The 111,565-nt window shown below is 70.9% G+C and carries 103 protein-coding genes, 1 tRNA gene, 3 pseudogenes and 1 riboswitch (1 of these 108 cut by a window edge); of the genes and pseudogenes, 62 read left to right on the top strand and 45 right to left on the bottom strand.

Annotated features, from left to right (window positions below; all coding sequences use genetic code 11):
* Positions 1–49: 49 nt before the first annotated feature.
* The gene (locus tag ACLLJJ_RS16025; protein ID WP_434600434.1) at positions 50–949 is read left to right on the top strand and encodes a FadR/GntR family transcriptional regulator; all 900 of its coding nucleotides are present in this window, start codon (positions 50–52) and stop codon (positions 947–949) included.
* Between the two features lie 41 nt (positions 950–990).
* On the opposite strand, the gene ACLLJJ_RS16020 is transcribed toward ACLLJJ_RS16025, so the two are convergent.
* Positions 991–1,179, bottom strand: coding sequence for a hypothetical protein (locus ACLLJJ_RS16020; RefSeq protein WP_434591541.1), 189 nt, complete (start codon positions 1,177–1,179; stop codon positions 991–993).
* A 158-nt stretch (positions 1,180–1,337) separates the two neighbouring features.
* Here ACLLJJ_RS16020 and ACLLJJ_RS16015 point away from each other — a divergent pair, with 158 nt between their 5' ends.
* Together ACLLJJ_RS16015 and ACLLJJ_RS16010 are read left to right on the top strand one after the other, a co-directional pair.
* Positions 1,338–2,219: a winged helix-turn-helix domain-containing protein gene (locus ACLLJJ_RS16015; RefSeq protein ID WP_434591539.1), complete on the top strand. Its 882-nt coding sequence runs from the start codon at positions 1,338–1,340 to the stop codon at positions 2,217–2,219.
* A 305-nt stretch (positions 2,220–2,524) separates the two neighbouring features.
* Entirely contained in the window at positions 2,525–3,211 is a 687-nt protein-coding gene (locus ACLLJJ_RS16010) for an HAD family hydrolase (protein ID WP_434591536.1), read from the top strand.
* A 56-nt stretch (positions 3,212–3,267) separates the two neighbouring features.
* On the opposite strand, the gene ACLLJJ_RS16005 is transcribed toward ACLLJJ_RS16010, so the two are convergent.
* Positions 3,268–3,444 carry a hypothetical protein gene (locus ACLLJJ_RS16005; protein ID WP_434591533.1) on the bottom strand — a complete coding sequence of 59 codons (177 nt, stop codon included), beginning with the start codon at positions 3,442–3,444 and terminating at the stop codon, positions 3,268–3,270.
* Positions 3,445–3,734: 290 nt separating this feature from the next.
* On the opposite strand from ACLLJJ_RS16005, the gene ACLLJJ_RS16000 reads away from it, so the two are divergent.
* Positions 3,735–5,981: an aminoglycoside phosphotransferase family protein gene (locus ACLLJJ_RS16000; RefSeq protein ID WP_434591530.1), complete on the top strand. Its 2,247-nt coding sequence runs from the start codon at positions 3,735–3,737 to the stop codon at positions 5,979–5,981.
* 227 nt (positions 5,982–6,208) lie between these two features.
* On the opposite strand, the gene ACLLJJ_RS15995 is transcribed toward ACLLJJ_RS16000, so the two are convergent.
* Positions 6,209–7,228, bottom strand: a complete 1,020-nt coding sequence (locus ACLLJJ_RS15995; RefSeq protein ID WP_434591527.1) for a zinc-binding dehydrogenase — start codon at positions 7,226–7,228, stop codon at positions 6,209–6,211.
* 43 nt (positions 7,229–7,271) lie between these two features.
* Here ACLLJJ_RS15995 and ACLLJJ_RS15990 point away from each other — a divergent pair, with 43 nt between their 5' ends.
* Positions 7,272–7,916 carry a TetR family transcriptional regulator gene (locus ACLLJJ_RS15990; RefSeq protein WP_434591524.1) on the top strand — a complete coding sequence of 215 codons (645 nt, stop codon included), beginning with the start codon at positions 7,272–7,274 and terminating at the stop codon, positions 7,914–7,916.
* A 98-nt stretch (positions 7,917–8,014) separates the two neighbouring features.
* On the top strand, positions 8,015–10,084 hold the full coding sequence (locus tag ACLLJJ_RS15985; protein ID WP_434591522.1) for a HelD family protein: 2,070 nt from the start codon (positions 8,015–8,017) through the stop codon (positions 10,082–10,084).
* A 289-nt stretch (positions 10,085–10,373) separates the two neighbouring features.
* Here ACLLJJ_RS15985 and ACLLJJ_RS15980 read toward each other — a convergent pair whose 3' ends face one another.
* The 4 genes from ACLLJJ_RS15980 to ACLLJJ_RS15965 all read right to left on the bottom strand — a co-directional run bounded on the left by ACLLJJ_RS15980 (position 10,374) and on the right by ACLLJJ_RS15965 (position 15,885).
* Positions 10,374–11,843: an MFS transporter gene (locus ACLLJJ_RS15980; protein WP_434591520.1), complete on the bottom strand. Its 1,470-nt coding sequence runs from the start codon at positions 11,841–11,843 to the stop codon at positions 10,374–10,376.
* A 149-nt stretch (positions 11,844–11,992) separates the two neighbouring features.
* A complete protein-coding gene (locus ACLLJJ_RS15975; protein ID WP_434591517.1) occupies positions 11,993–12,472 on the bottom strand; it encodes a MarR family winged helix-turn-helix transcriptional regulator in 480 nt (159 codons plus the stop codon).
* An 81-nt stretch (positions 12,473–12,553) separates the two neighbouring features.
* Positions 12,554–14,443, bottom strand: coding sequence for an ABC transporter ATP-binding protein (locus ACLLJJ_RS15970; protein WP_434591515.1), 1,890 nt, complete (start codon positions 14,441–14,443; stop codon positions 12,554–12,556).
* A 215-nt stretch (positions 14,444–14,658) separates the two neighbouring features.
* Positions 14,659–15,885, bottom strand: a complete 1,227-nt coding sequence (locus tag ACLLJJ_RS15965; RefSeq protein ID WP_434591512.1) for an MFS transporter — start codon at positions 15,883–15,885, stop codon at positions 14,659–14,661.
* A gap of 77 nt (positions 15,886–15,962) precedes the next feature.
* Here ACLLJJ_RS15965 and ACLLJJ_RS15960 point away from each other — a divergent pair, with 77 nt between their 5' ends.
* From ACLLJJ_RS15960 to ACLLJJ_RS15935, 6 genes are all read left to right on the top strand, one after another.
* Complete coding sequence (locus tag ACLLJJ_RS15960; protein ID WP_434591510.1) at positions 15,963–16,361, top strand: MerR family transcriptional regulator; 399 nt, start codon at positions 15,963–15,965, stop codon at positions 16,359–16,361.
* A gap of 340 nt (positions 16,362–16,701) precedes the next feature.
* Positions 16,702–18,132: a rifampin monooxygenase gene (gene rox, locus ACLLJJ_RS15955; RefSeq protein WP_434591508.1), complete on the top strand. Its 1,431-nt coding sequence runs from the start codon at positions 16,702–16,704 to the stop codon at positions 18,130–18,132.
* A 361-nt stretch (positions 18,133–18,493) separates the two neighbouring features.
* Entirely contained in the window at positions 18,494–19,048 is a 555-nt protein-coding gene (locus ACLLJJ_RS15950) for a DinB family protein (protein ID WP_434591505.1), read from the top strand.
* A 670-nt stretch (positions 19,049–19,718) separates the two neighbouring features.
* On the top strand, positions 19,719–20,120 hold the full coding sequence (locus ACLLJJ_RS15945) for a helix-turn-helix domain-containing protein (RefSeq protein ID WP_434591502.1): 402 nt from the start codon (positions 19,719–19,721) through the stop codon (positions 20,118–20,120).
* A 23-nt stretch (positions 20,121–20,143) separates the two neighbouring features.
* Complete coding sequence (locus ACLLJJ_RS15940) at positions 20,144–20,725, top strand: hypothetical protein (RefSeq protein WP_434591499.1); 582 nt, start codon at positions 20,144–20,146, stop codon at positions 20,723–20,725.
* Positions 20,726–20,886: 161 nt separating this feature from the next.
* Positions 20,887–21,234, top strand: coding sequence for a DUF2516 family protein (locus tag ACLLJJ_RS15935; RefSeq protein WP_283522124.1), 348 nt, complete (start codon positions 20,887–20,889; stop codon positions 21,232–21,234).
* 122 nt (positions 21,235–21,356) lie between these two features.
* Here ACLLJJ_RS15935 and ACLLJJ_RS15930 read toward each other — a convergent pair whose 3' ends face one another.
* From ACLLJJ_RS15930 to ACLLJJ_RS15920, 3 genes are all read right to left on the bottom strand, one after another.
* The gene (locus ACLLJJ_RS15930; RefSeq protein ID WP_434591497.1) at positions 21,357–22,676 is read right to left on the bottom strand and encodes a PP2C family protein-serine/threonine phosphatase; all 1,320 of its coding nucleotides are present in this window, start codon (positions 22,674–22,676) and stop codon (positions 21,357–21,359) included.
* A 695-nt stretch (positions 22,677–23,371) separates the two neighbouring features.
* Positions 23,372–24,421, bottom strand: a complete 1,050-nt coding sequence (locus ACLLJJ_RS15925; RefSeq protein ID WP_434591495.1) for an NlpC/P60 family protein — start codon at positions 24,419–24,421, stop codon at positions 23,372–23,374.
* Positions 24,422–24,640: 219 nt separating this feature from the next.
* Positions 24,641–25,447 carry a class I SAM-dependent methyltransferase gene (locus tag ACLLJJ_RS15920; protein WP_434591492.1) on the bottom strand — a complete coding sequence of 269 codons (807 nt, stop codon included), beginning with the start codon at positions 25,445–25,447 and terminating at the stop codon, positions 24,641–24,643.
* Between the two features lie 172 nt (positions 25,448–25,619).
* Between ACLLJJ_RS15920 and mshA the strand changes: the two genes are divergently transcribed.
* The 3 genes and pseudogenes from mshA (at position 25,620) to ACLLJJ_RS15905 (ending at position 29,602) form a co-directional block, all read left to right on the top strand.
* Positions 25,620–26,963: a D-inositol-3-phosphate glycosyltransferase gene (gene mshA, locus ACLLJJ_RS15915; RefSeq protein ID WP_434591489.1), complete on the top strand. Its 1,344-nt coding sequence runs from the start codon at positions 25,620–25,622 to the stop codon at positions 26,961–26,963.
* Positions 26,964–27,007: 44 nt separating this feature from the next.
* The gene (locus ACLLJJ_RS15910) at positions 27,008–27,508 is read left to right on the top strand and encodes a YbjN domain-containing protein (protein WP_434591487.1); all 501 of its coding nucleotides are present in this window, start codon (positions 27,008–27,010) and stop codon (positions 27,506–27,508) included.
* Positions 27,509–27,876: 368 nt separating this feature from the next.
* Positions 27,877–29,602: pseudogene (locus ACLLJJ_RS15905) on the top strand (glycosyl hydrolase family 28-related protein).
* Here the strand turns inward: ACLLJJ_RS15905 and ACLLJJ_RS15900 are convergent.
* Entirely contained in the window at positions 29,592–30,872 is a 1,281-nt protein-coding gene (locus tag ACLLJJ_RS15900) for an MDR family MFS transporter (RefSeq protein ID WP_434591485.1), read from the bottom strand. The pseudogene ACLLJJ_RS15905 and the gene ACLLJJ_RS15900 overlap by 11 nt on opposite strands.
* A 121-nt stretch (positions 30,873–30,993) precedes the next feature.
* Between ACLLJJ_RS15900 and ACLLJJ_RS15895 the strand changes: the two genes are divergently transcribed.
* The gene (locus ACLLJJ_RS15895) at positions 30,994–31,755 is read left to right on the top strand and encodes a phosphoglyceromutase (RefSeq protein WP_434591483.1); all 762 of its coding nucleotides are present in this window, start codon (positions 30,994–30,996) and stop codon (positions 31,753–31,755) included.
* A gap of 765 nt (positions 31,756–32,520) precedes the next feature.
* Here ACLLJJ_RS15895 and ACLLJJ_RS15890 read toward each other — a convergent pair.
* Together ACLLJJ_RS15890 and phoU are read right to left on the bottom strand one after the other, a co-directional pair.
* A complete protein-coding gene (locus ACLLJJ_RS15890; protein ID WP_434591480.1) occupies positions 32,521–32,676 on the bottom strand; it encodes a hypothetical protein in 156 nt (51 codons plus the stop codon).
* A 121-nt stretch (positions 32,677–32,797) separates the two neighbouring features.
* Positions 32,798–33,499 (bottom strand): phosphate signaling complex protein PhoU, encoded by a 702-nt coding sequence (gene phoU / locus ACLLJJ_RS15885; RefSeq protein WP_434591477.1) that lies wholly within the window; start codon positions 33,497–33,499, stop codon positions 32,798–32,800.
* 260 nt (positions 33,500–33,759) lie between these two features.
* On the opposite strand from phoU, the gene ACLLJJ_RS15880 reads away from it, so the two are divergent.
* Both ACLLJJ_RS15880 and ACLLJJ_RS15875 read left to right on the top strand, forming a co-directional pair.
* Positions 33,760–35,013, top strand: coding sequence for a sensor histidine kinase (locus ACLLJJ_RS15880; protein WP_434591475.1), 1,254 nt, complete (start codon positions 33,760–33,762; stop codon positions 35,011–35,013).
* Complete coding sequence (locus ACLLJJ_RS15875) at positions 35,010–35,690, top strand: response regulator transcription factor (RefSeq protein WP_283522109.1); 681 nt, start codon at positions 35,010–35,012, stop codon at positions 35,688–35,690. Before ACLLJJ_RS15880 ends, ACLLJJ_RS15875 begins: the two co-directional genes overlap by 4 nt.
* 116 nt (positions 35,691–35,806) lie before the next feature.
* Here the strand turns inward: ACLLJJ_RS15875 and ACLLJJ_RS15870 are convergent, their stop codons facing one another.
* Positions 35,807–36,499 carry a DUF461 domain-containing protein gene (locus ACLLJJ_RS15870; protein WP_434591472.1) on the bottom strand — a complete coding sequence of 231 codons (693 nt, stop codon included), beginning with the start codon at positions 36,497–36,499 and terminating at the stop codon, positions 35,807–35,809.
* Between the two features lie 675 nt (positions 36,500–37,174).
* Here ACLLJJ_RS15870 and ACLLJJ_RS15865 point away from each other — a divergent pair.
* The 6 genes from ACLLJJ_RS15865 (at position 37,175) to ACLLJJ_RS15840 (ending at position 43,860) form a co-directional block, all read left to right on the top strand.
* Complete coding sequence (locus ACLLJJ_RS15865; RefSeq protein WP_283522107.1) at positions 37,175–37,657, top strand: CarD family transcriptional regulator; 483 nt, start codon at positions 37,175–37,177, stop codon at positions 37,655–37,657.
* Between the two features lie 308 nt (positions 37,658–37,965).
* Positions 37,966–38,763: a 2-C-methyl-D-erythritol 4-phosphate cytidylyltransferase gene (ispD, locus tag ACLLJJ_RS15860; protein WP_434591469.1), complete on the top strand. Its 798-nt coding sequence runs from the start codon at positions 37,966–37,968 to the stop codon at positions 38,761–38,763.
* Positions 38,753–39,268 carry a 2-C-methyl-D-erythritol 2,4-cyclodiphosphate synthase gene (ispF, locus tag ACLLJJ_RS15855; protein ID WP_434591466.1) on the top strand — a complete coding sequence of 172 codons (516 nt, stop codon included), beginning with the start codon at positions 38,753–38,755 and terminating at the stop codon, positions 39,266–39,268. The genes ispD and ispF overlap by 11 nt, the downstream gene beginning before the upstream one ends.
* Before the next feature lie 163 nt (positions 39,269–39,431).
* Complete coding sequence (gene cysS / locus ACLLJJ_RS15850; protein WP_434591464.1) at positions 39,432–40,835, top strand: cysteine--tRNA ligase; 1,404 nt, start codon at positions 39,432–39,434, stop codon at positions 40,833–40,835.
* Positions 40,836–40,944: 109 nt separating this feature from the next.
* Positions 40,945–41,904: a 23S rRNA (guanosine(2251)-2'-O)-methyltransferase RlmB gene (rlmB, locus tag ACLLJJ_RS15845; RefSeq protein ID WP_434591461.1), complete on the top strand. Its 960-nt coding sequence runs from the start codon at positions 40,945–40,947 to the stop codon at positions 41,902–41,904.
* 306 nt (positions 41,905–42,210) lie between these two features.
* Positions 42,211–43,860, top strand: coding sequence for a DoxX family membrane protein (locus ACLLJJ_RS15840; RefSeq protein ID WP_434591459.1), 1,650 nt, complete (start codon positions 42,211–42,213; stop codon positions 43,858–43,860).
* 141 nt (positions 43,861–44,001) lie between these two features.
* On the opposite strand, the gene ACLLJJ_RS15835 is transcribed toward ACLLJJ_RS15840, so the two are convergent.
* The 3 genes from ACLLJJ_RS15835 to ACLLJJ_RS15825 form a co-directional block, all read right to left on the bottom strand.
* Positions 44,002–44,718, bottom strand: coding sequence for a nucleotidyltransferase family protein (locus tag ACLLJJ_RS15835; protein WP_434591456.1), 717 nt, complete (start codon positions 44,716–44,718; stop codon positions 44,002–44,004).
* A 71-nt stretch (positions 44,719–44,789) separates the two neighbouring features.
* Complete coding sequence (locus ACLLJJ_RS15830) at positions 44,790–45,206, bottom strand: hypothetical protein (RefSeq protein WP_434591454.1); 417 nt, start codon at positions 45,204–45,206, stop codon at positions 44,790–44,792.
* A 209-nt stretch (positions 45,207–45,415) separates the two neighbouring features.
* Positions 45,416–46,561, bottom strand: a complete 1,146-nt coding sequence (locus ACLLJJ_RS15825) for an ABC transporter ATP-binding protein (RefSeq protein WP_434591451.1) — start codon at positions 46,559–46,561, stop codon at positions 45,416–45,418.
* Positions 46,562–46,742: 181 nt separating this feature from the next.
* On the opposite strand from ACLLJJ_RS15825, the gene ACLLJJ_RS15820 reads away from it, so the two are divergent.
* A tRNA-Thr gene (locus tag ACLLJJ_RS15820) sits at positions 46,743–46,816 on the top strand.
* A gap of 140 nt (positions 46,817–46,956) precedes the next feature.
* On the opposite strand, the gene ACLLJJ_RS15815 is transcribed toward ACLLJJ_RS15820, so the two are convergent.
* Complete coding sequence (locus tag ACLLJJ_RS15815; protein ID WP_434591449.1) at positions 46,957–49,578, bottom strand: helix-turn-helix domain-containing protein; 2,622 nt, start codon at positions 49,576–49,578, stop codon at positions 46,957–46,959.
* Between the two features lie 478 nt (positions 49,579–50,056).
* On the opposite strand from ACLLJJ_RS15815, the gene ACLLJJ_RS15810 reads away from it, so the two are divergent.
* The 5 genes from ACLLJJ_RS15810 to ACLLJJ_RS15790 all read left to right on the top strand — a co-directional run bounded on the left by ACLLJJ_RS15810 (position 50,057) and on the right by ACLLJJ_RS15790 (position 55,540).
* Positions 50,057–50,281 carry a hypothetical protein gene (locus ACLLJJ_RS15810; RefSeq protein WP_434591447.1) on the top strand — a complete coding sequence of 75 codons (225 nt, stop codon included), beginning with the start codon at positions 50,057–50,059 and terminating at the stop codon, positions 50,279–50,281.
* A gap of 113 nt (positions 50,282–50,394) precedes the next feature.
* Positions 50,395–51,198, top strand: a complete 804-nt coding sequence (locus ACLLJJ_RS15805; RefSeq protein ID WP_434591444.1) for a trypsin-like peptidase domain-containing protein — start codon at positions 50,395–50,397, stop codon at positions 51,196–51,198.
* A 273-nt stretch (positions 51,199–51,471) separates the two neighbouring features.
* Complete coding sequence (locus ACLLJJ_RS15800; protein ID WP_434591441.1) at positions 51,472–52,620, top strand: serine hydrolase domain-containing protein; 1,149 nt, start codon at positions 51,472–51,474, stop codon at positions 52,618–52,620.
* 117 nt (positions 52,621–52,737) lie between these two features.
* Positions 52,738–54,459: an FG-GAP repeat domain-containing protein gene (locus tag ACLLJJ_RS15795; RefSeq protein ID WP_434591438.1), complete on the top strand. Its 1,722-nt coding sequence runs from the start codon at positions 52,738–52,740 to the stop codon at positions 54,457–54,459.
* Positions 54,460–54,562: 103 nt separating this feature from the next.
* Complete coding sequence (locus tag ACLLJJ_RS15790; protein WP_434591435.1) at positions 54,563–55,540, top strand: zinc-binding dehydrogenase; 978 nt, start codon at positions 54,563–54,565, stop codon at positions 55,538–55,540.
* Between the two features lie 126 nt (positions 55,541–55,666).
* Here ACLLJJ_RS15790 and ACLLJJ_RS15785 read toward each other — a convergent pair whose 3' ends face one another.
* Together ACLLJJ_RS15785 and ACLLJJ_RS15780 are read right to left on the bottom strand one after the other, a co-directional pair.
* On the bottom strand, positions 55,667–57,058 hold the full coding sequence (locus ACLLJJ_RS15785; RefSeq protein WP_434591432.1) for an NAD(P)/FAD-dependent oxidoreductase: 1,392 nt from the start codon (positions 57,056–57,058) through the stop codon (positions 55,667–55,669).
* 96 nt (positions 57,059–57,154) lie between these two features.
* A complete protein-coding gene (locus tag ACLLJJ_RS15780) occupies positions 57,155–57,835 on the bottom strand; it encodes a rhomboid-like protein (RefSeq protein ID WP_434591429.1) in 681 nt (226 codons plus the stop codon).
* On the opposite strand from ACLLJJ_RS15780, the gene ACLLJJ_RS15775 reads away from it, so the two are divergent.
* Complete coding sequence (locus ACLLJJ_RS15775; RefSeq protein WP_434591426.1) at positions 57,834–58,805, top strand: aminoglycoside phosphotransferase family protein; 972 nt, start codon at positions 57,834–57,836, stop codon at positions 58,803–58,805. The two genes, ACLLJJ_RS15780 and ACLLJJ_RS15775, sit on opposite strands and share 2 nt — an antisense overlap.
* The gene (locus tag ACLLJJ_RS15770; RefSeq protein ID WP_434591422.1) at positions 58,802–59,272 is read left to right on the top strand and encodes a GNAT family N-acetyltransferase; all 471 of its coding nucleotides are present in this window, start codon (positions 58,802–58,804) and stop codon (positions 59,270–59,272) included. Before ACLLJJ_RS15775 ends, ACLLJJ_RS15770 begins: the two co-directional genes overlap by 4 nt.
* On the opposite strand, the gene ACLLJJ_RS15765 is transcribed toward ACLLJJ_RS15770, so the two are convergent.
* On the bottom strand, positions 59,230–59,859 hold the full coding sequence (locus ACLLJJ_RS15765) for a TetR/AcrR family transcriptional regulator (RefSeq protein ID WP_434591419.1): 630 nt from the start codon (positions 59,857–59,859) through the stop codon (positions 59,230–59,232). The genes ACLLJJ_RS15770 and ACLLJJ_RS15765 overlap by 43 nt on opposite strands.
* Before the next feature lie 101 nt (positions 59,860–59,960).
* On the opposite strand from ACLLJJ_RS15765, the gene ACLLJJ_RS15760 reads away from it, so the two are divergent.
* Positions 59,961–60,857: an alpha/beta fold hydrolase gene (locus ACLLJJ_RS15760; protein ID WP_434591416.1), complete on the top strand. Its 897-nt coding sequence runs from the start codon at positions 59,961–59,963 to the stop codon at positions 60,855–60,857.
* A gap of 163 nt (positions 60,858–61,020) precedes the next feature.
* Here ACLLJJ_RS15760 and ACLLJJ_RS15755 read toward each other — a convergent pair.
* Positions 61,021–61,251, bottom strand: a pseudogene (locus tag ACLLJJ_RS15755) (FAD-dependent oxidoreductase); the annotation flags it as partial.
* A gap of 270 nt (positions 61,252–61,521) precedes the next feature.
* Here ACLLJJ_RS15755 and ACLLJJ_RS15750 point away from each other — a divergent pair.
* The gene (locus ACLLJJ_RS15750) at positions 61,522–62,250 is read left to right on the top strand and encodes a pentapeptide repeat-containing protein (protein WP_434591414.1); all 729 of its coding nucleotides are present in this window, start codon (positions 61,522–61,524) and stop codon (positions 62,248–62,250) included.
* Between the two features lie 16 nt (positions 62,251–62,266).
* Here ACLLJJ_RS15750 and ACLLJJ_RS15745 read toward each other — a convergent pair whose 3' ends face one another.
* The 3 genes from ACLLJJ_RS15745 to ACLLJJ_RS15735 form a co-directional block, all read right to left on the bottom strand.
* Positions 62,267–62,770 (bottom strand): hypothetical protein, encoded by a 504-nt coding sequence (locus ACLLJJ_RS15745; protein WP_434591411.1) that lies wholly within the window; start codon positions 62,768–62,770, stop codon positions 62,267–62,269.
* A 68-nt stretch (positions 62,771–62,838) separates the two neighbouring features.
* Positions 62,839–63,498 (bottom strand): response regulator, encoded by a 660-nt coding sequence (locus ACLLJJ_RS15740; protein ID WP_434591408.1) that lies wholly within the window; start codon positions 63,496–63,498, stop codon positions 62,839–62,841.
* Positions 63,495–64,643 carry a sensor histidine kinase gene (locus tag ACLLJJ_RS15735; protein WP_434600433.1) on the bottom strand — a complete coding sequence of 383 codons (1,149 nt, stop codon included), beginning with the start codon at positions 64,641–64,643 and terminating at the stop codon, positions 63,495–63,497. Before ACLLJJ_RS15735 ends, ACLLJJ_RS15740 begins: the two co-directional genes overlap by 4 nt.
* Before the next feature lie 349 nt (positions 64,644–64,992).
* Here ACLLJJ_RS15735 and ACLLJJ_RS15730 point away from each other — a divergent pair, with 349 nt between their 5' ends.
* A complete protein-coding gene (locus ACLLJJ_RS15730) occupies positions 64,993–65,550 on the top strand; it encodes a GlcG/HbpS family heme-binding protein (protein ID WP_434591405.1) in 558 nt (185 codons plus the stop codon).
* 61 nt (positions 65,551–65,611) lie between these two features.
* The gene (locus ACLLJJ_RS15725) at positions 65,612–67,000 is read left to right on the top strand and encodes a M1 family metallopeptidase (RefSeq protein ID WP_434591402.1); all 1,389 of its coding nucleotides are present in this window, start codon (positions 65,612–65,614) and stop codon (positions 66,998–67,000) included.
* Positions 67,001–67,016: 16 nt separating this feature from the next.
* On the opposite strand, the gene ACLLJJ_RS15720 is transcribed toward ACLLJJ_RS15725, so the two are convergent.
* Entirely contained in the window at positions 67,017–68,594 is a 1,578-nt protein-coding gene (locus ACLLJJ_RS15720) for a M4 family metallopeptidase (protein WP_434591399.1), read from the bottom strand.
* A 367-nt stretch (positions 68,595–68,961) separates the two neighbouring features.
* Positions 68,962–69,537 (bottom strand): TerD family protein, encoded by a 576-nt coding sequence (locus tag ACLLJJ_RS15715; protein ID WP_283520766.1) that lies wholly within the window; start codon positions 69,535–69,537, stop codon positions 68,962–68,964.
* Positions 69,538–69,731: 194 nt separating this feature from the next.
* Here ACLLJJ_RS15715 and arfB point away from each other — a divergent pair, with 194 nt between their 5' ends.
* Positions 69,732–70,160 (top strand): alternative ribosome rescue aminoacyl-tRNA hydrolase ArfB, encoded by a 429-nt coding sequence (gene arfB, locus ACLLJJ_RS15710; RefSeq protein ID WP_434591396.1) that lies wholly within the window; start codon positions 69,732–69,734, stop codon positions 70,158–70,160.
* Positions 70,161–70,179: 19 nt separating this feature from the next.
* On the opposite strand, the gene ACLLJJ_RS15705 is transcribed toward arfB, so the two are convergent.
* The gene (locus ACLLJJ_RS15705; protein WP_434591393.1) at positions 70,180–70,755 is read right to left on the bottom strand and encodes a flavin reductase family protein; all 576 of its coding nucleotides are present in this window, start codon (positions 70,753–70,755) and stop codon (positions 70,180–70,182) included.
* A 92-nt stretch (positions 70,756–70,847) separates the two neighbouring features.
* Positions 70,848–71,725, bottom strand: a protein-coding gene (locus ACLLJJ_RS15700) for an IS5 family transposase (RefSeq protein ID WP_434588948.1) whose coding sequence is annotated in 2 segments (ribosomal slippage) — positions 70,848–71,372 and positions 71,375–71,725 — 876 coding nt in all. Because the reading frame shifts where the segments join, the coding sequence is not laid out codon by codon here.
* A 338-nt stretch (positions 71,726–72,063) separates the two neighbouring features.
* Here ACLLJJ_RS15700 and cdgB point away from each other — a divergent pair.
* Together cdgB and ACLLJJ_RS15690 are read left to right on the top strand one after the other, a co-directional pair.
* Positions 72,064–73,722, top strand: coding sequence for a diguanylate cyclase CdgB (cdgB, locus tag ACLLJJ_RS15695; RefSeq protein WP_434591390.1), 1,659 nt, complete (start codon positions 72,064–72,066; stop codon positions 73,720–73,722).
* Between the two features lie 131 nt (positions 73,723–73,853).
* Complete coding sequence (locus ACLLJJ_RS15690; protein ID WP_434591388.1) at positions 73,854–74,849, top strand: carbohydrate-binding protein; 996 nt, start codon at positions 73,854–73,856, stop codon at positions 74,847–74,849.
* Between the two features lie 16 nt (positions 74,850–74,865).
* On the opposite strand, the gene ACLLJJ_RS15685 is transcribed toward ACLLJJ_RS15690, so the two are convergent.
* From ACLLJJ_RS15685 to ACLLJJ_RS15665, 5 genes are all read right to left on the bottom strand, one after another.
* Positions 74,866–75,717, bottom strand: a complete 852-nt coding sequence (locus ACLLJJ_RS15685) for a class II fructose-bisphosphate aldolase (protein WP_434591385.1) — start codon at positions 75,715–75,717, stop codon at positions 74,866–74,868.
* Between the two features lie 66 nt (positions 75,718–75,783).
* Positions 75,784–76,710 carry a 1-phosphofructokinase family hexose kinase gene (locus ACLLJJ_RS15680; protein WP_434591382.1) on the bottom strand — a complete coding sequence of 309 codons (927 nt, stop codon included), beginning with the start codon at positions 76,708–76,710 and terminating at the stop codon, positions 75,784–75,786.
* Between the two features lie 305 nt (positions 76,711–77,015).
* A complete protein-coding gene (gene nagA / locus ACLLJJ_RS15675; RefSeq protein ID WP_434591380.1) occupies positions 77,016–78,170 on the bottom strand; it encodes an N-acetylglucosamine-6-phosphate deacetylase in 1,155 nt (384 codons plus the stop codon).
* A complete protein-coding gene (locus ACLLJJ_RS15670; RefSeq protein WP_434591377.1) occupies positions 78,170–79,120 on the bottom strand; it encodes an ROK family protein in 951 nt (316 codons plus the stop codon). Before ACLLJJ_RS15670 ends, nagA begins: the two co-directional genes overlap by 1 nt.
* Before the next feature lie 155 nt (positions 79,121–79,275).
* Positions 79,276–80,187: an SIS domain-containing protein gene (locus ACLLJJ_RS15665; RefSeq protein ID WP_434591375.1), complete on the bottom strand. Its 912-nt coding sequence runs from the start codon at positions 80,185–80,187 to the stop codon at positions 79,276–79,278.
* Between the two features lie 295 nt (positions 80,188–80,482).
* Between ACLLJJ_RS15665 and ACLLJJ_RS15660 the strand changes: the two genes are divergently transcribed.
* From ACLLJJ_RS15660 to otsB, 3 genes are all read left to right on the top strand, one after another.
* Positions 80,483–81,700 (top strand): extracellular solute-binding protein, encoded by a 1,218-nt coding sequence (locus tag ACLLJJ_RS15660; RefSeq protein WP_434591372.1) that lies wholly within the window; start codon positions 80,483–80,485, stop codon positions 81,698–81,700.
* Positions 81,701–81,746: 46 nt separating this feature from the next.
* Positions 81,747–82,013 (top strand): DUF3263 domain-containing protein, encoded by a 267-nt coding sequence (locus ACLLJJ_RS15655; RefSeq protein WP_434591369.1) that lies wholly within the window; start codon positions 81,747–81,749, stop codon positions 82,011–82,013.
* A 62-nt stretch (positions 82,014–82,075) separates the two neighbouring features.
* The gene (gene otsB / locus ACLLJJ_RS15650; protein ID WP_434591366.1) at positions 82,076–82,927 is read left to right on the top strand and encodes a trehalose-phosphatase; all 852 of its coding nucleotides are present in this window, start codon (positions 82,076–82,078) and stop codon (positions 82,925–82,927) included.
* Positions 82,928–83,255: 328 nt separating this feature from the next.
* Here the strand turns inward: otsB and ACLLJJ_RS15645 are convergent, their stop codons facing one another.
* Together ACLLJJ_RS15645 and ACLLJJ_RS15640 are read right to left on the bottom strand one after the other, a co-directional pair.
* The gene (locus tag ACLLJJ_RS15645) at positions 83,256–84,677 is read right to left on the bottom strand and encodes an alpha,alpha-trehalose-phosphate synthase (UDP-forming) (protein WP_434591363.1); all 1,422 of its coding nucleotides are present in this window, start codon (positions 84,675–84,677) and stop codon (positions 83,256–83,258) included.
* 64 nt (positions 84,678–84,741) lie between these two features.
* Positions 84,742–85,686, bottom strand: coding sequence for a glucosyl-3-phosphoglycerate synthase (locus tag ACLLJJ_RS15640; RefSeq protein ID WP_434591361.1), 945 nt, complete (start codon positions 85,684–85,686; stop codon positions 84,742–84,744).
* Positions 85,687–85,850: 164 nt separating this feature from the next.
* A riboswitch (SAM riboswitch) is annotated at positions 85,851–85,978 on the top strand.
* A 17-nt stretch (positions 85,979–85,995) separates the two neighbouring features.
* On the opposite strand from ACLLJJ_RS15640, the gene thrC reads away from it, so the two are divergent.
* From thrC to groL, 4 genes are all read left to right on the top strand, one after another.
* Positions 85,996–87,309, top strand: coding sequence for a threonine synthase (gene thrC / locus ACLLJJ_RS15635; protein WP_434591360.1), 1,314 nt, complete (start codon positions 85,996–85,998; stop codon positions 87,307–87,309).
* Positions 87,306–87,581, top strand: coding sequence for a MoaD/ThiS family protein (locus ACLLJJ_RS15630; protein ID WP_283520751.1), 276 nt, complete (start codon positions 87,306–87,308; stop codon positions 87,579–87,581). Before thrC ends, ACLLJJ_RS15630 begins: the two co-directional genes overlap by 4 nt.
* Positions 87,582–88,032: 451 nt before the next feature.
* Positions 88,033–88,236, top strand: coding sequence for a cold-shock protein (locus ACLLJJ_RS15625; protein ID WP_005315736.1), 204 nt, complete (start codon positions 88,033–88,035; stop codon positions 88,234–88,236).
* A gap of 305 nt (positions 88,237–88,541) precedes the next feature.
* Entirely contained in the window at positions 88,542–90,164 is a 1,623-nt protein-coding gene (groL, locus tag ACLLJJ_RS15620; RefSeq protein ID WP_434591348.1) for a chaperonin GroEL, read from the top strand.
* Between the two features lie 124 nt (positions 90,165–90,288).
* Here groL and ACLLJJ_RS15615 read toward each other — a convergent pair whose 3' ends face one another.
* Positions 90,289–90,471 carry a hypothetical protein gene (locus tag ACLLJJ_RS15615; RefSeq protein ID WP_434591346.1) on the bottom strand — a complete coding sequence of 61 codons (183 nt, stop codon included), beginning with the start codon at positions 90,469–90,471 and terminating at the stop codon, positions 90,289–90,291.
* Between ACLLJJ_RS15615 and ACLLJJ_RS15610 the strand changes: the two are divergent.
* Positions 90,461–90,688 (top strand): annotated as a pseudogene (locus ACLLJJ_RS15610) (alpha/beta hydrolase); the annotation flags it as partial. The gene ACLLJJ_RS15615 and the pseudogene ACLLJJ_RS15610 overlap by 11 nt on opposite strands.
* Here the strand turns inward: ACLLJJ_RS15610 and ACLLJJ_RS15605 are convergent.
* The 3 genes from ACLLJJ_RS15605 to ACLLJJ_RS15595 form a co-directional block, all read right to left on the bottom strand.
* Positions 90,685–91,536, bottom strand: coding sequence for a hypothetical protein (locus ACLLJJ_RS15605; protein ID WP_434591343.1), 852 nt, complete (start codon positions 91,534–91,536; stop codon positions 90,685–90,687). The pseudogene ACLLJJ_RS15610 and the gene ACLLJJ_RS15605 sit on opposite strands and share 4 nt — an antisense overlap.
* A gap of 220 nt (positions 91,537–91,756) precedes the next feature.
* Entirely contained in the window at positions 91,757–92,020 is a 264-nt protein-coding gene (locus ACLLJJ_RS15600) for a DUF397 domain-containing protein (protein ID WP_434591340.1), read from the bottom strand.
* Positions 92,004–92,843, bottom strand: coding sequence for a helix-turn-helix domain-containing protein (locus ACLLJJ_RS15595; RefSeq protein ID WP_434591337.1), 840 nt, complete (start codon positions 92,841–92,843; stop codon positions 92,004–92,006). The genes ACLLJJ_RS15600 and ACLLJJ_RS15595 overlap by 17 nt, the downstream gene beginning before the upstream one ends.
* Positions 92,844–92,957: 114 nt before the next feature.
* Here ACLLJJ_RS15595 and ACLLJJ_RS15590 point away from each other — a divergent pair, with 114 nt between their 5' ends.
* Complete coding sequence (locus tag ACLLJJ_RS15590) at positions 92,958–93,173, top strand: hypothetical protein (protein ID WP_434591335.1); 216 nt, start codon at positions 92,958–92,960, stop codon at positions 93,171–93,173.
* Positions 93,170–93,391 carry a hypothetical protein gene (locus ACLLJJ_RS15585; protein WP_434600689.1) on the top strand — a complete coding sequence of 74 codons (222 nt, stop codon included), beginning with the start codon at positions 93,170–93,172 and terminating at the stop codon, positions 93,389–93,391. Before ACLLJJ_RS15590 ends, ACLLJJ_RS15585 begins: the two co-directional genes overlap by 4 nt.
* Before the next feature lie 93 nt (positions 93,392–93,484).
* On the opposite strand, the gene ACLLJJ_RS15580 is transcribed toward ACLLJJ_RS15585, so the two are convergent.
* The 3 genes from ACLLJJ_RS15580 to ACLLJJ_RS15570 are packed head-to-tail and all read right to left on the bottom strand — an operon-like array spanning position 93,485 to position 97,018.
* Positions 93,485–95,044, bottom strand: coding sequence for a PTS transporter subunit EIIC (locus ACLLJJ_RS15580; protein ID WP_434591332.1), 1,560 nt, complete (start codon positions 95,042–95,044; stop codon positions 93,485–93,487).
* Between the two features lie 38 nt (positions 95,045–95,082).
* On the bottom strand, positions 95,083–96,048 hold the full coding sequence (gene murQ, locus ACLLJJ_RS15575; protein WP_434591329.1) for an N-acetylmuramic acid 6-phosphate etherase: 966 nt from the start codon (positions 96,046–96,048) through the stop codon (positions 95,083–95,085).
* A gap of 37 nt (positions 96,049–96,085) precedes the next feature.
* The gene (locus ACLLJJ_RS15570) at positions 96,086–97,018 is read right to left on the bottom strand and encodes a MurR/RpiR family transcriptional regulator (protein ID WP_434591326.1); all 933 of its coding nucleotides are present in this window, start codon (positions 97,016–97,018) and stop codon (positions 96,086–96,088) included.
* Positions 97,019–97,128: 110 nt separating this feature from the next.
* Here ACLLJJ_RS15570 and ACLLJJ_RS15565 point away from each other — a divergent pair, with 110 nt between their 5' ends.
* Both ACLLJJ_RS15565 and ACLLJJ_RS15560 read left to right on the top strand, forming a co-directional pair.
* Positions 97,129–97,488: a hypothetical protein gene (locus tag ACLLJJ_RS15565; protein WP_434591324.1), complete on the top strand. Its 360-nt coding sequence runs from the start codon at positions 97,129–97,131 to the stop codon at positions 97,486–97,488.
* The gene (locus ACLLJJ_RS15560; RefSeq protein ID WP_347117119.1) at positions 97,485–97,751 is read left to right on the top strand and encodes a DUF4031 domain-containing protein; all 267 of its coding nucleotides are present in this window, start codon (positions 97,485–97,487) and stop codon (positions 97,749–97,751) included. The genes ACLLJJ_RS15565 and ACLLJJ_RS15560 overlap by 4 nt, the downstream gene beginning before the upstream one ends.
* Before the next feature lie 301 nt (positions 97,752–98,052).
* Here the strand turns inward: ACLLJJ_RS15560 and ACLLJJ_RS15555 are convergent, their stop codons facing one another.
* Together ACLLJJ_RS15555 and ACLLJJ_RS15550 are read right to left on the bottom strand one after the other, a co-directional pair.
* Complete coding sequence (locus tag ACLLJJ_RS15555) at positions 98,053–99,279, bottom strand: Cmx/CmrA family chloramphenicol efflux MFS transporter (protein WP_434600432.1); 1,227 nt, start codon at positions 99,277–99,279, stop codon at positions 98,053–98,055.
* A 191-nt stretch (positions 99,280–99,470) separates the two neighbouring features.
* Entirely contained in the window at positions 99,471–100,127 is a 657-nt protein-coding gene (locus tag ACLLJJ_RS15550; RefSeq protein WP_434591321.1) for an HD domain-containing protein, read from the bottom strand.
* 146 nt (positions 100,128–100,273) lie between these two features.
* Here ACLLJJ_RS15550 and ACLLJJ_RS15545 point away from each other — a divergent pair, with 146 nt between their 5' ends.
* From ACLLJJ_RS15545 to metH, 11 genes are all read left to right on the top strand, one after another.
* Complete coding sequence (locus ACLLJJ_RS15545) at positions 100,274–101,716, top strand: MFS transporter (protein ID WP_434591318.1); 1,443 nt, start codon at positions 100,274–100,276, stop codon at positions 101,714–101,716.
* A gap of 138 nt (positions 101,717–101,854) precedes the next feature.
* Complete coding sequence (locus ACLLJJ_RS15540; protein ID WP_434591315.1) at positions 101,855–103,051, top strand: trans-sulfuration enzyme family protein; 1,197 nt, start codon at positions 101,855–101,857, stop codon at positions 103,049–103,051.
* Between the two features lie 123 nt (positions 103,052–103,174).
* A complete protein-coding gene (locus ACLLJJ_RS15535) occupies positions 103,175–103,684 on the top strand; it encodes a MaoC family dehydratase (protein WP_434591312.1) in 510 nt (169 codons plus the stop codon).
* Between the two features lie 99 nt (positions 103,685–103,783).
* Positions 103,784–104,623: a class I SAM-dependent methyltransferase gene (locus ACLLJJ_RS15530; RefSeq protein ID WP_434591309.1), complete on the top strand. Its 840-nt coding sequence runs from the start codon at positions 103,784–103,786 to the stop codon at positions 104,621–104,623.
* Entirely contained in the window at positions 104,620–105,666 is a 1,047-nt protein-coding gene (locus ACLLJJ_RS15525) for a class I SAM-dependent methyltransferase (RefSeq protein WP_283520739.1), read from the top strand. Before ACLLJJ_RS15530 ends, ACLLJJ_RS15525 begins: the two co-directional genes overlap by 4 nt.
* Before the next feature lie 86 nt (positions 105,667–105,752).
* Positions 105,753–106,643 carry a diiron oxygenase gene (locus ACLLJJ_RS15520; RefSeq protein ID WP_283520738.1) on the top strand — a complete coding sequence of 297 codons (891 nt, stop codon included), beginning with the start codon at positions 105,753–105,755 and terminating at the stop codon, positions 106,641–106,643.
* 53 nt (positions 106,644–106,696) lie between these two features.
* Complete coding sequence (locus ACLLJJ_RS15515; RefSeq protein WP_434591305.1) at positions 106,697–107,620, top strand: hypothetical protein; 924 nt, start codon at positions 106,697–106,699, stop codon at positions 107,618–107,620.
* Between the two features lies 1 nt (position 107,621).
* Positions 107,622–108,413, top strand: a complete 792-nt coding sequence (locus ACLLJJ_RS15510; RefSeq protein ID WP_434591302.1) for a 4'-phosphopantetheinyl transferase superfamily protein — start codon at positions 107,622–107,624, stop codon at positions 108,411–108,413.
* A 1-nt stretch (position 108,414) separates the two neighbouring features.
* Entirely contained in the window at positions 108,415–109,608 is a 1,194-nt protein-coding gene (gene metK, locus ACLLJJ_RS15505; protein WP_283520735.1) for a methionine adenosyltransferase, read from the top strand.
* A 1-nt stretch (position 109,609) separates the two neighbouring features.
* On the top strand, positions 109,610–110,593 hold the full coding sequence (locus tag ACLLJJ_RS15500; protein ID WP_434591299.1) for a carbohydrate kinase family protein: 984 nt from the start codon (positions 109,610–109,612) through the stop codon (positions 110,591–110,593).
* On the top strand, positions 110,590–111,565 hold the 5' end (the start) of the coding sequence (metH, locus tag ACLLJJ_RS15495) for a methionine synthase (RefSeq protein WP_434591296.1). 2,516 nt of this gene lie beyond the right edge of the window; the window shows 976 of its 3,492 coding nt (coding positions 1–976); it begins with the start codon at positions 110,590–110,592; its stop codon lies beyond the right edge, outside the window. The genes ACLLJJ_RS15500 and metH overlap by 4 nt, the downstream gene beginning before the upstream one ends.

Genomic DNA, 111,565 nt, shown 5'->3' with positions numbered 1-111,565 from the left:
AATAACCACCCAGCACGCAACTCCCGTTAGATGGCAAGAAGTTGTAGTGTTGGTGTGTGAGCACAGCAGGCTCTCCGTGAACGGGCGGAAGCGGTCCCACCAGGAGGTGGCCGAGGAGCTGCGGGCCCGGATCAGGACCGGGCACCTGCGGCCCGGCGACCGCATGCCGACGCAGGCGCGGCTGGCCGACGAGTTCGGTGTGGAGCGGGGCGCCGTCCGGCTGGCGCTGCGGGCCCTCCAGGAGGAAGACCTGCTCACCAACGTGACCAAAGGCTCTCCCGCGATCGTGGCCGAGACCGCCCCCGTCGCGCTCACCCCCCGGGAAGCGCGGCCGCAGACGACGATGGTCGCCCTGGCGCCGCGCATCTCCGTGGCCTTCACCGCCCCGCACGTGCGGATCGACGCCCTGTGTCTCACCTCGGTGTCGCTGACCCTGGCCCTCGGGGAGCCGCTCAGGCTGGTCCACAGCGGGGGTATCAAACCGGCCAAGGTCGACGTACGCGTCCTGCTGCCGAGCCGCGACATCGATCTCGCCTTCCCCACCCTGGTGGCGGACGGTGGTGACACCCGGCCGCAGCGGCGGTGGCTGACGCAGCGCAACGCGCAGGGGCAGGTGCTGAGCCACAACCTCCTCGCACTGCGCCGCTCGCACGGCATTGACGTGCGGGTTTCCTTCCGGGCGCTGCCGTTCACCCCGCCGGTCGAGCTCTACCTCCTGAACGGCTCCGAGGCGTTGCTGGCGTACTACATGATCAGCAGGCAGCAGGAGGAGATCGACCACGAGTCGTTGGAGATGTACGACACCCAGGGCACGCAGTCGATGCTCTTCTCGTTCACGCACAGTGGCGAGGGGCAGCGGCAGCGGGACACGACGTTCGTCGAGCAGTCGCAGCTCTGGTTCAACGCGATTTGGGGCACGATCAGTTCGGAGCTGACGCTGGCCGACTGACCGCGGCTCCGGGCGCCGTGGCGATGGCGGTCCGGGGGCGGTCAGAGCGCAGGGGCGGTCAGTTGCATGGCGATGACGGTGACCCCGACGCCTACGCAGGCGGGGCTCTTGGCCCTGACGCCGATGGCGATCAGCAGGGCGCCGACGGCGCAGAGGGGGCCGTAACGCCACTCTGCCAACTTCTCGAACCCCACCACGACAACGGCGGTGATGAGCAGGAGTGCGGGCATCCTGGTTCCTCCTTCGATGCGGGTGGGTAGATGGAGGGCACCGCGCCAAGTGCGGTCAGTTGGTGCCAACTCTTGCCAAGATTGTCCCACTTGGTCGCGATCAATAAACAACTTCCAAACAACTCACGCTAGATGGTGAAGAGTTGTAGCGTCGATGTGTGACTCAGGAGAACATCGCAGTGAACGGCAGGAAGCTTTCGTACCGGGAAGTGGCGGCCAGCCTGCGCGAGCGGATCCGCAAGGGTGACCTCAGGGCCGGGGACCACATGCCGACCCAGTCCCGGCTGGCCGAGGACTTCGGGGTCGAGCGGGGCGCGATACGCCAGGCGCTGCGGGTCCTTCAGGAGGAGGGGCTGCTCACCGATGTCACGCGGGGAGCGCCGGCCCGTATCGCCGACGCGCCGACGAGCGCACCCTCCGCCCCCCAGGGGGCACAGGCGACCATGGTCAGCCTGGCACCGCGCATCACCACCGCCTTCGCGGCCCCGCACGTCTGCATCGACGCCCTCAGTCTCACCTCGGAGTCACTGACGCTCGCGCTCGGCGAGCCGCTGCGTCTGATCCACGAGGGCCGGATCAGGCCCGAGACCGTGGAGGTACGCATCCTGCTGCCCGGCCGGGGCATCTCGCTGGCCTTCCCCATCTCCGTCGAGGAGCCGAAGGACGACAGCCCGGTGCACCAGCGCTGGCTGGCCCAGCGCAATTCGCAGGGTCAGGTGCTGCGCCACAACCTCCTCGCGCTGCGCCGCTCGCACGGTATTGACGTCAAGGTCACCTTCAGGGCGCTCCCCTTCACGCCGCCGGTGAAGCTGTATCTCCTGAACGACTCGGAGGCGCTGTTCGGGTACTACATGATCACCAAGCGGGAGGAGGAGATCAACGACGTGCCCACGGAGATGTACGACACCCTCGGGCTGCGGTCGCTGCTGTTCTCCTTCAGTGCGGGCGAAGAGGCGCGGGACGCCACCTTCGTGAACCAGTCGCAGACCTGGTTCGACGCGCTGTGGACCACCATTTCCTCGGAGCTGATCCTGACGTAGAGCCACGTGGGGCGGGCTCCCGCGCTCCGAGTGGCGCCGGCTCAGGGAAGCCGCGCCGCCGGCCGGTCCGGCAACAGTGCGCGGAACCGTTCGTGCGGCGGATCCAGGAGGGAGGATGGAACAGCAGGCGCGCCCCCTCTCTCGTGTCGCAGGGTTACAGGGCCTCCGAAAGAGGGAACGTCGTGCCTGCCTGCCCTGCTGCACGTACGTATGTGGACCCACTGCTTCTATTGGCGGACGGCTTCGTGACTTCTGACGCGACTCACACCGAACAGGTGGCACCGGTGCTCGGGAATCTCAAAGGCTTGATCACGGCTGCTGACTACGTTCTGTTCGACTTCGACGGCCCCATCTGCCGGCTCTTCGCGGGCCATCAGGCGCACAAGGTCGCCGCCAGCCTGATCGACTGGCTGGAGGAACGCGGCAGGCATGTGCTGCTGACCAAGGACGAGCTGGCCTCGGACGACCCGCATGCCGTCCTGCGGGCGGTGGGCCGGAGCAGCGCGGGCGACGGCCTGGTCGTGGCGCTGGAAGAGGAGCTCACCCGCGAGGAGCTGCGGGCCGCGGCCACCGCCCGGCCCACCCCGTGGGCCGATCCGCTGATCCGCACTTGGCGGGCGGTGGTCGGCAGTCGGCTGGCGATCACCACGAACAACTCCCCGCAGGTCGCGCGGCAGTACCTGACCGGCCGCGGCCTTGCGGAGTGTTTCCTCCCGCACATCTACGGCCGCACCACCGACCTGAGCCTGCTGAAGCCCGACCCGGACTGTCTGAACCGGGCGCTGACCGGCCTCGGCGCCCGGCCGTCCGAGGCACTGATGATCGGTGACACACCGTCGGACCTGCACGCCGCGCAGCGGGCGGACGTACCGTTCCTCGGCTACGCACGCGACGAGGGGCGCCGGGAGCGGCTGCGTGCGGCGGGTGCGGAGGTGGTCGTGGAGGACCTGGAGCAGGTGCTCGACCTCGTGCGGAGCGCCGCGCGGACGTGATCGCTCCGGCCGGGCCGTGCGGGGGCCCGGCCGGTGTCCGGTGCTGGTCCGGCTTTTCAGGCCTGCACCATCGGCAGTACGAGGATGACGGCGCCCAGGGCCGTGCAGTTGGCGTTACGTGCTTTGAACCCCACGGCCAGCAGCGCCAGGGCGACGGCCCCCGGGACGCCGTACCGCCACTGCACGAACTGCTCCAGCCTCGCGACGAAGAGCGCGCCCAATAGAACGAACAAGCCCATCATGGTCGCCCCCTGGGTCACCTTTAGCCATTCGATTACGTGAAGGACCAAGAGGTCGAATCGCAGGGTTCCCTCTTCGTCGACGCCGCCCGGGCGTGGTTCGCGTCGCACTGGGACCTGCTCAGCACCTGACGGCGTACACGATCGAACACCACGACACGATCGGGAAAACGTCACTCGCATGGGCCTAAGGGAAGCCCAACTGCCGCGAGAAACACTTCGGTTGGTGACTACTCTGTGCGCATCACCTTTGATGGCCCCGCGCAACCATCCAGGAGCGACCCGTGGGCAGTCCCCCTACGGCCGTGTTCCACGCATCGAATCCCACCGCTCACGAGGTGTACAACGACTTTGTGTCCGAGGCCGTCCGCCACGGCGAGATGACCCGCGGGTACCACAACCGCAACTTCCGGGTCCCGCTGACGGAAGCCATGGCACGTCTGGTGAAGCGCGAGCCCGGTGTGTCCGTCACGGTGCGTCTGCGCGCCCCGGAAGTGCTGCCGGTCGTCGTCCGGACCTGGCACGACGAGTCGGAGATCCTCGGCGCGGTCCACGGAGCGCTGCCCCATGTGCCCGAGTGCCTGGCCAAGCGGCAGGGCACCGCTGTGCATAGTTATGTGGAGGGGGTGCCGCTGTCCAGCGTCTGCCAGAACGGCGAACCGGTCGACCCGCGGTTGATCCGGGCCCTGGCGGGGCTGCTCACCAAGCTGGTCGCCATACGTCGCGAAGACCTGCCGAAGCTGCCGTCGGACTGGCCCCGCGACGGGCACAGCCGGGACTTCCTGCGCAGGCTCGCACGGCTCACCGACGAGCAGGTACGCCAGCCCAACTGGGCTGAATTCGGTGGGCTGTTCGCTGCGCTCGGCGTCCATGACGACGCGATGGCGGGCTTCGCCGAGCGGGTGCCGACCATGGTCCGCCGCCCGTTCAGCCTCCTGCACACCGATCTGCACCGCGACAACCTGATCGTCACGTACGGCGGCACCCCGCCCCTGGTCTGCGTCGACTGGGAACTGGCCACCTACGGTGATCCGCTGCACGATCTCGCCACGCACCTGGTGCGGATGCAGTATCCGCCCTCCCAGCAGCAGGAGGTGGAGCAGGCCTGGCACCGGGAGATGTCCCGGATCCGGCCGGAAGGGGCCAACGGTCTGGCCTCCGACCTGCGGCACTACCTGGACTTCGAGCGCGCGCAGTCCGTCTACCCGGACGTGATGCGCGCTGCCCGGTCGCTGGGGGACGGGGAAAAGCCGGTGGGACTGGATGCGGCGACGGCGTCGGTGCGGTGCGCACTGCACGCGGCGCGAAGGCCGTTGAGGCTGGCCGGTGTGCCGGGCCGGCAGGAGATCAAGAGGATCCTCTACCGTTGGCACGCGGCGCACGGCGGCCGTTCGGCCGAGGCTCCGCATGCCTGGCCGGTCAGATTCTGGACGCTGGACGGCGAGCTGTCGGCCGGTGGCCGACTCCCCGACCGCGCGGTGGCCGAGGCGCTGGCCGCGGAGGGCGCCGCATCGGCCGAGCGGGTCTTCAAGGGGACGGGCCACCTCAACACCGTGGTGCAGGTGGGCAAGGACCGTTCGACGGTCGTGGTGCGCCGCAAGCTCGGCGGCGGAAATCGCAGGGAGCCGTGCTTCCTCGACGAGCATGTTGTCCTGCGGGCCGTGGAGGGGCTGGGCGGCGCGGTGCGGGCGCCGAGGGTCCTCGCGATGGGGGTGAGCGAACTGTCCGACGGGTTCGCGGTGCACTCCTACGAAGGCCCCGCGGGTGGGCTGCGGCCCCCGAATCACCCGGTGCACGGGCTGCTGCCGCTGGAAGCGGACGATCTCGTCGACCAGCTCGGCGCGCTCGTCGACCTGGACGCGGCGGCGCTCGATCCGACGATGGGCCACAGCGGCTTCTACCCGTGGCTGAGCGACCGTCTGGTGGAGATGGTCGGGAGCCTGCCGAAGGAATCGCTCCAATTGGCCAGGGTTCTGGGGCTGCCCGGCGCGCAACGGCTGAAGGAGATCCTGGCCAGGCACGCCGTCACCCCACGCAAACCGGTTCTCCTGCACGGCGATCTGAACCCGTGGAACCTGGTGCGGGGCGCGGGCACCGGCGAACTGATCATCATCGACTGGGAGATGGCAATGGTGGGCGACCCGCTGTACGACTTGGTGCGCCATCTGCATCTGACCCCGCACCGGCCGGAGATCCGGCGGCGCATGGTCGAGCGGTGGAAGCGGGAGCTGGGCAGGCGCGGCGCCGATTACGTCGAGGGTGTCACGCGTGACGCGGACATCTACCGGTGGATCGAGTCGGTCCGGTCTGCCTATGTCGACCTCGACCGCCTGCTCACCGGGGAGAGCCTGGAGGCGCCGAATGTGCGCAGGGCGGTGGCCTCGTACTCGATGACACTGCAGGCGGCGACGGGGTCGCTCGGACTCCGCGGCGACCGGATGAGGAACCCCTACCTCGCGCTGGCGCTGCCGCTGGGCGACTACGTGGAGCCGTGGCAGGGACCTGGGGGAGCCACGCGGGGGGCCCAATAGACTGTCCGGTCCGGACTCTCTATTGGGCCCCCGACCGCCCGCATGGCCATCCTGGGCGAGCGGCGCCTGAGGGGCGAGCGGTCCGCCCGGCCATCCCGGGCGAGCGGCGCCTGAGGGCCGAGCGGTCCGCCCGGCCATCCTGGGCGAGCGGCCCGCCCGGCCACCCCCGGTGAGCGGGCCCGCGCGGCCATCCCGGCAGGGGCCCTGCGCCCCCCCGCCCCGGGCGCTCAGCCCACCGTGAGCAGCGCCTTGCCGACCACGGACCTGGCTTCGATCGCCCGGTGCGCGTCCGCCGCCCGCGCCAGCGGGAACGTCTCGGCGATGACCGGCCGCAGCCGTCCCGCCGCCGCCTCCGCGAGCGCCACGGACATCAGCCGCGTGACGGCGTCCGCCTCGAACTGCACCTCGGCGATGCCCCGCAGCGTGATCCCCCGGCGCCGCGCCTCCGCCGCGTCGATGGGGGAGAAGCCGCCGCTGGGCGCCCCGTGCGCCGAGACCCGCCCGCCGTCGGCGGTCAACCCGAAGGCGGCCAGGCCCAGTTCGCCGCCCACGCCGTCGAGCACCACGTCCGCGCCCGCCCCGCCGAGCGCTTCGCGCGCCCGGTCGACCCAGCCGTCCTGGGAGTAGTCGACGACGGCGTCGGCGCCCAACTCCCGTACGAGATCCAGCTTCCGCTCGCCCCGCGCGGCTCCGACGACCCGCGCCCCCGCCGCGTGCGCCAGCTGCACCAGCAGGGTGCCCATGCCGCCCGACGCCCCCAGGATGAGCACCCGCTCGCCGGGCCGGATCCGCGCCGCCTGTGTGATGCCGGTGCCGGTGACCCCGTCGTGGGCGAGCGCGGCGGCCTCGCGCAGGCCGAGGCCGTCCGGGACGGGGGTGAGCCGGTCGACGGGGGCGACGAGCTGTTCGGCGTACGACCCCTGGATTCCCGGCCCCGCCACCACCCGGCGCCCCGTCCACGACGGGTCCACGCCCTCGCCGACGGAGAGCACGATGCCGGCCGCCGCGCCGCCCGGCACGTACGGCGGGGTGATGCCGAACCGCGGGCCCCAGCTCTCGCGGATCTGCGTCTCCAGGAAGATGGTGTCCACCACGGCCACCCCGACGACCACTTCGCCGGGCCCGGCCACCGGGTCGGGCAGCTCGGTCTCCACCAGGACCTCCGGACCGCCGAACTCCGTCACCTGAATCGCACGCATGATGTCCACTCCCCGCTCGTTGTCGCCCGTACGAGGAGTCTCAGACATCAAGGATGGTTGAGGTCAAGGGCTCCCCGTACGCTTCTGGACCATGAGCGGTGGAACGGGCGGCAGTGGCGGCGGCATGGGGCTGCGCGAGCGCAAGAAGCAGCGGACGTACCGGGCGATCTCCGACGCCGCGATCGGCCTCTTCCTGGCCAAGGGCTTCGACAAGGTCTCCGTCGCGGAGGTGGCCGCCGCCGCCGAGATCTCCAAGCCGACCCTCTTCCGCTACTTCCCGGCCAAGGAGGACCTGGCGCTGCACCGGTTCGCCGATCACGAGGACGAGGCGGCGCGAGTGGTGTCCGGCCGGCCGGCCGGCCTCTCGCCGCTGGACGCGCTGCACCGGCACTTCTTGGCGGGCCTCGAACGGCGCGACCCGGTGAGCGGGCTCAGCGACGAACCGGCGGTGCTCGCCTTCCACCGGCTGCTGTACGGGACGCCGAGCCTGGTGGCCAGGCTGCTCGCGTACGTGACCCGCTCCGAGGAGGCGCTGACCGCCGCCCTCGGCGGGCCCGACCGGCTCGGGGCGCGGCTCGCGGCCGGGCAGATCGTCGCGGTGCAGCGGATCCTCGCCGAGGAGAACTGGCGGCGGATCGAGGCGGGGGAGGATGCGGACGCCGTCCTGCCGGGGGCGGTGGCGGCGGCTGACCTGGCGTTCGGGCAGCTGCGGACGGGACTGGCCGCCCACTTCTGAGCCGGCGCTTCCGAGCCGGCCACTCCTCCGGCGCCGACCGCTCACCCGGATATAGATCTGCGGTTAAATTCGTTACTCGGTTACGTTATCTTGGGCGGATGACGTCACTCGACCATGAGCTCAACCGGGAACGGACCTTCCACGACACCTGCCGCGCCGCCCTGACCCGCATGGTCGAAGGCGCCGACGCACAGGTCGTCACCGGCGAGGACGTCTCCGCGTCCGGAGCGGACGCCGAGTCGCTCGGATTCCATCTGCGCGGCTACGCCAAGCAGTTGGGGGAGGAGCCCGAGAGCCCGCTCTTCTTCGGCCGCCTCGACCTGGCCGACGGCCGCAGCCACCACATCGGGCGCCGCCGCATCAGCGAGCACCCCGCCGAGCCGCCCCTGGTCATCGACTGGCGCGCACCCGTCTCCCGCGCCTTCTACCAGGCGAGCGCCCATGACCCGCAGGGCGTCGCGGTCCGCCGCCGCTTCGGCTGGGCGCCCTGGAGCAAGGGCGCGTCCGAGGACCTGACCGGCCTGGAGGACGAGCCGCTGGTCTCCGCGGCCCAGGGCCCCGCCGCGGTCAGCCACATCCTGGCCGGGGAGATCGAGCGCCCCCGCGTCGGCCCGATGCGCGACATCGCCGCCACCATCCAGCCCGAACAGGACACGCTCGTACGGGCGGAGCTGACCCGGTCCGTCTGTGTGCAGGGCGCCCCCGGCACCGGCAAGACCGCGGTCGGCCTGCACCGCGCCGCGTACCTGCTCTACACCCATCCGCAGCGACTGGTCCGCAGTGGCCTGCTGATCCTCGGCCCCAACCGCACCTTCCTCTCCTACATCGCCGAGGTGCTGCCCGCACTCGGCGAAGGCGGCGTCAGGCAGTCCACGGTCGACGACGAACTGGCCCGCCACCCGGTGCGCGCCCTGGACACCCCGGCGGCGGCGGCCGTCAAGCACGGTGCCCCGATGGCGGCCGTGCTGCACCGCGCGCTCTACGGCCGGGTGTCGGCCCCCACCGCATCGCTCGCCGTCCCCAACGGCTCGTACACCTGGCGCGTCCCCCTCGACGAGCTGGAGCGGATCGTCGACGAGGTGCTGACCGAGGCGCCCCCGTACGCCGTCGGCCGCGAGCGCGTGCGCACCCGCGCCGTACGCGTCCTGCAGCTCCAGGCCGAGCGGCGTGCGGGTCCGCCCGACAACGAGTGGCTGCGCAGGATGGGCCGGGCCAGGCCGGTATCCGCGTTCGTCGACTCGGTGTGGCCCACGGTCCGGCCGGAGGAGATCGTGGCCGAGGTGCTCACCGCCGCCGACGATCCGGGCCTGACCGAGGACGAGCGGCGGGCGATCCGCTGGGCGAAGCCGCCGCGGTCCTTCAAGAGCGCGAAGTGGTCCGCCGCCGACCTGGTGCTGATCGACGAGGTCGCGGGTCTCGTCGAACGCCCGGCGGGCTATGGCCATGTCGTCGTCGACGAGGCGCAGGACCTGTCCCCGATGCAGTGCCGGGCCATCGCCCGCCGCGTCGACTTCGGCTCGGTGACGGTACTGGGCGACCTCGCGCAGGGCACCACACCGTGGGCGGCCCGCAGTTGGCCCGAACTCCTCGCCCACCTCGGCAAGGTCACGGCCGCCGTCGTCCCGCTGACCAAGGGGTTCCGCGTCCCCGCGGTGATCGTGGAGCTGGCGAACCGGCTGCTCGGGGCGCTGGACGTCGACGTACCGCCGGGGCTTTCGATGCGGACGGACGGGGAGTTGGCGGTCCGCGAGGTGCGAGATCTGGCAGCGGCGACGGTCGAGGCGGTACGGGCCGCACTGACCCGGGAGGGATCGGTGGGCGTCATCGCGGACGAGGCGCAGGTGCCCGCGCTGCGCGAGGCGCTGGCCGCGGCCGGCATCGAGGGCTTCGCGGGCGGTGTCGGCGGCGACCCGGCGCTCGCGGGCGGTGCGTCGCGGGTGTCCGTCCTGCCCGCCGCGCTCGCCAAGGGCCTCGAATACGACCATGTCGTCGCGGTGGAACCCGCCGCGATCGTCGGCGCCGAGCCGCGCGGCCTGCACCGGCTCTATGTGGTGCTCACCCGCGCCGTCAGCCGCCTCGACGTCCTGCACTGCCGCCCGCTTCCGGCGGAGATGCTGGCGGACAGTGGCTGCGGGCCGTCGTCGTCACGCGGCACCGCACGCCGGTAACTCAGCACCGTGCGACGTCTTTTGGCGCCGATCGGTCGTGCGAGCCACGCCCGCCCCGGCGCGGACCTGCCCTTCGCCGAGACCGGCGACCACTCGCCCCCGAGGCCCCGCCGGCTCCCCAGGCCCGACCCCTGTACGGGCCTGGGGCTCGGCCGGGACTCGGCCGCCCGTCGACGCCAGGCCGCCGGGGCGCACGGTCGGTTTCCCGCCCCTGCGCCCCTGATCCGACGGTGTACACCGCGCCGACGGCGTACACCGCTTCGACGGGCCGCGACGGGAGGATGTGACATCAGACCTGGACGAGGATGGCGGCATCGTCGGCCGGAGTCGTGGTGGCGGGCCGGCGCAGCATGGTGAATGCGATCACCAGGGCGGCGATCAGCAGCCCGGCGCCGACGGTGAAGGCCAGCCGGTAGCCGTCGGTCAGCGCCTCGGCCCGGCTGCTGCCTGCTGTGAGGAGGCGGTCGGTGCGGGAGGCCGCCAGCGTGGAGAGCACCGCGACTCCCAGGGCCATGCCGATCTGCTGGGTGGTGTTGAACAGGCCGGACACGAGCCCGGCGTCCTCGTCCTTCGCGCCGGACATCCCGAGCGTGGTCAGCGCGGGGAGCGCGAGCCCGAAGCCGGCCGCGAGCAGCATCACGGGGAGCAGGTCGGTGACGTAGTTCGCGTCGGCCGGCAGGCGGGTGAGCAGTCCGAGTACCGCGATGAGGAGTACGAGCCCGGCCAGGAGGACATTGCGCTCACCGAAGCGGGTGTTGAGGCGGGCGGAGACTCCCAGCGACACGGCTCCGATGACCGCCGCCGCCGGGAGCATGGCCAGGCCGGTCTTGGCCGCGCCGTATCCGAGCACCTGCTGGAGGTAGAGGGCGACGAGGATCTGGAAGGAGAAGAGCGCGGCCACCATGAGCATCTGGATCAGGTTGGCGGCCGAGACGGCGCGTGACCGGAAGATGCGCAGCGGCATGAGGGGGGCCCCGGCGGTGGCCTGGCGGACGAGGAACGCGGCGAGCAGGCCGGCGGCGACCGCGCCGAGACCAAGGGCGTGGGCCGAGACCCAGCCGTACTCCTCGACCTTGACGACCGTGTAGATCCCCAGCATCAGCCCGGCCGTGACCAGCAGGGCGCCCACGGCGTCCGCTCCTGCCCGCAGGCCGATCCCGCGGTCGGCGGGCAGTGCCGGCAGGGCGAACGCGAGGGTCGCGAGCCCGATCGGCAGGTTGATGAAGAAGATCCAGTGCCAGTCGAGTGCGTCGGTGAGTACGCCGCCGAGCACCTGGCCGATCGACGCGCCGGCCGCACCGGTGAAGCTGAACACGGCGATGGCCTTGGCGCGTTCCCTGGGGTCGGTGAACAGCGTCACGAGGATGCCGAGGCCGACGGCCGCGGCCATCGCGCTGCCGATTCCCTGCAAGAAGCGGGCGGCTATCAGCAGCGCGGGGGATGCGGCGAAGCCCGCCAGGAGCGAGGCGGCGGTGAAGACGACCGTACCGGCGAGGAACATGCGCTTGCGGCCGATCAGGTCCCCGAGCCGCCCGGCGAGCAGGAGCAGACTGCCGAACGCGATCAGGTAGGCGTTCACGACCCAGCTGAGTCCCGCGGGGGAGAAGCCCAGGTCGTCCTGGATGGCGGGCATCGCCACGGTGACGATGCTGCCGTCCAGGATGGTCATCAGCAGCCCGGTGGCGATGACACCGAGGGCCGCCCAGCGTGACCGGAGACCGGCGGAAGGGGGAACGGGTACGGCGTGCGGGACGGGCATGGCGGGACTCCCCTGTCGAAGAAGGCGATAAGAGAGACCGTAGCAGATAGTTCCGTTGTAGACTATCTTTTACGGTCCCGCTTCCCGCTTCCCGCTTCCCGCTTCCCGCGTCCGCCCCTCCGTTCGTACGGAGTCCCTGCCGCCTCTCCCTACTGCCGGGGCCGCCTGGCCGGCCGGGAGGTCTCGGCCGGGCTGGCCAGGTGCACGTCGACCAGTCGCTTCAAGCCGTCCAGCAGCGCCTTCCACTCCCGCTCGGGGAGGGCCGTCAGGGCTTCCTCGTGCACACGGTCGACGATCTGCTGGCTCTGCGCGGCGGCGCGGGCCCCCGCGTCGGAGACGACGATGATCCGCGCCCGCCGGTCCTGGGCGGACGGTCGCCGCTCGGCGAGACCGGCCTTCTCCAGGGCGTCCACCGTCACGACCATGGTGGTCTTGTCCATGTCCCCGATCTCCGCGAGCTGCGCCTGGGTGCGCTCCTCCTCCAGTGCGTGGACCAGCACGCAGTGCATGCGCGCGGTGAGCCCGATCTCGGCGAGCGCGGCCGACATCCGGGTGCGCAGGACATGGCTGGTGTGGTCGAGGAGGAAGGACAGGTCCGGTTCGGTTCGGGTGGGCGTCATGGCAGTCATACCTCCCAGCGTAACAATTGCTCCCGTGATGGATGATCCGGAAGAGAACGTCTATCGAGGGCGGGCGCTCTTGTCGGGCACTCAGCGCACGGCCTGCGACTCCTCCGCCTCCGGGCGTTCGAACTGCGTGCGGTACAGCTCCTCGTACCGGCCACCGACCGCCAACAGCTCCGTGTGGGTGCCGCGTTCCACGACCCGGCCGTCCTCGACGACCAGGATCAGGTCCGCGGCCCGTACGGTCGACAGCCGGTGCGCGATCACCACGGCGGTCCGGCCCTCCAGTGCCTCCGCCAGGGCCTCCTGGACGGCTGCCTCGGAGGTGGAGTCGAGGTGCGCGGTCGCCTCGTCGAGGATGACGACCCGCTGGCGGGCCAGCAGCAGCCGGGCGATGGTCAGCCGCTGCCTTTCACCGCCGGAGAAGCGGTAGCCGCGTTCGCCGACGACGGTGTCCAGGCCGTCGGGCAGCGCGGCCACCAGGCCGTCGAGGCGGGAGCGCCGCAGGGCGTCCCAGATGTCCTCCTCGGTGGCGCCGGGCCGGGCGAGGAGCAGGTTGGCGCGGACCGACTCGTGGAAGAGGTGCCCGTCCTGGGTGACCATGCCGAGGGTCTCGCGGATCGAGTCGGCGCTCAGATCGCGCACATCGACGCCGTTCAGCCGCACCGACCCGGCGTCGGCGTCGTACAGGCGCGGCAGGAGCTGCGCGATCGTCGACTTGCCCGCGCCGGACGAGCCGACCAGGGCGACCATCTTGCCGGGCTCGGCGCGGAAAGAGATGCCATGCAGAACCTCGGTGCCGCCGCGGGCGTCCAGCGTCGCGACATCCTCCAGGGAGGCGAGGGAGACCTTGTCGGCGGACGGGTAGGCGAAGGAGACCTGGTCGAACTCCACGGACACCGGCCCGTCCGGCACCCGGCGGGCGTCCGGCTTCTCGGCGATCAGCGGCTTCAGGCCGAGGATCTCGAAGACCCGCTCGAAGCTCACCAGGGCGCTCATCACCTCGACCCGGGCGCCGGCCAGTGCGGTCAGCGGGGCGTACAGGCGGGTGAGGAGCAGGGCGAGGGCGACGACCGCGCCCGGTTCGAGGCTGCCGCGCAGGGCGTAGAAGCCGCCGAGGCCGTAGACCAGGGCGAGCGCCAGGGCGGACACCAGGGTGAGCGCGGTGATGAAGGTGGACTGCGCCATGGCCGTACGGATGCCGATGTCGCGCACCCGCCTGGCGCGGGCCGCGAACTCGGCGGACTCGTCGGCGGGCCGCCCGAAGAGCTTGACGAGGGTCGCGCCGGGGGCGGAGAACCGCTCGGTCATCTGCGTGCCCATGGCCGCGTTGAGATTGGCGGCCTCGCGCTGGAGCTTCGCCATCCGGGCGCCCATCCGGCGGGCGGGAATGACGAACACCGGCAGCAGGACCAGCGCGAGCAGGGTGATCTGCCAGGAGATGCTGAGCATCACGGCGAGGGTCAGCAGCAGGGTGACGAGGTTGGAGACGACGCCGGACAGGGTGTTGCTGAAGGCCCGTTGAGCGCCGATGACGTCATTGTTGAGCCGACTGACGAGCGCGCCGGTGCGGGTACGGGTGAAGAAGGCGACCGGCATCCGCTGGACGTGGTCGAACACCGCCGTGCGCAGATCGAGGATCAGCCCTTCGCCGAGGGTGGCCGACAGCCGGCGGGTGAGCAGGCCGAGCCCCGCCTCGGCCACGGCGATGACGGCGATGAGCAGTGCGATCCGGGTGACTGTGCCGGACTCCTTGCCCTGGACGATCGCGTCCACGACGCGTCCGGCGAGCACCGGAGTGGCCACCGCGAGCAGGGCGGTGATCACGCTGAGCACGAGGAATTGGTAGAGCTGCCGACGGTGCGGACGGGCGAAGGAAGCGATGCGGTGCAGAGTCGCCCGGGAGAAGGGCCTGCGGTCCTGCTGGGCGTTCATCGCGCTGTGCAGCGATGTCCACGCGGTGACTTCCATGTCCATGGGGTGCCTCCGGAATCTGGTGGGCCGACGCGGTGCCCGTCGGCCGGTGTGGCCCGGGGCGCACACAGCACGCTAGAACCTCAACCAATCTTGAGGTCAAACCCTTCCCCGGGTCCCGTCCGAACGAGTGACCGGCGCCCGGGCCGGGCCGCCCAGGACACCGTCCGACTGCTCAGGATGTCCTACGTGCGCGTCGGCCGCCGACGATCCCGGGTTCAGGGCGTCGTACGTACACGCTCGCCCGGAAAGCCATGGGTGCGGGCGCCCACGACCACGGCCAGCACCGGGGCCAGCAGCGCCAGCACGGTCCAGGGGAAGGAGGTGGCGCCGAGGCGGTCGAGGAGGACCCCGCCGACGACTCCGCCGCCCGCCATCGCCGCGTTCCACAGGGTCACGAGCATGGCCTGCGCGGCGTCCGCGGACTCGCCGCCGGCATCCGCCACGGCGGTCTGGAGCAGGGTGGGGGCGCCGCCGAACCCGAGCCCCCACAGCGTCACCGCGGCGTAGACCAGGGCGGGGCTGTCGGCGAACACCGCCAGGATCGTGGCCGCCACGGCGAACAAGGCCGTGCCGGCGATGGTGAGCGCGCGCAGCCGGCGGTCGATGTGCGCGCCCACGACCCAGATGCCGGCCATGGACGCGAGGCCGAAGACCAGCAGGACGAGCCCGGTCGAGCCGCCCATCCCGAGGCCGTCGAGGAACGGCGCGATGTACGCGTAGAGGATGGTGTGGGCCAGCACGAAGACCAGGGTGACGAACAGGACGGGTGCCACGCCGGGCAGGGCGAGGGCCCGCAACATCGGCGTCCGGGCCCCGGCCCGCTGCCCGGGTCGGTCGGGGACCGCGGCCCCGATCCAGCCGATCACGACCACGGCGATCACGGTCATCAGCGCGAACGTCACCCGCCAGCCGAGGGCCTCGCCCAGGAAGGTGCCCGCGGGCACGCCCAGCGCCAGAGCGACCGGTATACCGCTCATGACGACGGCGATCGCCTTGCCCTGGAGGTGCACGGGGGCCATGCGGCGGGCGTATCCGGCCAGCATCGCCCAGGCCAGGCCCGCGGCGACTCCGGCGACGAATCGGGCGGCCATGGTGAGGGGGTAGGTGTCGGAGGCCGCGGTGACCGCGTTGGCGACGGCGAAGGCCGCCATCGCCGTCACCAGCAGCCGCTTGCGCCGCCATCCCGCGGTGGCCGCGGACAGCGGAATCGCGGTGAGCGCGGTCCCGACCGCGTAGACCGTCACCGACTGCCCCATCGCGGACTCGCCGACCGCCAGATCGGCGCTCATGGCGGGGAGCACGCCGGCGGGCAGCGTCTCGGTCAGGCTGGTGAGGAACACGGCCACGGTCAGCGCCAACAGGGCGGCCATGGGCAGCTTTTGGGGCTCGGTCCGGGTGTTCTGGGCGGGGGGTCCGGCGATTCGTGTGGTGTGGTTTCGCATGCGGCCTATGCTCGAACCCTCACATTGATGTGAAGGTCAAGCGGCGAAATTCGGGCGCCGGGATGCGAGGACGTCACATGCGGATCGGCGAGCTTTCGGAGCGTACGGGGACCCCCCGGCGGCTGCTGCGCTACTACGAGGAGCAGGGACTGATCGTCTCCGACCGCTCCCCGAACGGCTACCGCGCCTACGACGAGGCCTTCGTCGACCGGGTCCTGCAGATCAGGGGGCTGCTCGACGCGGGCCTGCCGACCCGGATCATTAAGCAGATCCTCCCGTGCCTCAACAAGCCCCGGATCATCCACTTCCCCGACGCGACACCCGAGATGCTTGCCACGCTGACCCGCGAACGCGACCGGATGACCGAGCGCATCGAGTGCCTGACCCGCAACAGGGACGCGATGGCGGAGTACTTGGACGCGGTGCGCGGAAACCAGCACACGGACGCCGAGGGCGAGGTGGCTGTCCGTCGGTAGTGTGTCGGCAGCGAGCGAATAGGCGAACGAACGAGCGCGGGCGAAAAGGGCAGGGGCGGGGGCATGGGCGGGAACGACGCGACCGCGGCAGGCAGGATCCCGCCCGAGGCCACGCCGGCTCCCCGCCCGCAAGTCCCCCCAACGCCGATATCGGGGACCCGTAAATTCCTGAACTCCCTGACGTGGGCCGTGTTCCTCCCGGGACTGATGGTCCTGGGCTCCGGGATCGGCCGGCGCGGTCGCGGGAACTCGGCGCGGAGGTGCGGGGGTGCGGGGGCGCGTGCCGCCGAACCGCGCGGGGCGGCCGGCCGAACTCCAATCTCGTTGAATGGGCGTTCTGATGATTGACGTGATCGTGGCCGGCGGCGGGCCGACCGGCTTGATGCTGGCCTGCGAGCTGCGGCTGGCCGGAGTGCACGTGGTCGTGCTGGAGAAGCTGACCGAGCCGACCGAACAGTCCCGCGGGCAGGGCCTGCACGCGCGCAGTGTCGAGGTGATGGACCAGCGCGGACTGCTGGACCGGTTCCTCGCGGTCAGTGAGAAGTTCCAGGTCGGAGGCCTCTTCGGCGGCATCGTGAAGCCGTGGCCGGACCGGTTGGACACGGCCCACCCGTACGGCGTCGCCACCCCGCAGCCGCTCACCGAACGGCTGCTCCACGAGCGCGCCGTCGAGCTCGGTACCGACATCCGGCGCGGCTGCGAAGTGGTCGGGCTGAGCCAGTCCGGCGCGGACGGGGTGACCGTCGAGCTGGCGGACGGTACGAGCCTGCGCTCGCGCTACCTCGTCGGCTGCGAGGGCGGGCGCAGTGTGGTGCGCAAGCTGCTCGGCGTCGGTTTCCCCGGCGAGCCCGCCAAGGTCGAGACGCTACTTGGCGAGATGGAGGTGACCGAGGATCCGGCAAAGATCGCCGCCGTCGTCGAGGAGGTGCGCAGGACCCAACTGCGGTTCGGGGTCGCCCCCGGCGAGGACGGAGTGTGCCGCGTCGTCGTGCCCGCCGACGGGGTGGCCGAGGACCGTGCGGCCGGGCCGACCCTCGACGATTTCAAGCAGCAGCTGCGGGCCCACGCGGGCACCGACTTCGGCGTGCACTCGCCGCGTTGGCTCTCCCGGTTCGGCGACGCCACCCGGCAGGCCGAGCGCTACCGGGTCGGCCGGGTGCTGCTGGCCGGCGACGCTGCGCACATCCACCCGCCGACCGGCGGACAGGGACTCAACCTCGGCGTGCAGGACGCGTTCAACCTCGGCTGGAAGCTGGCCGCCGAGGTCAACGGCTGGGCGCCGGAAGGTCTCCTCGACAGCTACCACAGTGAACGCCACCCGGTGGGCGCGCGCGTGCTGAACAACACCCGCGCGCAGATCACACTGCTGGGTACCGACCCGGGGGCGACCGCGCTGCGGGAGCTGTTCTCGACGCTGATGGATTTCGAGGAGGTGAACCGGTACGTGACCGGGATGATCACCGCGGTCGGGATCCGCTACGACTTCGGCGAGGGCCACGAACTGCTCGGCCGGCGGATGCGGGACACGCAGCTGAAGCAGGGGCGCCTGTACGAGCTGATGCGCGCCGGCCGCGGTCTGCTGCTGGACCGGACCGGCCGGCTCTCGGTGACGGGCTGGGCGGACCGGGTCGACCACGTCGTCGACGTCGGCGAGGAACGGGACGCGCCCTCGGTGCTGCTGCGCCCGGACGGCCATGTGGCCTGGGTCGGCGAGGATCAGCGGGATCTGCTCGGCCAACTGCCCAAGTGGTTCGGCACTCCCGCCGGCTGAGCGGGCATCGGGACCGGTGTCCTGTCGCAGACAACTGTGGGCAGGGGGAGGCTCTGACCTGCGGTGCCTACGGTTGAGTGGGACAGGTTGCCGGTCGGTTTCCCGCTCAGCCGTAGGCAGTTGGTTCGAGGGTGTTCATCGCGGAAGCCCACCGATCGGTTCGGCGATGCCATGCCCATGCAGATGAAATTGTTTGCGATAACGCTCGATCGCCCTGCGCCGCTACTTCAAGCCATCGCCGAACTCACCAGCCTGCTCGCACCCGGCGACACACGACGAGGCGGCGGCACGTGACCGAGCCGGCCGACCCGTCGATCCTGATCATCCCGACCGACCCGAAACCACCGAGCCTGGAGTTGACATGGCTGACCTGATCGTGCCCGACCCCGTCACGCGCGACATTCTCGCGATCTTCGAAAACGTGCGATTCCGGCTGTTCGAGCGCCTGGAGGGCCTGACCGACGCCGAGTACCACTGGGAGCCGGTCAGCGACTGCATCAGCATCCGCCCCGGCGACGACGGCGTCTTCCGCGTCGCCACGCTATTTCCGGAATCGAGTCCGGAGGCACCGGACCCCTTTACGACGATCGCCTGGCGCATCTGGCACATCGGCAGCCTCTGCCTGCGCGGCTATGTGATCCACTTCTTCGAGGACGTTCCCGAGTTCGGCGACCGCCACGAGTGGCCGGGCACCGCGAAAGAGGGCGTCCAGGCGCTCGCCGAGGACTGGGAGCACTTCATCTCCCGTATCGCAGCCCTCGGCGACAAACGCCTGTTGGCGCCGATAGGCATGGGCCCAGGCGGTTGGGCCGATGAGACCTATCTGAAGCTCGCGCTGCATGCTCTGAAAGAGGTCACACATCACGGCGGCGAGATCGGCCTGCTGCGTGACCTGTACCTGCGCGAAGCCGTCTGATTTCGGCGGTGGGCGACCTTGTCCGGCAGCCGTGTGCTGCCAGACAACGGCCGGGGTCGGCGGTTATCTCCTTTCTCCGGGTCTACTCATCGGCCGCGTCTGGGTCACGCAGGGGCCTCATACAGGGTGAGCAATCAGGCCCCCGAACAGGCCGAACAGTGCGCGCGCAGGCTCTCCCGGACAAGATCTCGTCATCCCGACACACCGAGCAAGATCACACGATGGGTGGGGAGATCCACAGAGCAGGTTTGCCCCACCCCCGAGTGCCAGGTGGCCGCTTTCAGGGAGCGTCATCACCTCGAAGCCGGCAGACGACAACAGATGTGCCAAGAGCACCACACTCGGCGACTGCCTCTCATCGACGAGGCGGACCGCAGTCCCCTCAAAAGCCGCCACCATGTGCAGACGGCCGTCAAACAAGGGCTGCGAGGAGACCGCCGTCACCCGCGGGTTGAAGTCGAGCAGCATCAGATGGTCGCGCTCCAGCCACGACTCGTAGCCGACGTGCCCGCAGCAGGTCGCCGACCAGTACCAACCGGAACAGCGGGACTGCCCACACATCGCTGGGACCGGACAATCGGGACCGGGCCCAGCCGGCGATCAGGTGGCATGGAACACTTTTGCAAGCATGTGCTTGCAAAAGTTAGCACTCGTGGCGCACCATCGAGTCATGGCATCACTCAACGTCGGAAATCTCGGCGAGTACCTGCGCGAGCAGCGGCGTACCGCGCAGCTGTCGTTGCGGCAGCTTGCCGAAGCCGCCGGGGTGTCCAATCCGTACCTCAGTCAGATCGAACGCGGCCTGCGCAAGCCGAGCGCGGACATCTTGCAGCAGCTTGCGAAGGCGCTGCGGATCTCCGCCGAGACGTTGTACGTGCAGGCAGGGATCCTCGATGAGCGGGAGCGGGACGAGCTGGAGACGCGAGCCGTCATCCTGGCCGACCCCTCGATCAACGAGCGGCAGAAGCAGGTGCTGCTGCAGATCTACGAGTCTTTCCGCAAGGAAAACGGACTGGACGGCCCGGACACGACCGGTGCCGACGGCAGTGAAGCCGACTCACCCTCACACTGAACTGATCCGGGAGGACCACAGTCATGGCCATCACCGATGACCTGCGTAAGACCTTCACCGATCCGACCCCCTTCTACTTCGTGGCCGGCACCGCCGACAACGCCGTACAGCAGGCGAAGAAGGTTCCCGCGCTGATCGATCAGCTGCGCACCGAGGTCCCGTCCCGTATCGAGTCCGTACGCAACACCGACCCCAAGGTCGTGCAGGACAAGGTGGTCAGCCAGGCCAAGGAGGCCCAGGCGAAGGTCACCGAGGTGCTCGGCGGCTTCGACACCGACCTGAAGAAGCTGGGCGAGTCGGCCCAGGACATCGCGCTGCGGGGCGTCGGCTACGCCGCCGAGGCCGCGGTCAAGGTGCGCGAGACGTACGAGCGGGTCGCCGAGCACGGCGAGCAGACCGTGAAGATGTGGCGCGGCGAGGCGGCCGAGGAGATCAACGAGATCGCGGTCGCCGTCGAGCCCGACCCGGAGACCCGGACCGCCGCCGACACGGAGACGGGCACGGCCACGGAGGCCAAGAGCGCCGACTCCGGTGCCGCTCCGGCGAAGAAGGCCACCCCGCGCAAGTCGACGGCCAAGAAGGCCACGCCGACAGCGGAGAAGTAGGCACGAACCGATCGGCGCGGGCGCATCGGCACAGGCACGTATGCGCGCGTGCACAAGCACGCAGTACATGGCAGGCGGGCCGGGCACCTTATGGGTGTCCGGCCCGTTGTCCAGGTACCTTGGCCGCGAGGCGCTCACCCACTCTCTAGGCGGTGCACAGCATGTTGCTTTCGGGATTCGGCACTCTGATGTCGTTGCTCAACCTCGCCATGCTCGTCCTCGCCGTGGTGGCGCTGTTCTTCGCCGCGACGGCCCGTGAGGACGCCTACCGCGCCGCCGACAAGAAGACCAAGGTCTTCTGGCTGGTGCTCCTCGGCGTCACGGTGGCCGTGAACCTCTTTGTCCCGATGCTGTTCCTGCAGATCGCCGGACTCGTCGCCACGATCGTCTTCATGGTGGACGTACGTCCCGCGATCAAGGAGGTCTCGGGCGGCGGCCGTGGCGGTGGCGGCCGTAAGGGCGGCAGCAGCAGCGACGGTCCGTATGGGCCGTACAACGGCGGTCGCTGAGCCCCCTGGACCGCCTGGACCCCCCGGGCCCATGAGGGCCCGGTCCCGACCGTGGCCGCAGGCGCAGCCGGCTCGCCGGGCTCCTGCCCGTCCCTCCGGGTTTCGGGTGCCAGGCGTCGGAGTCAGGGCCGGTTGCGGTCCAGGAGCAGTACGGCCACGTCGTCGGTCAGCTCCCCGCCGTTCAGGTCCCGCACCTCGGTGACCGCGGCCTCCAGCAGCTCCTCGCCGCTCAGGCCGGCCGCCAGCTGGCGGTTGATCATCTCGACCATGCCGTCCTGGCCCAGCCGCTGCTTCGTGCCTGGCGGGCCGACGCGACCCTCGATGAGCCCGTCCGTGTACATCATCAGGCTCCAGGAGCCGCCCAGCTCCACCTGTCGGCGTGGCCAGCGTGCGCGCGGCAGCAGGCCGAGGGCGGGGCCCCCGTTCTCGTACGGAAGCAGCTTGGCGGCCTCGCCGCTGCGGGCGATCAGCGGCGCCGGGTGCCCGGCCAGGCACAGGCCCGCCCGTCGGCCGTCCGGCGCGATGTCGACCGTGCACAGGGTCGCGAAGATTTCCTCGCTCGCGCGCTCGTGCTCCAGCACCTGCTGGAGGGTGGAGAGCAGCTCGTCGCCGCACAGGCCGGCGAAGGTCAACGCGCGCCAGGCTATGCGCAGTTCCACGCCGAGCGCGGCCTCGTCCGGGCCGTGGCCGCAGACGTCGCCGATCATCGCGTGGACCGTGCCGTCGGAGGTGCGGACGGTGTCGTAGAAGTCCCCGCCGAGCAGCGCGCGCGAGCGCCCCGGCCGGTAGCGCGAGGCGAAGCGCAGGTTCGAGCCTTCGAGCAGCGGCTTCGGCAGCAGGCCGCGCTCCAGGCGGGCGTTCTCCTGGGCACGCAGCCGTGACTCGGCGAGCTTGTGCTGCGCGGTGTCGGCGCGCTTGCGCTCCACCGCGTACCGGATGGCGCGGCTGAGCTGGCGCCCGTCCAGCTCGTCGCGGAAGAGATAGTCCTGGGCGCCGACCCGTACCGCCTCCGAGGCGCGCTCGGTGTCGGTCTCGGCGGTCAGCGCCAGCACGGCGTGACGCGGCGCGAGCCGCAGTACGCGCCGCAGCGTGGCCAGCTCGTCGTCCGAGCCCTCGGGAGCGGGCAGGTCGAGGTCGAGCAGGATGCAGTGGACGTCGTCCGTGAGCAGCCGCTCGGCCTCGGTGAGGTTGCGAGCGGTGCGGATACGGACCCGGGTACCGGCCGCGTCGAGCAGTGAGGGCACGGTGAACGTCCCCGCCGGGCCGTCCTCGATCACCAGCAGCGTCAGGTCGGTGCCGTATGCGGACGGCGCGGACGGTGCGGGCACGGAGACGGGCGCGGGCGCGCCGGACGGCGCGGTCCCGGTCGGGTGCTGCGGCGGACCGGCCTGACCGTTCTCCACGGCCGGGCTCGCTCGCTGCCGCGGTATGGGTACGGGCATCGGTTGGATTCCTTCCCTCCCCCCGAGGGCGCGGCGGCACGACGATCGACGTTCCGCCAAACGGGGACCTTAGCGTTACCCGGCGCCGCAACGGAATGGCCCGAGGGGAACCGTCATCGTCATATGCCGCTTCCCACAACGCATTCGACGGGGTGGGAGGGGCAGGCACCCATGACGAACATCACGCCGAGCGCGCCGCCCGGAGAGCATTTCACGGGCCCTGCGAAGCCCACCTGTGGAGGGCCCGCCCGGACCCGCCCAGGAGGCGAACCGGTGACGCCCCGGAATCGCCCCGAGACCGTCCCGGAGCCACCGGTCAGGACCGAACCCGGAAACCGGCCGACGGCCCGCACCCGAGGCCGACCGACGCCGCACCCGGGCTTCTGACGCGGGCCGCCCCGCCGGGGTTCCGGTCAGGGCGGTAGAGGAGGCGGAGGAGGCCGTCGGAGGCCGCCCGGGGGAGCCGGGCCGAGGCTGTCCTGCCGCGCCTGCCGCGACCGTGGTCCGTGCCCGGCGCCTGCCGCGCCCGCCCGTGCTCCGCGCCGCCGCCTGCCGCGCCTGCCGCGACCGTGGTCCGTGCCCGGCGCCTGCCGCGCCCGCCCGTGCTCCGCGCCGCCGCCTGCCGCGCCTGCTGTGCCCGTGCTCCGCACCGTCGCCGGCCGCCGCACGCCGTGCCCGTGCCGTGCCGCCGTCCGCTAGTTCCCCGGTCGTACGACCCCGAGTATCGGCATCGAGCCCGCGCCCGCGATCGTCACGTCCCGGCCCGGGCGCGGTGCGTGCACGATGGCGCCGTCGCCGATGTACATCCCGACATGGCTCGCGTCGCCGAAGTAGATGATCAGGTCGCCCGGCAGCATGTCCTTCGTGGCGACCCGCGGCAGCTGCTTCCACTGCTCCTGCGAGGTGCGCGGGATGCCACGTCCGGCCGCGAGCCACGCCTGTGACGTCAGGCCGGAGCAGTCGAAGGACCCCGGGCCCTCCGCGCCCCAGACGTACGGCTTGCCCATCTGCGCGGTCGCGTACGCGACGGCGGTCTTGCCCGCGGCCGTCGCCTTGCCGCCGATGGCCTTGAGCGCGCCGGAGTCGAGCCAGGCGGTCTGCGCCTTCTGCTCGGCCTCCTGTTCCATTGCGAGGAGCCGGGCCTGCTCCTCCTTCTCCAGCGTCGATTCGAGCTTCTCGGCGGCGGCGAGCTGCTTCTTGACTTCCTTCTTCGCCGCTTCCTTCTTCTTGCGGTTGGACTCCAGCTTCTTCCACTGGTCCGTCGCGTCCTGCGTGTAGATCTTCAAGTCGGCCTGGGTGCGGGACAGTTCACCCAGCAGCCCCTTGGTCGCCTGCTGGCCCTCGCGGAAGCGGCCCGCGCCGTCCAGGAAAAGCTGCGGGTCGCCGCTGAGCATCAGCCGCGCCTCGGCAGGCAGGCCGCCGCCGCGGTACTGGGCGCGGGCCTCGGCCCCGACCCGCTTCTTCAGCCGGTCGATTTTGTTCTGCCCTTTGACGATCTCCTGGGCCAGCTTCACGATCTCCGACGACTGCTTGTCGGCCCGCTCCTCGGCGAGATTGAAGGAGTCGGTGGCGAGCGCGGCCTTTCTGTAGAGGCCGTCGATCTCGCTGCGGACCTCCTGGAGCTTCTGCTCGCTCCTGGGCGGCTTGGGGTCGGCGTACGCCGTGCCCGGCACCGCGAGCACCGAAAGCACCGCCAAGGCGCAGGTCAGCGCGGCTGCTGTCGCGGCGCTGCGACGTCCGTTCACGAGTTCCCCCCAGATCCATATCTGATTTACCGTCAGTAACTTAGGTGTGCTGCGGTGATGCTGCCATGCCGTCCGCGAAAGTGACAGAGGCCCCACCCGCCCGTTTCGAACGCCCCTCACCCACCAGGTTCGAACGTCCCTCTCACACGTTTCAGACGATCAGCCCGAGCCCCACGTTCCCTGATTCCGCCGGGCGTTGAAGATGATCCCGAAGTGGTTTCAGGAGGTACGCGGCTGGAGAGCGGCCCAGTTCACCGTCACTTCACCCTGCCGCCACCGTCGTTGCCCGTCCGTCAGCGGCCAGTCGGCGGACAGTGCGCGCACCGCGTTGATCCAGCGCTGCCGGGCGCCCAGCGAGGCGTACGGCGCCGCCGCGGCCCACGCCCGGTCGAAGTCGCGCAGGAACGCGTGCACCGGTTCGCCCGGCACATTGCGATGGATGAGCGCCTTGGGCAGCCGCTCCGCCAGGTCCGACGGGCGGTCCAGCGACCCGAGCCGGGTCGCGAAGGTGACCGTGCGCGGACCCTCGGGCCCGAGCGCGACCCACACGTGCCGCCGCCCGATCTCATCGCACGTCCCCTCGACCAGCAGGCCGCCAGGCGCCAGCCGCCCGCACAGCCGCGCCCAGACGGCGGCGACCTCCCCCTCGTCGTACTGCCGCAACACATTCGCCGCCCGGATCAGGGCGGGGCGCCGCGCGTCCGGCAGCGGCACCTCGAAGCCGCCGTGGCGGAAGGTGAGGCCCGCCCGCTCGTACGGCTTCGCGCCCGCCACCCGGGCCGGTTCGATCTCGATGCCCACCACCTCGACGGCGGGGGCGACGGTACGCAGCCGGCCGAGCAGCTCGACGGCGGTCCACGGCGCGGCCCCGTACCCCAGGTCGACCGCCACCGGATCCGCGCCACGACGCAGCTCGTGGCCGTGGACGGCGGCGATCCAGCGGTCCATTCGACGCAGCCGGTTGGGGTTGGTGGTCCCGCGGGTCACGGCGCCCACCGGGCGCGAGGAGGACGTGCGGGAAGCCATGAGGTGAGCCTAAGCGCCCGTGAACAGTGCGGGCGATCGTCCGTAAAGGTTGAGGAACCCCGGGTAATGATTTGGCAAATCGGAAATGGGAGAGCGCGTTCCACTGTTTGCGCCTCTTGCAGGGGTTCTCGTGCCCCCGCCCTGCCATGCCCCCAGCGAAGAGGACCGTCGCGTGAGCCAGTACGTCTCCCGACTCGCCGGTACACTGGCGGCGCCACCCCGCCTGCGGTTGCCCGGCGGCCATCGCAAGCCGCGTCGTATCGCCATGCTCAGCGTCCACACCTCCCCGCTGCACCAGCCGGGGACGGGCGACGCGGGCGGCATGAACGTCTACATCGTCGAGCTCGCCAAGCGCCTCGCCGCGATCAACATAGAGGTCGAGATCTTCACCCGGTCCACCACCGGCGGCCTCCCGGCGTCCGTGGAGCTCGCTCCCGGGGTGCTCGTGCGGCACATCGACGCCGGGCCGTACGAGGGACTGGCCAAGGAGGAGCTGCCCGCGCAGCTGTGCGCCTTCACGCACGGCGTGATGCAGGCCTGGGCCGGACAGCGGCCCGGCTACTACGACCTCGTGCACTCCCACTACTGGCTCTCCGGGCACGTCGGCTGGCTCGCCGCCGAGCGCTGGGGCGTCCCGCTGGTGCACGCCATGCACACCATGGCCAAGGTCAAGAACGCCTCGCTCGCCGAGGGCGACACCCCCGAGCCCGCCGCCCGCGTCATCGGCGAGACCCAGATCGTGCGCGCCGCCGACCGCCTCATCGCCAATACGGCGGAGGAGGCGGACGAGCTGATCCGTTTCTACGAGTCCGACCCCGGCAAGGTCGCGGTCGTCCACCCCGGCGTGAATCTCGACCGCTTCCGCCCGGCGGACGGGCGGGCCGCGGCGCGCGCCCGGCTCGGCCTGCCGCAGGACGCGTTCATCCCGCTGTTCGCCGGGCGCATCCAGCCCCTGAAGGCGCCGGACATCCTGCTGCGCGCGGTCGCGGTGCTGCTCGACGCGGACCCCTCGCTCCGTAAGAAGATCGTCGTCCCGGTCGTCGGCGGCCCGAGCGGCAGCGGCCTCGCCAAGCCCGAGGGGCTGCAGAAGCTCGCCGCACGCCTCGGCGTGGCCGATGTGGTCCGGTTCTGTCCGCCGGTCGGGCAGGACCGGCTCGCGGACTGGTTCCGGGCGGCGTCGGTGCTGGTCATGCCGTCGTACAGCGAGTCGTTCGGCCTCGTGGCCCTGGAGGCGGAAGCGGTCGGCACCCCCGTCGTGGCGGCGGCGGTCGGCGGCCTGCCGGTGGCCGTGCGCGACGGGGTCACCGGCGTCCTGGTCCAGGGCCACGACCCGGCCGGTTACGCCCACGCGCTGCGTCGTTTCATCGACGACCCTGGTCTGGTGGACCGCATGGGCGGGGCCGCCGCCCGGCACGCGCAGTCCTTCGGCTGGGGCACGGCGGCCTCGGCGACGGCCGATGTGTACACGGCCGCGATGCACGAGTACCGGCGCGGCGAACACACCCACCACGGCTGACCCTGCGCCGAGCTCCGCCTCCGCCACTCGCGTACGCTCGCGGCATGGCTGACGCTGACGCGCGACAGGTGGTCGAAGCGACCCTCAAGGACGCCGAACTGGAGTGGGAGAGCACTGCTCCGGGCTCCTACGTCGTCAAGCTCCCCGGCACCCGCAAGCTGTCCACGACGGTCTCGCTGATCGTCGGGCGGCACGCGCTGTCCATCAACGCGTTCGTGATCCGCCACCCCGACGAGAACGAGGCGGGGGTGCACCGCTGGCTCCTGGAGCGCAACCTCCGCCTCTACGGCGTGAGTTACGCGGTCGACCGGCTGGGCGACATCTACCTCGCAGGCAAACTCCCGCTCGCGGCGGTCACCCCGGAGGAGCTGGACCGGCTGCTCGGCACGGTCCTGGAAGCGGCGGACGGCAGCTTCAACACGCTGCTGGAGCTGGGATTCGCGAGTGCGATCCGCAAGGAGTACGCGTGGCGGGTATCGCGCGGCGAGTCCACGCGAAACCTGGACGCGTTCACGAACCTGACCCGGGACGAGCGAGCGCTCTGACCTCGCACGGCTGCTGCCGCATGTCCGCAATCACCGGACGGGCTGTCTTCTGCACGGCCGCCGCCCCCTGCCCCACTTGAGCGCTGAGCCCGCGTATCCGGGTTTTGGGCGCCGCGCCGACCCCTACTTGGGCGCTGAGCCCGCCCCTTGGCCCGCGCCCGCCTTGGCCCGCGCATCTACACCTTGGGCGCCGCACCCACTCCCACTCCCGCGCCCACTCCCGCGCCCACTCCCACTTGGGCGCCGCGCCCACCTCCACCTCGCCCGCTTCCCGCGCTTCCCCCGCACCCCTTCCCCACGCCCCCACCCCGTGGCATGCTCGCGCCCAACTCTCACCTGAACGTCGTTTGCATACATGGAGACGGCTCATGGTTAACCCGCAGCGCGACCTGACCCGCGCCCTCACCCGCACCCTCAGCAGACGCACCCTCCTCACCACGGCGACAGCCGTCGCGGCAGCGAGCGCAACCCCCGCACTCGCCGCAGGCCCGGCCGCCGCGGCCACCCCACCCATCTCCCCGCACCACTCCACCTCCGACCTCCCGCCTCTGGGCCGAGTTCTCCAAAGCCCCCTACACCCACCCCCAAATCCCATACGTAGGCCGGGCAGGCGCCCACGGAGGCGCCACCCGCGCCCCCCGCCACCCCGTCGTGGCCAACGTCCTGCGCTACGGTGCCAAGCCGGACGGCTCCGCCGACTCCGCGCCCGCGATCAACCGCGCCATCGCCGCCGCAGGCGAACGTGGCGGCGGCACGGTCCTCGTCCCGCCCGGCACGTACCGCATCGACGACGTCATCCGCATCGGCCACAGCAACGTCGTCCTGCGCGGCGCCGGCAGCGCCCGGACCAAGCTGGTCGCCACCCGCAGCCTCACCGAGCTGATCGGCTCGTACGGCAGCCGATACGGCGGCGACAAGTCCAGCTGGTCCTGGGGCGGCGGCCTCATCTGGCTCTGCCCACAGGGGCGTTACGAGTCCCTCACCGCGGCCATCAGGGCGAAGACATGGCCCTTCGAGGGCTGGACGGGCAACGCGCGCGACGAGTGGCGCACCCTCACCACCGTCGCCCCCGCGCACCGAGGCGACCGCACCCTCACCGTCCACGACCCGTTCCGCCTCAAGCGCGGCCAACTCGTCCTGCTGCGCCTCGCCGACGACGCCGCTCACACCCTCCTGGAGCACATGGCGGGCGACGGCGCGGGCCCCGAGGCGTACAAGTGGGACGACAAGACGAAGCTGACCTCGTACGTGCCGTACGAGTGGCCGGTGCGCATCAGCGCCATCAAGGGGCGCAGGGTCACCTTTGAGCGCCCCTTGCCCCTCGACGTACGCCCCGAATGGGACCCCCGCATCACCACGCACGTGGAGGCACTCACGGGCTCCGGCGTGGAGGGCCTGACCCTCGAAGCGGTCGAGACTCCGCAGTCGCAGCACCTGCTCGACAAGGGCTACAACGGCGTCACGTTCCAGTGCGCGTACGACTGCTGGGCCGAGGACATCACCGTCCGGCACGTCGACAACGGCTTCGGCCTGGTCGCCGCCTCCGCCTGCACCCTGCGCCGCACCCGCGTCGAGGGCCGCGGCTCGCACCACCCGTACTTCTGCCGCGAGGGCGCGCACGACAACCTCATCGAGGACTTCGCCATCGCCGAGCGCACCGTCCCGGCCCCGGTCGGCACCCAGCTGCACGGCATCAACGTCGAGGGCCTGTCCAGCTACAACGTCTGGTCGCGCGGCGACATGGCGATGGGCACCTTCGACACCCACCGCGGCATGCCCTTCGCCAACGTCCGCACCGAGATCACGCTCAACAACAACGGCCGCCACGGCGGCGACGCCAGCGCGGGCCCGCTCTACGGCGCCCGCTTCACCCACTGGAACGTCACGGTCACCAACGCCCGCGCCGGGCTGGTGAAAATCGACACCATCGCGCCGTACAGCGCCACGGTCGGCATCTCCACGGTCAGCGAGTTCGATCAGATCGACACCCCGGACTTCACCGGTGGTCTGGGCTCACGCCTGGAGGCGTACGGCGCCCCCGACGCCGTACGCCCCCGGAACCTGTACGAGGCCCAGCGCGCCCTCAGACGCTGACCCCGGCCCTGCCCTTCTTCTTGCGCACCGTGACGACGGCGGGGGAGGCCACCACCGCCTCCTCCGCCGGAAGCCCCCGCATCAGCAGCCAGTACCCACCCGCCGCCACCGTGCCGAGCACCGCGCAGGCGCCCCACAGCCACTCCGCGCCGTACCGGTCGATCAGGAAGCCCGCCATCAGCGGGGCGACCAGCGCCGCCGCGGACCAGGACATCGTGTACATCCCCTGGTAGCGCCCGCGCCCGTGCACCGGGGAGAGCCGCACCACTAGGCCCGTCTGGGTCGGCGCGTTGACAATCTCCGCCAGCGTCCACACGCACACGGTCATCGCGTACACCGCGATCGACCCGGCGAAGGCGGTGAGCCCGAAGCCGTACCCCGCGAGCAGCGAGGAGATGATCAGCAGCCGCCGCGGATCCCGGTGCTCGATGTAGCGCGTCACGGGGATCTGCAGCGCGACGATCAGCACGCCGTTGATGGCGATGGCCAGACCGAAGTCCGCGCTGGTGAAACCGTCCGTACCCATCGCCACCGGCAGGCCGACGGACCCCTGCTGGAAGATCAGCGCGACGACGAACGACAGCCCGACCAGGCTCATGAAGCGCCCGTCGCGCAGTACGGTCCCCATGCCGACCTGTGGCTCCGTCGACCTGCCCGCCGCGTCCCTGGCCTGGGTGGGCCGGGACTCGGGCAGCTTCAGGAAGACCACCACCGCGCACGCCAGCGTCATCACGGCCTCACCGAGGAAGCCCGCCAGATAGCTGTATTCGGCGATGAATCCCGCGGCCGTCGAGGAGATCGCGAAGCCGAGGTTGATCGCCCAGTAGTTCAGCGAGAACGCCCGCACCCGGTCCTCGGGCTTCACGATGTCCGCCATCATCGCCTGCACGGCGGGCCGCGAGGCGTTGCTCGCCATCCCCACCAGGAAGGCCACCCCCGCGATGGCCACCGGGTGGTGCATGAAGCCGAGCAGCGCGACCGAGGCCGCCGTGGCGCTCTGCGAGATCAACAGGGTGGGGCGCCGCCCGAGCCGGTCCGCCATGATGCCCGCGCCCAGCGAGGACACGACCCCGCCGAGCCCGTGCAGGGAGGCGACCAGACCGGCGTACGAGGCGGAGTAGCCGCGGTCCAGCGTCAGATACAGCGCCATGAAGGTCGCCACGAACGCCCCGAGCCGATTGACCAGCGTGCTGGTCCAGAGCCACCAGAACTCCCGGGGGAGCCCCGAGACGCTCTCGCGCGTGGCCCGTCGAATACTCGCGACCGACATGTACTTCCCCCCGTGGCGTAAGCGTCCTTGCTGCTGCTCGCAACTTACAAGTGGGCTGCTCAGGCGGGCGAGTCATTTGACGGCGAGCGTCAATCCGGGAGCGTGGATTAGGGTCGTACGCATGGCCGACGCACCGTACAAGCTGATCCTCCTCCGCCACGGCGAGAGCGACTGGAACGCGAAGAACCTGTTCACCGGATGGGTGGACGTCAACCTCACAGAGAAGGGCGAGAAGGAGGCGGTACGCGGCGGTGAGCTGCTCAAGGACGCCGGCCTGCTGCCCGACGTACTGCACACCTCCCTCCAGCGCCGCGCGATCCGCACCGCCCAGCTCGCGCTGGACTCCGCGGACCGCCACTGGATCCCCGTCCACCGCTCCTGGCGCCTGAACGAGCGGCACTACGGCGCGCTCCAGGGCAAGGACAAGGCGCAGACCCTCGCGGAGTTCGGCGAGGAGCAGTTCATGCTGTGGCGCCGCTCCTACGACACCCCGCCGCCGGTGCTCGAAGACGGCACCGAGTTCTCGCAGAGCGACGACCCGCGCTACGCGACGATCCCCAGCGAGCTGCGCCCGCGCACCGAGTGCCTCAAGGACGTCGTCGAGCGGATGCTGCCGTACTGGTACGACGGCATCGTCCCGGACCTCCTGGCCGGCCGCACGGTCCTGGTCGCCGCCCACGGCAACTCCCTGCGCGGCCTGGTCAAGCACCTCGACGGCGTCTCCGACGAGGACATCACGGGCCTGAACATTCCGACGGGCATCCCGCTCGCCTACGAGCTGGACGCGAACTTCCGCCCCCTCAAGAAGGGCGGCACGTACCTGGACCCGGAGGCCGCGAAGGCGGCCATCGAGGCTGTGAAGAACCAGGGCAAGAAGAAGTAACCAGAGCCGAAAAGGCCCCTGACCCGCCCCTAAGTCGCGGATCAGGGGCTTTAGTTCGCCCTGAGCCCGCCCCCGGCCCCTCTGGAACCCTCCGGGCCCCGGCCCCTCAGCGCCGAGGTTCGAGCGCCCGCCAAACGCAGGGTCTTGCAGGGGGAGCCCTCCGCGCGCGGTCGCGGCTGCTCGGCCTCACAGATGTCTTCGTACCTCCCCGCGCGATCTCCTGCCCGCACCCGCACCCGCACCCGCACCCGCACCCGCACCCGCACCCGCACCCGCACCCGCACCCGCACCCGCACCCGCACCCGCGTGCGCCTGGTCGTTCCCATGGCGCCGGTAGTGCGCTCTGGCCCGTCCCTGCGCGGTGGCACACGCTGTTGCTCTGTGCGGGCACGGGCTACCGAGGGGTGGGCGGTGGGTGTGTGGAGGCAAGGGAAATGCGGCTGGCCCACTGCGGCCGGAGGTCGCTGTGCCAATAAAACGATGAAGGGCACCTCGCGCTGCCACCTCCATCAAGGTGAGTGGACGAAACGCGGGCAGAGCCGGCTGAGGAAGAGGGCGGCCAAGCGCCGTAACAAGTGAGCTGCTGCTGTCTGTTGAGTGCGTGCGAGGCGCGGGGCGCTCGGCGGCCGGCCGGGTGATCGGCGCGTGCGGTCCGCAAGAGGGGGCGCGGGACAGCAAGTCGCGCCACCGAAGGCGATACGAAGGGGCCCCGTCCTGACCAGGACGGGGCCCCTTCGTATCGCCTTCACGGGTGGTCGGCCGCTGCTAGCCGCAGCCGCCGCACTGGCACGGCCCGCCGGACTGGCAGCCGCAGGAGCAGCCCGAGCCGCAGCCGCAGGCGCCGAGGACGGGGGTGGTGGGCAGGTGCGCGCGGTCGGACCGCGCGTCCTGCTGGGAGACGGGTGTGGGGGAATCGGCCATGAGGTTCCTCCTCGAAGGGGTACGTGGCGTACTCCTGCTGCCCATCTCATGCCCACCGGGGCGGGCGCATCAACCGCGCACGCGCGCAGTCACCCCGTGCGCTCGCTCCGGATCGCGCGCCCTACACGCCCTCGACCGGCGCCGCCGTCGGTGCCGCCGCCGCGTTCGCCGCCTGGAGTTCGTCCGCGTGCTCGCCCGTCACCAGGTACACGACCCGCTTGGCGACCGACACCGCGTGGTCCGCGAAGCGCTCGTAGTAGCGGCCGAGGAGCGTCACGTCGACCGCCGTCTCGATGCCGTGCTTCCAGCGGTCGTCCATCAGGTGCTGGAACAGCGTGCGGTGCAGCAGGTCCATCTCGTCGTCGTCCTGCTCCAGCTGGAGCGCCAGGTCGACGTCCTTGGTGATGATGACCTCCGCCGCCTTCGCCATCAGGCGCTGCGCGAGCTGGCCCATCTCCAGGATGGTCGCGTGCAGGTCGTGCGGCACGGCGGCGGCCGGGAAGCGCAGCCGGGCGAGCTTGGCCACGTGCTGGGCCAGGTCTCCCGAGCGCTCCAGGTCGGCGCTCATCCGCAGCGAGGTGACGACGATCCGCAGGTCCGTGGCGACGGGCTGCTGGCGGGCCAGCAGGGCTATGGCTCGTGCCTCCAGGTCGTGCTGGAGATCGTCGACCTTCTGGTCGGCGGCGATCACGCTCTCGGCGAGCTTGAGGTCCGCGTCGAGCATGGACGTGGTCGCCCGACCGATCGCCGAGCCGACCAGCCGGGCCATCTCGACCAGGTCTTCGCCGATCGAGTCAAGTTCCTCGTGGTACGCGTCGCGCATGAAAGTCCCTCTCTAGTGCTCCGGGAGGCCTCTGCACCCCACGCTCCCACGTTCCGTCCGTCACGCATCCGTTTCCGGCACCCCGAGTGAACCGGCACCGTCTCCCGGGTGAACTCTGGGATTCGGAGATCTACCCACGGCCGGATCCGGACGGTCGAAGTGAACCAGCGCGGTCCCCTCGGTGAACTCTGAGCGACGACTGTTCGAGTAGCCACCCATTTGGCTGGGGAAGTCTCCTTACACCCGCTTAACCTGGGTGCATGGACGTGGACGCGGCAGTCGCCGCAGCAGCATCGATCGCCGGACTGTGCACCGGTGTGATCGCCATGCTGGCGTTCCGCTGGAGCGAGCGCGACCAGGCCAGGCCCACCCGGTCCTCCATGCGGCCCGATGTGAACGCCGTACTGCCGCCGGGCGTGGACACCGTGCTCTCCGTGCTCCGCTCCTCCGCCGTCGTGCTCGACGAGAGCGACAACGTGGTCAAGGCCAGCTCGGCGGCGTACGCCCTCGGGCTCGTCCGGGGCGGAAAGCTGTCCGTCGATCCCATGCTGCACATGGCCAGGGACACCCGGCGCGACGGCGAGATACGCCAGGTCGAGCTGGACCTGCCCCGCCGGGGCACCGGCCGGGGCGAGGCACTCGCGGTCTCCGCCCGCGTCGCCCCGCTCGGCTCCCGCCTAGTCCTCCTGCTGGTCGAGGACCTCACCGAGGCCCGCCGCATCGAAGCGGTACGTCGCGACTTCGTCGCGAACGTCAGCCACGAGCTCAAGACCCCGACCGGCGCCCTCTCCCTGCTCTCCGAGGCCGTCATGGACGCCTCGGACGACCCCGAGGCGGTGACCCGTTTCGCCGGCCGGATGCAGATCGAGGCGACCCGCCTCACCAATCTGGTCCAAGAGCTCATTGATCTTTCCCGGGTCCAGAACGACGACCCGCTGGAGGACGCCGAGCCGGTCCGGGTCGACGAACTGGTCGCCGAGGCCATCGACCGCAGCCGTCACGCCGCGTCCACCAAGCAGATCACCATGGCCGCCGGCGGCGCCGCCGGCCTGCGCATCTGGGGAAACCGCGGCCAGCTCGCCGCCGCCCTCGGCAACCTCGTCGAGAACGCGGTCAACTACAGCGCCGCCCGGACCCGCGTCGGCATAGCGGGCCGCAGGGTGTCCGCACCCGGCGGCGACCTGATCGAGATCGCCGTCACCGACCAGGGGATCGGCATTTCGGAGAGGGACCGCGAGCGCGTCTTCGAGCGCTTCTACCGGGTCGACCCGGCCCGCTCCCGTGCCACCGGCGGTACGGGCCTGGGCCTGGCCATCGTCAAGCACGTGGCCGCGTCGCACGGCGGGGAAGTCACCGTGTGGAGCTCGGAGGGCCAGGGCTCCACCTTCACCCTGCGGCTGCCCGAGGCAGCCGCACAGCGGGTCCGGAAACCGGCGACGGGCCCCTACGAGACCACTCAGACCGTTGAGACCACTGCTCGCGAACCCATTCCTGCCCCGGAGGTCCTTCCGTGACCCGAGTGCTCGTCGTCGAGGATGAGGAATCCTTCAGCGACGTCCTGTCGTACATGCTCCGCAAGGAAGGCTTCGAGGTCGCCATCGCGGCCACCGGCCCCGACGGACTCGACGAGTTCGAGCGCAACGGCGCCGACCTCGTCCTTCTCGACCTGATGCTCCCCGGCCTGCCCGGCACCGAGGTCTGCCGCCAGCTGCGCAGCCGTTCCAATGTCCCGGTCATCATGGTGACGGCCAAGGACAGCGAGATCGACAAGGTCGTCGGTCTGGAAATAGGGGCCGACGACTACGTCACCAAGCCCTTCTCCTCCCGGGAGCTGGTCGCCCGTATCCGCGCGGTCCTGCGCCGCCGCGGCGAGCCGGAGGAGGCCTCCCCGGCGGCCCTGGAGGCCGGTCCCGTCCGGATGGACGTCGACCGTCACGTGGTCACCGTCTCGGGCGGCAAGGTCGACCTGCCGCTGAAGGAGTTCGACCTGCTGGAGATGCTGCTGAGGAACGCGGGCCGCGTGCTGACCCGTATGCAGCTGATCGACCGGGTCTGGGGCGCGGACTACGTGGGCGACACCAAGACGCTCGACGTACATGTGAAGCGCCTGCGCGCCAAGATCGAGCCGGACCCGGGCGCGCCCAGGTACCTGGTGACGGTGCGCGGCCTGGGCTACAAGTTCGAGCCGTAAAGAGCGCTGATACGCGACGCGCCGCGAAGAGCGGCCGTACGCGACGCACAGGGGCGCCCCGCCGGAATCTCCCGGCGGGGCGCCCCTGTGCGTACCGCTGTCGGTGGTGACCCGCGTCAGTGACCCGCGTCCGCTTCGTGCGACGCGGAGACCCCGTCCGACGGGTTGGTGGTCGCCGAGGCGCCTGCCGCGCCGGACGCGCCCTCCGAGGGCGATCCGGACGGCGAGCCCGAGGGGCTGCCCGACGGGCTTGTCGTCGCCGAGCCGGACGGCTTCGTGGCGGGTGCCTTGGGGGGCGCGGACGGGCCGACGCCCTTGAAGTCGTGCTTCGCCGGCACCACGAACGCCCGCATCTTCACCGAGCCGGTGTCGCTGAGCTCGAAGACGATGGGCTGCGCGGCGCCGTTCTTCGCGGCCTCGTTGCCCTTGTCGATGACGGCGGAGGCGTTGCCCTTGCCGCCGAACACGACCGAGCCGCCGGCCGGTACGGACACCGGGCCCGCGCCCTTGGCCGGCTTGAGCTTCACCGTGGCGCTGGTGCCCGGCAGGCTGATCGACTCCAGGGTCTCGGCCTCGGCGCCGTTGTTGAAGATCGTCACGACGACGACTGCGGGGCCCGCGGCCCCGGGCTCCGGCTGCGTGACGATCGTGGCGTTCTGGATCTTGATGTCGTCGACGGCGGTCGCCGCGTTGTCCGGCTTGACCCCCAGCGTCTGCGCGTCGTTGCCCGCACCGCAGGCGGCGAGCGAGGCGATCGAGAACACGACGGCGGTCGCGGTGATGACACCGCGTCGAAGGCTGCGGCTCACGGCGGCGGCATCTCCTCTTAGGCATTCGGACGTACTGAGGACGGGGGACCGATCAGGGGGCGCGGTGCGAAGCCGCCCCGAGGGTGTGTCAGCGCGCTTAGGTTACCGAGCCGTCGACCCGCGCCTGCACCCGACCCGCCCCCTCCCCGCCGCCCGCACCGCGCAGGTCGGCCCGGCTCGCCGCTTTGTACGCCGTTCACATATCCGGGGGGTGGCAAGAGCGCGACCCGAGTGCGGATTATCCGTAAGGAATGTATGGCGGTACGGAACCCGGACTCCAAGCCAACCGGAAGAGCGTGTGAAGGCCGCATGAAGGCGGACGGGAAGCCGTCGCGGAGCCGGTCCGGGGAATTGATCACCCCATCGGTGATCGATTATGGATTCGGGTCGTACGGGTGACCGATCTCCGAACGGAGTAGTCGAAGTTCACCGTTCCGAACCAGGCAAAACGGGACGTTAGTCCTTCGTGGAGGGGTCTGCGGTGCGTGTACGGTACGCGTTTCTCTCCCCCCGTACAGCCGCTCCGACCTGCGAATACCCGCTTCCGGAAGCCTTCCGCAGCACGTTCCTGTTGCTGTTGTCAAGCCCTGAGATATGCCCTGACCTGCGAAAACGTCATTCAGAAGAAGCCTCATCCGTGTTACTCTGGATAGCCACGGAAGGGGTACCTGTCACATGACGTTCAAGGTTGGCGACACCGTGGTCTATCCCCATCACGGGGCCGCGCTGATCGAGGCTATCGAAACTCGCCAGATCAAAGGCGTGGACAAGACCTACTTGGTGCTCAAGGTCGCTCAGGGCGACTTGACCGTTCGTGTGCCTGCGGACAATGCGGAGTTCGTGGGCGTACGCGATGTGGTCGGCCAGGAAGGGCTCGAGCGGGTCTTCGAGGTGCTTCGCGCACCGTTTGCCGAAGAGCCGACGAACTGGTCCCGGCGTTACAAGGCAAATCTCGAAAAGCTTGCCTCCGGTGATGTCATCAAGGTCGCCGAAGTCGTGCGCGACCTGTGGCGCCGTGAGCGTGAGCGTGGGCTTTCCGCAGGTGAGAAGCGCATGCTCGCCAAGGCGCGACAGATCCTGGTGAGTGAGCTCGCACTCGCGGAGAATACCAATGAAGACAAGGCCGAGGCTCTGCTCGACGAGGTCCTCGCGTCCTGACCCGAGCTCAGGAGGTTGCTCCTTCTGAGCTCAGCAATGCCGCGGTGCCCGCTGACAAGGCCGACCAGCCCTTGTTGCCGGGCGCTGCGGCATGTTCATTACTATCCGTACCCCACATCCCCTGGATTTTTCTGGTGTGCCGGGCCCGGGCAGCTGCCTCGACCGGTCGTCACGGAAGGGGCCGGTCAAGGCGTCGCGCCCGGCACGCTTGTGGCCATACCCACGTCGGCCGCGAACACAAACCTGGCTGACCCAAACCTGTCCAAGCCAGTCCGGGGGACGAGACGCCACCGGCCCCGGAGCTATCGATGACAGACGAATCGCTGGACGAATCGCGCCCCACCACGGGCCGTGACACCGGTCGCCGCACCGCTGCCGTGATCCCCGCCGCAGGCCGCGGCGTACGGCTCGGCCCCGGCGCCCCCAAGGCGCTGCGCGCGCTGAGCGGCACTCCCATGCTGATCCACGCGGTGAGGGCGATGGCCGATTCCAGGGCCGTCTCCCTCGTCGTCGTGGTCGCCCCGGCGGACGACGCCACCGCCGTCAAGAACCTCCTCGACGAGCACGCGCTCCCCGAACGCACCGACTTCGTCGTGGTGTCGGGTGGCGAGACCCGCCAGGAGTCCGTACGGCTGGGGCTCGACGCGCTGCCCGCCGACATCACCACCGTCCTGGTGCACGACGCGGCCCGCCCCCTGGTGCCCGTCGACACCGTCGACGCGGTCATTGAAGCGGTACGGGACGGGGCGCCCGCCGTGGTGCCCGCGCTGCCGCTGGCCGACACGGTCAAGCAGGTCGAGCCCCGCGAGACGGGTGAGCCGGAGCCCGTCGTGGCCACCCCCGACCGCTCCCTGCTGCGCGCCGTGCAGACCCCGCAGGGCTTCGACCGGGCCACGCTCGTCCGCGCCCACGAGACGTTCGCGGCCGGCCGCGAGGGCGCGGCGCCCGGCGACGGTGCCACGGACTGCGCCGGGATGGTCGAACAGCTCGGCGTCCGGGTCGTGGTCGTTCCCGGCCACGAAGAGGCGTTCAAGGTGACCCGGCCGCTGGACCTGGTCCTGGCCGAGGCGGTACTCGCCCGCAGGAGGGCCAACGATGTCTTCTGATTCTGCCTCCGCCCGTCCTGTTGTCCCCGCGCTGCCGCAGGTGGGGATCGGCACCGACATCCACGCCTTCGAAGAGGGCCGTGAGCTGTGGTGCGCGGGCCTGCTGTGGGAGGGCGAGGGGCCCGGCCTGGCCGGGCACTCGGACGCCGACGTCGTCGCGCACGCAGCCTGCAACGCGCTGTTCTCCGCCGCCGGACTCGGCGACCTGGGTCAGCACTTCGGCACCGGCCGCCCCGAGTGGTCCGGCGCGTCCGGCATCACCCTGCTCACCGAGGCCGCACGGATCGTGCGCGCCGGGGGCTTCGGCATCGGCAATGTCGCCGTGCAGGTCGTCGGCACCCGGCCGAAGGTCGGCAAGCGGCGCGAGGAGGCGCAGAAGGTCCTCTCGGCCGCGGTCGGCGCGCCCGTTTCGCTGTCCGCCGCCACCACCGACGGGCTCGGGTTCACCGGCAGGGGCGAGGGGCTCGCGGCGATCGCCACGGCTCTGGTGGTCCGTACGGACTGAGTGGAGTTCAACCCGTCGTCGGTCAACGACAGCGAGCGGGTGGTCGTCCGGGTGAGCGCGCGCAAGATCGTCGGCAGCATCTGAGCGGCCTCGGCCGAAATCCCGTTCCCCGCGGCTCGCAAAGAGTCGCGGGGCACTGTGGTGGGCGCACTACCCTGGTGTGGTGACTCTTCGCCTGTACGACACCAGCGCCCGGCAGACTCGCGACTTCGCCCCGCTCACACCGGGCTGTGTCTCGATCTACCTCTGTGGCGCCACGGTGCAGGCCGCCCCGCACATCGGGCACATCAGGTCCGGGCTGAACTTCGACATCATGCGCCGCTGGTTCGAGTACCGCGGGTACGACGTGACCTTCATCCGCAATGTCACGGACATCGACGACAAGATCATCGTGAAGTCGGCGGAGCTGGACCGCCCCTGGTGGGCCATCGGGTACGAGAACGAGCGCGCGTTCAACGACGGCTACGACGCGCTGGGCTGCCTCCCGCCCACCTACGAGCCGCGCGCCACCGGGCACATCCCCGAGATGATCGAGATGATGCGCGGCCTCATCGAGCGCGGGCACGCCTACGCGGCCGACGGGAACGTCTACTTCGACGTGCGGTCCTACGACGGTTATCTGGAGCTCTCCAACCAGGACCTGGACGACCTGCGCCAGCCGTCCGGCGAGGGCGAGACCGGCAAGCGCGACCAGCGCGACTTCGCGATGTGGAAGAGCGCCAAGCCGGGCGAGCCGAGCTGGGAGACGCCGTGGGGGCGCGGCCGTCCCGGCTGGCACCTGGAGTGCTCGGCCATGGCCCACAAGTACCTGGGCGAGGCCTTCGACATCCACGGCGGCGGGATCGACCTGATCTTCCCTCACCACGAGAACGAGATCGCCCAGGCCAAGGCCTTCGGTGACGACTTCGCGAAGTACTGGGTGCACAACCACTGGGTCACCATGGCCGGCGAGAAGATGTCGAAGTCCCTGGGCAACTCGGTCCTCGTGTCCGAGATGGTCAAGAACTGGCGCCCCATCGTCCTGCGCTACTACCTCGGTACGCCGCACTACCGCTCGACCATCGAGTACAGCGAGGAGGCCCTGCGCGAGGCGGAGTCCGCCTTCGCGCGTATCGAGGGCTTCGTCCAGCGCGTGGTGGAGAAGGCCGGGGGAGTCGTGGAGCCCGCCGAGCAGGTCCCGCCGGCCTTCGCCGACGCGATGGACGACGACCTGGGCGTCCCGCAGGCGCTCGCGATGATCCACACGACGGTGCGGCAGGGCAATTCCGCACTGGCCGCCGACGACAAGGAAGCGGCGATCGCCCGGCTGGCGGAGGTGCGGGCCATGCTCGGCGTCCTCGGCCTGGACCCGCTCGACGACCGTTGGGCGGGCGCGTCGGGCGAGCAGAGCGAGGATCTGCACGGGGTGGTGGACACGCTCGTACGGCTCGTCCTGGACCAGCGCCAGTCCGCCCGCGACCGCAAGGACTGGGCGGCGGCCGACGCGATCCGCGATCAGCTGCAGCAGTCCGGTCTGGTCATCGAGGACGGCCCGACGGGACCGCGCTGGACGCTGGGACCGCGCTGAGACCCCGCTCACGGAGTACAGCATGTGCCGCCCGGCCTGCCGGGCGGCACACTTTCACTTACGCATACATACGCACGCACGCATCGAAGCTTCAGGAAACAGGTAGGTCATGGCCGGGAACAGCCAGCGCAAGAACCGCCGCACGTCCAACAAGAAGGGCCCGCAGATCGGCAGCGGTGGCCAGCGGCGCAGGGGCCTCGAAGGCAAGGGTCCGACCCCGCCCGCCGCGGACCGCAAGGGCCACAAGAAGAACCGTGTCGCCAAGGCGGTGGCCAAGACGAACACCAAGGCCACCCGGCGTCCCACCACGAGGCGCGGCGCCAAGGGCACGTCCGAGATGGTCGTCGGCCGCAACCCGGTCTTCGAGGCGCTGCGCGACGGTGTCCCGGCGACCACGCTGTACGTACAGCAGTACATCGACAACGACGAGCGCGTCCGTGAGGCGCTCCAGCTCGCGGGCGAGCGCGGCGGCATCCACCTGATGGAGGCCCCGCGGCCCGAGCTGGACCGGATGACGAACGGCCTGAACCACCAGGGCCTCGTCCTCCAGGTCCCGCCGTACGAGTACGCGCACGCCGAGGACCTCGCGGTCAAGGCCCAGGACGCCGGCCAGGACCCGCTGATCGTCGCTCTCGACGGCATCACCGACCCGCGGAACCTGGGCGCGATCGTCCGCTCCGTCACCGCCTTCGGAGGTCACGGCGTGGTCGTCCCCGAGCGGCGCGCCGCCGGTATGACGGCGGGCGCCTGGAAGTCCTCGGCCGGTACGGCGGCCCGTACGCCGGTGGCCCAGGTGACCAACCTGACGCGCGCCTTGGAGGCGTACAAGAAGGCAGGCATCGCGATCGTCGGCCTCGCGGCGGACGGCGAGAGTGAGGTCCAGGAGCTCGATGCGCTGAGCGGCCCGGTCGTCATCGTCATCGGCAGCGAGGGCAAGGGCCTGTCCCGACTCGTCGGCGAGACGTGCGACTTCCTGGTGCGGATCCCGATGTCGGGCGCGGCGGAGTCCCTGAACGCGGGCGTCGCGGCGGGCGTTGTGCTCTACGAGGCGGCGAAGCGCAGGGCGTAGGGCAGACGCGGCGGGCCCCACCTGGCGTGGGGCCGTGCGCGGCGTATTCGTACGCGGCGTTCGGTCGTACGCGATGTGAGACGCGCCACGCAGGAGTGATGGGCGTGCGGCGGTCGGCGCAACGCGGGACGGGCACCTGGCGTAAGGCCGTGCGGTGCCCGGCCCGGCGGCGGTGCGGCGACCGGGCGACGCGTCGGCCCGGCGCCGGGCCACAGCTGGGCGTTTTGCCCGGTAAGGGAGTCTTGACGGGTCTCGGACAGATCGGCTGCGTCAAGGCAGTGTCCTAAACACACATCACTCGGTTAGATGAGTGTGGACACCAGAACACCCGGGTTCGACGATCAGCCCGCCCTGAGCATGGTCAAGGTGCCTTGCGACCCAGCGCAGGTCATCGTCAACCACGCCAGTTTCCGCGTGCAGCTCGCCCCGAGTCGGCGCCCCGCCCCGCTTTACGCGGGTGCGCGCGGCGCGGGCAGTGGGATGGCGGACACGGCGTTGCTCGCCGCCGGTGGCGCGGCCGGCCTACGCCGCCGAGCGCCGGTCGTGTGGAGCGGCAGATCCGAACCGGGGGATCCCGGCGCGACCGGACTGCTCCAGGCCGTACGCAACACCGCCGAGGCGCGCGCCGATGGTCGCGACGCGGGCGCCACGCAGGTCATCCCCCGGATCGCCGTGGGCGAGGACACCGAGGCGATCCCGTCCGTCGTCGGCCCGCGCGGCTCCGAACCGCCCAGGACGGCGATGCTGCCCAGGACGCGGCAGGCCGTCGGCGCGTACGACGACTCCGACGCGTACGGTGAAGAGCCCTACGAGGACGAGGAGTTCGACGAGGACGGCCGGGCGGGCGGTCAGCGGCACGGCGCCGACGCGGTCCGGCACGCCTACTACCCCGGGCGGCGGATAAACCTTGGAGTGGTGCTGCTGCCGCTCCGGGTGTTCCTCGGCTTCATCACCATCTACGCCGGCATGGGCAAGCTCTGCGACCCCGTGTACTTCGACGGCGGCAAGCGCGGCTCGATGGTCAAGTGGCTCACGTCGCTGGACCCGTGGACCATCGCGGGGCCGCTGCGGGACTTCGCGGTGAGCCACCCGGTGGGCTCCGGCCTGACCGTCGCGTTCCTCCAGGTCGTCGTCGGTGTGCTGACGGTGCTCGGCCTGTGGCAGCGGGTCGCCGCGTGCGTCGGGACACTGCTCTCGGTCGCGCTGGTCGTGACGGTGAGCTGGAAGACCGTTCCCGCGTACGACGCCCCCGACATCATCTACCTCGCCGCCTGGAGCCCGCTGATCATCGCGGGTGCGCCGGTCTACTCGGTCGACGGGCGGCTCGCGGGCGAGGCCTGGCGCAAGCTCGGTCCGCGCTCGGAGCTGTGGGAGCTGCGGCGGCGCGTCCTGCGGCGCGGCACGATCGTCGCCGCTCTGGTCGTCGGTGTGACGCTGCTGGTCGGCTCGATGCTCGGTGGCGCCGTCCGGTCCTCGGACATGGTGACCGTGCCAGGCCCGAACGACGACCCGACCAACTACCTGCCGGGCGCCCCGCTTCCGCGGGAATCCGGCTCCCAAGTCTCTTCACGGGCCCCCGGCGGCAGCAGGCCGGCGCCGACCGCCAGCGGCTCCGCGGTCCCGCCGGTCAAGGGCACGACGCCCGGGGCGGCGCGAGAGACCGCCCCGGGAGCTGCCACCGACCCCCGGCGGCAGCCGAGCCAGACCCAGGGCAGCACGGTGGGCCAGGCGCCTCCGCCGCCGCAGCGACAGCTCGCCCCGCCGCAGCAGGCGCCCACCACCAGCGCGGGCCCGACGTCGAGCGGCGGCACGGGCAGCGGTGGGACGACCGGCGGGACCACCGGCGGTGGCACCACCGGCGGCGGCTCCGGCGGCGGCAGCAGCAGCACCGGCGGCAGCGGCGGTGGTGGTACCGGCAGCGGCGGCCAGAGGGTCATCGGCGGCCTGCTCGGCTGACCTCCTGTACCCCGCAGAACGGGAGAGGGCCCGGCGCGCACCACGCGCGCCGGGCCCTCTCCCGTTGCCTTTTGCCGCTCACGCGCCGGGTGTTCCGCGTCCGTACCGCGTCCGTGCCGGGTGCGTAGATACGTAAATCCCTCAACCGCGGGCCGCTGCCAGCTCCTTGGCCGCCTCGGTGAGGTCCTTCGCGGTGTCGATGGCCCGCCAGTACGCCCCGTGCGGCAGCGGGAAGCCCGCCAGGCGGCGCTCTCGGGCCAGCCGGGGGAACGTGGTGCGTTCGTGGTCCCCGAGGTCGGGGAGGAGCGCTGTGAAGGCCGCTGAGAAGACGTAAACGCCCGCGTTGATGAGGTAGGGCGAGGGCGGCGACTCGATGAAGTCGGTGATGTGGCCGAAGGCGTCCGTCTCCACGGCGCCCCACGGGATACGGGGGCGGGCGAGGGCCAGGGTGGCGGTGGCGTCGCGCTCGGCGTGGAAGGCGGCCATCTCGCGCAGGGAGAAGCGCGTCCAGATGTCGCCGTTGGTCGCGTACCAGGACTGCTCGGGGTGCGGGAGGCGCGCGGCGGCGTACTTGAGGCCACCGCCGCGGCCCAGCGGTTCGTTCTCCACCACGGTGGTGACACGCAGCGGGAGCTCGGTGCCGTCCAGCCATTCCTGGAGTACGTCGGCGAGGTGGCCGCAGGAGACGACCGCGTCGGTCACGCCCTCGGCGGCCAGCCAGGCGAGCTGATGGCCGATGATCGGGGTCCCTGTTCCGGGGATCTCGACCATCGGCTTGGGGCGGTCGTCGGTGTACGGGCGCAGCCGCGAGCCCTGGCCGCCTGCCAGGATCACGGCCTGCGTCGGATACGTAGTCATACGGGGCACGATATGCGGAGGGTGCCCCGGTGCACGGATCGGCTGCTCGCTCGGTCGGTGGCCGTGCCCGGTCAGCCGGCCTGGTGTGCCACGCCCGAGGCGAACGAGGTGTCGCAGACGGGGCGGGAGAACTTCTGCGCGCGGGTGGGACCGTAGTGGCCGACGGCGGCACGGCCGAGGGCGCGGGCGATCGACACGCAGTGCTCGGTGAGCGAGGGTCGGCGCTCGACCTCGCGCTGCAGGTGCGTGAGGGCGACCGCGGGGTCCTTCTCCTGGAGTTCCAGGAGAAGCTTGTCGCGCAGTACGTCCTGCGGGGCGCGGGACTTGGCGCGTACGTTGACCTCCTCGGAGGAGGCGGTCAGGATCTGCGTCTCGGATCCACTCGTGGACCACGGGACGCGGGTGACCGCCAGGGTCCCGGAGAGGACCAGGACGACGGGCAGGACGAGAGCGAGAGTTCGGCCGATTCGGCGGGCTGTGTGGGTCACGCGAGTGAGCGTAGCGGCCCGTAATGATTTGGCGACATTTAGTCACTCTCGTGGGCGATGGTTCGATGTCTCTTTTCGAATCCGGTGTTGACGCACACTGCTCGAATTGACCGGTCTGTCGGGGTATTTGGCTTCACACGCGAAGGGCCCCGCACGAGGTGCGGGGCCCTTCGGAGCCGTTGTCGCCACCGGAGCGGCGTGAGCTGTGGTCAGTCGCTGAGGCGCTCGCCCGTCGAGGTCGAGAAGACGTGGGTCTCGCCCGGACGCGGGACGACGTGCAGCACGGCGCCCTTGCCGGGGACGGCTCGGCCGTCGACGCGGACCACCAGGTCCTTGTGCTCGCCGTTGACCTCGGCGCTGCCGTAGACGTAACCGTCGGCGCCGAGCTCCTCGACGACGTTGACGGTGACGGCCAGACCGGCCAGACCGGCCGGGGCGTCCGAGGACTCCTTGGAGAGCGTCTTGGCCGCGGCGCCGCCCTGCTCGACGATGTCGAAGTGCTCGGGGCGGACGCCGACCGTGACGGTGGTGTCGCCCTTGTCGGCCGCGGCGGACAGCGCGTCACGGGAGACCGGCACCACGCTGTTGCCGAACTTCACACCGCCGTCGGTGATCGGGACCTCGACCAGGTTCATCGCGGGGGAGCCGATGAAGCCGGCGACGAAGAGGTTGTTGGGGCGGTCGTACATGTTGCGCGGTGAGTCGACCTGCTGGAGCAGACCGTCCTTGAGGACCGCGACCCGGTCGCCCATGGTCATGGCCTCGACCTGGTCGTGCGTGACGTACACCGTGGTGATGCCGAGGCGGCGCTGGAGCGACGCGATCTGCGTACGGGTCGAGACACGGAGCTTGGCGTCGAGGTTCGACAGCGGCTCGTCCATGAGGAAGACCTGCGGCTCACGCACGATGGCGCGGCCCATCGCGACGCGCTGACGCTGACCGCCGGAGAGCGCCTTCGGCTTGCGGTCGAGGTAGTCCGTGAGGTCGAGGATCTTCGCGGCCTCCTCGACCTTCTTGCGGATCTCGGCCTTGTTGATGCCGGCGATCTTGAGCGCGAACCCCATGTTGTCGGCGACCGACATGTGCGGGTACAGCGCGTAGTTCTGGAACACCATGGCGATGTCCCGGTCCTTCGGCGGCAGATGCGTGACATCGCGGTCACCGATGCGGATGGCGCCGCCGTTGACGTCCTCAAGACCCGCGAGCATGCGCAGGGAGGTGGACTTGCCGCAGCCGGAGGGGCCGACGAGGACGAGGAACTCGCCGTCCTCCACGTGCAGCTCCAGCGCGTCGACCGCGGGCTTGGTGGAGCCCGGGTAGACCCGGGTTGCCTTGTCGAAAGAGACAGTGGCCATGGTGATTGATCCCTTCTACCGGCAGGAACGTGCCGGACGATCCGAGTGGAAGGAGAATGGGTCTAGTCCACCGAAGTGGGCTGTCCGTGACGCTACCTGGCCTTTTGGCTCCTGTCAGCAGTCCGGAGTCGGTGAAATATTCGAAGAACGCCGGATCGTGTTGGTTACACTGCTCCGGTACGCCTCCTTAGCTCAGCTGGCCAGAGCAACGCACTTGTAATGCGTAGGTCGTCGGTTCGAATCCGACAGGGGGCTCCGGTAGACCCCAGGCCAGGTATCCCCTGGCCTGGGGTTTTTTCATCTGCGGACGCCTTGCTCGCCTCTGCGGGCCGGGGTCCGGCCTCGCGGACACGGGGCGCGTTCGGCGATCGGGTCGACCCGCTCAGTCCCTCGCGTCAGTCTTCGCTACGTGGCCCACGAGGCCCCGCCCCGGTCCGTCCGGTCGCCTCGCCCTCCGGTTTGTGCGCCGCGTCGGCCGGTGCGGCGTCCCCGCTCCCGGGCGCCGGACTGTGCGCGGTGAAGGTGGCCTGTGCGTAGTCGGTGTGCCGGCGGCGGAACAGGTCGGCGAGGTGGTGCTGGAGCCTGCTGTGGCGGAACTGGTAGACCGCACCGGCCTGGCGCAGCACTCCGCGCCGGTAGGCGTCGTCCAGGAAGACGGCGGTGTTCCAGGGGAGTCTGCCGGTCAGTGGCAGCCACACACGGGTGAAGATCACCCACTGCCCCCAGGCCGTGAAGCCGAGGGCGTACGAGAGCGCACCGCCGAGACCGCCGACCGCTCCGATGAAGAACCCGTCCGACAGGTCCCAGTTGAGCGGGCCGAGGAAGTTCTCCAGCAGGTCGACGATCAGGCGTCCGCCGAGTGCGATCGCGACGGTGATCGCCGGTACGAGCACGAGGAGCTGTCGGATCACCGCCTGGCGGTTCGCCGAAAGCAGCCCGGCGGGTGTGGCCGCGGTGGCGATGTCCAGGGGCGCTTCGAGTGCGGCGACGAGCCCGAAGAGCAGGCCGATCACCGAGCCGAAGATCAGTCCGAAGCCCAGCATGTTGACGAACGCGCCCTCGATCACCGCGGCGTCGACGAGCGGGGCGCCGTGGTACAGGGCGCGCTCCAGCGCGAGGGTGCACGCGTATCCGACACCCGTCACGAAGCCGCCCAGCAGCCCGGTCCAGGACCTGGAGGCGAAGGTGCGCAACGGACTGCGGCCGATGCGGGGGGAGCCCGGGTTACGGATCCCGGGGAGCCGCAACCGTACGTGGGACGGCTCGAAGGCGGTGCCGCCGGGCCTGGCCATGATCCAGTACACGGATCCGAACGTGATCCCCATGACCGGCCCGAACAGGACCCCGTCCAGGAGGATCGCGCCGAGGCCCACCGCGACCGTGCTGGAGCCGAAGGGGAGGGCCAGGAGGCCGACGAACCAGGCGGACCCCGTGAGGGCCAGCGCGCAGGCCAGCATGACGGTGAGGGTGCGCCTGGAGCGCGGCAGCGATTCACCGAGGCGCCACCAGGCGAGGTCCTGCTGATCACGGTCCTCGAGCCGGCCCATGTGGTGGGCGAGGTGGCCGAGCCAGCGCAGGACGTCTTCGGGGTCGTGGGTTCGCCCCCGGCCCGGAGAGCCGCCGGATGCCCGTGCGGCGGCGCGGCGTCGGTAGACCGTCGGGACGAAGCCCGCCAGCAGGTGCTCCTCCAGGGCGTGCTCGGTGGGGAAGCGGGTGGTGTCGAGGAGCTCCGCCGGGTCCGTGCCGGCCGTCTCGCTGTACATCGTCCGCGCCAGGACGACCATCAGCGGCGTGCTCAGGACCCTGCTGAGGTTGCCGCTGGCCCGGGTGTCCTGGCGGTGCAGCTCCGCCATGACGAGGTCCCACACCCGGCCGTCCCGCTCCTGGACGGTGACGGGCCGGGAGGTGCGGGGGAGATAGTCGCCGACCTCGCGGGGTGTGAGGTCGACGAGCTCGACGGCCTCGGCCCAGACCAGCGGGGTGCCTCCCGTATGGACCGCCTCGGCGAACTCCGCACGGCGGCTGGTCAGGACGAGCGGCAGCGAGGTGGCGTTGAGGGCTTCGAGGGCGGCGGGGCGCAGTCCCTCCGCGATCTCGTCGAACCCGTCCAGCACCGGTAGCACCAGGTCGGCGTCGACCAGCGCGTCCGCGAGCGTCGCCCCGCCGGGGACCCGCCGGATCAGGTGGGCGTGGTCGCGCAGCAACAGGTCGGTCAGCCAGTCGCGCAAAGCGGTGGCCGTCGGGTCCCAGGACCCAAGGCTGAAGATCACCGGCACCCGGCCGGAGACGGTCGGGGAGCCGGCCGCCGGGGCCTCCAAGAGGTCGAGGACGAGTCGGATCGCCAGGATCGACTTGCCCGACCCGGCGCGGCCAAGGACCACCAGCCGACGGGACTCGATACCCAGGTAGGTCCGGGCGATGTCCCGCAGGTCACCGCTCAGGTCCGCCCGGCTCCCGGCCTCGGCGCCCGGCTGGAGGCGCTGGATGTTCTCCGGATGGTCCGTCAGCCCGGCGGGGGCCCGGTGCCAGCTCACCGGCAGCGGAAACGGGTCGTGGACCCTGCGTTGCCCCTCCTCGATCTTCCAGCGACGCCGGACCTCCCGCGCCAGCTCCTCGGCCGCGTCGGTGAGCACGCCGGACATGCGCGCGGCGGAACCGCGTGCGGAGGGCAAGGGGAAACGCGCTGCACCATCCATCGGTTCGGAAGTCGGCCCGGGAAGTGCCGGATCAGGAAGGCCCGGTTCGGGTACCGGCGCGGTAAATGCTCCTGCCGAAGCGGGAATTGACTCTGGTGATGCCTTCGCGAGGGTGGCCGCCAGGCGCAGACGGTCCTCCGGTCCGGCTCCCAGCGCGTCCGCCAGCAGATTCACCGTGCCCATTCGATGGTCGGTGGACCTGTTGTTCTCCAGTCTCCGGATGGTGCTCACACTCACCCCGGACTTGGCGGCCACCTGCTCCTGGGTCAGTCGCGCCTGCCGGCGGAGGTCACGCAGGATGGCGCCGAGCTCTTCCGCCACTTCGAACCCTTTTCCACCGGTGGGCACGGCCGGCGGCGAGCCTATCGTGACGGCTCAACAGAGGTAGTGCGAGCGTGACGAGTTGGCTGGTATCCGAGCCCGCCGATCCGTCCCGCGAGTGGCCATCCGTGGGTTACCGCAGGTCAACCGGCCCGGTCGGCGGCTCTGCGCGCACCGGCCACAGGTGACCGGTGGCATGGCCTGTTCGTCGGTGGGCGCGAACAGCAGCATCAGTGGTGTCCGGCGGCAACCCGCCCCGGGACGGCGTACGGCGGGCGTCGCAGCCGGCACCCGGCACCCGGCGCAGCGGGCCCGACCCGGGCCGCCCACCGGACAGTCCCCGACCGGGCCTGCCGTAATGCCCGGCCCGACCAACCACCCCACCCGCCCAGCAGTGCCGTGAACGCCGGAGCAGCTCGACGGGACGCGCCGACCCTGCTTTACCGAACGGCCCGAAACAGGCGTACGAGGAGTCGACATGGCATATCGCCACTGGTGCGGTGAGTGCGGTTACAAGACGGCGTGGCTCAGCGAACCGCGCGGCGAGGAGCTGCAATTCCAGCACTACATCAAGCAACACCCCGGAATTCCTCCGGGCGGCAGTGTCGAGGTCAACCGGGGAAAGCCGAATGGCGTCCTCGGGTGTCTTTCCCTCCTGGGAATCCTGCTCCTGCTGCTGATCCTCACCACGCCGTGGCGCTGATCCTCACCACGCCCGGCCGGCACTTCACCCCGGCCGACACGCCTCAACCGGGCTCGTCAGCACCTCGCGGCCGTAGCCGCGGCCGTCACCCGTACCCCACAGGAAGGGATCCCATGATCCGCGCAATACGTACGCTAGGCCTCGCCGTCACCCTGGCGGCCCTGTCCCTCGCCACCGCCCCCTCCGCCGGAGCGACCGCACCGGCGAACACCACAACCACCACCGCCTCTTCCGGCGCCACCGAGCGCACTCCCATCGGCGGGGGCACCGGCATCATCTTCCGGATGGCGCCGAGCCCGGAGGACTACCAGAGCTTCTACGTCTGCACCCTCACCGCCGTCGGCCGCGACGAAGGCGGCAATCTGGTGGGCCTGACCAACGCCCACTGCTTCTACGACGCCGACGGCAACAAGCTCGTCGGCGCGAAGGTCTACCGGGACACCTCCCCCGCGGGAACGGCCTTCGCGCCGGCCCCGCTCGCCGACTCCCGTCCCGACCTGGCGACGGGGCCCATCGGCGAGGTGACCTACGTCGGCACGCCCAACAACCTGCTCAGCAACGGCCCCAAGGGCCTCGACTACGCCGTGATCAAGCTCGACGAGACCCGGGTGCAGGCCACCGCCACCGTTGGCGGCGTCACCATCAAGTCGATCGGCGCCCCGCCCGCCACCGGAACCCGTATGTGCAAGCAGGGCCACCGCACGGGCCTCACCTGCGGCATGCGGCTCGGCACCAACGGGATCTGGTTCACCCACCTGATCTGGCTCGACGGCGGCGACTCCGGCTCACCCGTCGTCTCCGGCACGACGCTGGTGGGCAACGCCTGGGGCGCACAGCACAGTTCGTCGATCCAGGACATCATCCGCGAGCTGAACGCGCTGGGAGGCGTCGGCGCGGGCTTCCGCCTGACGACCTGAGGGCCTGACGAGCTGCCGCGCGACCGTCCGACCGCGCGACGACAACGGCCGGTCGACCTGCCTCGGCAGCAGGCCTGCCCGGGGCCCGGGGGTGTCCACCGCCCCCGGGCCCGGGCGCGGTGTCCACCGCCCCCGGGCCCGGGCGGGCCGTGTGCGCCGATGCGCGAGGCCCCCTCCACAGCACCGGCGTACGGGACGCGGCGAGAGCGATCGCGCCGCCCCGGCGCTGCCTTGGCCCTCAACGCCTCAGCACCCCATGAGAGAAGCAGGCGAATGAACCCAGACATCAGCAGGTGGCGACGCACTCCCGTCGCCGGCCCCTCCACCGGTCCTGTGCCCGGTCCCGCGCCGGGCGGGGCCACCACCGCGGTCGCGGTCCCCGGCCGGGCGCGGTTTCGGCCGGCTCATGACCGCGCCGCGATCCGGACGGCGCTCAACGCCTATCAGGCGGAGACCGGCCCGGGGGCGGGGCTGTACGCGGGAGACAGCAGCGGTGCCTGGACCGTCACGGCGGGCACCGGCACGGTGGACGCCTGCCGGCCCGTCCGGTCGACGGACCACGTCCGTATCGGCGGCCAGACCAAGACCTTCACCGCGGCCGTGGTGCTGCAACTCGTGGACGAGCGCCGGGTTGTGCTCGATTCCCCGGTCGGGCGATATCTGCCCGGCGTGATCGACGGGAACGGGCACAAGGGCGACGTCATCACCGTCCGCCAGCTCCTGCAGCACACCAGCGGGGCAGCGGTCCAGGAGCACCCACCGTTCCCGGAGGCCGGCCGGGACGGCGGCTACACCTTGGCCGCGCTGGTGCGCGCCGGGCTGAGCCGACCTCCGGTGTCCGCGCCGGGCGGCGCCTTCCAGTACTCCCACACCAATTACGCGATCCTCGGCATGCTCATCGAGCGCGTCACCGGGGTCTCGGCCGCCGCGGCGATCACCGGCCGGATCATCGAACCGCTGGGCCTGACCCGGACGGCGTTCCCCGCCGCGGGAGACCGTTCCGTACCGGCCCCGGCCGTCCAGGGGTACATCGGCGCGCGGCTCGGCACGTCCTTCTTCTGGACGGATGTGCTCACCTCCGTCGAACCCTCGCTCCTCGGCACCGCCGGAGCGATGATCTCGACCCAGCGGGACGTAACCGCCTTCTACCGGGCGCTGCTGGCCGGCGGGGTGGTGTCGCACGCGGCCCTGGCCGAAATGCAGCGGGCGATACCGGTGGGGCCGCTCACCTCCTACGGTCTCGGGCTGACCGGGTTCACCCTGTCCTGCGGCGCCACGGCGTGGGGGCACGGCGGCTGCCTGGCCGGTCACCTCACCACCACCATGGTCACCGCGGACGGCCGCCACGCCTCCACCGTGACGAACGCCGCGATCGACTCCCCGAAGCTGATGCACGTCATCGACGCCGCCCTCTGCGGCTGAGACACACCCTCCCGGGGTGTTTGTCGTACCGCTGTTGTACGTTCAGCGCGCGCCGTGGGGGGATACCCGGCGCTGTCGCGGCAGCACAGTGCCGCCTTTCATCATGGGGAACATCGCATGCGCACATTCTTCAGCCGGGGCGGCAGACGCCTGGGTGTCATCGGGGGAACGGCGGCCCTGCTGGCCACCGGAGCCGTCGGCGCGGCCGGACCGGCGTTCGCCGACGACCCGTACGGTTTCGACGACGTACGCAACTTCGTCCTGGAGCCCGGCGAGGGATCGTCCGAGCTCAACCCGCTGACCTCGTACGGGATACCCGACGGCACCCTCGTCTACGCGCTGAGCAAGAAGCCGCTCACCGACCCGGCCTGGACCGCCGCGGGCCTGCCCGCGGGGATGAAGGTGCAGATCGACGACGGCTGCCGGGCCGCGACCGGCAGCAACGCCACGTACGTGTACGTCTGCCCGGTGAACCAGGACTCGGGCTTCCCCGGGCCTCGGGTCTCGGCCGCCGCGTCGGCCGCGTCCGGCAGCACCCTGCACTACGGGCTCACCTACGCGCCCAGGGGCACCGACATCAACAAGGCCGTCAAGGCCGCGCAGACCGTCGGCTCCGTGCCGGACGACACCCGGCACGCCGCGCGCACGGTGAAGCTCAGGACGGCCGCCGAGGTCGCCAAGAACACCATGAAGCTCAGCACCCCGGGCCTCCCGGCCGGCGGGAGCGTGACGCAGTCCGTCACCGTGCATGCCGTCGACGCCGGGCGGCTCTCGCTGACCTTCGAGCCCTCGGCGGGACAACGCCGCTGGGACGAGGACGAGGCGGCGATCGAGATCACCGGCGTCACCGGCGGCGCCAACGCGTCCTGCGACCACACCGTGGGCGACAGCCTCGCGTGGGGCGAGGTGCGGTGCGATGTCACCCCCGGCGACATCACGGTCACGTACACCCTGAAGGGCGCCGCGGACCTGGCCGCCTGGCGCGTCGACACCAACGCGGTCTACGAGGTCTTCACCTGGGGCACGCACAACCCCGAGGCGCGCAGCGCCTTCCAGGTGCAGAGCACGCTTCCGGTGCGGGAGCGCTTCTCGCTGTTCGCGCGCACCAAGAGCGGCGAGGTGTACGAGTACCAGGGCACCGGCAAGGCGTCCGCCCCGTTCGGCCACCGCGAGTCCATCGGGTCGGGCTGGCAGACGTACAACCGCCTCACCAAGCTGTCCCCGGTGACCAGTCACCGCACCGGCGGCGGAGTCGTCGGGCAGGACAAGGCGGGCGTGCTCTGGCACTACCGCACCACCGACAACTGGACGGTTTTCGCGCCGCGCACCAAGGTCGGCAGCGGTTGGGGCCGCTTCAACTCCCTGGTCGGTACCGGCGATGCGACCGGTGACGGCAAACCGGACATGATCGCCCGTGACGCGGACGGCGTGCTGTACCTCTACAAGGGATCCGGAGACAACGCGGCGCCGTTCGCGCCCCGCACCACGGTCGGCAGCGGCTGGGGCAAGTTCAACGCGCTCACCGCGGTTGGCGACGCGACCGGCGACGGCAAGGCGGACCTCATCGCCCGCGACGCCGCGGGCACGCTGTACCTCTACAAGGGGACGGGCAACGCCGCCGCCCCCTTCGCCTCGCGGACGACGGTCGGCACGGGCTGGGGCAAGTTCAACACCCTGGCCGGTCTCGGCGACCTGAACTCCGACGGCAGGGCCGACCTGATCGCCAGGGACGGCGACGGGGTGCTGCACCTGTACAAGGGCACGGGGGACGCCGCGGCGCCCTTCGCTTCGCGGACGAAGATCGGCACGGGCTGGGGACAGTTCGACGCGATCTTCTGACCGGGCGCGAACGCCGGATGCGCTCTTGATCTCAAGTGGACTTGAGGGGTGAGAGTGGGGGCTCCAACCCCGCCTCACGGCGACCGAGTCAGGAGCGCATCCCATGCACGCGATACGGCTGTACGCCACAGGTCCCGCCGAGAATCTGACCTACGAAGAGGTCCCGGACCCGGTGCCCGCCGAGGGCCAGGTGCGGATCGACGTGCGGGCGAGCGGCGTACACCTGATGGAGACGATGCTGCGGCGGGGCATCACCGTGGGCCCGCACGCCCCGCCCGAGCTGCCTGCCACACCCGGCGCGGAAGTCGCCGGGGTGGTGGCGGCCCTGGGGCCGGGCGTGGAGGCGGGGTGGCTCGGGCGCCGGGTCGTGGCGCAGCTCGACGGGAACGACGGCGGGTACGCCGAGCAGGCCGTCACGGGCGTCGACTCGCTCCACCCGCTGCCGGACGGGCTCGACGACGACCTCGCGGTGGCGGCCGTCACCACCGGGGCCACCGCGCAGGGGATCCTGCGGGTCGCCGGGATCACCGCCGGTGACACCGTCCTGGTGATGGCGGCGGCCGGTGGGCTCGGCAGCATCTTCGTGCAGGCCGCGCGCGGCGCCGGTGCCTTCGTGGTGGCGGTGGCCGGGGGGCCCGCGAAAGTGGCGCTGGTGCTGGGGCTCGGGGCCGATGTGGCGGTGGACAACCGGGACGCCGACTGGCCCGCGCAGGTCCGCGGGGCGCTGGGGGAGCGTGCGGTGAGTGTGGTCCTCGACGGCGTTGGGGGCGGCCCCGGGCGCCGGGCGCTGGAACTGCTCGGTCCCGGTGGGCGCTTCCTGCTGTACGGGTGGGCCACCGGGGAGCCGACGGAGATCAGCACCAAGGACCTCGTCGAGCGGCAGCTGACCGCGACCTGGGCGATCGGGCCGAACATGGTGCCGGCCGGCGGCCCGCGCGAGCTGGCGGAGCGGGCGCTGGCGGCGGCGGCCGACGGCACGCTCGTCCCGCTGGTCACGCGTTTCCCGCTGGAGCGGGCCGCCGACGCGCACACCGCGCTGGAGGCGCGCGCGACCGAGGGCAAAGTGGTCCTGACGGTGTAGGGCCGGTCCGGCCCCGGTCACCGGACAGGCTCAAGCGGCGGGCCCCGCCCGCCCGTCGAAACGGCCGGGCAGGGCCCCGGCGGCGGGCCCCGGCGGTCCGTCGCCGCGGCTGGGGCCCGCCGCTGCTCAGTGGCGGCCCGAGATCCGGTCCGCGATGCGGGCGACGCGGTCCGTACGGGTGTCGTGCCCCGCGCTCTCGCGGCGGTCGGCGCCGCGGTAGGCGGCGTACATGCCCTGGACGCCCAGCCAGCGCAGCGGTTCCGGCTCCCACTTGCGCACCTTGTGGTCGACCCAGGGCAGCGTGGTGAGGTCGGTCGGTCCGCTCTGGCCCGAGTCCTGCTGGATCAGGTCGCGGAGCGTACGGGCCGCGAGGTTGGTCGTCGCGACGCCACTGCCGACGTAACCGCCCGCCCAGCCGAGGCCGGTGGAGCGGTCGAGGGTGACTGTGGAGCACCAGTCGCGGGGCACGCCGAGCACGCCCGACCAGGCGTGGTCGATGTGGACGCCGGCCGTGGTGGGGAAGAAGCGGACCAGGATCTCGCGCAGCGCCTCGATGGTCGCGGGCTGGGTGCGGCCGTCGTTGTCCGTCTTCGAGCCGAAGCGGTAGGGGACGCCCCGCCCGCCCAGGGCGATGCGGTCGTCGGCGGTGCGCTGCGCGTACATGTACGCGTGAGCCATGTCGCCGAGGTTCTCCCGGCCCTCCCAGCCGATGGTGTCCCAGACGGACTGGGGGAGCGGCTCGGTGACGATCATGGAGGAGTTCAGCGGGAGCCAGGAGCGCTTCTGGCCCTTGATGTTCGCGGTGAAGCCCTCGGTGCAGCGCAGGATGTAGGGGGCGCGGACCGTGCCGTAAGGGGTGATGGCGTGCTTGGGCTTGATCTCGGTGACCGGCGTCGACTCGTGGATGGTGACGCCGAGTGCCTCGACGGCGGCCGAGAGTCCCTTGAGTAGCTTCACCGGGTGCAGTCGCGCGCCGTGCGGGGTCCAGGCCGAGCCGACGGCGCCGGTGACCCGGATCCGCTCGGCCGTGTCACGGGCGCCGAGCAGCAGGCGGTCCTTCTCGCCGAAGGCGGCCTCGACGGCGTGGAAGGTCTTGAGCCGGGCCAACTGGGCTGGTGTGTAGGCGACTTCGAGTACGCCGCCCTGGTGGATGTTGGCGTCGATGCCCTCTTCTGCGGCGACCCGTACGACCTCGTCGACGGTGTCGTTCATGGCCTGCTGGAGGCGCACGGCCGCGTCGTGGCCGTGCAGCTTCGCGTACCGGTCGCGGCCCGCGATGCCGTTGTACAGCCAGCCGCCGTTGCGCCCGGAGGCGCCGTAGCCGCAGAACTTGGCCTCCAGAACGGTGATGTTGAGGAAGGGGACGGCCTTCTTGAGGTAGTACGCCGTCCACAGCCCTGTGTATCCGCCGCCGACGATGCAGACGTCGGCCGTCGCGTCTGCGGGCAGCGGCTCGCGTGGGGCGGGTATGCCCTCGTTCGCGTACCAGTAGGAGATGCCGCCGTTGACGGTGCTCATGATGTCCCTGCGTTCGGTTTCTGCTCAGCTGCTGATCAGCGGTGGTGCGGGGACGCTAGCGGGCGGAGGCGGGGTGCGGCAATGCCGGGGTGGTGGTCAGGTGCGGTGGGTGGGGGCGCGCAGCCGGGTGGCCGGGTTCCAGGTGGCCTCCCGGTCGCCGCCGCGGGTGAGCGGGTAGCAGGCGAGCCCGATCAGCGCGGCTGTGAAGTGCCCGAGGTCGGTGAAGGTCCTGCCGGTGATCAGCGGTGTGCCGTACACGGCCAGCACGACCACCAGGTAGGCGTACCGCCAGGGCGGCGCGATCCGGTAGGTGAGGACGGCGACGACGCCCGCGAGCGCGTAACTCACCCCCACGTCAAGGGTGTTCGCGGACGACTGCGGTGCGAGGTCGTGGCGGATCGCCCACAGCAGCACGCTCTGGCTGACGAGCGTCGCCCCGACGTGCGCGCCGCCGGCGACGGCCAGCCAGCGCAGGGTCCCGAGCCGGCGTTCCGCCTGGGCGTGGAAGACCGTGTACAGCGCGGCGTACGGAAGCCACCCGCCGCCGTCGATCCACAGGGCGCTGGAGAGGAGGACGCGGCGCGGATTGTCCGACAGCTCGTGCAGATTCGTCGACCGCTGCCGCAGGAACTCCTCCTCGAAGGCCGGCGACATCCAGTGCATGGCGAAGACCGTGACGAAAAGGATCGCGAGCCAGCTGTAGGTGCCTGGGGCGCTCCGGACGTAGGCCCGGACATGGGCCCGGGCGCGGGCCGGGGCCGTCACGGAAATACGCATGTGCCGATTGACGCACGTCCGTAGGATCTCCCGCGTGATCGACATTACCGATGTTCCCGACGAGTTGGCGCAGTCCCAGGCCGACGCGAACGGTGCTGCCGGGCGCGACTGGATCGCGGGGCTCCCCGAGCAGACGAACGCGTATCTGGAGCGGTGGCGGCTGCGGCGCACCGGCTCCCCGATGCACGGCATGACGGCGCTCGTCCTCCCGGTGGAGCGGGCCGACGGGACGTCCGCCGCCCTGAAGCTCCAGCTCCTCGACGAGGAGAGCGCGGGCGAGCCCGTCGCGCTGAAGCTGTGGGGCGGCGCCGGCGCCGTACGGGTCCTGGAGCACGACGAGGCGAGTGGCGCGCTGCTCCTTGAGGGGCTGGACGCGAGCCGGCAGCTGTCGGCGCTGCCCGACCCCATGGACTCCGTGCGGATAATCGCGGAGCTGCTGGCCGGGCTGACCGCCGTGACCGCCCCCGAGGGGATGCGCGGCCTCGGTGACATCGCGGGCGCGATGCTCGACGACGTACCGCGCGCGCTGCGGGGGCTGGCGGACCCGGCGGACCGGCGGCTGCTTGAGTGGTGCGCGGGCGCGGTGCGGGAAGTGGCGGGGGAGCCCGGCGACCGGCTGCTCCACTGGGACCTGCACGAGAACAATGTGCTGGCCCCGCTGCCCGGCTCCGGGCGCGAGCCGTGGATCGCCATCGACCCCAAGCCCCTCGCGGGCGACCCGGGCTTCGACCTGTGGCCCGCGCTCGACAACCGTTTCGACGCCGCGCAGGTGTTGCCGCGCTTCGACCTGATGACGGAGGTGCTGGGGCTCGACCGGGACCGGGCGCGGGCCTGGACGCTCGGGCGGCTGCTGCAGAACGGGCTGTGGGACGTGGAGGACGGCGAGAGCAGGCTTCAGGAGGAGCAGGTGGTGATCGGGGAGACCTTGCTCGGGGGCCACTCCCGGAGTTCCCTTAGGGTGCGGTCATGATTCGTACCGCCACGGCCGCCGATGTCCCCGTCATTCACGAGATGGTCCGCGAGCTCGCAGACTACGAGAAGGCGCTGCACGAGGTGCGCGCCACCGAGGCCCAGCTGACCGAGGCACTCTTCGGCGAGCGCCCGGCGGCGTACGCGCACATCGCGGAGACGGAATCGGGTGAGGTCGCGGGCTTCGCGCTGTGGTTCCTCAACTTCTCGACGTGGCGCGGGGTGCACGGCATCTACCTGGAGGACCTGTACGTACGCCCGGCTGTGCGGGGCGGCGGCCACGGGAAGGCGCTGCTGACCGAGCTGGCGCGGATCTGTGTCGAGCGGGGGTACGAGCGGCTGGAGTGGTCCGTCCTGGACTGGAACCAGCCGTCCATCGACTTCTACCGCGCGCTGGGCGCGCAGCCGCAGGACGAGTGGACCGTCTACCGGCTCACGGACGGGGCGCTGGCCGAGCTGGGCGGCTGAGGGCCTGCCGTTCGCGGTGTGCCGATGGCCGCGTGCAGCAGGACCGTGGCCGCCGCGCGGGCCTGCCGGGACGGCTCCGCGGAGCCGGTGATGCCCGCGGTGGCCATCGCGCCGTTGGCCAGGATGGCCAGCTGGGCGGCGAGTGGGGCGGCCTGTCCCGGCGCGGCGCCGGCCGCCGTGACCAGGTCGGTGAAGTGGTCCAGGAGCGACTGCTTGTTGGCGCGGGCGACCTTGGCGACGTTTTCGGAGACCCCGCCCATCTCGCCGTACGCGTTGATGAACACGCAGCCCCTGAAGGTGGGCTCGGCGAACCACGCGTCGAGGTAGTCGAAGACCGCGAGCACCCGCTCGCGCGGGGTCCCGGCGGCGGCGGTGAGCTGCTCGATCCCGCTGCGTACGGCGTCGTCGCGGCGGCGCAGAACCGCCTCCAGCAGGTCGTCCTTGGACGGGAACAGCTGGTAGAGGCGCTTGAGGGAGACCCCGGACGCGGCGCGGATCGCGTCCATGCCGACGGCCTGCACGCCCCGCTCGTTGAAGAGCTTCGCGGCGGCTTCCAGCAGCCGGGCCTCGGCCGTCTCGGCGTCCATTCGCTCAGTACCCCTTGCGTTGAGAACCATCGTTCTCGTACTCTACATCGCAGCGGGAGAACGGTCGTTCTCCCTGGTTTCCGCGCTGCCTGGAGGTCGCCATGAGTGTGTTCGACACCCGATACCGGACCGCCGTCGTCGATGGACTCGAAGTCTTCTACCGCGAGGCGGGCGACCCGACGCGCCCCACCCTCGTGCTCCTGCACGGCTTCCCGAGCAGCTCGCACATGTACCGCGCGCTGATCGCCGAGCTCGCCGACGAGTTCCACCTGATCGCGCCCGACCACATCGGCTTCGGCCGCTCGGCGGCCCCGGACGTCGACGAATTCCCGTACAGCTTCGAGAAGTTGACCGAGATCACGCTCGGTCTCCTCGACGCGATCGGGGTCGACCGGTTCGCGGTGTACATCCATGACTACGGCGCACCGATCGGGCTGCGGATCGCCAGTCGCCACCCGGCGCGGGTGACCGCGGTGATCAGCCAGAACGGCAACGCGTACACGGACGGCTTCACGCCGTTCTGGGACGTGCTGTTCGCGCACGCCAAGGACCGCGAGGCGAACGAACAGGAGGTGCGCGGGCAGTTGACCGTTGAGGCGACGCGGTGGCAGTACGAGCACGGCGTGCCCGCCGACCGGCTGGACCGGATCGGGCCCGAGAGCTGGCTGCTCGACCAGGCGGGGCTCGACCGGCCGGGGAACGCGGAGGTCCAGCTCCAGCTCTTCTGGGACTACCAGTTCAACCTCGACGCCTACCCGGTCTTCCAGGACTACTTCCGCACCCACCGGCCGCCGGCCCTCGTCGTGTGGGGCAGGAACGACGAGATCTTCGGCGTGGCCGGCGCGACCGCGTTCGCGCGCGACCTGCCCGACGCGGAGATCCATCTGCTCGACGCCGGACACTTCGCCCTGGAGACGCACGGAGAGGAAATCACCGCTCTCGTACGGGAGTTCATGCGTCGGGTGAGTGAGCGCGGGGACGCGGGCGCGGAACGCTGAGGGGTGCGGTCGCGGATGCGCCACGGACGCGATCGCGATCGGCCGGCTCCTCGGCGGTGAAGGGGTCGCAGACCTGGGAATCCGTGTGTCCTCGTGGTCCGGTGGTGGCTTGCTCCGATCGCTCCGATCCCTCAGAAGAGGTCGAGGGCAAGGGGCGTGACCGAGCCTGTCGCGCCGGGCGCCGGGCCTCCTTCAGTGCGAGCGTCGCCGCCGCCAGGGCGGAGTTGAACGACACCTCGGCGAGCAGACCGGGCGCCGCGACCTGGTCGCCCGCCAGGTGGACGCCGTCGCCCCGGTCGATCGCGGGCCGGTCGCGCCAGGTGCTGCCCGGCCGGTCCAGCGCGCCCGTACGGCCGGTGGCGAGGGCCTCGCGCCGCCAGGTGGTGCGCTCGCGGTGACGGCCGCGGTGAGCCCGGCGCTGCCGCCCCCGATGACGGTGATGTGGTGCATGCGCGTGTCCCCCTGGAACCTCGGTGGTCAGAACGTCGGTGGTCCGAACCCTGGTGGTCCGAACGTCGCTGGTCCGAACGTCGGTGATCGCTCTCACCGGTGTGACGGGCGCGGGGTGCGCGGATGTGACATGGCCGAGAAGGCTGAGGCGGCGGATCCGGTTCGCGGGCCGGGCTCGGTGCGGCTTGTCAGTGCCATGGTCCACAGTGGGTGGATGGCGATGGCACGGAAGACGAGCACCAACGGCGCGGGGACGAAGAGCGGCACGGCCAAAAAGGCCCTGGTGGTGCGGCCCGTGCGGCGCGCCGATGTGCGGTTGCCGTCGCTCGCGCCGTTCGAGGGCGGCGCGTTGGAATCGGAGGGAGACTACGACGGAATCGAGTTCCGGGATCTCGACCTGGTGGGCCAGGAGGGCCGGGGCGCCCGCTTCATGGACTGCGGCCTGTACGGCGTCGCGCTGGACGAGACCAGGCTGAGCAGGGCCCGCATCATGGACTCGGTCCTCGACGGGGTGCGGGGTGTGGGCACCGACCTGGCCGAGGCGTCGCTGCGGGACGTGGAGCTGATCGACGCCAGGCTGGGCGGGGTCCAGCTGCACGCGTCGGTGCTGGAGCGGGTGCTGGTGCGCGGCGGGAAGATCGACTACTTGAACCTGCGTACGGCGCGGCTGAAGGACGTCGTGTTCGAGAGCTGCGTGCTGGTCGAGCCGGACTTCGGCGGCGCGCGCCTGGAGCGGGTCGAGTTCCGTGACTGTGTGATCCGGCGCGCGGACTTCTCCGCCGCCACGCTGCTGGACGTCGACCTGCGTACGGTCGCGGAGCTGGACATCGCCCGGGGCCTCGACCGGCTGACGGGCTCGGTGATCAGCCCGTCCCAACTGCTCGATCTGGCACCGGCGTTCGCGGCGCAGATGGGGGTGAAGGTGGCGAGTCCCGGCGCGTGACCCGAGCCCCTGGACGTCAGGAGGGGATGCGGGGGAAGCGGGCCTGGAGGGACCAGATCGCCGGGTTGTCGGCGAGGCCGTCGTGCAGGTCGGTCAGATCGGCGATCAGGTCGTGCAGGAAGTCGCGGGCCTCGCGGCGCAGCAGCCGGTGGCCGAAGGTGATCGGGGGCTCGTCGGTCGTCATCCAGTCGGCCGCGATGTCGACCCACCCGAAGCGCCGCTCGAAGAACATGTGGTCCGAGGACTCGGTGAAGTCCAGCTCGGCGAACTGCGGCTTGTTGGAGCGGCTGCCGCGCGGGTCCTGGTCGAGCTGCTCGACGATGTCGCACAGGGCCCACGCGAAGTCGAGTACGGGCACCCATCCCCAGGCTGTGGATACTTCGCGGTCCGCCCTGGTGTCCGCGAGGTACACGTCACCGCAGAACAGGTCGTGCCGCAGGTCACGGACGTCCGCGCGCCGGTAGTCGGTCTGCGGGGGGTCCGGGAAGCGGCGGGAGAGGGAGTAGCCGATGTCGAGCACGGATCGATGGTGTCACGGTGCCGGGGCGGGTCCCGCCATACGCCCCTGACCTGGGCAAACGCCTCCGGTCATGACAGCAGTCGCTGCTCCTTCGCCACCGACACCGCGCCCGCCCGCGTATCGACGCCCAGCTTGTCGTAGATCCGGCCCAGGTGGGTCTTGACCGTGGCCTCGCTGATGAACAGCGCGCGGGCGATCTCCCGGTTGCCCAGGCCGTGCGCGAGCTGCCCCAGGATGTCCAGCTCCCGCTCCGTCAGGGTCGGCGGCCGGGAGCCGCGCATCCGGGCCATCACCCGGCTGGCGACCGGCGCCGAGAGCGTGGTGCGGCCCTGCGCGGCGGAGCGGATCGCCGCGAAGAGCTCCTCGGGCCGCTCCGCCTTCAGCAGATAGCCGGTCGCGCCCGCGCCGATGGCCCGGGTGATGTCGGCGTCCGTGTCGTACGTGGTCAGGACGAGCACGTGCGGGCCGCCGACGGGCATCGCCGCGATGCGGCGGGTGGCTTCCACGCCGTCGATACCCTCGCCCAGTTGCAGGTCCATCAGGACGACGTGGGGCTTGAGCTTGGCGGCCATGGCGACCGCCTCCTCACCGTTGCCCGCCTCGCCGACGACCTCGATGTCCGGTTCACTGCCGAGGAGGGCGAGCAGCCCGGCGCGTACGACCACGTGGTCGTCGCAGACCAGGATGCGTACGGGGTGCGTGGGGTTCGTGGGGTGCTCGGACGTCACGGCGTGTGCTCCAGGGGGATCGCGGCGGACAGGACGGTGCCCTCGCCGGGGGCGGATTCGATGGTCAGGGTGCCGCCCAGCTGCTGCACACGGGCGCGCATCGCGGGCAGGCCGTGCCCCCGGACGCCGCCGTCGGGGGCGCCGCGGTCCGGTGCGAAGCCGCGGCCGTCGTCGGCGATGTCGAGGACGACCTGGTCGCCGAGGTAGGTGAGGGTCAGCGCGGCGGCCTGCGCGCCCGCGTGTTCCCGTACGTTCGCCAGCGCGCCCTGCGCGATCCGCAGCAGCGCCGACTGCACCCGGTCCGGCAGGGCGACCGACGCCCCGTCGACCCGGAAGGCAGCCGACTCGCGGCCGGCGAGTCTGCGCAGCGCCTCCTCCAGTCCGCCGCCCTCCGCCAGGTCGGCGGGGGCCAGGTCGTGGACGAAGCGGCGGGCCTCGGCGAGGTTGCGCTCGGCGATGCTCTCGGCCGTACGGACATGGCGGCGGGCGGTGTCCGGGTCGGTGCTCCAGGTGCGGTCCGCCGCCTGGAGCAGCATCTGCTGGCTGGACAGGCCCTGCGCGAGGGTGTCGTGGATCTCCATGGAGAGCCGCTGCCGCTCGGCGAGGGTGCCCTCGCGCCGCTCGGTGGCGGCCAGTTCGCGCCGGGTGCGGATCAGGTCGTCGATGAGGGTGCGCTGGCGGGCGTCCTGGCGCTGCATGTAGAGGAAGACGGCGGTCGCGACGGCGGCCACCGCGGGTGGAGCGAGCAGCAGGTTCGGGTCGAAGCCGCCGCCCGCCAGCTGGAGCTGCGCGGTGACCACGAAGACGGTGAGCAGCGTGACGAGTGCCAGGGCCGCGCGGGGCGGGAGCGTACGCAGCCCGGTGTAGAACAGGGGCACCGCGCACCAGGCGAAGCTCGGCGCGAGCACCACCAGCACCATCCACACCGCCACCACCGCGGAGAGCCATACGAGCCGCCGCGGTGCGGGACGGGCGGCGCCGGGCGCGGCGGGCCCCAGGGCCGGGCCGAGCACGGGCCCGAGGACGTACAGCAGGGCCAGCGCGATGCTCAGCGCGATGATCCACGGGGTGCGGGCCTCGCCGGGGTGGCGCAACAGGAACCGGGCGAGCGAGGCGCCGAGCAGCAGGAAGAACGCCATGTGCATCACGGGGGCGAGCCAGCGCGCGTCGGGGTCCCGGTGCTCCTGCCGTGTCTGCCGCACCCTCGCCCCGCTCCTCGCTCGTGTCCGTGTGCCTGTCCCTGAGGCCCTGTGCCGGTGCGCTCGCGGCTGCGGTGAACCCTTGCCGACCTGCGCGTACGTCCATCTCGGGACGCGCCCTCGTCCCCATGGTGACCCGGGGGGACCGGCCCCGCATCAACCGATCGGCCGACGGGGACATCGGCCGTCCCGCATCCCGGGTGCAGCCGGTACGCCGACGGGACGGGCCCGGAACCGGCCGGAGGATCGATGGCAGAGCAACACACACCCCGCTCGACCGATCCGAGGAGCCACCATGAAGAAGCTTTCGCCGCGTACCCGAGTCCTGACCGGCGCCGTCGCCGCTGCCGCCCTCGGCGCGGGCACCTTCGGCGCCGTGTCAGCGAGCGCCGCCGCGCCGGCCGCCGCCCCCGCCGCCGCGGTCAAGGCCGACACCGCCAACCGGAACCTCACCCAGTCCACCCACCTGACCGTGGCCGCCGCGACCAAGGCCGCGCAGGCCTCGCTCGACGCCGCGAAGAAGGAGAACCAGCGCGTCAGCGTCGCCGTCGTCGACCGCGACGGCAGGACCGTGGTGACGCTGCGCGGCGACGGCGCCGGCCCGCAGTCCTACGAGTCCGCCGAGAAGAAGGCGTACACCGCCGTCTCCTGGAACGCCCCGACGTCCGAGCTGGCCAAGCGCCTCGCCCAGGCACCGAACCTGAAGGACATCCCCGGCACGCTGTTCCTCGCGGGCGGCGCCCCGGTACAGGCCAAGGGCGCCCCGATCGCGGGCGTCGGGGTCGCGGGCGCGCCCAGCGGCGACCTGGACGAGAAGTTCGCGCGGGCGGGCGTCGCCGCGCTGGGCAAGTGAGGCGATAGCCCGTCCGGTACCGGCCCCACGACCGGCTCATTGCACACATAGGATCATCTGTGTGGATCAATGGACGCTTGTACGCCGCACCGCACCCGCCGCCGCTGTCGCCCTGCTCCTGCTCACGTCCTGCACGAGCGGTGGCGTCAGCGGTGAGCCGGGCGCCTCGGGCGTACGCGATCCGTATTTCCCCAAGCTCGGCAACGGCGGTTACGACGTCGAGCACTACGGCCTGACCCTCGACTACGACCCGAAGTCCGGCCGTCTCCGAGGCACCGCGGAGATCACCGCCCGCGCCACCCAGGACCTCAGCGCCTTCAACCTCGACTTCCACGGCATGCGCGTCGACGCCGCGAGGGTCGAGGGCGAGAAGGCGGCCGTCAGCCGGGCCGGCGACGAGCTGACACTGCGCCCGGCGGCCGACCTCAACGACGGCGAGACCTTCCACACGGTCGTCCGCTACTCCGGGGAGCCGGCCACGATCACCGACGACGACGAGTCCGAGGAGGGCTGGCTGCCCACCGAGGACGGCGCCCTCGCGCTCGGCGAGCCGACCGGCTCCATGGCGTGGTTCCCCGGCAACAACCACCCGCGGGACAAGGCGTCGTACGACATCACGGTCACCGTCCCCAAGGGCCTGAAGGCCGTCTCCAACGGTGAGCTGAAGAGCGAGCGCACCCGCGGCGATCGCACCACTTTCCACTGGAACTCGGCCGAGCCGATGGCCAGTTACCTCGCGACAGTCGCCATCGGGAAGTACCGGACGAAGACCGCGCGCACCAAGTCGGGCCTGCCGGTCCTCACGGCCGTCGACCCGACCGTGGCCAAGGACAGCGCGAAGGTGTTGGCGAGGATTCCCGAGATCGTGGAGTGGGGCACCGAGAACTTCGGTCCCTACCCGTTCTCCTCCGCCGGGGCGATCGTCGAGCGCGAGGACGACGCCGGGTACGCCCTGGAGACCCAGACCAAGCCGGTCTTCCCCGGTGCGCCCGACGAGGGAACGCTCGTCCACGAGCTGGCCCACCAGTGGTTCGGCGACTCGGTGACGCCCAGGACCTGGAAGGACATGTGGCTCAACGAGGGCTTCGCTTCGTACGCGGAGTGGCTCTGGGAGGAGGACATGTACGAGGGCGGCTCCACCGACGAGAGCTTCAAGAAGGCCTTCGACGACAAGGCCAACTGGGCTTTCCCGCCCGCCGATCCGCCCACCGCGGCGGACATCTCGTCGGCTCCCGTCTACGGGCGGGGCGCCATGGTGATCCACAAGATCCGGGCGGCGGTGGGCGACGACGCCTTCTACGACATCGTGCGGGGCTGGGTCGCCACCCACCGTCACGGCAATGCGTCCACGGACGACTTCACGGCATACGTCGAGAAGAAGTCCGGCAAGGATCTGACGGGCCTGTGGGACACCTGGCTCTACGGCCAGGACAAGCCCGCCTCTCCCTGAAGCGCTGCGCGCCCGACTACTTCACGTTGACGCCGGTCCAGGCGGCGGCGACGGCCTTGGCCTCCGCGCCGTCCGCGCCGTACAGCTCGCCCGCGGCCTTCAGGGTCGCGGCCCGCGCGGCCTTGTAGTCGGTCGTCGACGTCATGTGGACCGAGAGCGCCTTGTACCAGATCTGGTACGCCTTCTCCCGCCCGATGCCGGTGAGCTTGGAGCCGTCCGACGTCGGGGAGTCGTAGGCGACACCGTTGATCGTCTTCTTGCCGCTGCCCTCGGACAGCAGGTAGAAGAAGTGGTTGGCGACGCCGGACGAGTGGTGGACGTCCAGGTTGGCGGTCTTGCTGTCCCAGCTGTCGACGGAGCTGCCGTCCTTGCTGGGCTTGTCCATGTAACGCAGCGGCGTGCCATCGCCGTTGATGTCGATCTCCTCGCCGACGAGATAGTCGCCGACGTCCTCCTTGTTGTTCGCGAAGAACTCGACCGAGCTGCCGATGATGTCGCTGGTCGCCTCGTTGAGCCCGCCGGACTCCCCGCTGTAGACGAGGCCCGCGGTGGCCGAGGTCAGACCGTGGGTCATCTCGTGCCCGGCGACGTCGATCGATGTCAGGGGCTTGGTGTTGCCCTCGCCATCGCCGTACGTCATGCAGAAGCAGGAGTCGTCCCAGAACGCGTTGACGTACGCGTTGCCGTAGTGGACCCGCGAGTAGGCGGCCTTGCCGTCGCCCGCGATGCCGTTGCGCTTGAAGGCGTCCTTGTAGAAGTCCCAGGTCAGCGAGGCGCCGTAGGCGGCGTCGACGGCGGCGGTCTGCTGGTCCGCCGCGGTGCCGTTGCCCCACTTGTCGTCGGCGTCGTTGAAGAGGGTGCCGGTGCCGCTCTGACCGTGCTTCAGGTCGTACGTCTTATGGCCGCCGCGCGCGCCGTCGGTCAGATCGAACGTGGCGCCCTTCTTGGTCGACCCGACGGTGACGCTGCCGCTGTACTGGCTGCTGCCGGTGCCGGTCTCGACGGCCTCGTACGCGTACAGCTCCTTGCCCGACTTCGCGTCGGTGATGAGGTGGCGCTTGCTGGGCGTGCCGTCGTGCCGCGTGCCGCCTCCGACGGTCTCGAAGGCGAGGACGGGCTTGCCGCTCGCGGCCCAGATCACCTTGCGCGCACCGGCCTTGGCGGCCTTCGGTGCCTGGGTGGAGGCCACGGCTATTCGGGCCTTGGTGGCCTTCTCGACGCCCTTGACGTCGCTGTTCTTCGCGGTGTGCGTGACGAGGTCGCCGCCGAGGACGGGCAGGCCGTCGTAGGTGCGCTCGTAGCGGGTGTGCACGGTGCCGTCGGCGTCCTTGACGACGTCGCGCACCACCAGCTTCTCCTTCGCGCCGAGCCCGATCTCGGTGGCCGCGGCGGCGGCGCCGGAGCGGGCCTCGTCGATGGCGGCGGTGCGCTGGGAGGCGTTCATCGGTGCGGCGGTCGCTCCGGGCGTACGGTCCGCCTCGGTGTCGGCACTGGCCGACCCGGTCTGTACGGCTACGACGACCATGGCGGCCGTGGCGGCGAGGGCGGCGGCACGCAGGCCGGTCTTGCGCTGAGCAGGGGACTGCGAAGTCATTCGGTCTCCAACACTCGTTCCGTGGGGGGTTGGCGGAGAGAGTGCCATCGAATGATCAGCGCTGTCAGTACACGGCCAAGTTTTTGACCATCTATTGTCCGACTGGGGCGTGTTGATGTCCGTTATTCGACCGACTCTGGTGACTGTGTCCTTGGAGCCGTCAGTTGGACAATCCCGACATGGAGGCCCGGACATGTGAACCGGGGCGTGTGAACCCGGGCGTGTGAACCCGGGCGTGTGAACCCGGGCGTGTGGACCCGGACGTGCGGAAGGGCCCCGGCCGAAGCCGGAGCCCTTCGCGACGAGCCCTGTTCAGCAGGGCCTGTTCAACAAGCCCTGTTCATCACCCGCGTGTGAGGCGTCGGAGTCAGAGGTTGACGCCGAAGTCCTGGGCGATGCCCGTCAGGCCGGACGCGTAGCCCTGGCCGACCGCGCGGAACTTCCACTCCGCGCCGCTGCGGTACAGCTCGCCGAAGACCATGGCGGTCTCGGTGGCGGCGTCCTCGCTCAGGTCGTAGCGGGCGATCTCGGTACCGCCGGCCTGGTTCAGCACGCGGATGTACGCGTTGCGCACCTGGCCGAAGTTCTGCGAGCGGGCCTCCGCGTCGTAGACCGAGACCGGGAAGACGATCTTGTCGACATCGGCCGGCAGACCGGCCAGGTTGACGTTGATCGCCTCGTCGTCGCCCGCGCCCTCGCCACTGCGGTTGTCACCGGTGTGGACGATGGTCTGGTCCGGCGTCGACTTGTTGTTGAAGAAGACGAAGTGACCGTCCGAGACGACCTTGCCCGTCGCGTTGACCGCGATGGCGGACGCGTCGAGGTCGAAGTCAGTACCCGTGGTCGTACGGACGTCCCAGCCGAGGCCCACTGTGACGGCGGTCAGGCCCGGGGCTTCCTTGGTGAGCGAGACATTGCCGCCCTTGCTGAGGCTGACTGCCATGGGGAGGTCCCTTTCCTAGTGCTGGAGGTCGTGGGGGCTTCGGATCCGAAGCTACCGTCACCCGTCCTAACGCCAACAGCCCACCGCTGGGTTCCAGGTCTCTTTGCTTTCTTTACCGAACACCCGACCCGGCGCCGGGTCGCCACCGGTAAAACGGGTGACGAAAGGGCCCGGAACGCGGGATCATAGGACTCATGTCCGGTCCCCATGTCATCAGCGGCTCCGTCCTCCTGCCGGAGGCCGAGCTCATGTGGCGTTTCTCCCGGTCGTCCGGACCCGGTGGCCAGCACGTCAACACCACCGACTCCCAGGTGGAGCTGCGCTTCGACCTGGCCAGGACGGAGGCGCTGCCCCCGGTCTGGAAGGAGCGGGCGCTGGAGCGCCTCGCACCCCGGCTGGTGGGAGGCGTCGTATCCGTACGCTCCTCCGAGCACCGCTCGCAGTGGCGCAACCGCGAGACCGCGCTGGTGCGGATGGCGGCCCTGCTCGCCGAGGCGAGCGCCCCGCCGCCCAAGGCGCGCAAGGCGAAGAAGATCCCCCGCGGCATCAACGAGCGGCGCCTGCGCAACAAGAAGGCGCGCAGCGAGACGAAGCGCGGCCGTACCGGGCAGGGCTGGGGCTGAGCCCCGAACGACGCCCGTGCTAGCCCAGCTTGCGGTAACTGCCCTTGAAGTACGTCAGCGGGGAGCCGTCCTCGCCCGGCAGCCCGACCTTCAACACCCGCCCGATCACCAGCGTGTGGTCCCCGGCCTCCACCCGCTGCTCGGTCCGGCACTCCAGCGTCGCGAGCGCGCCGCCCACGAGTGGGGACCCGGAGACGGCGCCGCGGGTCCAGGGGATCTCCGCGAACAGCAGCCGGTCACTGAGCCGGGCCTTCATCGAGAACCGGCCCGCGATCTGGCGCTGATCCTCCGACAGCAGCGAGACGGCCCACATCGGCTGCTCGGCCAGCAGGTCGTCCATCCGTGAGCCGTTGCGGACGCTCACCATCACCAGCGGCGGGTCCAGCGAGACCGACATGAAGGCCGTCGCGGTCATCCCGACGTCCTCGCCGCGCGGGCCGCCGTCGGCGTCGTGCGCGGTCACCAGGGTCACACCCGCGGTGAGACGGGACATGGCCGCGCGGAATTCGTCATTGCTCACCCCCTCAGGATGGGGGTTCGGCTCGTCGCGCGGTGCGGTGGCTGGGGCCTGGGTGGCTGAGGTTGTCTGTGGCACAGGTCGAACGCTAGTCCCACGCACTCCGTGCCGCGTCGGGCACGGGGACCAACCGGGGACCAACCGGGTCCTAGGACGTGTTTGAGATGTGGTCATAGCGACTGTCGTATCAAGGCGAGTTGGACGGTGGCTTCGTAGCGGACGGCGAGTTTGTCGTATCTCGTGGCGACGCCACGGGCTTGCTTCAGCAGGGCGAATCGGCACTCGACTTTGTGCCTGCGTTTGTACATCTCGCGGTCGAAGGCAGGTGGGCGTCCGCCTGCCGAACCTCGTCGGAGGCGGTGTCCTGCCTGGTCACGCTTCTCCGGGATGGTGTGCGGGATCTGGCGTTTGCGCAGGTAGGAGCGGATGGCGCGGGAGGAGTAGGCCCGGTCGGCAAGCACGTGGACGGGCCGGGTCCGTGGGCGCCCACCACCGGTCCGGGGGACACGGATCCGGGCCATCACCTGCTCGAAGGCCGGTGCGTCACCCTTCTGTCCGGCGGTGATGACAGCGGCCAGGACGTGGAAGGAAGCGTCGACGGCGAGGTGAATCTTGGTGGTCAACCCGCCGCGCGAACGTCCGAGACCGTGGTCGTCCGGCTCGGCCGCCAGGCCGTCCTCGCGCGGCCGGCCCGGATCGTCAGCCCCTTTTTGCGGGCCCCGGCGGCATGCTGATGTGCGCGGCACACGGTGGAGTCGACCGAGACCTCCCACTCGATGATCCCGTCGGCATCCGCTTTGACCTGCAACTTCGTCAGGATCCGGGTCCAGGTCGCGTCGACCTGCCAGCGCCGGAACACCGCATATGCCGTCTCCCAGGGCCCGTACCGCTCGGGCAGATCCCGCCAGGGCGAGCCGGTCCGGGCCCGCCACCAGATCCCGTCGAACACCTGCCGCCGATCCCTCGGAGGCCGGCCCATCTTCGGTATCGGAGGCAACAGCGGCTCCAGCCGATCCCACTGCGCGTCCGTCAGGTCACCACGAGACATCCCAAGATCATTTCATAACCTTGATCAACATCTCAAACACGTCCTAGGACCCAGGACCGACTTTCCCCCGGGCGCGGGCGGGGTCGGGAGGACGTGTCCGTGAGCGCGCCCGTGAGCGTGTCCGTATTTGCGTTTTTGCGATCAAAAAATACCTGGAGCGCTCCCACGCCCCTCTTCACTCCCTTTCACATCTGATGTGACTTGACTCACAGAGCCCAATATTTGTTGACCCTGTGTACCGAGTGGACAGCTCGCTGTGATTCAGTGGCCGTGATAGTGCAACAAGTGTGGCGATGAGAATCCTGGAGTTGCTGTCGAGGTCTCGGGGAGAGCGAACAATGGAGGCCGAGTCGGAGCCGTACGTGCGTCTGGCGACGCTGCGGCAGCTGCATCAGGTGGTGGCGGACCTCAACACCGCCCGTAGCCTGGCGGACACCCTGCAGGCCGTGGCCGACGGAATTGTCACCGGCCTGGGCTACGAGCTGGGCTGCGTGAACCTCGTGCGCCCCGACGGCGATCTGGTGATCGCCGGATTCGCGGGCAATCCGGCGGCGGAAGCCCTGATCACCGGCCGGGTCGGCTCGCGTTCCTCCTGGGAGCGCAGGCTCTCGATGGGCGAGGCCTGGGGCGCGCTGCGCTTCATACCGCACACCGAGGGCTGGGTGCTCCTCGACGACGACGTACCCCAGTGGCACACCGAGGGCCCCGAGCCCCGCTTCGCCGACGAATGGCATCCGCAGGACCGCCTCTACGCCCCGATGCACGCCTCGGGCGGCGGGCAGGAGCTCCTCGGCGTCATTTCGGTCGACCGCCCGCGCAACGGCAGGCACCCCGGCGCATGGGGTCAGGAAGCGCTCCAGATGTACGCGTCCCAGGCGGCGATTGCCATCAGCAACGCCCGGCTGCGAGCAAATATGCAGCGCGCCCTGGTACGCCTCGAACGGGAGCAGCAGGCCCTGCGGGCCAGTGAGGAAAGCTTTCGCCAGGCGTTCGAATACGCCCCGAGCGGGATGGCCATCGCCGAGATGGGCGGCGACCAGCACGGCCGCCTGCTGCGCACCAACGACGCGCTCTGCCGTCTCCTCGGCCGCCCCGCCTCCGCGATGCGCCGCTACTCCTTCGCCGACCTGGTGCACCCCGAGGACATCGGCACCCTGCTGCGCACCTCCGCCGAGGGCGGTCGGGCCGAGCTGAGGCTGGTCCGCCGCGACGGTACGTACGTCTGGGTCTCCCTGCGCAACTCCGTGGTGGCCGACACCGCCGACGGGCCGCGTTTCCTGCTCACCCACGTCGAGGACGTGGAGGAGCGCAAGCGCCACGAACTCCAGCTCGCGCACCGCGCCTCGCACGACTCGCTCACCGGCCTGCCCAACAGCGCGGAGCTGCGATCGCGGCTCAGCGCCCGGCTCTGTCGCCGCCCGCACTCGGTGCGGGCCACGGCGGTGGAGACGCTGGACGCGGCCTTCGAGCCGGCCGCGCCGGGGACGGTCATCCCCGAGCACGGCTTCGACTTCGACCCGCACGTCGACGCGGGCGCCCACGACCACCACGTGCACATGATCGCGCCGCCGGCCGACAGCGGCGCCGCGGACGACGGCACGAAGGGCCTCGCCGTCCTCTTCTGCGACCTGGACGGCTTCAAGTCGATCAACGACCGGTTCGGGCACAACACCGGTGACGCGGTCCTCGTCGAAGTCGCGCGGCGGCTCACGACCTGTGTCCGCGACGGCGATACGGTCGCCCGCCTGGGAGGTGACGAATTCGTCGTCCTGGCCGACGGCCTCGGCAGCGCGGACGCGGCCGACCTCGCCGTACGGTTGCGGAACGCAATCATTCCGCCGATCCGGGTGGACGGCCGGGCGGTCCGGGTCGGGGCCAGTTTCGGCATCGGCTGGGCGAGCTGCGGGATGTCCGTCGACGAGGTGCTGAGCTCCGCCGACCAGCGGATGTACATCGAGAAGCGCTCGCGGGCGAAGGTCCACCGCCGGGCGGGCTAGGCCCTCCCGGGTTCCCCGCGGAACTCCGAGTACTACCGCGCCGTGGTCTGCGCCAAACCTTCGACTTGCCCGTTCGGGGTAGGCTCGCCCGGTCGGCGACGGCTGGCGAACATGGTGAGGAGTGACCAGGGATGACGGCCGGGAACAACGGCACGAACAAGCCTGAGGACGACGATCCGTTCGGCTACCTCTACGAGGACGGCAAGGCGGCAGGCGCCACCCCGCCCGGCTCGGGCGGCGGCTACGGCTACCCGGGTCCCGCCTCGCAGCCCGGGGTGCCCAGAACTTCGTACAACCAGGTGCGGACGGTCGGCGAGCGCCAGTACGGGCAGCAGCAGCAGTACGGCCAGCCGCCCCAGCAGCAGTACGGGCAGCAGGTGCCCCCGCAGCAGCAGTACGGCCAGCAGAACTACAGCCAGCCGAACGCGCACTACGCGGCCCCCGAGCAGCACCGTTCCGGCGCTCCCACCGGCCGGATGCAGGCGCAGGGCGACGGCGGCCGTGGTCCCAACACCAAGGGCCTGCTGGTCGGCGCGGTGGCGGTGGTCGCGGTCGTGGTCATCGGCATCGGCGCGGCGCTGGCATTCGGCGGCGGCGACGACGACAAGGACAAGGGCTCCGAGGCCGGAGCGACGGGCGGCGGCTCGTCCAGCAGCGAGTCCGTCGAGCCGAGCAAGGACCCGACGAAGAAGCCGAACGAGCCCGTTGACCTGCCCAAGCAGGACGCGGCTTCGCTGAAGCTCACCGGTGTGTCCACGGACACAGCGATCCCCGGCGCCAAGTCTTCGAGCGGGGCGTACGTCCCGCTGAACACGCCGGGGGCCGCCGTCACGTGGACGGCGAAGGTGCCCAAGGCCGGTGCCTATTCGCTGTCCATCAACTACGGCGTGCCCGGTAAGGACGCCAAGATGTCGCTCACGGTCAACGGCAAGGACTCCGGCCGCAAGCTCAACCTGGGGAACTTCGCGAACGCGGCGGAAGGCGCCTGGGACAAGGGCTGGACCAACACCTACGCGTACGTGAACCTCCCCCAGGGGGAGACCACCTTCGTGATCTCCTGCGGTGACGGCGACTCGTGCGAGGCCAACCTCGACCAGGTCGAACTGAAGGCCGGCCACATCAAGTGAGCCCTGCCCGCAAGGGCTAGCCCCGCACCAGCCCCAAGAAGTGCGCCACCGTCCCGGCCATCGCCTCGCGAGCCGGGACGAGGTACTTCCGGGGGTCGACCGTGGTCGGGTTCGCCGTGAGGTGGGCCCGGACCGCGCCGGTGAACGCCGTGTTCAGGGCCGTGCCCACGTTGATCTTGACCATGCCGGCCGCGACCGCCCGGCGGATCTCCTCGTCCGGTACGCCCGACGAGCCGTGCAGCACCAGCGGCACCGGGACCGCGTCGCGCAGGGCGGCGATCAGTTCGTGGTCCAGGGCCGCCGTGCGGTCCGTCATCGCGTGCGAGGAGCCGACCGCGACGGCCAGCGCGTCCACGCCGGTGTCGGCCACATAGCCCTCCGCCTCCGCCGGGTCCGTGCGGACGCCCGGCGCGTGTGCGTCCAGCGGGGGCTCGCCGTCCTTGCCGCCGACCTTGCCGAGCTCCGCCTCGATCCAGATGCCGCGCTCGTGGCCCCAGCGGGCGGCTTCGGCGGTGGCCCGCACGTTCTCCTCGTAACTCAGCTTCGACGCGTCGAACATCGCCGAGCTGAAGCCCGCCGAATGCGCGGCGTGCAGCAGCTCGACCGACTCCACGTGGTCGAGGTGGAGCGAGAGGGGGGCGGACGAGGCGCGGGCGACGGCCGCGGCAGCGGCGGCGACGGGGGCGAGGTCGCCGCCGTGGAATTTCACCGCGTTCTCCGATATCTGGAGGATGGCCGGTGCCCCGGCCCGCTCCGCCCCGGCGGCGATCGCCTCCGCGTGCTCCAGCGTGATCACGTTGAAGGCGGCGAGGCCGTGGCCGGCGGTGCGGGCGGCGGTGACGAGTTCGCCGGTGCTGACGAGTGGCATGGGATCCCCTGGGGTCGGTGCTGGTGCTGGTGCTGGTGCTGGTGCTGGTGCTGGTGCTGGTGCGGGTCAGGTCACGTTCGGGTGCGTGGTCACCTCGACCCGCGGCAGCAGGTCTTCGTACGTCTTCGGGTCGAATTCGCCCGCCGCCGGTGCCAGCACGGTCGCCGCCGACAGGGCCACCGCGCGGGCCAGCCGCTGCGGCCACGGGAGCCGTTCGACGAGGCCGGAGAGCAGCCCGGCGACCGCCGAGTCGCCCGCGCCGGTCGGGTTGCCCTTGACCCTGGCGGGCGGGGCCGCGCGCCACCAGCCGTCGGAGGTGGCCGCGAGCAGGCCCGCCGGGCCCAGCGACGCCACCACGGAGCGTGCGCCGCGGCGTCGCGCGTCGGCGGTGGCGCGCAGCGGGTCGTGGTCGCCGGTGAGCTGTGCGAGTTCCTCGGCGTTGGGCTTGATCAGGTCGGGGCGGGCGGCGATGCCCCGGCGCAGGGGCTCGCCGCTGGTGTCCAGGAGCGTGGGGACGCCGGCGGCCTTGGCCCGGCGGATCAGTTCGGCGTACGCGCCGACCTGGATGCCGGACGGCAGGCTGCCGCACAGGGCCACCGCTTCCGCTTCGCGCAGCAGTGCGTCGTACGAGGTCAGGAACGCGGCCCACTCCTCGGGCGTGACGACGGGGCCCGGCTCGTTGAGCTGGGTGGTGTCGCCGGTGGCGGCGTCGACGACGGCGATGGTGCGCCGGGTGTTCCCGGCCACCGCCACCAGCGCGTCGACGGGCGGGAAGCCGGCCAGCAGGCGGCGCACGTCCGCGCCGGCCGACCCGCCCACGAAGCCCGTCACGACACTCTCGTGGCCCAGCGCCGCCAGCACCCGCGCCACGTTGAGGCCCTTGCCGCCGGGGCGCTCCGCGACGTCGGTCACCCGGTGCGAGCCGTGCCGTGTGAGGGCGGGGACGCGGTAGGTGAGGTCGAGCGCGGTGTTCAGCGTGACGGTGAGGATCACCCGAATCGCCTCCGGAGGGCCGATGGGAAGCGCGCGTTCTCGGGTCGGCGCCTGTCGGGGCGATCATGCCAAAGAGATGGCGGTCGGCCCATAGCCATCGGCCGGCCGCCTGGTCTCACGCTGATCTCGTTCGCTGGTGCGACCTGTGGGGCGCGGCTTGTGCGGCTTGTGCGGCGCGACGCGACGTGTGCGGCAGGTGTGGTCCGTGTGGCATGTGCGGTCCGTGCGGCCTGTGTGGTTGGTCTGTGCGGTCCATACGGCCTGTGTGGTCCGTGCGGTCCGTCGAACGCGTGCGGTCCGTGGGATCAGCCCATCTTGGGCTCGATCACCCAGGCGCCCTTGTGCATGACGCCCCTGAGCCGGAAGTCCGCGTCCAGCACGACCAGGTCCGCGTCCTTGCCGGGCTCCAGCGAGCCGACCCGGTCGTCCACACCGAGCAGCCGGGCCGGGTTGGCGGAGATGGACCGTACGACGTCGTCGACCGGCAGCCTGTCGACGGTCACCGCGCGCCGGAACGCCGTGTCGAGCGTGAGCGTGGAGCCCGCGATCGACCCGCCGTCGACCAGGCGCGCGACCCCGTCCTTGACCTCGACGGCGAGCGGCCCGAGGTCGTACATGCCGTCACCGAAACCGGCCGCGTCCATCGCGTCCGTGATGAACGCGACCCGGGACGCGCCCGCGTGGTGGTACGCCAGCTGGAGCGAGGCGGGGTGCAGATGTGTGCCGTCGTTGATCAGCTCGACGGTGACCCGCTCGTCCTCCAGGAGCGCGGCGATGGGACCCGGCGTGCGATGGCCCAGCGGCGGCATCGCGTTGAAGAGGTGCGTGGCCACGGTCGCGCCCGCGTCGATGGCCTCCACCGTCTGCTCGTACGTCGCGTCCGTGTGGCCGATCGCGGCGATCACCCCGTGCTCGGCGAGCAGCCGCACGGAGTCGATGCCGCCGGGCAGCTCGGTGGCCAGCGTGAACATCTTCGCCGTGCCGTGCGCGGCGTCGATCAGCTTGCGGACCTCCGCCGGGTCGGGATCGCGCAGCAGGCCCTCGCTGTGCGCGCCCTTGCGGCACGGCGAGATGAACGGGCCCTCGAAGTGAATGCCCGCCAGATCGCCCTGCTCGACCAGCTCGGAGAGCAGCGCGGCCTGCTTGGCGAGCACGTTCATCTCGCCGGTCACGGTCGAAGCGGCGATGGTGGTGGTGCCGTGCTCGCGGTGCGTCTGTACGCCCTTGAGCACGTCGTCGGCGGTGCCCGAGGTGAACGACGCGCCGCCGCCCCCGTGCACGTGCATGTCGACGAAGCCCGGGACGATCCAGTGCCCCGACAGGTCGAGGGAGGGCGCGTCGTCCGGGGCGACGCCGACGATGCGGTCGCCCTCGACGATGACCCGGCCGTTCTCGACGGTCCCGGTCGGAAGCACCACCCTGGCGCCGGAGAGAACCTTGCTTGCAGCGCGTCCGGCCATCAGGCGGATACCTCCGTGGATTCCATGGATTGCGAGTCGAGCAGGTCCCAGGCGAGCAGCCCCGCGCCCAGGCACCCGGCGGTGTCCCCGAGGGCGGCCGGCACGATGTGGGGGAGCTTTTGGAACGTGACGCGTCGCGCGACGGCCGCCCGCAGGGGTATGAACAAGGTTTCCCCCGCCTCGGCCAGTCCGCCACCGATGATCAGGGTGCCGGGGTCGAGGAGGGTGAGGGCGGTGATCAGCCCGTCGGCGAGCGCGTCGATCGCCGTCCGCCAGACCAGACAGGCCGCCGGATCGCCCGACTCGACGGCCTTCGCGCAGTCGGCGGCGTCGGCCCCGGGGTCGCCGGACGCGGCGGCCCAGGCGGCGGAGACGGCGGACGCGGAGGCCAGTCGCTCCAGGCAGCCGCGCTGGCCGCAGCCGCACGGGGGTCCTTCGGGGCGTACGACGATGTGCCCGATCTCGCCCGCGTTCCCGTGGGCGCCCGCCTCGATCCTGCCGTCGATCCCGATGGCCCCGGCGATCCCGGTGCCGAGCGGTACGAACAGGAACCGGTCGGTGCCCTTGCCCGCGCCGATCCGGCCCTCGGCCAGGCCCCCGGTGCGGACGTCGTGGCCGAGGGCGACGGGGGTGCCGTGCAGCCTGCGGCTGAGGAGCTCGCGCAGCGGTACGTCGCGCCAGCCGAGGTTGGCGGCGTAGACGGCGATGCCGTTCTCGGCGTCGACGATGCCGGGGACGGCCACGCCCGCCGCGGCGGCGCTCTCGCCGAGATGCTCCTCGCCGTACGCGCGCAGCTCGGCGGCGAAGCCGACGATCGACTCGACGACGGCCTCGGGCCCCCGCTCCCTGGCGGTGGCCCGGCGCGCCTCGTGGAGCAGCGCGCCGTCGGCTCCGACCAGCGCGGCCTTCATTCCGGTGCCGCCCACATCGAGGGCGATGACGTGTCTCACGAGGGACAGTGTCGCGCGTCGACCGCAGAAAGGTCTAGTCCACTTACGTGTGATGGTTGCGCGGGGCGACGATTTTTTCGCCGGACGGGCCAGGGGACACGGCACGGCGGGGCCGGGCGGGCCGAAGTCCGGCCCGCCCGGCCCCGCCGATCGGCCTAAGCCTCTGTCAGGATCACGCTGCGCGAGAGGTTCCGCGGACGGTCCGGGTCGTAGCCCTTCGCCTCCGCCAGGACCACCGCGAGGCGCTGCGCGCGGATCAGGTCCGCCATCGGGTCCGCAGACGCGCGGTTGACCACCGTGCCGCCGACCCGGGCCACGTCACCGGCGAGCCCCTCCGGCAGCGTGCCGAAGACCCACGCCACCCGGCCGGGGCCGGTGATCGCGATCGGACCGTGCCGGTACTCCATCGAGGGGTACGACTCCGTCCACGCGCCCGCCGCCTCGCGCATCTTCAGCCCGGCCTCCTGGGCCAGCCCGTACGTCCAGCCGCGCCCCAGGAACGTCCACTGCTCCGCCGAGACGGCCGCCTCGGGCAGCGGCTCGGTGACCGCGAGCTCCGCGTCCACCGCGGCTTCGGCCACCGTCTTCACCCCGGCGGGCAGTGGTCCGGACACCTCCAGGCCCGCCCGCAGGAACGCCAGCGCCGTGGTGGCGAAGCGGGTCTGGACGACCGACTCCTCGTCCGCCCAGTCGAGCACCGCGACGGTGTCCGCAGCGTCCATCACCGGCGTCTTGGGGTCGGCGGTCAGCGCGAGCGTGGCGATCTTGCCGCGCAGCGCGCCGAGCAGTTCCAGCACCTCGGTCGTGGTGCCCGAGCGGGTGATGGCCACGACCCGGTCGTAGGACCGGCCCACCGGGAACTCCGAGGAGGCGAAGGCGTCCGTCTCGCCCTGCCCCGACGCCTCCCGCAGCGCCGCGTACGCCATGGCCATGAACCATGACGTTCCGCAGCCCGTGACGGCGACCCGCTCGCCCGGCTGCGGCAGTCCGTCGAACGCCGCGGCGGCCTCGGCCGCGCGTCGCCAGCAGGTGGGCTGGGTGGCTATCTCTGTCGCGGTACGGGACATCTGGTGCGGCTCCTCGTGGTCTGGCGGTGCGAGATGACGTAGCTGTGCGGCAAGGCGTAACTCTGGGGCGAACAGTCGACGGGACGTGCATAGCAGCCCGGGTGCCTGTCGCGAAAGGTGTTGCAGAAGCGAGACCGGGGTGGTGTAGACCTCATTACCCGCAGTAGGTGAACATTGCAGCTCATACACTTGTCCGACATGCGTGGGGATCGTCTCGGGCAACGAATTCGAGGGTGGGAAAAGGGCTGTGCATCGGCGCTTCTTGGGCCTGACCGCGACAGCGGCAGCACTGGGCATGACAGTGGCGCTGGGCGGGTGCGGTAGCAGCGGCTCCGGCGGCGACGTCACCCTCAAACTCGTCGCCGCGGACTACGACCTCGACGGCGGGGACACCACCCAGCAGTACTGGGACGGTGTCGCCACCGACTTCGAGGCCGCCCACGAGGACATCAAGGTCGACGTCGAGGTCATCAGCTGGACGGACGTCGACCGCAAGGTCGCCGAGATGGTCGCGGCCGGCAAGGCCCCCGACATCGCGCAGATCGGTGCGTACGCCGACTACGCGGCCCAGGACAAGCTCTACTCGGTGGACGACCTGCTCTCCATCCCCACCCAGGCCAACTTCCTGGCGCCGCTCGCCGACGCGGGCGAGGTCAGCAGGGTCGCGTACGGCATGCCGTTCGTCGCCAGCACCCGGCTGCTCTTCTACAACGAGACGCTGTTCTCGCAGGCCGGCCTGAAGGCCCCCAAGACCTGGGACGACATCGAGAGTTCGGCCAAGACGCTCAAGGCGCGGGGCGTGAAGTTCCCCTTCGCGCTGCCGCTCGGCAGCGAAGAGGCGCAGGCCGAGACCATGAACTGGATGCTCAGCGGCGGCGGCGGCTACACCGACTCGGTCGGTTCGTACACCGTCGACTCCGAGCAGAACGTCGCGGCGTTCCGCTGGCTGAAGGACAACCTCGTCGGCGAGGGCCTGACCGGCCCCGTCGCCCCCGGCAAGCTCAACCGCAAGGACGCCTTCGCGGCGTTCTCCGGCGGCCAGGTCGGCATGCTCAACGGCCACCCCTCGCTCATGCAGCAGGCCAAGGGCAAGGGCGTGAAGTTCGGCATGGTGCCGCTGCCCGGCCCCGACGGCAAGGCCAAATCGAGCATGGGCGTGGCCGACTGGGTGATGGGCTTCAAGCAGAACGGTCACCGCAAGGAGATCGGCACCTTCCTCGACTTCGCGTACAGCGACGACAACGTCCTCGAATTCGCCGACAAGAACGACATCCTGCCGGTCACCGTCTCCGCCTCCGAGTCGATGGGCAAGGACCCGGCGCACAAGGACCTGTGGCAGTTCCTGGACGCCCTGCCGGACTCGACCCTGCCGCCGGTCGGCAAGACGTCCTGGGCGAAGGTCAGCGAGAGCGTCAAGAAGCAGATCGGTTCGACGGTGGAGTCGGACGGCGACCCGGCCAGCGTGCTGGGGGCGATCGGGCGCGAGGCCGCGGCGACGGAGAACGCGGAGTAGCGCGCAGCGCTGGAGCCGGTGGCAGGCACCGGCCTAAACTGGCCGGATGCCTGCCCCTCACCCCGACGACGACGCGGACGTATACGGACCCGAGCTCCCGGAGCGCGACCGTGCGGTGCTCGCCGTCGAGCGGCAGTCCTGGGCCGGGCCCGGCAGCAAGGAACGGGCCATAAGGGAGCAGCTCGGCATTTCGCCGACCCGCTTCTACCAGCTCCTCAACGCCCTCCTCGACGACGAGCGCGCGCTGGCGCACGACCCCGTCACGGTCAACCGGCTGCGCCGGGTGCGCGACGCCCGTCGCGAGCGGCGCTGAGCGCGCCGGAACTCCTGCCCGGCCCTCTGGCGGACGCCCCCCGCGCCGGTAGGGTCGGGAGTATGGGCAGCCAACCGCATTCCCTGCCGACCGACTTCATCCCGGCCACGCCCGGCGGCCGTGACGGCCTCGCCGCGCTGCTGGCCGAGCCCGGACGGGCCGTCGTCGGGCTCGACTTCGACGGCACGCTCGCCGAGATCGTCGCCGACCCTGAGCAGGCCCGCGCGCATCCCGGCGCGGTGCCGGCGCTCGCCGCGCTCGCGCCGCGGGTCGGGTCGGTCGCCGTGATCACCGGGCGCCCGGCGGGTGTCGCGGTCCGCTACGGGGGCTTCGCCGGGGTGCCCGGCCTGGAGCACCTCGTGGTGCTCGGCCACTACGGGGCGGAGCGCTGGGACGCGGTGTCCGGCACGGTGCACGCCCCCGCCCCGCACCCCGGTGTGCGGGCCGCACGGGCCGAGCTGCCCGGCTTCCTCGACGGCATCGGCGCGTGGCGGGGCTCCTGGATAGAGGAGAAAGGGCAGGCCGTCGCGGTGCACACCCGGCGTGCGGCCGACCCGCAGGCGGCGTTCGAAGCGCTGCGCGGGCCCCTCGCGGAGCTGGCCGCGCGACACGGCCTCATCGTCGAACCGGGGCGCCTGGTCCTTGAGTTGCGCCCGCCGGGCGTGGACAAGGGTGTGGCGCTGGGGGAGTACGTGCACGAGGTGGACGCGTCGTGCGTGCTCTACGCCGGGGACGACCTCGGCGACCTGGCGGCGTTCGCGGCGGTGGAGAAGCTGCGGGCGGAGGGGATCCCGGGCCTGCTGGTGTGCAGCGGCACGGAGGTCCCGGAGCTGGCGGAACGGGCGGACCTGGTGCTGCCGGGGCCGGCGGCGGTGGTGGAGCTTTTGGGGGAGCTGGCGAGGGTGACGAGCTAGGCAGAGGGTGCGGGTGCTGCGGCGCTGTTCCCCTACCCCGCCCCCTTCCCGAAGCTGGGGACGAGCCCCCAGCCCCCGGAACGCCCTTCGGGCGTGTCCTCAAGCGCCGGACGGGCCAATTTTTCCGCGGCTGCGCTCGCAGGGTGCAACAGGTCTTCAGCTGTGCGGCAACCATTCAGCCCGTGCGGCGCTTGAGGTCCGGGACCGGGGCCCGTAGCCACCCCGCGCTTCCCCGCCCCGCCCACCTGTCCAGCCCGTCCGGCGTTGGAGGACTTCGGGAAGGGGCGGGTAGGGGAAAGCCCGCGCAGCGGGCCCACCCGCACCCGCCTCAGTCGCGACTTCGAACCGCCTCCAGCTGGTCCAGGAACCACTGTTGCGGCGGGAGCGCCGTCGCCGCCGCGGACAGGCGCTTCGTCCGCTCCGCGCGCTCGTCCGCCCCCATGGACAGCCCCGCGTGCAACGCGTCCGCGGTCGCCAGCACGTCGTACGGGTTGACCACCAGCGCGTCCTGGCCCAGCTCCTCGAACGCCCCCGCCTCCCGCGAGAGCACCAGCGCGCAGCCCTCGTCCGAGACGACCGGGACCTCCTTCGCGACGAGGTTCATGCCATCGCGGATCGGGTTGACCAGGGCCACGTCCGCCAGCCGGTACGCCGCCAGGGAGCGGGCGAAGTCGTCCTTGACGTGGAGGATCACCGGGGTCCAACTCTCCGTACCGAACTCGGAGTTGACCGCGTCCGCGGTCCGCTGGACCTCCGCGGTGTACTCGCGGTAGATCGCCAGGTCCTGCCGCGACGGGTACGCGAAGGCGACATGCACCACTTTCTCGCGCCACTCGGGCCGGTCCCGCAGCAACTGCCGGTACGCCAGCAGCCCGCGCACGATGTTCTTCGACAGCTCCGTGCGGTCCACCCGCACCACCGTCTTGCGACCCGCACCGATCTGCTCGCGCAGCGCCGCCATCCGCTCCGCCACGTCGGGCCGGTGCGAGCGCTCCCGCAGGAAGTCCGCGTCGGCGCCCAGGCCGTGCACCCCCAGCTCCGTCGAGGCGAGCGCGTCGGCGCCGAGCAGCTCCGTGCAGCAGGCCGCGAACGCGTCCGCCCAGCGCCGGGTCAGGAACGCCGCCCGGTCCGCGCCGAGGATGCCGCGCAGCAGCTGCGCGGCGATGTCGTCGGGCAGCATCCGGAAGTAGTCGACCGGCGCCCACGGGGTGTGCGAGAAGTGGCCGATCCGCAGATCGGGCCGCAGCTCGCGCAGCAGCCCGGGGACCAGCGCCAGGTGGTAGTCCTGGACCAGCACGGCCGCGCCCTCGGCCGCCGACTCGGCCAGCGCCTCCGCGAACGCCGCGTTGTACTTCTCGTACGACGCCCAGCGCGCCCGGAACTCCGCACCGAAGACGGGCTCCAGCGGCGTCTGGTACAGCAGATGGTGGACGAACCACAGCGTCGAGTTGGCGATCTCGTTGTACGCGTCGGCGTAGACCTCCTGGTCGATTCCGAGCATCCGTACCCGCTGCCCGCCGGTCTCCGCCGGGTCGAGCATGCCGCCGGTGCGCCGTACCGCCTCGCGGTCGCCGTCGCCGAGCGCCGCGCACACCCACACGGCGTCCGTGTCGGGGCCGATCGCCGACAGGCCGGAGACCAGACCACCCCCGCCCCGGCTGGCCGTGAGCGAGCCGTCCTCGGCGAGCGCGTACGAAACGGGGCCGCGGTTGGACGCGACGAGGACCTGAGCACCGGGCTGGGAAACCATGTCGCGAACCTAGCCCGTCCTGGAAACGCTCAAACGTACGACCGGGCCCCGTCGTGCTGTGCGATCAGGCCGCGCGCCGCTCCTGGTACTCCTCGATCTCCCGCATCGGCGGCCGTTCCTCGGTGTCCACGGCCGTGGTGCGCGGTACGAAGCCCTCCGCGCCGCGCTCGAACTGGGTGAGCGCGGGCCGCACCAGGTGCCCCCGGGAAAGCCTCAGCTGGGCCGTCCGGTAGATCGCCGCCGCCATCCGCCCCAGCGCCTGCCCGTCCTGGTGGCGGTGCTTGCGTACGCCCACGTCGACCTGGGCCAGCGCGTCCAGACCCACGGTGTGCAGCGAGTCGACGAGCAGTCCCAGCTCCACTCCGTAACCGACGGGGAAGGGCAGCCGCTCCAGGAGCGAGCGCCGCGCCGCGTACTCGCCGCCCAGTGGCTGGACGAATCCGGCCAGCTGCGGCCAGTGCAGATTGAGCAGCGGCCGGGCCACCAGCTCCGTGACCCGCCCGCCCTGGCCTGCGGCCTCGCCGAGCGGGCGGTCGTACATCGCCTTCACGAACTGCACATCGGGATCGGTGAGCAGCGGCCCGACGACGCCGGAGACGAAGGAGGCGGAGAAGTCCCTGAGGTCCGCGTCGATGAAGCAGACGATGTCACCACTGGTCACCAGCAGTGACCGCCACAGCACCTCGCCCTTGCCCGGCACGGCGGGCACCCTCGGCAGTATCGCGTCGCGGTGCACCACCCGGGCGCCCGCCGCCGCGGCCACCTCCGCCGTGCCGTCCGAGGAGCCGGAGTCGATCACCACCAGCTCGTCGACGAGCGGCACGGCCGCCATCAGCTCACGCCGGATCGTGGCGACGATCGCGCCGACCGTGGCCTCCTCGTCGAGGGCCGGCAGGACGACACTGATGGTGGCGCCGCGCCGCTTTTTGGCCGCCATCAGCTGGTCGAGCGGGCGGTCCGCCGCAGACCAGGACCGCCGGGACAGCCAGCGCTCCACCTCTTCCAGCACGTGCGTTCTCCCTGCTGTGTGACTGCCGTGTGATCCATCTCGCGGTGCGGACGACTACCTCGACCCTCCGGGGGTTCGGTTACAGTCTTGAACAACGCGGATGACCGTCGCATGTCGGGGGCCACCACGCGGACAAATGCCCGGACCCCGGTCCGGTGCCATAGCGCTCATCCAGAGGGACTGAGGGAACGGCCCGTTGAAGTCCCGGCAACCACCCAGCCGACCGAGAGGTCACGGCGGGGAAGGTGCCAATTCCGTCTCGTGGCGAAATTCGTCGCGGGGAAGATGAGGAGAAAGGGCCTCGCCATTATGGCTTCGCAGACCGTCGCCGCTGAAGCAAGCACCACCGCTGAAGCGCACACCGTAAAAGCCGCAGTAGACCTCGGACCCGCCACGGCGCTTTCCTGTCGTGAGTGCGGAGAGCGTTTTGAACTCGGCCCGATCTTCGCCTGTTCTTCCTGTTTCGGTCCCCTTGAGATCGCATACGACCTTCCGCTCGGTGACGCGGAATCCCTGCGCAAGCAGATCGAGGCCGGCCCGGAGAACATCTGGCGCTACGCCCCCCTGCTGCCCGTCCCCGCCGACGTGGCGTCGAAGCCGAGCCTGAACCCCGGCTTCACCAAGCTCGTCAAGGCCGACAACCTCGCCCGTGAGCTGGGCGTCACCGGCGGCCTGTACGTCAAGGACGACTCGGGCAACCCGACGCACTCCTTCAAGGACCGCGTCGTCGCCATCGCCGTCGAGGCCGCCCGCGCCTTCGGTTTCACCACCCTCTCCTGCTCCTCCACCGGCAACCTGGCGGGCGCGGTCGGCGCCGCCGCCGCCAAGGCCGGCTTCCGGTCCTGCGTGTTCATCCCGCACGACCTGGAGCAGGGCAAGGTCATCATGGCCTCGGTGTACGGCGGCGACCTGGTCGGCATCGAGGGCAACTACGACGATGTGAACCGGTTCTGCTCCGAGCTCATCGGCGACCCGCTGGGCGAGGGCTGGGGCTTCGTCAACGTCAACCTGCGCCCGTACTACGGCGAGGGTTCCAAGACGCTGGCGTACGAGATCTGCGAGCAGCTCGGCTGGCAGCTGCCCGACCAGATCGTCATCCCGATCGCCTCGGGATCGCAGCTCACCAAGATCGACAAGGGGCTCAAGGAGCTCATCGCGCTCGGTCTGGTCGAGGACAAGCCGTACAAGATCTTCGGCGCCCAGGCCGAGGGCTGCTCGCCGGTGTCGACGGCCTTCAAGGCCGGGCACGACGTCGTACGGCCGCAGAAGCCCAACACCATCGCCAAGTCGCTGGCCATCGGCAACCCGGCGGACGGGCCCTACGTCCTGGACATCGCCCGCCGCACCGGCGGCGCGGTCGAGGACGTCAATGACGAGCAGGTGGTGGACGCCATCAAACTGCTCGCCCGTACCGAGGGCATCTTCGCGGAGACCGCGGGTGGTGTGACCGTCGGCGTGACGAAGAAGCTGATCGACGCCGGTCTGCTCGACCCGGCCCTGACCACGGTCGTGCTCAACACGGGCGACGGCCTGAAGACCCTTGAGGCGGTGGCCCCGACCACGGGCCAGTCCGCCGTCATCCGCCCCAACCTGGACTCTTTCCGAGAGGCTGGCCTCGTATGAGCGTCAAAGTTCGCATCCCGACCATTCTTCGTCCGTACACCGGCGGCCAGGCCGAGGTGGCGGCCGAGGGCGCGACCCTCTCCGAGGTCATCGCCGACCTGGAGAAGAACCACACGGGCATCGCGGCCCGCGTGCTGGACGACCAGGGCAAGCTGCGCCGCTTCGTGAACGTCTACGTGAACGACGACGACGTGCGCTTCGAGAGCGGTCTGGAGACCGCCACTCCGGACGGCGTCGGCGTCTCGATCATCCCGGCGGTCGCCGGCGGCTGATCCACGGCCGGTCCGCGGGCCGGCCGGCCACCCGGAGTCAACACAATTGCCCTCTCCGCGACAGAAGCGGAGGGGGCAATTCTCTATGGTTGAGCGCGGTACAGTTGGGGAAGCCCCCTCCGCTGCTTGTGCCCGGCGCATATGAGAATGCGATCCCGCGCGACAAGAAACAGCCAAAGTGTTCGAGCGAATTGCCGCTGAAGCACGCTTTGTCCGGCCCGACTTGCCCTGGAATCCAGTGAATTCCCCGCATTCGGGCGTTCGGTCGTGCCCAGAATTCTCGTCCGATTGACCTGTTGCAGAGGGCAGTTGGGCGGATACATTCAGCCGCGGTCGACGCGTTCCGGCGCACACCCTCTCCTGCTTCTTTCGAGGGCTGCTGGGGGTGAGGTCTGACCCGGGTTCCGCGAAGTGCGGGCCTGTGCAAGGGCCAGTAATAGGGGAGTTAGGCATGGCTCAGGGCACCGTCAAGTGGTTCAACGCGGAGAAGGGGTACGGCTTCATCGCGGTCGACGGTGGTGCGGATGTTTTCGTCCACTACAGCGCGATCCAGATGGACGGTTACCGCACCCTTGAAGAAGGTCAGCGAGTTGAGTTCGAGATCTCGCAGGGCCAGAAGGGTCCGCAGGCGGACATGGTCAAGCTCGCCGTCTGATCTCGGCGCGATCGACCACCGACACAACTCACGCACGAAGGGCCTGTATCCCATACCGGGTGCGGGCCCTTCGCGCGTCCGGCGCGCGTCCGGCGCGCGCCCGGTATGTGTGGGACGGCCTTGCACTCGAAGGGGCCGAGTGCTAATCATTGGCGTTAGCACTCTCCTAGTGAGAGTGACAGAAGGACTGGGTCGGCGAGGCCCGCAAGCCGGGTGGGGCAAGGAACCACGAGGCAGGCAGGCCGTCCGTCGCGGGCGCCATTCAGTCCATCGCTCTCCACCCCAGTCCGGGAGGACCACTTCACATGGCTAAGATCATCGCGTTCAATGAGGAGGCGCGGCGCGGTCTCGAGCGCGGGATGAACCAGCTCGCCGACGCCGTCAAGGTAACCCTCGGCCCCAAGGGCCGTAACGTCGTGCTTGAGAAGAAGTGGGGCGCCCCCACGATCACCAACGATGGTGTTTCCATCGCCAAGGAGATCGAGCTCGAGGACCCGTACGAGAAGATCGGCGCCGAGCTGGTCAAGGAAGTCGCGAAGAAGACCGACGACGTTGCCGGTGACGGCACGACGACCGCGACTGTCCTCGCCCAGGCTCTGGTCCGCGAGGGCCTGCGCAATGTCGCCGCAGGCGCCAACCCCATGGCCCTCAAGCGTGGCATCGAGAAGGCCGTCGAGGCCGTCTCCGCCGCGCTCCTTGAGCAGGCCAAGGATGTGGAGACCAAGGAGCAGATTGCCTCCACGGCCTCCATCTCCGCCGCCGACACCCAGATCGGCGAGCTCATCGCCGAGGCGATGGACAAGGTCGGCAAGGAAGGCGTCATCACCGTCGAGGAGTCGCAGACCTTCGGGCTCGAGCTTGAGCTCACCGAGGGCATGCGCTTCGACAAGGGCTACATCTCGGCGTACTTCGCCACCGACATGGAGCGCATGGAGTCGTCGCTCGACGACCCGTACATCCTGATCGTCAACTCCAAGATCAGCAACGTGAAGGACCTCCTTCCGCTGCTTGAGAAGGTCATGCAGTCGGGCAAGCCCCTGCTGATCATCGCGGAGGACGTCGAGGGCGAGGCACTGTCCACGCTCGTCGTCAACAAGATCCGTGGCACCTTCAAGTCCGTGGCCGTCAAGGCTCCTGGCTTCGGTGACCGCCGCAAGGCCATGCTCGGCGACATCGCCATCCTCACCGGTGGCACCGTCGTCTCCGAGGAGGTCGGCCTCAAGCTTGAGAACGCCGGTCTCGACCTGCTCGGCCGTGCCCGCAAGGTCGTCATCACCAAGGACGAGACCACGATCGTCGACGGCTCCGGTGAGAGCGACCAGGTCCAGGGTCGCGTCAACCAGATCCGCGCCGAGATCGAGAACTCCGACTCGGACTACGACCGCGAGAAGCTCCAGGAGCGCCTGGCGAAGCTCGCGGGCGGCGTGGCCGTCATCAAGGCCGGCGCCGCGACCGAGGTCGAGCTCAAGGAGCGCAAGCACCGCATCGAGGACGCCGTTCGCAACGCGAAGGCGGCCGTCGAAGAGGGCATCGTCGCCGGTGGCGGCGTGGCGCTTCTCCAGGCCTCGGCGGTCTTCGACAAGCTCGAGCTCACGGGTGACGAGGCGACCGGCGCGAACGCCGTGAAGCTCGCCCTGGAGGCCCCGCTCAAGCAGATCGCCGTCAACGGTGGTCTTGAGGGTGGCGTCATCGTCGAGAAGGTGCGCAACCTGCCCATCGGTCACGGCCTGAACGCCGCGACGGGTGAGTACGTCGACATGATCGCCGAGGGCATCATCGACCCGGCGAAGGTCACGCGCTCCGCCCTGCAGAACGCCGCGTCCATCGCTGCGCTCTTCCTCACCACCGAAGCGGTCATCGCCGACAAGCCGGAGAAGTCTTCCGCGCCTGCCGGTGGCGGCATGCCCGGCGGTGACATGGACTTCTGAGCCACGGCTCAGCGGTACATGGCTGTACGGATCCGAGGGCGGCACCTTCCACGCGGAGGTGCCGCCCTCGGGCGTTTCCGGGTACGGGCGCGCGCCGGACGGGTGCGTCAGGCGAACGGGTGCGTCAGGCGGCCGGGTGGGCGACGAACACGACTTCCTCGCGGTCGTCGTCCAGGGCGATGTTCAGGGAGGCGTCCAGTGCTCCGGTCAGGCGCCGCAGCAGAACGAGCGTCGGTACGGCGTCGGCGCCCTCGATGCGGGAGATCTTCGCCTGGGTGAGCCCGGCTCGTTCGGCCCCGTCCAACATCCTGCTGATCCAGAACGAGCGCGACCCGTCCACCCCGCTCGCCGGTGCGCTGAAGCTGCGCGCGGCGCTGGGGGTTCGGGCCAGGATGGTCACCGTGGACGCGGCGGGCCACGGCGCGTACGTCGCGAACGGCAACGCGTGCGGCGACCGGGCGGTGACGGACTACCTGGTCACTGGCGACCGCCCGGCACGTGACCGGTTCTGCGCCGGGTCCTAGGTCACCGGCTCGGCGAGAGTGGCCCGGGCCGCCGCTCTGACCTCGGCCGCGCGGGTGCGGACCTCGGCCGGGGAGAGGCCGCCGGTGTCGCGTACGAGGGCGGGCTCGCCCCGGCATTCGGCGCAGGCGCCGCCGCGCAGGGCCTCCGGGCGGCCGGGTACGCCGCACTTCGCGCACTCCAGGACGCGCAGCGCCGGGCGGGGCGGGGCCTGCGGCGTGCGGTCCGGCGGCAGCTTGGCGGTCAGGCGGATTCGGGCCAGCGCGGCCGGGCTGTGCACGGGGGCGGGGAGCCCCGAGGTGAGCGCCCGCAGCACGTCCTGCTCGGTGGCACCCCGGCTGAACCACTCGTCCGCCAGCGGCTCCAGCGCCGCGCAGTCGGCGGCCGACAGCGACATCACGGAGGCACTGCGCCCCAGCGCCGCGAGCAGGACGTACGCCCGGGAGCGGGTGGGGCGCGGGGACGGTTCCGTCGGTACGTCCCCCCGGCTGAAGGCCGCCCACCACGCGTCGTCACGTGCCGTACGCGTGAACCACGTACGGGTCACCCAGTGCGCGCTGCCCGAGCCGATGACGTGCTCGCTGCCTCTACGCAAGTGCCCGGCGCGCTGCAGGCAGTTGAGGGCCGTGCGGAGCGCGCACTGGCCGTACGGGAGCACCTTGGCCAGCGTCTTCACGGAGATGTCCGTGCCGTCCGGGACCCGGTCGAGATACGCCGCGATGGCGGCCTCCCGGCGCGGAAGGTGCGCGAAATCGTCTGCTGTACGGGCGAGTTGGTCGGGCGTCGACCGTTTGCCGTAGCCCGGCTTGGCCATCTGATGCGGGGCAGGATTAAGCTGGCTGTACGCCATGGGATCGCTCGTTTCGATCTTGTTGGTTAGACCCTCGTCGGTGGTTGCACACCGGCGGGGGTTGTTCGTTATTCGGGCACGTTAGAGCCTGATCACTCTCCGTGGCAAGCCGGACGCGGAAAGCCAACTGATCAGGGAGGGTGGGTGGGTTGAGACCCTCCACCCCTTCCTTGTTAAGAGCGCTCGGAGCCCGGAGCTTGAGCCCCGGGCCGACCGGCGACTAGCGCTGCTTGAGATCCGCGACGAACGCGGACCAGGCGGCGGCCCGGAACACGAGCGCCGGGGCGTCGGGGGTTTTTGAGTCCCGGACGGGGACGAGGCTGGGGTGGTGGTCGGAGACTTCGAGGCAGTTGCCGCCCTCGCCGCCGCTGTAGGTGGACTTACGCCAGGTGGCGACCTCCAGGCAGCTGCCGCCGTCACCGCCGCTGTGCGTGGACTTGCGCCACTCCGCGCCGCTCAGGTTGTACTCAGGGCTGGTCTTCATGCACGTAATCCTCCGCCACTGATTCGATCAAGGCCAGGGAGGCTTCCGGCGACAGCGCGCAGGCCCCGACCAAATCGTAAGACAGTTCGTATCGGGCGACGGTAGCTGGATAGTCCTGTAGCTGGCCCGCGCCCAGGACTTCGAGATAGGCGAGCGGAGGGGCGTCCTCGAACGTCATCAGCTTGAGTGCGCCGTTCAGGGCGGCGTGCGCTCCCGCCGCGAACGGCAGCACCTGCATGATGATCCGGTGGCTCCGAGTCAGTGCTGCCACATGCCCCAGCGCCGCCCCCATCACCGCAGCTCCGCCAACCCGTCGACGTAACACAGCCTCGTCCAGGACCGCCCACAACAACGGCGTTGTTGGATCGTCGAGGAGATGTGCGCGGTCGAGCCGGGCAGCCACCAGCTCGTCGATGACGGCCTCGGTCGCTGTCGGCTGATACGCGCGAAAAACCGCTCGCGCATACGCCTCCGTCTGCAACAGCCCCGGAATCAGCAGAGGCGCGTACTCCCTGATGGCCGTCGCGACTGCTTCCGCCTCCGCCGCCTCGGCGAAGTGGTCGGGATACCGCGACTTGTTGGACGCCTTGCAGTTGCGTGTGAAGAAGCCGTCCGTGTCCAGGATCTCGTCTATCCGGTGCGCGTACTCCGGCTGCATTCGCCGTGTTCCCGCCTCCAGTTGGCCGATGAACGAGCCGCTCACGAACAGCGGCCTGCCCAGCTCGTCCTGGGAGAGCCCCGTCTTCTCGCGCGCGTGACGCAACTCCGCGCCGAGCAGGGCTCTCGGTGACGATGACGGGTCCAGATCCTTTGGTCCGGGCACGCTAACCCCCTGTCGTACACGTGGCGTTGTTGGATCGCCACCTCTGGTCAGGCTAGACCGGGACCGGCCACGCTGTGTGAGGAAAGCGAACACTCAGCGTGGAGGTACCTGGTCATGGTGGTGCGATCGGCGGAGCGGCTGCGGCTGGCCGAAGAGGTGGTGGCCCAGTTGCGGGACGGGCTGGGGGTGGTGGCGGTAAGGCTGCCGTCGCTGCGGGTGGACCTGATGTCGATGGCGAGCGAGGACCCGGATCCGCTGGTGGATCTCGGGCGCTGCAACCTGGACACGGCGATGAGGCTGGCCATCGCGCTCCAGGGGCTCAAGCAGTGACGGGCGAGGGGCCGCCGGAGGTGGGGGAGTACGCCGTCGACGTGCGGGACGGGCGCGTGGGCCGGGTCATGGGGTGCGTGGGCCCGTACGTACAGCTCCGGCCGGCGGGTGGGGGCGCGGAGTGGGACTGTCCGCCGGAGGACATCCGGCGGACCGGGCTGGCTGAGGCGCTGCGGGATCGGGTGCGGGAGATCAACGCGGAGGGACGGCTGCGGTGAGGCAGTTCGTCTTGTGTGCGGGAGAGGACATTGCCCGTGCCTCACGTCGGGCGCAGCGTGTCCGTTCCCGTACACAAGACAACAAGACACCCGTCAGACGCGGACGGGGGTCGGCTCCTGTTCCGGCTCGGACGTCGATGGGGGTGTGGACGACGCCACCGGCGGCCGCGTCGCCTCCGTCGCCGGGGTCACGTTGAACTCCTCCAGCATCGGCTTGGTGAAGCCGAAGAAGTACGTCGCGAGGAAGCCCGACAGGTAGCCGACGAGCAGGCCGCCCGCGTAGATCGCGATCGTCGCGCCCAGGCCCTTGTTGCCGTCCATCAGGGGGAACAGGGCCCAGCCGGACGGGCCGATCGCCGTCGAGCCGACCTGGTCGCCGAGCTGGTTGAACAGGCCCACGAAGCCGCCGCCGAACGCGCCGCCCACGCACGCCGTGACGAACGGGCGGCCCAGCGGAAGCGAGACGCCGTAGATCAGCGGTTCGCCCACGCCGAGGAAGCCCGCCGGGAGCGCGGACCTGATGGTGCGGCGGATCGAGGTGTTGCGGGGGAGGCGGAGGTAGACCGCTGCCGCCGCGCCGACCTGGCCCGCGCCCGCCATCGCCAGGATCGGCAGCAGGACCGTGAAGCCCTGCTGCTCGATGAGAGTCGTGTGGATGGGGATGAGGGCCTGGTGCAGGCCCAGCATGACCAGTGGCAGGAACAGGCCGCCCAGCACGAAGCCCGCGCCCGCGCCGCCGTTGGCCAGCAGCCAGTTGGCGAAGTCGCCGATGGCCGTGGAGATCTCACCGGCCAGGAACATCAGGCCGAAGATCGTCACCAGGCCGGAGACCAGGACGGTCAGGGTGGGTGTGACGAGGACGTCGAGGGACTCAGGGACCCAGCGGCGGCACCACTTCTCGACGTACACCGCGAGGACCGCCGCCCCCAGCGCGCCCAGCACACCGCCCTGGCCGGGCGACAGCTTCTGGCCGAACGCCTCGATGTTCGCGACGCCGGGGAAGACGATGATCGCGGCCACCGCGCCGCCCAGGATCGGCGTACCGCCGAACTCCTTCGCCGTGTTGAAGCCGACGAAGACCGCGATCAGCGCCATGAAGCCGGACGCGATCGAGGCGAGCGCGGGGGTCACGGCGGGCAGCCAACCCAGGTTGATCATCAGGCCGTTGAGGCCGGCGATGATGCCGCAGCCGATGAGGGCCGGGATCAGCGGCACGAAGATGTTCGCGATGCGGCGCAGGAAGAGCTTGAAGGGCGTGGCGTTCCTCGCCTTGCGCTCGGCTTTCAGGTCGGCGCCCTGCGCTGCCAGGTCCTCCGCCGTGACGGCGGATGCGGCGGATCCGGCGGGGACGGCGGCTGTGGCGGTGACGGCGGCTGCGGTGGGCGCGGTCTCCCGTTCCTCCGCGACCAGTTGCTCGAACTCCGGGGTGACGCGGGCGACCGTGCCGGGGCCGAGCACGATCTGATACGTGTCGTCCTCGACCACCCCCAGCACGGCCGGCAGCGCCTTCAGCTGCTCGTCCTGGACGAGCGAGCGGTCGCGCAGGCCCAGCCGGAGCCGGGTCATGCAGTGGACGATCGACGTGATGTTCCCGGCGCCTCCGACCAGCGGAAGGATCGCGGCGGCGGTGGCGCGGTTCTTGTTCTCGGTCATGGTGCGTAGTGCCTTGCTGTGCGGGGGGAGAGCGCGGGTCAGGTGGTGCGCGGGGTGGCCGCTGCCGCGAGTGCGGCGCGCAGATGGCCTGCGGAATCCGTCAGGAGGGCGGCCGCCGTGGGGGCGTCCACCGCGCCGAGGACGACGAGGATGGCGCTCTTGACCTCGCCGTCGGTCGCGGCCAGCGCCGCCTCGATCTCCGCGTCCTTCGCCCCGGTGGCGAGCGCGACGATGCGGCGCGAGCGGGCCCGCAGCTTCTCGTTGGATGCGCGTACGTCGACCATCAGGTTCCCGTAGGTCTTGCCGAGCCGGATCATCGTGATCGTCGAGATCATGTTGAGGACGAGCTTCTGCGCCGTGCCCGCCTTCAACCGGGTTGATCCGGTGAGGAGTTCGGGCCCGACGACCACTTCGAGACCGTGCTCGGCGGCGGACGCCAGCGCGCTGTCCGCGTTGCAGGACAGGCCGATGGTGAGCGCGCCGCGCGTACGGGCGTGCTCGACCGCGCCGATCGCGTACGGAGTGCGGCCGGAGGCCGAGATGCCGATGACCGTGTCGTTCTCGGTGAGACCGAGCCCGTCCAGGTCCTCGGCGGCGAGCGCCTTGGAGTCCTCCGCGCCCTCGACCGCCTTGACCATCGCGGACGGACCGCCCGCGATCAGGCCGACGACCTCGGACGGGTCGGTGTTGAAAGTGGGCGGGCATTCGCTGGCGTCCAGCACGCCGAGCCGCCCCGCCGTGCCCGCGCCCGCGTAGATCAGCCGGCCGCCACGGGCCATCCGCTCGGCGGTGGCGTCGATCGCGGCGGCGATCTGCGGGAGCCGGGCGGCGACGGCGTCGGGGACGGTACGGTCCTCGTCGTTCATGATGCGGGCGATCTCGGCCGTCGGGAGCTGGTCGATCTCGGCGAGCTCGGGGCGGAACGCCTCGGTGGTGAGCGTGGCGAGCTCGGCGCGCAGATCGCCGTAGGTGCTGTCGTCCGTGTGGGTGCCGGTGGAGGTCATGGGGGGTGCGGCTCTTTCTCGTATCGCCCGGACGGGCCTATCGGCTGCTGCGGGGGCTGTGGCGGTGGGCGAGCGCTTCGTAGGAGGCGGCGAGCGCGGGGGCGGCCGTCTCGTACGTGCGCTGCGCGACGCCTATGAACAGGCAGTCCACGACGAGCAGTTGGCTCGTACGACTGGACATCGCGGCGGGGCGCAGCTCGCTCTCGCGGGCGGTGGAGGTGGTCAGGATGTGGTCCGCGTACTGGGAGACGGGCCCGTCCGGGCGGCCCGTGATCGCGACTGTCGTCGCCCCGTGGTCGAAGGCGACGCGCAGCGGCTCGATGACGTCCCCGGTGGAGCCGGAGTGCGTGATCGCGATCGCCACGTCACCGGACCGCAGCTGCACGGCATTGGTGACGGCGAGGTGCGGGTCGCTGTGCGCGTGCGCGATCAGGCCGATGCGCAGCAGCTTCTGGGCGAGGTCCATGCCGACGAGGGAGGACGCTCCCACGCCGTAGATGTCGATGCGCCGCGCCCCGGCGAGGGCGGCGACCGAGGCGCCGAGCTGCACGGTGTCCAGGCCGGCCGCAGTGTCGGCGAGGGTCTGCTGCTCGTCGTACGCCAGCTTGGTCACCACGTCCGCGATCGGGTCGTCGACCGCGATGTCGGCGGTCACCGCGGGGGCCCGGCCCGACTGCTGCTGGGCGGCGAGCCCGGCGAGCGCGAGGCGCAGGTCGCGGTAGCCGGGGTAGCCCAGCAGGCGCGCGGTGCGGACCACGGTGGCTTCGCTGGTGCCGGTGAGCTCGCCGAGGCCGGTGACGGTGAGCGCCGCGCAGCCGGCCGGGTCGGCGGCCACGGCTTCGGCGACGCGCTGCATGGAGCGGGTCATGGACGGCGCGAGGGTCCGCACCTTCGCGGCGAGGGCGGCCGGGGCGGGCGGAGCGGGCGGCGCCGAACCACTCGTGAAAATTTCCTTCACTTCATTGGTCACTCCTGAAAGATATTTTCGCGACGGTAGGTCGTCAACCCCCCATTGGTCCACTTTTTGACACTGATCGTCGGCGGATTTCGGCCGTCCGCGCCGCGCGCGACAATGGGGGCATGGACCAGACACCCTCCTCTCTCGAACAGGCACTGCACGCCGCCCGCGCCTTGGTGATGGCCGACCTCGCGGCGCGCGACGTGGCCGAGGCCGACGTCGTGTCGCTGGTCGAGGACGCGGTGGTGCACCGCCGCTGGTGGGTGGAGCAGTGGCCCGCCGGGGTCGATTTCGTGGCGGGGCTCGTGGCCCAGGACGTACAGGACGCGCTGCTTGAGCAGCACGGGCGCTGGCCGCTGTGCCCGGTGTGCGGCGACGAGGACCCGCATGCCCTGGACATCGAGCCGGAGCTGGGCACCGACCCGCACTGGGTCTGCCCGAAGGCCGCCGTGATCGTCGCGCCGGTGGGCGGCCTGCGGTGACGGTGTACATCGACCCGCCGACCTGGCCCGGCCACGGCCGGATGTGGTCGCACCTGGTCAGCGACGCGTCGTACGAGGAACTGCACACCTTCGCGGCAGGTATCGGCTGCCCGCCCAGGGCCTTCGAGCGGGACCACTACGACGTGCCGGAGGTGCGGTACGTCGACGCGGTGGGCGCGGGCGCGGTGGAGATCGGCTCGAAGGAGCTCGTCCGCAGACTCACGGCGGCGGGTCTGCGCCGGCCGAAGGGCCGCCCGGCGTGAGCGGGGCCCGGTGGCCCCGGTGTGTTGTCCGGGGGAACCCGCGGCGTCCGGCGCGCGTCTAGCGGGACATGACAGCGGACACGCACGGGCCGACTGGATCAGCTGGGCCGACCGGATCAGCTGGAGCGTCCGGATCGACGACCTGGCTGGCCGTGTCGCTGGTGGCAGGGGCGGTGATCGGGCTGCTTGCCGCCGGGTGCGAGCCGAACGCACCGGACGTGACCCCCGAGTCGCGCAGCGCCCGGCTTGATGCGCCCGGCTCGACGCGCCCGGCTTGAGGCACTCGCTCGAACCGCCCGGCTCAGGGGCAGCGCGCAGCAGCCGAATCCGGAGCCGCCGCCTTCGCGGCATCCGCCGCCGACCCGACGACGACCCGCGAGCCGCCGCCGCGCCGCACCCGCAGCGAGACGGTCACCGTCAGCAGCGCCAGAGCCGTCATCGCCGCGCCCGCCCACGCCGTCGAGGCGAAGCCGAAGCCCGCGTCGATGACCGTGCCGCCGAGCCAGGGGCCGCCCGTATTGCCCAGGTTGAAGGCGGCGGTGGTGGTCGCGCCCGCCAGGGTGGGGGCCGCGCCCGCGACGTTGAACACGCGGGCGTTGAGCGCCGGCCCCGTGTAGAAGGCCGAGACGCCGAGCAGGAAGGCCAGGGCGACGGCGAGCCACGCGGTGGAGGCGAAGAGCGCGAGGGCCACCAGGAAGACGGTGGACGCCGCGATGCCGCTGAGCAGAACGCCGAAGAGGTGCGCGTCGGCGACCCGTCCGCCGATGGCCGTCCCGATCAGGGCGCCGACACCGAAGAGCCCGAGAACGGTCGGCACCCAGCCCGCGTCCAGCCCCGCCACGTCCGTGAGCAGCGGCGCGAGATAGCTGAACGCGCAGAAGACTCCGCCCGCCGCGAGCGCCGTCATGACGACGGCCAGCCAGACCTGCCGGTCGCGGTAGATCCCCAGCTCCCGCTTGAGCCGGGGCTTCTCCTCGGGCAGCGGAATGCGCGGAATGAGCGTGGCCACGCCCACCAGCGCCAGGGCCGAGGCCGCCGCCACCGCCCAGAACGCCGAACGCCACCCGAAGCTGTCGCCGAGGAACGCCCCGAGCGGCACGCCCAGGACGTTCGCGATGCTCAGCCCGCCGAGCATGACGGCCATGGCGCGGGCCCGCGAGGTCACCGGCACCATGGCGATGGCGACGGCCGCCCCCACCGCCCAGAACCCGGCGCAGGCGAGGGCGCTCACGACGCGGGAGACGAAGAGCAGCTCGTAGGTGGGAGCCAGCGCACCGGCGATCTGGCCGAGGCCGAAGATCGTGATCAGGGCGATCAGGGTGGTACGCCGGGGGAGCCGCAGGGTGGCCACGGCCAGCAGGGGCGCGCCGATCACCATGCCGATCGCGAAGGCGGAGATCAGCAGCCCGGCCTTCGGGATGGACACGCCCATGTCGTCGGCGATGGGCGGCAGCAGGCCGGACAGCATGAACTCGCTGGTTCCGAGAGCGAAGACCGCCAGGCCGAGTATGTATACGGCGAGCGGCATGCGCGTGCGGGAGGCGGCGGAGTTCGGCATGACAGTTGTCAACGTTCTGGGTGGCCATGACATTCCCGGCGCGGCGCGCCCCCGGAAACCAGAGGCAAGCGGGCTCCGGCCGCCGGTGACCCGGAGTCCGCTGTCGAGCCGCCCCATGTCGGGAAGCGGGCGGTCGGGGGGGAACAGCGCGGCCGCGCCCACTACCCCGCCAGCAACTCCAGCTCCGTGGCCAGATTGTGCCGAGCCCGCTCCTGCCACTCAGCCCGCCCGTGCGGCGTACGGAACAGCGTTGGCAGCTCAAGGAGTTGGCGCAGCACCGCCGCGCGGCCGGACCTGAACGCCTCGTCCGGCACGAAGCCGTATTCCCGCCGCACCGCCGCCGCGTACTGAGCGTACGGCGTCGGGCCCGCCGCCAGGATCGCCAGGTCCGCGTCGCACAGGGCCTCGCCGTTCGTGTCGCCCGGCTCGGGGGCGTGCGTGACGGTGAGGCGGACCAGGCGCGCGACCTCCGCGGTGCGCGCCTCGTCGAGGCCCAGCTCCGCCAGCGCCCGCTCCGCGAGAACCGCGCTGCGCTCCTCGTTCTCCGACCGGTCCGGGCGGTAGACCGCATCGTGGAACCAGGCTGCCAGCCGCACGAGATCCGGCTCGTCCGCGTGCCCGGCGAGTACGTCGATGTGGTCGAGGACCGCGATCAGGTGGTCGGTGGTGTGGTACTTCCGCTGCGGCTCCGCCCAGCGCGCGAGGAGGTTCTCCCCGTACGGGCGCGGGTCCGGCGCACCGGCGGCTCCGGCGGGCACGGCGGCGGCCCAGCGGCGTAGCAGGTCCTCGTGCGCGGGGTGCTGTGGGGTGTCGGCCATGGTGCTCATTCTGCTCGGTCGGCGGCGCGGCCGGCCCAGGGCTGCCGCACACCTCCCGCGCACCCTCTTACATACCCCCGAGGGGTATGTTAATGTCCATCGTCGTAGGTACCCCCTAGGGGTATGCCGGAGAGAGGGGTAGGGTCATGACAACCGTCAATCCCAAGCGCTGGTGGGCACTGGCCGTGCTCGCCACAGCGCAGTTCATGGTGATCATGGACACGTCGATCATCGGGGTCGCGCTCCCCGAGATGCAGAAGGATCTCGGCTTCTCGCAGGGCGAGTTGCAGTGGGTGTTCAACGCCTACGTGATCGCGTTCGGCGGTCTGCTGCTGCTCGGCGGCAGGCTGTCCGACCTGATCGGCGCGCGAAAGATCTTCGTGGCCGGCTGGGTGGTCATGATCGGCGGCTCGGTCGTCGCCGCAGCCGCCACCACCGCCTGGGTCGAGGTCGCAGGCCGCGGTATCCAGGGCATCGGCGGCGCACTGATCACGCCCTCCGCGATGACGCTGCTGATGATGCTCTTCGGGCACAACCCGAAGGAACTCGGCAAGGCCATGGCCTTCTACGGCGCGGCGGCCCCCGCGGGCGGCACCGCCGGAGTCTTCCTGGGTGGCGTGTTCACCGAGTGGCTGAGCTGGCCCTGGGTCTTCATCATCTACATCCCGATCGGTCTCGCCACGCTCGCCGCGGTCAAGCTGCTGCCCGCGGTCGAGAGCCGCCGGGGCTCCGTCGACGTGCTCGGCGCGGTCGCCGTCACCGCCGGTCTCGCGCTCGCCGTGTTCGCCGTCGTCAGGGCGCCCGAGGTCGGCTGGGGCTCGACCGGGACCGTCCTCCAGCTGATCGGCGCCGCCGCCCTGCTGGCGCTCTTCCTGCTGATCCAGAAGTCCATCCGCGAGCCGCTGATGCCGCTCGGCGTGTGGCGCGTGCCGCGCCTCGGCTCCGCCAACCTGTCGATGATGCTGCTCGGCGCCGCGTGGATCCCGATGTGGTACTTCCTCAATCTCTACCTCCAGCAGGTGCTGGGTTACGGGGCGTTCGCGTCCGGCGCCGCGCTGCTCCCGATGACCGTGCTCCTGATGATCTTCATGACGATGATCACCGCACGGCTGATGGCCAAGTTCGGTGCCAAGCCGCTGATCGGCGGCGGCCTGCTGGTCCTGGCCCTCGGGCTGCTGTGGCTCTCGGCCGTCGAGCCGACGGGCAGCTTCCTGATCGACGTACTGCCCGCTTCGCTGGTCGCCGCGCTCGGCATGTCCCTGGCGTACATCCCGGCGATGATGACCGCGATGTCCGGCGCCCCGCAGGAGCAGGCGGGCCTGGCCTCCGGCATCGTCAACACCACCTACCAGGTGGGCTCGGCGCTCGGTCTGGCCGCGCTGACCGCACTCGCCACCTCGCAGGGCGCGGGGGAGCTGGGCAATCTGCCGGCCCTGACCGACGGGTTCAGCTCGGCGTTCATCGGCGCCGCCGGTGTGGCCGCGCTCGGTGGCGTCATCACGCTGCTGGTGATGCGCGGCGACAAGTCGGCCGCCGCCGCGGCGGCCGACCGGCAGGCCGCGCCGCAGGGCGAGCAGATCGGCGTATAGCCGATGGGCTGCCGCGCAGCCGAAGCGGAAGAACGTCAGCCACGGGGCCGCCCGATGTCTCTCCACCGGACATCGGGCGGCCCCGTTCCTGTGTGTGTGCGTGCGTGCGTGCGTGCGCGTGCGGAAGGAGCAAGTTCCATGGATTTCCCGACAGAGGTGTCGATGGATGTGCGGACCCGCGCCGTGCATGTGGTCAACGAACCGCTGGGAGAGGGGAGTCGGCCGCTCAGTGTGCCCCTCGTGCAGTCGTCCGCCTTCGCCTTCGACTCGGCCGACGAACTCGCGCGGGCCATGGCCGGCCCCGACGGCGAGGCCGTCTACAGCCGCCGGGGCAATCCGACGGTCCGGGCACTGGAGCGGACCCTGGCCGGCCTGGAGGGCGGGGCGGCGGCGATGGCCACCGCGTCGGGGATGGGTGCGATCAGCGGGGTGCTGTTCGCGCTGCTGAAGCCCGGCGACCATGTGCTGGCGCAGCGCTGCCTGTACGGCGGTACGTACTCGGTGCTGGCCGACCTCGCCGGGCGCTTCGGGGTCGAGGTCCAGTACCTGGGCGGCGACGACGTGGGGGAGTTCGAGCGCGCCGTGCGGGGCACGACGCGCCTCCTCCTCCTGGAGACCATCGCCAATCCGACCGGCGAAGTGGCCGATCTGCCGGGGCTGTTGGCGGCGGCACGGCGGTCGGGGGTGGTGGGCATGGTGGACAACTCCCTCGCCTCGCCCGTGCTGTGCCGGCCGCTCGAACTCGGCGCCGACATCGTCGTGCACTCGACCACGAAGTACCTGGGCGGCCACTCCGACGTGCTCGGCGGTGCGGCCGTCTTCGCGGACCCCGCGCTGCACCGCCACGTGTGGACGCGGGCCGTCGAACTGGGCGCCACCGCCGATCCGTTCGCGGCCTGGCTGACCCTGCGCGGCATCCAGACCCTGCCGCTGCGGATGGCGCAGCACTGCCTCAACGCGGAGGCCGTCGCCCGCCGGCTGGCCGCGCATCCGGCGGTGGCGACGGTGCACTGGCCGTGGCTGGAGAGCCATCCCTCGTACGGTCTCGCCCGCAAGGTCCTCTCGGGCGGCGGCGGGATGGTCTCCTTCGAGCTCGCCGGGGGGCGGGCGGCGGGCCGCGCCTTCGTCGAACGGGTGCGTCTCGCCCGGCTCGCTCTCTCGCTGGGTGGCGTGGAGACCCTGGTCACCCACCCCGCGTCCACCTCGCACCGCGAGCTGGGCGGGCCCGCGCTGGCCGCCGCCGGGATTGGCGCGGGGACGGTCCGGATGTCCGTCGGTATCGAGTACGTCGAAGACCTCTGGGCCGACATCTCGCAGGCGCTGGACGGGAGTTGACGTGCTACGGCATGGGTCGCGGAAACCGGCTGACGGAGTGCTAGATTTGGGTTGACAAAATAAATGGTTGATTCGTACATTGGTGGAGCTAGGGAAAACAACTCCTGAGCCCAAGGGGGCGCGATGCGCTACTTCGAGGACTTCCGTACCGGTGACGTCCATGAACTGGGCACCGTGACCGTGAGCGAGGAAGAGGTGCTCGACTTCGGCCGGCGCTTCGACCCGCAGCCCTTCCACACCGATCCGCGACTGGCCGCGCAGACGCCCTTCGGCGGACTGATCGCCAGTGGCTGGCACACCGCGTCGATGTTCATGCGGCGCTACGTCGACGGCATGCTCGCCTACAGCTCCTGTACGGGCTCGCCGGGCGTCGACGAGATCCGCTATCACCGGCCCGTACGCCCCGGGGACGTGCTCACCGCGAGGGTCGAAATCCTCGGTGGGTCACCCTCGTTCGGCAACCCCGCCACCGGCATCGTGCGGCCCCGCTGCCAGCTGGTCGCCGCGGACGGGACGGTCGTGTTCAGCATGATCCTGCACAGCATCTTCCGGCGGCGTCCCGCCGACTCCTCCGCCGCCTTCCCCGCGTCGATGTCCGCGGCGGAGGACCCGGTCCCGTGCGTGCGGCGCTGACCGCCCGGACACGGCCGTCCGCACCACCCGCAGTACCCGCGGCGAAGCACCGCGGCGAATCGTCCGCACCGAATCATCCGAAGTGAAGGGGGACCTCCCGTGGAGGCCGTATCCCGCACCGCCCAGTGGACCGCCGCCGCGCGGGCCCTGGAGACCGAGCGTGAGGACCGGCTGTTCGCCGACCCGTACGCGCGCACCGTCGCCGACGGCATCGGCTTCGAGCTCCTGGAGCGCTACGCGGGGGCCGGCACCGTGCCGTTCCTCGCGATCCGGACCACCTACCTGGACCGGGCGATCGTGCGCACGGTCGAGGAGCGATCCATCCGCCAGGTCGTGTTCCTCGCCGCCGGCATGGACACCCGCTTCTACCGGCTGCCGTGGCCGGACGGCGTCACCGTGTACGAGCTCGACCGGCCCGCGCTCCTCGACGCCAAGGCCACGATGCTCGTCGGCGAGCCGCAGCCGGCCGGGCGTGAGCGGCGTACCGTGCCCGTCGACCTCACCCAGGACTGGACCGGCCCGCTGAAGGAAGCCGGCTGGCGCTCCGACGAGCCCGTCCTGTGGGTGGTGGAAGGGCTGCTGTTCTTCCTGCCCGAGGACGCCGTACGCACCCTGATCTCAACCCTCTCGGCGCACAGCGCCCCCGGCTCCGTCCTGGTCGGGGACGTCATCAGCAGGTCGGCGCTGACCAACCCGCTGTCCCGGCCGTTCCTCAACTGCCTCAAGGAGGACGGCAATCCGTGGCTGTTCGGGACGGAGAGCCCCGAGGAGCTGCTGACCGAGTGCGGCTGGGACGTGCGCGAGGTGAAGCAGCCGGGCGAGGAGGGCGCGGACTTCGGGCGCTGGCCCTACCAGGTCGCGGCGCGCGAGGTACCGAGAGTACCGAGGTCGTTCCTGTTCACCTGTGATGTGCCGGCCGCGGAAGGGGACACCCGATGACCGGGACCACCGACTTTCATCAGCGCGTCATCGGCGACGCCGCCGCCGCCGTGCGCGGCCTGACCGTCGCGCTGGGCGAGCGCCTCGGCCTCTACCGGGCGCTCGCCGAGCACGGCCCGCTCACCCCGGCCGACCTGGCCGCACGTACGGGCATCACCGCCCGGTACGCCGAGGAGTGGCTGCACGCCCAGCTCAGCGCCCAGTACGTCGAGCGGCACCCCAGCGCCGGGACGTACACGCTGCCCGCCGCCCACGCGCCCGTCCTCGCCGACCCGGCCGCCGTGACCTACGCGGCAGGGTTCTTCACGGCGCTCAAGGCGCTGTACGCCACCGAGGACCTGCTGGTCGACGCCTACCGGACCGGCGACGGCGTTGGCTGGGCCGAGCACGACGCGGCGCTCGACACCGGCATGGGCAGCTTTTTCGAGCCCACCTACCAGCACAAACTCATCCCCGACTGGCTGCCCGCCCTGCACGGGGTGACCGACAAGCTGAAGGCCGGCGGCACCGTCGCCGACGTCGGCTGCGGCGTCGGACACACCACCCTCCTCATCGCCCGTGCCTTCCCCGAGGCGACCGTGCACGGCTTCGACTACTCCGAGGAAGCCATCGCCATCGCCCGCCAGCTCGCCGAGGAGGCGGGGCTCAGCGACCGGGTGGTCTTCGACACCGCGTCCGCCGACGACTACCCCGGCTCCGGCTACGACCTCGTCACCTTCTTCAACTGCCTGCACGACATGGGCGATCCGGTCGCCGCCGCCCAGCACGTCCACAAGTCGCTGGACGCCGACGGCACCTGGATGCTCGTCGAGTCGAACGTCTCCCCGCAGGACGTGGAGGCCGGCACCCCGGCCGCGCAGATGTTCATGAGCCTGTCGGCCGTGATGTGCCTGCCGGTCGCCGTCGCCCAGCGCGGACCGCACGCCCTCGGCAACCACTCGGGCGAGAAGGCCTTCGGCGCCATCGCCGAGGAGGCCGGCTTCACCCGCTGGCGGCGGGCCACCGAGACGCCGGTCAACGCCGTGTACGAGGTCAGGCCCTGACGGCACGCACGTCCTGACCGTACGCACGCCCGCGCATCACGCGCCGACCGCGCACCCGCTTCCGCACCCACTCGCCAGGAGACCCCATGGCCACCTCCGCCCTGCCCAGAAGCGACCGCTTCGAGGAAGTTCTCACCCGGCTCAGCGCGAAGTCCGTCGAGGACTACTACAACCCGTACCAGCAGTTCGACTGGCCCGAGAAGCTCGAAGACAACCGGATGTGGATGAGCCCCGAACTGCTCACCCCGTACGGGACGGCCCACTTCGACGAGCTCGGCGAGGAGGCCCTCCAGCGGCTCTCCAAGTGGGAGAGCATCAACTTCTACAGCCTCAATGTGCACGGCATCCGCGAGCTGCTCATCGAGGTCGTCGGCCGGATCCACATGCCCGGCTTCGAAGTCCCCTCGGACTTCTTCCACCACTTCATCGGCGAAGAGAACGAACACATGTGGTTCTTCGCCGAGTTCTGCCGCCGCTACGGCAACAAGATCTACGGATCCACGGCCATGCGGGCCGACTCCGCCTGGGAGTTCGAGGTCGAGAACTTCCTCGTCTTCGCCCGGATCCTCTTCTTCGAGGAGCTCGTCGACTACTACAACATGCGGATGGCGCAGGACGAGACGCTCTGCGACACCATCCGCCAGGTCAACCGCATCCACCACCAGGACGAGTCCCGGCACATCGCCTTCGGCCGCGAACTCGTGTCGCTGCTGCACACCCGGATGGTCGAGACCGTCAGCGAGGACCGGCTGCGCGAGGTCGAGGCGTATCTCAAGCGGTACGTCGTCTTCAGCGTCAACTCCCTCTACAACCCGCACGTCTACCGCGACGCCGGCATCAAGGACCCGCTGGCCCTGCGCAACGCGCTGGTCGCCGACGAGCTGCGCCGCCCGCACGAGCGCAGGGCGATCCGCAAGCCGCTCGCCTTCTTCCTCAAGACCGGCATCTTCTCCGACGACGTGCTCCCGCTCATCTGACCACCGCCCCTTCCGCTCCGACCCGGCCTCCCACTGAGAGGTGGCTCATGTACGTGACACCGACCATCACGACCGGCCCGACATCCGGCTCACCCGGCGAGCAGTCCGGGCTCCCGTCCCTCGGCCCCGAGGGCACCGCCCTGCTCCGGCTGCTCGACGACACCTTCGAGAGCTGGGGCGTGGCGGCGGGCGCGAGCCCGATGACCATGCCACCGCTCCTGCCGGCCGCGGACCTGGCGCGGCTCGACTACTACGAGAACTTCCCGCACCAGGCCGTCGTCGCGGCCCCCCTCGACATGGACCGCCGCGAGGACTCGACCTTCTGCGGCGAGACCGGCTGCTTCCCGTGCGACGCCCTGCAACCCGCCGCGCTCGGCCTGCCGTCCGCGTCCTGTTACGCCGTCTACCTCGACCACGAGGGCCGGCAGGTGCAGGACACCACCCTGGTGACGGTCGTCGGCTGGTGCTTCCGCAAGGAGCGCGTGTACGAGGGCCTGCGCCGCCAACTCGGCTTCCGTATGCGGGAGATCGTGGCCATCGGCAGCCGCGAGCACGCCGAGGAACACCTGTGCGCCTTCACCGACCGCATCACCGCGTTCGCCCGCGCCCTGGACCTGCCGCTGCGCAAGGAGGCGGCCAGCGACCCGTTCTTCGACAAGGGAGGTTCCAAGGCGGTCCTCCAGCGCCTCTCGCCGGTGAAGCACGAGTTCCTCTACGAGGACCTGGCCATCGCGTCGGTCAACACCCACCGGAACTTCTTCGGTGACCGGTGCAACATCTCGCTCGCCTCCACCGGCGGCCCCGCGTTCACCAGCTGCGTCGCCTTCGGCCTGGAGCGCTGGCTCTCGGCCCTCACCCGGCGGCACGGTGGCTGGGACGCCGCGACCCACGCGGTCCTGAAGGCGATCTCCGCCACGGACACCACCAGCACGTCCGCACGGGCGTCGCACGGCGGGCCGGCCAGGCCGGTGGTCTGACATGCCGGCCCGTCCTGTGGCGCCCTCAGCGGGCGGCCTGGGCTGGGCGAACCTCGGTATGGACATCGTGTCCGCCCACCGCGTCCGCAAGCTGCTCGCCGAGCACGGCGAGGAGTTCTTCACCCGGATGCTGGGCCCCGGCGAACTCGCCGACTGCCGCACCTCCACCGGGCTCGACGTACTCGGCCTCTGCGGTCGCATCGCCGCCAAGGAAGCGGCGTTCAAGACCCTGCGGGTGCGCAACCGGTTCCTGCCCTGGCTGGACATCGTCATCCGTCGCGCCGACGGCGGCTGGCCGCTGGTCGAACTGCGCCGCTCGGCAGCCGTCATGGCGGCCGATTCCGGCATCACCGGGATCACCGTGAGCATCAGCCATGACGTGGAGTACGCGGTGGCGGTGGCCGCGCCCATCACCGGCGACACCACGGGCCCCGGGTCCCGTCCCGAGCCCACCACCCACTCGCCGCCCCTTCGAGGCGTTCTCGCGCGGAGCGCCGTCCGAAGCCCGCTCCACATCCCCCTCGTACACAGCACTGTTAGGAGACCACCCATGTCCGACGGCCTGCAGCAGATCAAGGACTGGATCCTCAAGCGGCACACCGACCGCGAGGACATCGCCACCGACCTCGACCTCATCGAGAACCGGCTGATCGACTCGCTGTCCTTCGTCGAGTTCGTCTTCCTGCTGGAACAGCTCAGCGGCCGGTCCATCGAGATGGAGACACTCGAAGTCGACGCGATCCGCACCCTCGGCGCCATCGAGAGCAACTTCTTCTGTGCGGAGGTGAAGTGACATGACGCGTCGGCTCTTCACCTCGGAGTCGGTCACCGAGGGACACCCCGACAAGATCGCCGACCGGATCAGCGACACGATCCTCGACGCGCTCCTCACCCAGGACCCGCACGCCAGAGTCGCCGTCGAGACCCTGATCACCACCGGTCTGGTGCAGATCGCCGGCGAGGTCACCACCCGGGCGTACGCGCCGATCGCCTCGCTGGTGCGCGAAGCGATACTCGACATCGGCTACGACTCATCGACGAAGGGCTTCGACGGCGCGTCCTGCGGCGTCTCCGTCGCGATCGGCGCGCAGTCGCCCGACATCGCACAGGGTGTGGACGCGGCGGGCAAGTCGGGCGACGCGCTCGACCTCCAGGGCGCGGGCGACCAGGGCCTGATGTTCGGCTACGCCTGCGACGACACCCCCGAGCTCATGCCGCTGCCCATCCAGCTGGCGCACCGTCTCGCCCGCCGCCTCACCGACGTCCGCAAGGACGGCACCGTGCCGTACCTGCGGCCGGACGGCAAGACGCAGGTCACCATCGAATACGACGGTGAGCACCCGGCCCGTCTCGACACCGTCGTGGTCTCCACGCAGCACGCCGCCGACATCAGCCTGGAGTCGCTACTGGCCCCGGACATCCGGGAGTTCGTGGTCGAGCCGGTGCTCAAGGCACTCGCCGAGCAGGGGGTGAACCTGGAGTGCGACGGCTACCGGCTGCTCGTCAACCCGACCGGACGCTTCGAGGTCGGTGGCCCGATGGGCGACGCGGGCCTCACCGGGCGCAAGATCATCATCGACACGTACGGGGGCATGGCCCGGCACGGCGGCGGCGCCTTCTCCGGCAAGGACCCCTCCAAGGTGGACCGCAGCGCCGCGTACGCGATGCGGTGGGTGGCGAAGAACGTCGTCGCCGCCGGTCTCGCCCGCCGCTGCGAGGTGCAGGTGGCGTACGCGATCGGCAAGGCCGAGCCCGTCGGCCTGTTCGTGGAGACGTACGGCACCGAGAGCGTGCCCGTCGAGCGGATCCAGTCCGCCATCACCGAGGTCTTCGACCTGCGTCCGGCCGCCATCATCCGCGACCTGGACCTGCTGCGGCCGGTGTACGCCGCCACCTCCGCGTACGGCCACTTCGGCCGTGAACTGCCCGAATTCACCTGGGAGCGCACCGACCGCGTCGATGCGCTGCGTCACTCCGCAGGGGTATGAGATGCGTATCGCTGTCACGGGCTCCATCGCCACCGACCACCTGATGACCTTCCCCGGGTCCATCACCGACCAGCTGCTGGCCGACCGGCTGGACCGGGTCTCCCTGTCGTTCCTCGCCGACGACCTCGACATACGACGCGGGGGCGTGGCAGCGAACATCTCCTTCGGCCTGGGGCTGCTCGGGCTGCGCCCGGTACTGGTGGGCGCGGTCGGGGCCGACTTCGAGCCCTACCGCGTGCACCTCAAGGAACACGGCGTCGACACCGAATCGGTGCGGGTCAGCGACACCCGGCACACCGCCCGGTACGTCTGCACGACCGACCGCAGACAGAACCAGATCGCCACCTTCTACGCCGGCGCCATGGCCGAGGCGCGCGAGATCGACCTGTGCGACGTGATCACCCGCGGCGGCCGGCTCGACCTGGTGATGGTCTCCCCGGACGACCCGGCGGCCATGCTCCGGCACACCCGCACCTGCCGCGGCCTGGGCATCCCGTTCGCCGCCGACCCCTCGCAGCAACTGGCCCGGCTGGCGCGCGAGGACGTACTGGAACTGGTGGACGGCGCCCGCAGGCTCTTCACCAACGCCTACGAGACGGCCCTGCTCCTGGAGCGGACCGGCCTGACCGAGGACGAGGTGCTGCGCCGTGTCGGGAGCTGGATCACCACCCACGGCGAGGACGGGGTACGGATCAGGCGCGCCGGACGCCCCACGATCGTGGTCCCCGCGGTGCCGGTGACGGGGGTCGTCGACCCGACCGGGGTCGGCGACGGCTTCCGCGCCGGCTTCCTCGCCGGGACGGCGTGGGGCCTGCCGGAGGTGTGCGCGGCGCAGCTGGGCTGCGCGGTGGCCGCGACCGTACTGGACTACGTGGGGACCCAGGAGTACCGCCTGTACCGGGGCTCGCTCCTCGCGAGGATCAGGACGGCGTACGGCCCCGAGTCCGTGGCCCGTGTCGTACCGCATCTGCGGGAACTGTCGTGAGCGCCCGGCGGATCGAGCTCCTGCGTGCTGCGCTTGCCTCGCGTGTGGTGGTGGCGGATGGTGCGATGGGGACGATGTTGCAGGCGCAGGATCCGACCATGGAGGACTTCGAGCAGCTGGAGGGCTGTAACGAGATCCTGAATGTCACCCGGCCGGACATTGTGCGTTCGGTGCATGAGGAGTATTTCGCGGTCGGTGTGGACTGTGTGGAGACGAATACCTTCGGGACGAATTACGCGGCGTTGGCCGAGTACGACATCGCGGAGCGGGTCTTCGAGCTGTCGGAGGCGGGGGCGCGGATCGCGCGTGAGGTGGCGGACGAGTTCACGGTGTCGACCGGGCAGCAGCGTTGGGTGCTGGGTTCGATGGGTCCGGGGACGAAGCTGCCGACGCTGGGGCATGCCCCGTATGTGACGTTGCGGGACGCGTATCAGCAGAACGCCGAGGGGATGATCGCCGGTGGCGCGGACGCGCTGCTGGTGGAGACGACGCAGGACCTGCTCCAGACGAAGTCCGCGATCATTGGCGCCCGGCGCGCGATGGAGGTCGCGGGTGTCAGCCTCCCGCTGATCTGCTCGGTGACCGTGGAGGCGACGGGCACGATGCTCCTTGGTTCGGAGATCGGCGCCGCCCTCACCGCCCTGGAACCTCTGGGCATCGACATGATCGGGCTGAACTGCGCGACGGGCCCGGCCGAGATGAGCGAGCACCTGCGCCATCTGGCGAGGCACTCACGCGTCCCCCTCTCCTGCATGCCGAACGCGGGGCTGCCCGTGCTGGGGTCGAACGGGGCCCACTATCCGCTCTCGGCAGGGGAGTTGGCCGACGCGCAGGAGGGCTTCGTACGCGACTACGGACTTTCGCTGGTCGGTGGCTGCTGCGGTACGACGCCCGAGCACCTGCGCCAGGTCGTCGAGCGGGTGCGCGGGGTGCCGCTGACCGCGCGCGAGCCGCGTCCCGAGCCGGGAGCCG

This window comes from Streptomyces sp. A5-4 (assembly GCF_051131715.1).
GTDB lineage: Bacteria > Actinomycetota > Actinomycetes > Streptomycetales > Streptomycetaceae > Streptomyces.
This window is presented reverse-complemented; position numbering and strand designations above follow the sequence as displayed.

Excerpts from the sequence above, each read along its gene's own strand:
- ACLLJJ_RS15735 (WP_434600433.1), bottom strand. The coding sequence starts at position 64,643 with ATGCACATGGCGTTCTTCCTGCTGCTCGGCGCCTCGCTCGCCCGGTTC.
- ACLLJJ_RS15790 (WP_434591435.1), top strand. The coding sequence starts at position 54,563 with ATGCACGCGATACGGCTGTACGCCACAGGTCCCGCCGAGAATCTGACC.
- ACLLJJ_RS15775 (WP_434591426.1), top strand. The coding sequence starts at position 57,834 with ATGTGCCGATTGACGCACGTCCGTAGGATCTCCCGCGTGATCGACATT.
- ACLLJJ_RS16020 (WP_434591541.1), bottom strand. The coding sequence starts at position 1,179 with ATGCCCGCACTCCTGCTCATCACCGCCGTTGTCGTGGTGGGGTTCGAG.
- ACLLJJ_RS15565 (WP_434591324.1), top strand. The coding sequence starts at position 97,129 with ATGGACCAGACACCCTCCTCTCTCGAACAGGCACTGCACGCCGCCCGC.
- ACLLJJ_RS15945 (WP_434591502.1), top strand. The coding sequence starts at position 19,719 with ATGGCATCACTCAACGTCGGAAATCTCGGCGAGTACCTGCGCGAGCAG.
- ACLLJJ_RS15545 (WP_434591318.1), top strand. The coding sequence starts at position 100,274 with ATGACAACCGTCAATCCCAAGCGCTGGTGGGCACTGGCCGTGCTCGCC.
- ACLLJJ_RS15995 (WP_434591527.1), bottom strand. The coding sequence starts at position 7,228 with ATGTCTGAGACTCCTCGTACGGGCGACAACGAGCGGGGAGTGGACATC.
- ACLLJJ_RS15810 (WP_434591447.1), top strand. The coding sequence starts at position 50,057 with ATGGCATATCGCCACTGGTGCGGTGAGTGCGGTTACAAGACGGCGTGG.
- ACLLJJ_RS15580 (WP_434591332.1), bottom strand. The coding sequence starts at position 95,044 with ATGACCGAGAACAAGAACCGCGCCACCGCCGCCGCGATCCTTCCGCTG.
- ACLLJJ_RS15785 (WP_434591432.1), bottom strand. The coding sequence starts at position 57,058 with ATGAGCACCGTCAACGGCGGCATCTCCTACTGGTACGCGAACGAGGGC.
- ACLLJJ_RS15630 (WP_283520751.1), top strand. The coding sequence starts at position 87,306 with ATGAGCGTCAAAGTTCGCATCCCGACCATTCTTCGTCCGTACACCGGC.
- ACLLJJ_RS15760 (WP_434591416.1), top strand. The coding sequence starts at position 59,961 with ATGAGTGTGTTCGACACCCGATACCGGACCGCCGTCGTCGATGGACTC.
- cdgB (WP_434591390.1), top strand. The coding sequence starts at position 72,064 with ATGGAGGCCGAGTCGGAGCCGTACGTGCGTCTGGCGACGCTGCGGCAG.
- ACLLJJ_RS15940 (WP_434591499.1), top strand. The coding sequence starts at position 20,144 with ATGGCCATCACCGATGACCTGCGTAAGACCTTCACCGATCCGACCCCC.
- thrC (WP_434591360.1), top strand. The coding sequence starts at position 85,996 with ATGGCTTCGCAGACCGTCGCCGCTGAAGCAAGCACCACCGCTGAAGCG.
- ACLLJJ_RS15765 (WP_434591419.1), bottom strand. The coding sequence starts at position 59,859 with ATGGACGCCGAGACGGCCGAGGCCCGGCTGCTGGAAGCCGCCGCGAAG.
- ACLLJJ_RS15750 (WP_434591414.1), top strand. The coding sequence starts at position 61,522 with ATGGCGATGGCACGGAAGACGAGCACCAACGGCGCGGGGACGAAGAGC.
- ispD (WP_434591469.1), top strand. The coding sequence starts at position 37,966 with ATGACAGACGAATCGCTGGACGAATCGCGCCCCACCACGGGCCGTGAC.
- ACLLJJ_RS15715 (WP_283520766.1), bottom strand. The coding sequence starts at position 69,537 with ATGGCAGTCAGCCTCAGCAAGGGCGGCAATGTCTCGCTCACCAAGGAA.
- ACLLJJ_RS15960 (WP_434591510.1), top strand. The coding sequence starts at position 15,963 with ATGCGGATCGGCGAGCTTTCGGAGCGTACGGGGACCCCCCGGCGGCTG.
- ACLLJJ_RS15655 (WP_434591369.1), top strand. The coding sequence starts at position 81,747 with ATGCCTGCCCCTCACCCCGACGACGACGCGGACGTATACGGACCCGAG.
- ACLLJJ_RS15795 (WP_434591438.1), top strand. The coding sequence starts at position 52,738 with ATGCGCACATTCTTCAGCCGGGGCGGCAGACGCCTGGGTGTCATCGGG.
- ACLLJJ_RS15730 (WP_434591405.1), top strand. The coding sequence starts at position 64,993 with ATGAAGAAGCTTTCGCCGCGTACCCGAGTCCTGACCGGCGCCGTCGCC.
- ACLLJJ_RS15895 (WP_434591483.1), top strand. The coding sequence starts at position 30,994 with ATGGCCGACGCACCGTACAAGCTGATCCTCCTCCGCCACGGCGAGAGC.
- ACLLJJ_RS15720 (WP_434591399.1), bottom strand. The coding sequence starts at position 68,594 with ATGACTTCGCAGTCCCCTGCTCAGCGCAAGACCGGCCTGCGTGCCGCC.
- ACLLJJ_RS15890 (WP_434591480.1), bottom strand. The coding sequence starts at position 32,676 with ATGGCCGATTCCCCCACACCCGTCTCCCAGCAGGACGCGCGGTCCGAC.
- ACLLJJ_RS15965 (WP_434591512.1), bottom strand. The coding sequence starts at position 15,885 with ATGCGAAACCACACCACACGAATCGCCGGACCCCCCGCCCAGAACACC.
- ACLLJJ_RS15550 (WP_434591321.1), bottom strand. The coding sequence starts at position 100,127 with ATGGCCGACACCCCACAGCACCCCGCGCACGAGGACCTGCTACGCCGC.
- phoU (WP_434591477.1), bottom strand. The coding sequence starts at position 33,499 with ATGCGCGACGCGTACCACGAGGAACTTGACTCGATCGGCGAAGACCTG.
- ACLLJJ_RS15780 (WP_434591429.1), bottom strand. The coding sequence starts at position 57,835 with ATGCGTATTTCCGTGACGGCCCCGGCCCGCGCCCGGGCCCATGTCCGG.
- ACLLJJ_RS15665 (WP_434591375.1), bottom strand. The coding sequence starts at position 80,187 with ATGTCCCGTACCGCGACAGAGATAGCCACCCAGCCCACCTGCTGGCGA.
- ACLLJJ_RS15660 (WP_434591372.1), top strand. The coding sequence starts at position 80,483 with ATGACAGTGGCGCTGGGCGGGTGCGGTAGCAGCGGCTCCGGCGGCGAC.
- ACLLJJ_RS15500 (WP_434591299.1), top strand. The coding sequence starts at position 109,610 with ATGCGTATCGCTGTCACGGGCTCCATCGCCACCGACCACCTGATGACC.
- ACLLJJ_RS15615 (WP_434591346.1), bottom strand. The coding sequence starts at position 90,471 with ATGTTGGACGGGGCCGAACGAGCCGGGCTCACCCAGGCGAAGATCTCC.
- ACLLJJ_RS15910 (WP_434591487.1), top strand. The coding sequence starts at position 27,008 with ATGGCTGACGCTGACGCGCGACAGGTGGTCGAAGCGACCCTCAAGGAC.
- ACLLJJ_RS15805 (WP_434591444.1), top strand. The coding sequence starts at position 50,395 with ATGATCCGCGCAATACGTACGCTAGGCCTCGCCGTCACCCTGGCGGCC.
- arfB (WP_434591396.1), top strand. The coding sequence starts at position 69,732 with ATGTCCGGTCCCCATGTCATCAGCGGCTCCGTCCTCCTGCCGGAGGCC.
- ACLLJJ_RS15510 (WP_434591302.1), top strand. The coding sequence starts at position 107,622 with ATGCCGGCCCGTCCTGTGGCGCCCTCAGCGGGCGGCCTGGGCTGGGCG.
- groL (WP_434591348.1), top strand. The coding sequence starts at position 88,542 with ATGGCTAAGATCATCGCGTTCAATGAGGAGGCGCGGCGCGGTCTCGAG.
- ACLLJJ_RS15920 (WP_434591492.1), bottom strand. The coding sequence starts at position 25,447 with ATGGCTTCCCGCACGTCCTCCTCGCGCCCGGTGGGCGCCGTGACCCGC.
- rox (WP_434591508.1), top strand. The coding sequence starts at position 16,702 with ATGATTGACGTGATCGTGGCCGGCGGCGGGCCGACCGGCTTGATGCTG.
- ACLLJJ_RS15520 (WP_283520738.1), top strand. The coding sequence starts at position 105,753 with ATGGCCACCTCCGCCCTGCCCAGAAGCGACCGCTTCGAGGAAGTTCTC.
- rlmB (WP_434591461.1), top strand. The coding sequence starts at position 40,945 with ATGGCCGGGAACAGCCAGCGCAAGAACCGCCGCACGTCCAACAAGAAG.
- ACLLJJ_RS15555 (WP_434600432.1), bottom strand. The coding sequence starts at position 99,279 with ATGCCGCTCGCCGTATACATACTCGGCCTGGCGGTCTTCGCTCTCGGA.
- ACLLJJ_RS15835 (WP_434591456.1), bottom strand. The coding sequence starts at position 44,718 with ATGACTACGTATCCGACGCAGGCCGTGATCCTGGCAGGCGGCCAGGGC.
- ACLLJJ_RS15825 (WP_434591451.1), bottom strand. The coding sequence starts at position 46,561 with ATGGCCACTGTCTCTTTCGACAAGGCAACCCGGGTCTACCCGGGCTCC.
- ACLLJJ_RS15935 (WP_283522124.1), top strand. The coding sequence starts at position 20,887 with ATGTTGCTTTCGGGATTCGGCACTCTGATGTCGTTGCTCAACCTCGCC.
- ACLLJJ_RS15525 (WP_283520739.1), top strand. The coding sequence starts at position 104,620 with ATGACCGGGACCACCGACTTTCATCAGCGCGTCATCGGCGACGCCGCC.
- ACLLJJ_RS15880 (WP_434591475.1), top strand. The coding sequence starts at position 33,760 with ATGGACGTGGACGCGGCAGTCGCCGCAGCAGCATCGATCGCCGGACTG.
- murQ (WP_434591329.1), bottom strand. The coding sequence starts at position 96,048 with ATGACCTCCACCGGCACCCACACGGACGACAGCACCTACGGCGATCTG.
- ACLLJJ_RS15975 (WP_434591517.1), bottom strand. The coding sequence starts at position 12,472 with ATGACTGCCATGACGCCCACCCGAACCGAACCGGACCTGTCCTTCCTC.
- ACLLJJ_RS15605 (WP_434591343.1), bottom strand. The coding sequence starts at position 91,536 with ATGGCGTACAGCCAGCTTAATCCTGCCCCGCATCAGATGGCCAAGCCG.
- ACLLJJ_RS15690 (WP_434591388.1), top strand. The coding sequence starts at position 73,854 with ATGACGGCCGGGAACAACGGCACGAACAAGCCTGAGGACGACGATCCG.
- ACLLJJ_RS15590 (WP_434591335.1), top strand. The coding sequence starts at position 92,958 with ATGGTGGTGCGATCGGCGGAGCGGCTGCGGCTGGCCGAAGAGGTGGTG.
- ACLLJJ_RS15985 (WP_434591522.1), top strand. The coding sequence starts at position 8,015 with ATGACGTCACTCGACCATGAGCTCAACCGGGAACGGACCTTCCACGAC.
- ACLLJJ_RS15865 (WP_283522107.1), top strand. The coding sequence starts at position 37,175 with ATGACGTTCAAGGTTGGCGACACCGTGGTCTATCCCCATCACGGGGCC.
- ACLLJJ_RS15980 (WP_434591520.1), bottom strand. The coding sequence starts at position 11,843 with ATGCCCGTCCCGCACGCCGTACCCGTTCCCCCTTCCGCCGGTCTCCGG.
- ACLLJJ_RS15930 (WP_434591497.1), bottom strand. The coding sequence starts at position 22,676 with ATGCCCGTACCCATACCGCGGCAGCGAGCGAGCCCGGCCGTGGAGAAC.
- ACLLJJ_RS15685 (WP_434591385.1), bottom strand. The coding sequence starts at position 75,717 with ATGCCACTCGTCAGCACCGGCGAACTCGTCACCGCCGCCCGCACCGCC.
- ACLLJJ_RS15625 (WP_005315736.1), top strand. The coding sequence starts at position 88,033 with ATGGCTCAGGGCACCGTCAAGTGGTTCAACGCGGAGAAGGGGTACGGC.
- ACLLJJ_RS15970 (WP_434591515.1), bottom strand. The coding sequence starts at position 14,443 with ATGGACATGGAAGTCACCGCGTGGACATCGCTGCACAGCGCGATGAAC.
- ACLLJJ_RS15840 (WP_434591459.1), top strand. The coding sequence starts at position 42,211 with ATGAGTGTGGACACCAGAACACCCGGGTTCGACGATCAGCCCGCCCTG.
- ACLLJJ_RS15600 (WP_434591340.1), bottom strand. The coding sequence starts at position 92,020 with ATGAAGACCAGCCCTGAGTACAACCTGAGCGGCGCGGAGTGGCGCAAG.
- metK (WP_283520735.1), top strand. The coding sequence starts at position 108,415 with ATGACGCGTCGGCTCTTCACCTCGGAGTCGGTCACCGAGGGACACCCC.
- ACLLJJ_RS15800 (WP_434591441.1), top strand. The coding sequence starts at position 51,472 with ATGAACCCAGACATCAGCAGGTGGCGACGCACTCCCGTCGCCGGCCCC.
- ACLLJJ_RS15645 (WP_434591363.1), bottom strand. The coding sequence starts at position 84,677 with ATGGTTTCCCAGCCCGGTGCTCAGGTCCTCGTCGCGTCCAACCGCGGC.
- ACLLJJ_RS15900 (WP_434591485.1), bottom strand. The coding sequence starts at position 30,872 with ATGTCGGTCGCGAGTATTCGACGGGCCACGCGCGAGAGCGTCTCGGGG.
- ACLLJJ_RS15540 (WP_434591315.1), top strand. The coding sequence starts at position 101,855 with ATGGATTTCCCGACAGAGGTGTCGATGGATGTGCGGACCCGCGCCGTG.
- ACLLJJ_RS15535 (WP_434591312.1), top strand. The coding sequence starts at position 103,175 with ATGCGCTACTTCGAGGACTTCCGTACCGGTGACGTCCATGAACTGGGC.
- otsB (WP_434591366.1), top strand. The coding sequence starts at position 82,076 with ATGGGCAGCCAACCGCATTCCCTGCCGACCGACTTCATCCCGGCCACG.
- ispF (WP_434591466.1), top strand. The coding sequence starts at position 38,753 with ATGTCTTCTGATTCTGCCTCCGCCCGTCCTGTTGTCCCCGCGCTGCCG.
- ACLLJJ_RS15990 (WP_434591524.1), top strand. The coding sequence starts at position 7,272 with ATGAGCGGTGGAACGGGCGGCAGTGGCGGCGGCATGGGGCTGCGCGAG.
- ACLLJJ_RS15950 (WP_434591505.1), top strand. The coding sequence starts at position 18,494 with ATGGCTGACCTGATCGTGCCCGACCCCGTCACGCGCGACATTCTCGCG.
- ACLLJJ_RS15770 (WP_434591422.1), top strand. The coding sequence starts at position 58,802 with ATGATTCGTACCGCCACGGCCGCCGATGTCCCCGTCATTCACGAGATG.
- nagA (WP_434591380.1), bottom strand. The coding sequence starts at position 78,170 with ATGGCCGGACGCGCTGCAAGCAAGGTTCTCTCCGGCGCCAGGGTGGTG.